Origin of the sequence: Agrobacterium genomosp. 2 str. CFBP 5494 (genome assembly GCF_900013495.1) — a bacterium.
Lineage (GTDB): Bacteria > Pseudomonadota > Alphaproteobacteria > Rhizobiales > Rhizobiaceae > Agrobacterium > Agrobacterium pusense.
Genome location: NZ_LT009718.1, coordinates 852,361 through 937,643, shown reverse-complemented (window position 1 = coordinate 937,643; position 85,283 = coordinate 852,361). Strand labels below are relative to the sequence as shown.

The window sequence follows — 85,283 nt, the reverse complement described above, 5'->3', positions numbered from 1 at the left end:
CGGTAGCGCCTCTTGCAGATCTCCCACCTTGAGGGGGAGATGCCCGGCAGGGCAGAGGGGGGTGAGCCCGACGCGCCTCGGTTCGCTCTCAATGGACAACATCCAAAAGCATTTCCGCCTCCCCCGCCGGCGAGAAGAACAGCTGCCCGCTCAAAACCCAATCACCCCAGATATTTCCTGAAAAACTCCACCGTCCGCCCCCAGGCGAGATCAGCAGCCGCCTTGTCATAGCGCGCCGAAGACGTGTCATTGTTAAAGGCATGGTTGACGCCGTCATAGACGAAAATCTCGAAGGTCTTGCCGTTTTCCTCCAGCGCCTTCTTGTAAGCATCGATGCCGGCATTGATGCGCTCGTCGAGACCGGCATAATGCAAAAGCAGCGGTGCCTTTATGGCCGGCACATCGGCCGCCGGGACCTGCTGACCGTAATAGGCGACGCCGGCATTCAGACCTTCCGACTTGGTGGCGAAACGGTTGACCAGCCCGCCGCCCCAGCAGAAACCGATGGCGCCGACCTTGCCATTCGCCCCTTGCCTTGCCGCAAGCCAGACCCGTCCCGCTTCGGCATTGGCGACAGTTGCATCCATGTCGAGACCACTGAACATCTGCCGCGCCTTCTCCTCATCAGCGGGCGTACCACCCTGCGGCGAGAGGAAATCGACCGCAAGCGCCCGAAATCCGGCGAGCGCCACGCGTCTGGCCACATCACGGATATGGTCGTTGAGGCCGCGGTTCTCGTGAATGACAATGACGGAACCGATGGGGCCGGACGCCGATTTCGGCGTGACGAGATAACCCTTCATCTCGCCGCCGGGCGCCGGATAGGTCACGTCTTCCGCAACAATGCCAGCATCGTCAGGCGCGACGATGGCGGCGCGGGCGCTGTTGGCGGAAAGAAGGGGCGCAATTGCCGCCGCCGCCGCGCCGGAGCCGGCCAGCACGGTGAGCTTTTCCATGAATTTGCGGCGATCAAGGCTGAGATGGGTATACTCATCATAAGCGTCGATCATGGCCTGCGTAATCTTGGGCTTGTCCATCGCTGTATCCTCCTTGGACGCACGGATGCGGGAGGATAACGCAGATCTAAGGGCGGGGAATAAGGCAGTCGGAAGGGGCGCCACACATTTGCGTGAGCGCCGCTTCCGGATTTTCACATCAGGCGGCGAGGTCCACGACGATACGGCCGTCGATCTTGCCCTCTTCCATGCGGTGGAAGATATCGTTGATGTTTTCGAGCTTGTCCCACGAGAAGTGAGCCGCCACCTTGCCTTCGCCGGCGAAGGTCAGCGCCTCCTCCAGATCCTGTCGTGTGCCGACGATGGAGCCGCGCACCGTGATGCGCTTCAGCACCGTGTCGAATACCGGAATGGAGATGAAGCCCGGCGGCAGGCCGACAAGCGCCATGGTGCCCTTGGAGCGCAGGAAGCCATAGGCCTGCTCCATGGCCTTCGGCGATACCGCGGTCACCAGCGCACCATGGACACCGCCGGTCGCCTTCTGCACCTGCTCCACCGCGTCAGGCGCACGGCCGTTGACGACGACATCGGCGCCGAGTTTTTTGGCAAGCGCCAGCTTGTCATCGAAGATATCGGCGGCAACAACATGCATGCCCATGGCCTTGGCATATTGCACGGCCATATGGCCAAGCCCGCCAATGCCCGAGATGACCACCCATTCACCGGGCCTGACTTCGGTTTCCTTCAGACCCTTGTAGACGGTGACGCCGGCGCAAAGGACAGGTGCGGCCGGGCCGAAATCGAGATTATCCGGCAGGCGGCCGACGAATTTCGGATCGGCGAGGCCATATTCGGCGAAGCTGCCGTTGACGGAATAACCGGAATTCTTCTGGCTCGGGCATAGCGTTTCCCAGCCCGTGCGGCAGGGGATGCAGCATCCGCAGGCGGTATAAAGCCAGGGCGTGCCGGCGCGATCACCTTCCTTGATGCCCGTGACGCCAGCGCCGATCTTTGCGACATAACCGACACCTTCGTGGCCGGGGATGAAAGGCGGGTTGGGTTTGACCGGCCAGTCGCCGGTCGCGGCGTGCAGGTCGGTGTGGCAAATGCCCGTCGCCTTGTAGTTGATGAGAATTTCACCGGGGCCGGGATCCGGTATCGCCACTTCCTCGATGGTCAGCGGTTTTCCAAATGCGCGGACGACTGCCGCTTTCATTGTCTTAGCCATGACATACTCCCTAATCTCTGCTCGCCTGAAATCCTCGACGGCGAGGCAGAGATTAACGGGGATGGGGCGTCATGGAATTGACCCATCGCAAATCGCACCATTTTGCAGGCCGGGATTGTCTCACTTATGAAGCAACCTCACGGTGCTGATTTACTCCAGCGCCAACCATATGGCGAGCCATCCCCACAGGCAGACGACCAGCGCAAAACCAATACCAAACAATGCGCCGCGCTGACGCAGGCGGTTGCTGGTGACGTGGACATAGGAATGCGCATAACGCGAAAGCACAAAAAGCCATGCCAGGACAACGGTCACGATATTGTCCGCATCCGTGATGTAGAGCAGCAGGCAGGCAATGTGGAACAGGACCGGCACTTCGAACTGGTTGGCGATGTTGCGGTTCACCAGACGGCTTTCGCGTGCCTCCTCGCCGTGATCCCGGAGGCGGATCGCCGATTCGCGATCCTTGAATGCATATTTGTTGCGCCGAACGATCAGAAGCGCGTAAAGCCAGAAGACCAGAACGACATGGGCGATCATCGGCCAGAACATTGCGGTCGTGGGTGACATGCTTTTCTCCAATCATGAAAACGCTCCCCGATCCGGCATGAATCGGGGAGCGCCAAATAACTAGCCTATCTTTTTACGGATTCGGCTCGAAAGATCAAACCGCGCCGGGGTAGTTCGGGCTTTCGCGGGTGATTGTCACGTCATGGGCGTGGCTTTCGCGCAGGCCAGCGCTGGAAATGCGCACGAAAGTGGCGCGTTCCTGGAACTCCTTGATGTTGCTGCCGCCAACATAACCCATGGCAGCCTTCAGTCCGCCGGCCAGCTGGTGCAGAACGCCGGAGACCGGGCCCTTATAGGGAACCTGGCCTTCAATGCCTTCAGGCACGAGCTTCAGTGTGTCGCGCACTTCAGCCTGGAAATAACGGTCGGCAGAACCACGCGCCATGGCGCCAACGGAGCCCATGCCGCGATAGGCCTTGAAGGACCGGCCCTGATACAGGAATACTTCGCCCGGGCTTTCATCCGTGCCGGCAAGCAGCGACCCGATCATGACGGCCGAGGCGCCGGCGGCGATCGCCTTGGCCAGATCGCCCGAAAACTTGATGCCGCCATCGGCGATGACGGGTATATCAGCCGCGTTGGCGACTTCAACCGACGACATGATCGCCGCAAGCTGCGGCACGCCGACGCCGGCGACGATGCGGGTGGTGCAGATGGAGCCCGGGCCGATACCGACCTTGACGGCGTCCGCGCCGGCATCGATCAGAGCCTTGGTGCCGTCGGCAGTGGCGACATTACCGGCGATGATGCGAACCGAGTTCGACATCTTCTTGACCTGAGAGACGGCATCCAGCACGCGCTGCGAATGGCCGTGCGCGGTATCGACAACCAGAAGGTCGACGCCGGCATCTATGAGGCGCTCGGCGCGCTCGATGGCGTCAGCACCAACGCTGATGGCGGCAGCGGCGCGAAGGCGGCCCTGCGCATCCTTGGTGGCATTGGGGTTCAGCTGCGACTTCTCAATGTCCTTGACGGTGATGAGGCCGACGCAATTACCCTTGGCGTCCACCACGAGCAGCTTTTCAATGCGGTGCTTGTGCAAGAGGCGGCGTGCTTCCTGCTGATCGACGCTGCTTTCCTTGACCGTGACCAGATTTTCGCGGGTCATCAGTTCGTAGATTTTCTGCTGCGGATCGGAGGCGAAGCGGACGTCGCGATTGGTCAGGATGCCAACGAGGCGGCCGTTCTTGTGGCCGCCGGAACCGCCGTTTTCAACCACCGGAATACCCGAAATGCCATGCGCCTTCATCAACGCCTGTGCTTCTGCAAGCGTCGCATCCGGGCCGATGGTGACGGGGTTGACGACCATGCCGCTTTCGAACTTCTTCACCTGCCGGACTTCTTCGGCCTGTTCGATGGGGGTCAGGTTGCGGTGGATGACGCCGATGCCGCCGGCCTGGGCCATGGCGATCGCGAGGCGACCTTCGGTGACCGTATCCATGGCGGAGGAGAGGATAGGCAGGTTGAGATCGATATCGCGGGCGATGCGGGTGGCGATATTCGTCTGTCCCGGCATGACTTCGGAATGTCCGGGCTGCAGCAACACATCGTCAAATGTGAGAGCGTCCAAACCAGTGGGTGTTTGAATGATGCGTGCCATGACCAAATTCCTTCATACTGAAAATGCGTGGCCGCTCCGGAACGAAAAGTTCACCCCGGCGCCGTGCAAGGATTGCTTGGAAGTTGGCGAGGGCTGGTAACACGTTCATGACAGGAAGGGAATAGAAAAAACCCGGAATCGGCTTCCGGGCTTTTCCTGTTGCTGCATTGCAGCAGATATCAGATATCGAACTGGTAAGATTTCGGCACGAAACGATAACCCGTATCCAGCTTTTCTGCGTAACCGACAGACGGGAAAGGCATATGGTAGCCGAGGAAGGGCAGCCGGTCGGCGGCAATCATGTCGAAGACCTTCTTGCGGGTCGCAGCGGCTGCCGTCTTGTCCATGTCGAACTTAACTTCCCAGTCAGGTCTCTGCAGCGACAGGACGAAATGATTGGCCGTATCCGCCGTCAGGATCAGCTGCTTGCCTTCCGATTCGACACGGAAAATCATGTGCCCCGGCGAATGGCCGAAGGCTGCTATGCCTGTGATACCAGACACCACATCTTGACCGTCGCCGATGAAGGTCGCCTTTTCGGCCAGCGGCTTCACGTTGGCGAGAACACCCTTGTGACCGCCCTCTGCCGGCGTGCCGACGCGCTTTTCATCCGTCCAGAAATCATATTCCGTCTGGCCGAAAACATAACGTGCCTTGGAAAAGGCCGGTGCGCCCTTCTCCATCAGGCCGCCGATATGGTCGCCATGCATGTGGGTCAGCACCACCACTGTCACATCTTCAGGTGCGTAACCGGCGGCTGCCATGCCCTCGATCAGGCGACCATTGCCCGCACCGCGCCCGGCCTCACCGAAACCGGTGTCGAACAGCACGAGGTCGGACCCTGTATTGACGAGGACGGGGGAGAAGGAATTGACGAACTGGTCCGTCGGCAGAAAATTGTCTTCCAGCAATTTACCGACCGTCTCGGCCGACTGGTCTGTGCCGAAGGTCTCGCCGGGATCGGGGGCCGCGCGCGCGCCATCCTTCACCACCAGCACTTCGAAATTACCGAGCTTGAAGCGGTTGGTTTCGGGCGGCATGGCGTGCTCTATCTCCATCGAGGTCTGCGGCTGGTTGGTCTGGGCATTTGCGCTGCGCGCCATCAAAAACGGCGCGCCGAGAACGCTTGCGCCGGCCGCACCGATCAGGCCGCGTCTGCTCATGTTCAAGGATTGGGTCATCATCTTGTCTCCGATATCGCCAACTGGCCGTGATTGCCAACTGAACTCACCCAACGGACAATAGAGCGAGAAAGTTGCAAGGAAACCGGCCTCACGCAGGTTTGATCGGAACATCAGAAATTGGTAATTAACGTGTTGGCAAGCCCGCCTATCAGGCGTAGGACGGACGGCGATATCCCTTGTCGCAGCGGAAAGCCGCAGGCAGCCTCATGAACCGCATCATTCCCCTCATCCTGGCAGTCGCTCTCTTTATGGAGCAGATGGACTCCACCGTCATCGCCACCTCGCTTCCGGCAATTGCCGCAGACCTTCATGTCGGCCCGATTACGCTCAAGCTGGCTTTAACGGCCTACATGGTGGCTCTGGCGATTTTCATTCCCATCAGCGGCTGGATGGCCGACAAATACGGCGCGAAGAAAATCTTCCGTTTCGCCATTGGCGTCTTCGTCGTGGGGTCGATCTGCTGCGCGGTCTCGTCTTCGGTGTTCGAATTCGTACTCTCGCGTTTCCTGCAGGGTATGGGCGGAGCGATGATGACACCCGTGGGCCGCCTTGTGCTTTTGCGCACGACGAAGCGCAGCGAACTCGTCTCCGCCATGGCGCTGCTGACAATACCGGGGCTCGTGGGGCCGCTGACCGGTCCACCCATCGGCGGTTTCATCACCACCTATTTTTCATGGCACTGGATCTTCCTGATCAATGTGCCGATCGGCATCATCGGCATCTGGCTTTCGACGATCTTCCTGCCGGAAATCGAAACCACCAACCCGCCGCCAATGGACGGAAAGGGTTTCGTGCTATCCGGCATCGCCGCCTCCGGCGTGGTGTTCGGCCTCTCCGTCGTCAGCCTGCCTGCACTCCCGCCAGCCATCGGCATCGCGTCGACCATCATCGGTTTCATCTGCGGTTTTCTTTATATGCGCCACGCTGCGCACCACCCCGCCCCCATTCTGGACTTTCGAATTTTCCAGAACGCGACCTTCCGGGCCGCCTCCGTCGGCGGCACCATCTTCCGCATCTCCACGGGCGCCATTCCCTTCCTGATGCCGCTGATGCTGCAGATCGGTTTCGGATTGAACCCGTTCCAGTCGGGCATGATAACTTTCGCCGGCGCCATCGGGGCGATCACCACCAAGTTCATGGCCAAGCGGGTGTTTGCGGCGACCGGATTTCGCTCGACGCTGATCGGCGCGGGCATCGTCGGCGCGTTCACGACGCTCGCCAACAGTTTCTTCACGTCTGAAACGCCATACCCGTTGATCATGATCTTTCTTGTGACGGCCGGATTTGCCCGGTCCTTCTTCTTTACCGGATCGAACGCGCTCAGCTATTCCGATATCGAGGACAGTCAGGCGAGCCAGGCAACGTCCATGGCCTCCGTGCTGCAACAAATCAGCCTGGCGCTCGGCGTTGCATTCGCTGCCTCCATTCTGGAAGTCAGCAGCATGATGTCGGGCACGCATCTGCAGCTCGCCGATTTCCACATCGCCTTCACCATCGTCGCGCTCGTATCGCTCTTCGCCATCGTGCCGATCATCCGCATGGACGCACAGGCGGGTGCGGCCGTTTCCGGCCACCGCGGCAAGGTCTCGCAACCGGCGGAGTAATCAGTCTTTCGAGGCCTCTTCGGCTTCGGATGCATCCGCCGCCTCGGTCTTGCGGCCCTTGAAGTGTTTGGCAAGCAGGAACATTTCCACCGATTCCGAGCGTGACGACGCCGGCTTGATGTGGAGAACCTGCTTGAAGTTCTTCTTCAGCATATCCAGCAGCTGCTTTTCCGTGCCGCCCTGGAAGGTCTTGGCAAGGAAATGGCCACCTTCCGCAAGCACCTGAACGGCAAAATCGGCCGCGACTTCGCACAGATGCATGGTGCGGATGTGGTCGGTTTTCTGGTGCCCGGTGGTGGGTGCTGCCATGTCCGACAAAACAAGATCGGGCGTGCCACCAACGGCCTCCATCAGCTTTTCCGGCGCGCTCGGGTCGAGGAAGTCGAGCTGCAGAATTTTCACGCCGGGAATGGGATCGATCTCGAGGAAATCGATCGCTGCAACGCGGATATCGTCCTCGGTCGAATCCGTCACCTTGGCGGCGATCTGCGACCAGCTTCCGGGGGCGGCGCCAAGGTCGATGATGCGGTTTGCCCCTTTCAAGATCTGGTGCTTGTCGTTGATTTCCAACAGCTTGAAGGCGGCGCGGGCGCGATAACCTTCCAGCTTGGCACGCTGCACATAGGGGTCATTGATATGACGTTCGAGCCAGCGGCGCGACGAGGCCTTGAGCTTGGTCTTCTTGACCTTCTGGCCGATCTTGCGGCCGGTGCGATTGGTGCTTGTTGGCGCCTTGCTCATGTCAAACCTTCCGTCCTGTCCTGCCGTACCATCTGCATGCGCCTTATGCGGTTGCGCCGCCATGCGCCGTCATCCGCCATCATATCCGTCAGCAGGCCTTCGCGCAGACCGCGATCCGCCACGCGCATTCGGCGCGCCGGCCAGCGGCGGCGAATGGCCTCGAGAATCGCGCAGCCGGCGAGAACCAGATCGGCCCGGTCAGGCCCGATGCAGGCATTGGCGGCGCGGCCGGCGAAATCCCATGCCAGCAACTTGTCCTGCATCGCCGTCACCTCGGCATCGGAAAGCCAGAGACCATCCACCTTGCGGCGATCATATCGCGGCAGATCGAGATGAACGCCCGCGAGCGTCGTCACCGTGCCTGATGTGCCGATGAGGTGAAAATCCTCGTGATGCGTTTGCGGCGCGAGCGGCGGGCAATGGAAGGCGTCGAGCAGGCCTTCGACTTCCCGCACCATCGCAGCAAAAACGTCAGGCGTCACGTCACGGCCGCCATGGCGCTCGGAAAGAGTAACAACGCCGACGGGCAGCGAGGTCCAGTGGGTGATGTGGTTGGCAAGCCGGTTCGAGCGGTTCTCCCCGACCTTGATGACGGCGATCTCCGACGATCCGCCGCCGATATCGAACAGCACGACGGAACGCGCTTCACGGCCGACGAGGGAGGCGCAGCCCGAAACCGCAAGGCGGGCTTCCGTCTCGCGGCTGATGATTTCGAGTTTAAGCCCCGTTTCCCGCGTAACACGCGCCAGAAATTCCTCGCCATTCGAAGCAGCGCGGCAAGCCTCGGTGGCGATGAGCCGCATGCGCCGGATCGGGCGGCCGGAGAGTTTTGCGGCGCAGACCTTGAGTGCTTCAACCGCGCGGTCCATCGCATCATCGGAAAGCCGGCCGCTCGATACCAGCCCTTCACCCAGCCGCACGATGCGCGAAAACGCATCGACCACCCGGAACTGGCCGGGCCGCGTCGGCTGCGCAATCAGCAGGCGGCAATTGTTGGTGCCGAGATCAAGCGCGGCATACATATCCGCCGGCGCGTCCGGGCCATGCTCGTGCTGCCGCCCTGGGTGACGGGCTGATGTTTCCGATTGCTGCCGGTGCTGGTCCTGCGCGGAGCCGCCGGCGCGACCGTTCTGCTTGCCGACGTGTTTCGGTGCATGGCTGGGGACAAGCGGGCGGCCCTGCGGATCACGTCCACGCGGATCGCGATGCCCGCGTTTGCGGTTACGCGACTTACGCCCGCCACCGGGTGGTACGGAGGATGGATTGGCCGGGTCAATTGCAGCTGAAGCCTGCACCTGCACAGGGGAAGCCGCAGATGCCGGCTGAGACGCACCTTTGCCTCGAGAACGCCTGCGACGTTTTCTCTTGCGCGGCTCGGCATCCGGCTCGAGCGCCGATACATAGGAGGAACCGGCCGGAACATCCGCGGCAACATCATGCAACAACACAGAGGCGTCACGGGGCTTACCGTCACGCTTGTGTTTCTTGCCACGACGGGAACGCTTCGCTTTCCCATTGTTTGCCACCGACGCCCCTTGTTCCGACGGCTTTGGGCCGTTTCCGGGGTCGATCACTGTCTTGTCCATTTCGCCGCGCACAAGCGTAGACGCTATGCTGCAGGCTTTCATAAGGTTTCGTTGGGCAGACAATACCAGCGCAAGAGATTTTAGCCAAATGGTTTTTGCCGGACTGAAACCGCAGGGCCCCTAACACGACCCGCGCGCCGTGTGACCGCAAAGATTATTTTCCGGGAAAACGTGATATCTGACCAGCGGTGGAATAGACTTTCCCCTCTCCCGGTAAGTCCTTGTGACATATAAACTTACTGGGAGAGGGGAATGGTACGGTTGAGTGGGGTCGAACCACCGACCTCAGGTGCCACAAACCTGCGCTCTAACCAACTGAGCTACAACCGCACATCAAACGCCAAAGCGGCGCCACGGGGGGTCACATAAAAGGTGTTTTTCCCATTTGCAAGTCCCTATCCGAATTTTGCGAAAAAAGGCAGCGAAAGGCAAGCGCTTTTCCAGCGCGGGCTGACACCGGAAAGCCGGCATTGAGGCTGTTGATGTTAACTCTATTTGGCGATTCATAAGCCGGGCGGTGGACCCGGCGACCCTGTGAAGTTATTTAAAATTCTGTTAACGTGATGCCTCGGCGGGTTTACGTTTCGGTTTCATGAGGAAGCCGGGAGCCCGCAAGGTCCGGTAGTGCCAGAATAGGTTTCGACATGCCCGCCGTCCAGTATCCCTTTATCGATATCGCAGTGCATGAACGGGTGCGTGAAGGTTTCGGGCGCGGTGAAGCGATGGCTTTGTTCTCGCTTGATCTTGGACATGTTCTATGGGCCAATGGACGCGGCGCTGCCCTGTTTGGCACGCCGATGGTTTATGACTTCCTGGAACAGGGACCGAAGCGGCAGGACGTGACGTTCCGCCAACTGGCGGCCACGGCGGCGCGGCTTTCAAAGACCGGCGACAGCCTGCCTTTCACGATCCGCATCACCTCCGGTTTCCGCAGCATTGCCGCGACTGCGCGCGCGGAGATCATTGAGGCCGAGCCCGGCCAAACCGCGATACTCTTTTCTGCCCGCGCCGATCAGGCCGAGCCCGACACGGCGGAATGCGCCCGGCGCATGATCGAAGGCTTCGGCGACCCCGATATCCATATGGCAGTCACCGATGGCGACAACCGGATCGTTGCCGCCTCGCCCGGCTTCTCTACACTCGGCATCACCCCGCATACGGCCAGAACACTGGTTGGAATGGCGGCGCGCCAATCGGGGCATCTCGTCAAACGCCCGGTACCCACCGGAAAGGGTTATCTGCCCGCAGCCGCCGGCCAAATCACCACCACGCCCGAACTCAACCTGATCTTCGTGGTCGAAACCGCACTGGGCACACTCGACCCCGATGGTTTTGCCGAGGACAAGCCGCAGGACGTCCCGGTCGCCGAGCCTGCGTCGCCGGTTGCAGAGACGGCGCCTGTTGTCGCAACGGCTGCCTCTTTCGACGCCGTTCTCGATGCTGTCGCAGACATCGAAGAGGTGGAAGACCCGCAGGAGCAGCCGTCCGACGCGGAGGAAGAAGCGGTATCCGGACAGGATGAAGACAGGCTTCTGCCCTTTGCGGAAGAGAAGCAGGAGGCCCCCGCGGCGCTTTTCACGCAGGACGCCGATGCGGCTGCGGACGTGGCGATGACTGACGACATTGCCGATCTTTTTGAACTGGATGAGGATGAGGCGGAGGCACCCTTCACCAAGAAGACGGACGACGAACCCGCCGAAGAGGCTCTCGATGCGGAGAGTTTCGTCGCAAAGGACGAGGTAACCGAAACCGCGGCATCCCCGGTTGCGCCACCGGCGGACGAGGATGCTGCAATCGAGACCGAAGCAGTCGAACAGGCCCAGCCTTTTGCCTTCAACGCCGGCGCCCGCGCATCCCGTTTCGTCTGGAAAATCGACGCTGAAGGACGGTTCAGCTCCATCTCTCATGAATTTGCCGAGGCCGTGGGTGCCAGGGCGGCTGCGGTGGAGGGCATGGGCTTTGCCGACGTTGCGGCCCTGTTCAATCTCGATCCCGACGGAAAGATCCGTGAGCTTCTCGGCCGCCGCGACACGTGGTCGGGCAAGACAATCCATTGGCCGGTGGAAGGCACATCGCTGATGGTGCCGATCGATCTCGCCGCCCTGCCTACCTATACCCGCTCGCGGGAATTTGACGGTTTTCGCGGTTTCGGGATCGTGCGTCTGGCCGACGCCACAGAGGACCCGCACGCCATCGGCCTTACCTTCTTGAAGGGCGAAGAGTCTGATCCGGCGGAGGTTTCTCCGGAGCCAACCGTCGACAGCACGAGCCATGAATTGCTGGCCTTCATCGATGAGGATGACGATGCGGAGGACACTCCCGGATCGGCTACTGACGATGAAATCCCGGCCGCGGAGGTCGGAGCGGCAGACGATGCAGCGGACGACGTTTCGACCGACGAACAGCATCATGATTATACCCCGCCCGAATTCGAAGCCCCGGCAACTGCACCGGAACCGTCTTCCTCCGACAAGATCGTTCGTCTGGAAGAGCGCCGTTCGCGCTCCCGCGAAGGCCTGACCGCCGGTGAGCAGGCCGCCTTCCGCGAGATCGGCCGCGCCCTGGCGCCAGCGGATACTGCTTTCGAAGACGGCCGGGAAACGGATGCGGAAACCGTTTCCATCGATTTGGACACGCATGATATCCAACAGGACGTGGATGCGGATGCGCCTGACAGCGCACCTTCCGAGACTGACCTCAAGGCCACGGCGCCAGCGCAGGACGACGATCTTTTTGCCGACTATGTTCGGGGTGAACAGCCTGCGGCCGTCAGCGAACCCGTAGCGGAAAGCGGTTCGGACGAAATGCAGCAGCAGGCCATCGCCGAAGAGCGGCCGGTTGCCGAAGTCGCGGCAGCAATGGTCAGTCCTGTACCTCGCCCCGCCGACGCGCTGACGGCCGAGACGCTGGACCAGATGCCCGTTGCCCTTCTCGTGCATGCCGGCGACAGGCTGATCCACGCCAATCCGGATTTCCTGCGGCTGACGGGCTATGACTCTCTCGCCGAACTCGAAGAAGTGGGTGGGCTGGAAGCCCTGCTGCAGAGGCAGGAGCTCGAAGACATGCCTGACAATGAAGGGGGCATGGTGGTTGTCAGCGCCGAAAACGATATCATTCCTGTCAGAGCGCGGCTGCAATCCATCCGCTGGGAAGAGACGAAGGCGCTGATGCTTTCTCTCGTTCCGCTGGAAGAAAAGGCAGCGCCGGTTGCCGCCGCCAATGAAAACACCGCGGCGCAGAGCGCGCAAGCCGGCAGCATCTCCCTGCTTCAGGGCGAAGTCGAGGAACTGCACTCCATTCTTGAAACGGCCACTGACGGCGTGGTGCTTTTGGGCGACGAAGGCGAAATCCGCTCCCTCAACCGCTCGGCCAGCGCGCTGTTCAACTATGACAATGGCGAAATTGCCGGCAAGCCTTTCGTCACGCTCTTTGCCCATGAGAGCCAGCGCGCCGTGCTGGACTATCTCTCCGGCCTCGCCAATAACGGTGTTGCGAGCGTGCTGAACGATGGCCGCGAAGTGATCGGCCGCGAAGCATCCGGCGGTTTCCTGCCGCTGTTCATGACCATCGGGCGGCTCAAATCCTCACATGGCTATTGCGCCGTAATCCGCGACATCACCCAGTGGAAGCGCACCGAAGAAGAACTGCGCAACGCCAAGCGCGCGGCGGAAACCGCCAATGCCCACAAGACCGACTTCCTGGCGCGCGTCAGCCACGAAATCCGCACGCCGCTCAACGCCATCATCGGCTTTGCGGACATGATGGCGACTGAACGTTTCGGGCCGATCGGCCATCCGCGTTATGTGGAATACGCCAATGATATCGGCCGTTCCGGCCGGCATGTGCTCGATATCGTCAACGATCTCCTCGATATATCCAAGATCGAGGCGGGGCAGATGGATGTCGACTTCATCGCCGTCCCGCTCAACGAAACGGTAGCCGAAGCGGTCTCGCTGGTGCAGCCGCAGGCAAACAACCAGCGCGTCATCATCCGCACGGCGCTTGCGCAATCCGTGCCGCAGATCGTCGCCGACCTGCGATCGATCAAGCAGATCGTGCTGAACATCCTGTCGAACGCCATTCGCTTCACCCCGTCAGGCGGGCAGATCGTTGTATCCACTGCCTATGAGGCCAATGGCAGCGTGTCGCTTCGCATCCGCGACACCGGTATCGGCATGACGCGGGCGGAACTGGAACAGGCGATGAAGCCGTTCCGGCAGGTGGCTTCTTCCGGCAAACGTGTACGCGGTGACGGCACCGGGCTCGGCCTGCCGTTGACCAAGGCCATGGTGGACGCCAACCGGGCGAATTTCTCCATCACCTCGACACCCAACGAAGGCACGCTGGTGGAAATCACCTTTCCGTCACAGCGGGTCCTTGCCAACTGAGGTCATGCGGGCGTAGCAATGCGAAAGCCGCCGGCTGGAGAACCAGCCGGTCAAGGCCTATGCAGGACAGCAGGCTCGCATGCCCATGACGGTTCCCCTTCCCGCGACAAAACGCGTTTCTCTATTGCCGATTGCGGCCATCATTGTTTCGGCCATCGCCGCCATGCCCGTTCTGGCGATCTTCTGGCTGGCGCTGACCGGCAGCACGGAGGGGTGGCGACATCTTCTCGTCAACGTCCTGCCGCGAGCCGGATTTCGTACGTTCATGCTGCTCGGAGCAACGGCAGCGACGACCGCTTTCTTCGGCATTGTCTGCGCCTGGCTTGTCACCACGTTCGAGTTTCCGTTGCGGCGGCTGCTGTCGGCGGCGCTCGTCCTGCCGCTCGCCATTCCATCTTATCTCGCCGCTTATGCGTTCGGTGAGTTTCTCGACTTTACCGGGCCCGTGCAGAGCTTATTGCGTGCTGCTTTCGGCTATCACAGCATACGCGACTACTGGTTTCCCGATATCCGTTCCCTCGGCGGTGCGGTCATCGTCCTGAGCTCGGTGCTCTATCCCTATGTCTATCTCTCGGCCCGTGCCGCCTTTTCCATGCAGGGGCGTTTTGCAGCCGAAGCCGCACGCACGCTCGGCGCAAAGCCTCTCGACGTGTTCTTCTCCGTACAATTGCCGATGGCGCGACCGGCGATTGCCATCGGGCTTTCTCTGGTCTTGATGGAGACCCTCAACGATATCGGCGCGGTCGAATATCTCGGCGTACAAACGCTGACCTTCACCATTTACGAGACCTGGCTCAACCGCGGCAATCTCGCCAATGCAACGCAGATCGCCGCCGTCATCCTCATCATCGTCGGCGCGCTCATCGTAATCGAACGCAACGCCCGGGAAAAACAGCGCTTCGGTGCACCCAAGGCGACAAACATGACGCAGCGCCATCGGTTGAAGTCGCTGACCGGCTGGCGGCGCGGTGCGGCAACTGTTTTCTGCTTCCTGCCCGTGACGAGTGGCTTTCTCATTCCCGTCATCGTGCTGGGTGGTTACGCGGCCAAGCGGTTCGATGCGCTGCTTGCGCCGAAACTTCTCAAGGCACTCGGGCACAGCCTCGAAGTTTCCTTTGCCGCGGCCCTGGTCACGCTGGTTGCGGCTTTCGTCTTTTCATACGCCATCCGCACGGGGCGGTCACGAACATCGAAGTTTGCCGCCCGCTTCGGCTCCATGGGATATGGGGTGCCGGGAACGGTGCTCGCCATCGGCGTGCTCATTCCACTCGCGGCTCTCGACAACGGGGTGGACGGGTTCTTCCGTACTCATTTCGGGTTTTCCACCGGCCTGCTGCTCTCCGGCACGGCCTTTGCCATCATCTATGCGCACGCCGTGCGTTTCATGACCATGGCGGAAGGCACGCTGGATGCCGGTTTCCAGAAGCTTTCGCCGCATATCGACATGGCTTCACGAACGCTTGGGCGGAACCGGGCGCAGACGCTGTTCAGGGTGCTGTTGCCCAATATGCGGCCCGCGGCGTTGACCGCTTTCCTTTTGGTCCTGATCGAGTCCATGAAGGAGTTGCCGGCAACCATCCTGCTGAGACCCTTCGGCTTCAATACGCTTGCCACGCTTGTTTACGAGAATGCCTCACGCTCCAAGGTGCAGGATGCCGCCGTACCGGCGATCATCATCATCATCGCCGGGCTTGTCCCCGTCCTTCTCGTTTCCAGGTCGATGGATCATCCTGAAAACCGATGAACGTCCCGCCAATGAGACAAAAAAAGAAAGGCGGCCTTGCGGCCGCCTGTAAGGTGTGCTTTTCAACGAGAGAAAGGGGGACAATCTCGCCAGATGGAAATTATCAATCCCGGCCATCAGTCATATGACGACCCTGCGTTGGGTTTACTTTCCGCCAACTCCCATTAACAAGCAGTTAAAACCAAAATCGATCAATCACCGACGAAAATTCCTATTCTGGAACCGTAAAGCCCCGAAACTAAATTACAGGTTTCTGATTTTATTGGCGTTTCAACAGTAACGCGAAAAAATCGTAGAATTCTCTCCGGTCAGTTTCGCGCCGCGGCGTGTTCATCGCGCATCCGCTGCAACTCCGTGCGCTTCGAGGCGATTGAGGCGACGATGACGCCGACGGTCACAAGCCCGATCAGGATGGTGCAGATGGCATTGATTTCCGGGGTCACGCCGAGGCGAACCTGCGAATAGATCTTGATCGGCAGCGTCGTCGCACCCGGTCCGGTGGCGAAGCTGGCAATGACGAGATCATCGAGCGACAGGGTAAAGGCCAGCATCCAGCCGGCAATAACGGCGGGAAAGATCAGCGGCAGGGTGATACGGAAGAAGGTCTTGACCGGTGGGCAGCCAAGATCAAGCGCGGCTTCCTCGAGACTTCGATCAAAAGTCAAAAGACGCGACTGCACCACAATCGCCACATAACACATGGTAAAGGTGGTGTGCGCAATGACCACCGTCCAGAAACCGCGATCCACGCCGACGGCCACGAAGAGCAGCAGCAGCGACAGGCCGGTAATCACCTCCGGCATAACGAGCGGGGCATAGATCATGCCGGAAAACAGCACCCGGCCCGGAAAACGCGCAAAGCGCGTCAACGACAGCGCCGCGAGTGTCCCGAGGATGGTGCCGATGGTGGCGCTGAGGATACCCACGCGCAACGTCACCCAGGCGGCATCCATCAACCCTTCATTCGACCACATGGACCTGTACCATTGCAGCGAGAAGCCGCCCCAGACGGTGACAAGCTTGGAAGCATTGAAGGAATAAACGATCAGGATGATGATCGGGATATAAAGAAAGGCAAAACCGAGTGTGAGGACGGTGATGTCAAATTTTCCGCGCTTCATGGCCTCACCCCACCTTCTTTTGCTGGTTCTGGAAGATGGCGATGGGCACGACCAGCAACAGCAGAAGCAGCACGGCAACGGCTGATGCCAGCGGCCAGTCGCGGTTGCCGAAGAATTCCGTCCAGAGCGTCTTGCCGATCATTAGCGTCTGTGCGCCGCCGAGGAGATCGGGGATGACGAATTCACCTGTTATCGGGATGAAGCAGATCATCGAGCCGGCCACGACACCCGGCAGGGAGAGCGGGAACGTAATCTTCCAGAAGGCTTTCCAAGGCGGGCAACCCAGATCGGCGGCCGCTTCCAGCAGCGTATTGTCCAGCTTTTCCAGCGCGGAATAAAGCGGCAGTACCATGAAGGGCAAGTAGGAATAAACGATACCGATGAAGATCGCGGTTTCGGTGCGGAAGATGTTGACCTGCTGGTCCGGCCCGAGCAATCCGAGCCACTGGAACAGCACCGTCAGCAGGCCTTCCGGCTTCAGAATCCCGATCCAGGCGTAAACGCGGATCAGGAACGAAGTCCAGAAAGGCAGGATCACCAGCATAACCAGCGTCGGCCGCACGGAAGACGGCGCGCGGGCCATGGCCAGCGCCATGGGATAACCGATCAGCAAAAGCAGGAAGGTGGAAATGAAGGCGATGCGCAACGACGATAGATAGGCGTCGATGTATAGCGGGTCTTCCGTCAGGAAGAGGTAATTTTCGAAATCCAGCTGCGAAAAGAAATCACCGAGCCTCGAGAAGCCTTCGAAGACAGGGGTATAGGGCGGCATGGAGATCGCCGTATCCGACAGCGAGATTTTGAAGATGATGAAAAAGGGGGCTGCAAAAAACAGCAGCAGCCAGAAATAGGGAACCGCGACGACCAGCCAGCGCCAGGGGCTTTGCCGGTTTTCGGGAGTGGTGATCGCCATCGAAGCCTCCCTCAGCGCGTCAGGACGAGGCCGGAGTCCGGCTTCCAGTTCAGCCACACCATATCGCCGAAGGTAATCGGGCGATCCACTAGACGCGAGACATTTGCCTGTGCGGCGCGTATGACGCGGCCATCGGCAAGCTTGACAATGAAGACCGAGAAGTCGCCCAGATAGCCGATATCCCATACCTCGCCATAGGCGGAGTTGATGCTGCTATCGGCAGGCTGATCGAGCGAGATGCGCACCTTCTCCGGCCGGATGGCGAAAGCCACCTGGCTACCGGCGGCAGCGGCGCATTCCTGCTCAACCGCCACCTTCAGCCCGTCGCAATCCAGTGTCACGAGGCCGGGCCTGCCGATATCGGAAGCATTGGCGACGACATTGGCGTCGAAAATATTGATGTCACCGATAAAATCGGCCACGTAGCGGCTGTTCGGCGCTTCATATATCTCGGCGGGCGTCGCCACCTGCACGACAATGCCCTTGTCCATGACGGCGATGCGGTCCGACACCGTCATCGCCTCTTCCTGATCGTGGGTGACGATGAGGAAGGTGAGACCGAGATTGGTCTGGATATCCATCAGTTCGAATTGCGTTTCCTCACGCAGCTTCTTGTCGAGCGCGCCGAGCGGCTCATCGAGGAGAAGCACCTTCGGCCGCTTGGCAAGCGATCGGGCAAGCGCCACGCGCTGCCGCTGCCCGCCGGAAAGCTGGCTCGGCTTGCGTTTGGCGAATTCCGTGAGCTTGACGAGGCGCAGCATTTCCTCGACGCGGGCGACGATATCCGCCTTGGGCAGGCCATCCTGCTCCAGACCGAAAGCGACGTTCTTTTCTACCGACATGTGCGGGAAAAGCGCATAGGACTGGAACATCATATTGGTCGGGCGCTTGTAGGGCGGCACGCCGGAAATATCCTTGCCCTGCAGCAGGATACGGCCCTCGGTCGGCTCCTCGAAACCAGCCAGCATGCGCATCAGCGTGGTCTTGCCGCAGCCCGACGGACCAAGCAGCGAGAAGAACTCACGCTCGTAAATATCGAGCGTCAGATTGTTGACGGCGACGAAATCGCCAAAACGTTTGGTGACGTTTTCAAAGCGGATGAAGGGCACCGCATCGGGATTGTCCCAGGGGCTAAATTTGCGTTTGACCGGCCCTAGAGTTTTCGCCATTCACCCTACCCTCAAATCCCGTTGGTCTGTCGATCGATGCTTCGGGGCGGGCAATACCGGCAGGTAACGGACCTGCCGGCAAAGGATCAGAGGAACAGGCCCGCCGGCCGTTCCTCAACCAGCGGGCGGAGGTGTCAGCTGCCGGTCTTTATCTGCGTCCAGACGCGGTTCAGCACGCGCTGTTCCTTCGGTCCGTAAGGCGAGATCGTGAAGAGCTTCTTCAGCGTCTCGGCATCGGGATAGACTGCCGGGTTCTTGGCGACAGACTCATCCATCAGCGCCTGCGAAGCAAGGTTGCCATTGGCGTACTGAACGTAGTTCGACGCCTTGGCAATGACTTCCGGCCGCATCAGATAGTTGATGAAGGCGTGCGCTTCTTCGACATTCTTGGCATCCGCCGGGATGGCAAGGTTGTCGAACCACATGTAGGTGCCTTCCTTCGGGATGACGTAATTCACCTCGACGCCATTTTTGGCTTCCTCGGCGCGGCTCTTCGCCTGGAGGATGTCGCCCGACCAGCCGATGGTGATGCAGCTGTCGCCATTCGCCAGTTCATCGATATAGGCGGAGGAGTTGAAGGTCTTCACATAGGGGCGGATCTTCATGTAGACATCGCCGCCCGCCTCGAGATCGGCGGTTTCTTTGCTGTCCGGGTTCTTGCCGAGATAATTCATGGCAATGGCGAAGGTCTCGTCCGACGCATCGAGAATATTGATGCCGCAGGATTTCAGCTTTTCAGCATTTTCCGGCTTGAACAGAATATCCCAGCTATCGACCGGAACATCGCCCAGCGCAGCCTTCACCTTGGCGACGTTATAACCGATGCCGGTGGTGCCCCACATGTAGTTCACGGCATATTCGTTGCCGGGGTCGTATTTCGCCAGACGCTCGGAAACCTCGGGCCACATGTTTTTCAGATTCGGCAACTTGGACTTGTCAAGTTTCTGGAACACGCCGGCATTGATCTGGCGGGCGAGAAAGGGGCCGGTGGGCACGACGACATCATATCCGGAGCTGCCGGCCAGCAGCTTGGTTTCCACAAGTTCATTGCTGTCGAAAACGTCATAGACGACCTTGATGCCGGTTTCCTTGGTGAAATCGGCGAGGATCGATTCGTCGATATAATCCGACCAGTTATAGACGTGGACGACCTTTTCCTGGGCCATTGCCGAGCCTGCTGCAACGAGCGCGGTGGTGAGAGCCAAGGTCAGGCGGAGAGAACGGTTTTTCATGATGTCTCCTGTTAACGCATCCTCACGACGGGAGCGTGATCCCCTTTTTTCGGAGAGACTAGAAAGGAAAACAGAAGGGAGCAAGGGGGAAATGTGCAGCACAGCATTTTCAACCAAATGTGTTCCGGTCGCAAAAAAGCGAATGAAAACACCTACTGGAAGTCGAAAACACTGAGGCCGGTGACCATTTCATCCAGCCCCAGCGGCCGCGTGAGCGGCGCTTCCGCCCGCGAAAGACAGCCCTGTCTTTCGCACAGCCGGCACGAAGGACCGACGGCGACGGGCGCAGCGCCCGAAGCGGCCGGGCCATAGACGGTCTCTGCCGCCTGAGCGAAATCGCAGCCCAGAAGCACCGCCGTTCGCCGCACCCTCTCGCCGAAACCAGCCTGCGGACCTTCCAGCGTGCGCGACACCGTGAGGAAAGCATCCCCGTCGGGCATCTCGACCGCTTCCACGAGCACTTGTCCCGGCTGGGCGAAAGCCGCATGAATATTGAGACGCGGACAGAGGCCGCCAAAACGCGCCCTTGGAAAACCGCCGGCCCCCGCAAGGCGAAAACGGTTACCGGCATTGTCGATTTCCATCAGGAAAAACGGGATCGCCGCGGCTGTCGGCCGCTGCAGGCTGACAAGGCGATTGGCCGCCTGTTCGAACGATACGTTGAAACGCGACCGCAAGACTTCGAGATCGTACTTCGCCCGCTGGGCGGCGCCGAGGAATGCGCCATAGGGCATCATCAACGCATGAGCGGCGTAACGCGCCAGTTCGAAGCGGGCAATGCGTCTCGCCTCTTCCCCTTTCAGGCCAAGCCCTTCAAGCTCCGTACCGATTTCTTCGCGCAGCGCCAGAAGGCAGGTCTCCATCGCCATTTCCCTCAGCTGATCCGGCTGCGACAGGCGCTCGGATAAAAAAAGCCGCATGGAATGCCGGTCGTAACGTCGCCGGAGGTTCGGCATAGCGTGAACCGGCAGGGTGCGGACAACGATGCCGTGGTTTTTCTGGAGCCATGCGCGAACGCCGGAGGCGAGATCATCGCCCGTCGACAAATGTTTGTGGAGGTCTTCCGCAGCCGCATCGATGGAATGGAAGTAGGCCGGGCGGTTTTCAAAGACGTGTCGCACCTCGTCGATCGGCAGGCGAGTGGAGGAAAGCATCGTTTCATGACCCTCCCGCGCCAGAAGATCGGAGAGATCGGAGAGGCGCTGCGCCTGTTCCCGGTAAGCCCGGTATAGCTTGAGAACACCACTTGCCGCATTGGGCGCGGCATCGGCGACCTCAATCAGTTCCTGCGGCGACGGCACTTCGCCGACCAGCAGCGGATCGGCGAAGACCTCGCGCAGCTGCCCGGCGGAACCGGCGCTTTCGCCCTGCAGGTCATCCAGATCGACCTTGTACACAGAGGCGAGCTTCAAAAGCAGCTGCACCGTCAGCGGCCGCTGGTTGCGCTCGATGAGATTGAGATAGGACGGCGAAATCGCCAGCGCCTCGGCCATGGCCGTCTGCGTCAGCGCGAGACCGTTGCGAATGCGGCGCACGCGCGGGCCCGCAAAAATCTTGTTTTCCGACACAGCCTTTCCCCTCCACCCCCGTCAACACATACAATTCCATTACAAAATCGACGGATCATACTCCTTTACAAAATTTACATTTTTACAGCGTCACTCTGTCATGCACACTACAGGATAACCTCTTTCAAGTCACTGTTTTTATGTTTGTTCTGGCGATCAAATCTCGAAAAATGTAAATGTAGTCACATCAAACGGCGCCATATGATGTTCAAGACGGCCCGCTACGAAAACCGCATTTATCATGGGAGAGAGAAGTATGACGGATTTTTACAAACTTGTTCCGGGCGCACCGCAGGGACGTTTCGACGGCATCGAGCGCACCTATACCGCCGCCGACGTGGAGCGGCTGCGCGGCTCCGTCGAAATCCGCCATTCGCTGGCCGAAATGGGTGCGAACCGGCTGTGGAAGCTGATCAACGAGGAGAATTTCGTCAATGCGCTGGGTGCGCTCTCGGGCAACCAGGCCATGCAGATGGTTCGCGCCGGGCTGAAGGCGATTTATCTCTCGGGATGGCAGGTTGCAGCGGATGCGAACACGGCCTCGGCCATGTATCCGGACCAGTCGCTCTATCCCGCCAATGCAGCGCCGGAGCTGGCCAAGCGCATAAACCGCACCCTGCAACGCGCCGACCAGATCGAGACCGCGGAGGGCAAGGGCCTTTCTGTCGACACCTGGTTCGCGCCGATCGTTGCCGATGCGGAGGCCGGTTTCGGCGGGCCGCTCAACGCCTTCGAGATCATGAAGGCCTTCATCGAGGCAGGTGCAGCAGGTGTTCACTATGAGGATCAGCTGGCATCGGAAAAGAAGTGCGGCCATCTCGGCGGCAAGGTTCTGATCCCGACGGCGGCGCACATCCGCAACCTGACGGCAGCGCGGCTTGCGGCCGACGTCATGGGTGTACCAACGCTGGTCATCGCCCGCACGGACGCGGAGGCCGCCAAGCTTCTGACCTCTGACATCGACGAGCGCGACCGTCCCTTCGTGGATTACGATGCCGGGCGCACCGTTGAGGGCTTTTATCAGGTCAAGAACGGTCTGGAGCCCTGCATTGCCCGCGCGGTGGCTTATGCGCCCTATTGCGACCTGATCTGGTGCGAAACATCAAAGCCGGATCTGGAACAGGCGCGCAGGTTTGCGGAAGGCGTGCACAAGGTGCATCCGGGCAAGAAGCTCGCCTACAATTGCTCGCCGTCGTTCAACTGGAAAAAGAACCTCGACGACGCGACGATTGCGAAGTTCCAGCGCGAGCTAGGCGCGATGGGCTACAAGTTCCAGTTCATCACGCTCGCTGGCTTCCACCAGCTCAACTACGGCATGTTCGAACTGGCGCGCGGCTACAGGGACCGGCAGATGGCGGCTTATTCCGAGCTTCAGGAGGCGGAATTCGCAGCAGAGGCCAATGGTTACACCGCCACCAAGCACCAGCGCGAAGTCGGCACCGGCTATTTCGACGCCGTGTCTCTGGCGATCTCTGGCGGCACGTCGTCCACCACGGCCATGAAGGAATCCACCGAGCACGACCAGTTCCGCCCGGCGGCCGAATAAATCAAGAAAACCGCCCTTCCCCATCGCGGGAAGGGCTTGCAAAGCAGATCAAAAACCCCTGACAATAACGAGAGGAGAAATGCCATGAACGCCCACAATCCCATCAAGACGCACGTCAAGGAACGCGCCGAGGAGCAATCCTCCGCCATGACGCAGGATCAGCAGGCTGCCATCCGCATGCTGGCCAATGACCTGCACCGCCTCAACCAGGCCGTCATGAAAGCCGTCGAGGCCGGCGTTTCCGTCGAGCTGGTCCGCTCGGCCCGCCACCATGGCGGCGGCGGCAACTGGGGTGATCTGCTTATCCCCGTCATCGTTGCGCAGGGGCGTGACGCCGCGTGAAACGAAAGACCGGAACATCATAATCGATGTTCCGGCCTTCAGTGCAGACGTCAGAAGTGGCCGCCTCAGAAGCTCGCCGACACGGAAACGCCGATGCTTACATTGACGCCCATCGCCTCCACGTTACCTTGGAGTTGGGGCGCATAGGGAGCGAAGCAGGCAAGTTGCGTCAGGGGAATCGGGTTCAGAACGGCCGGCGATTCCCACGCCAGATGCATCGCCACGCCTCCCACGAGCTTTTCCCAGCCTGCGATCTTGGTGCCTGAGGCTGCCGGCGCAATTGCCGTGACGGATTGCGAAAGAGCATCGGCAACAACTGCCGCGAGCCCCTTACTGACTGCTGCATAAAAGAGCTTTGCTGCTTCTTCCGGCGTTCCTGCTGCGGACATCGCATTTACGTATGATGCTGAAACTATCATGGCGGCCTCAACCTGAAAGGGTTAAACTTACAAAAGGCAACCTATGGATATTTTGATGCGCACGCAACTATAAATTATTAAAATTTATTTATACAACTGAACGTAATTTCATCTATGCCGGGCGGCTCTTGCGTCCGGCGTAGAGATCGGAATGGCTCTTGATCAGACGGGTCATCCGATCCGCCACCGTCCTGATATCGGGTCGGTGGCGATCGTCATTATTCATGACGATCCATTGATTGTGGCGCAGCGGTTCGATTTCGCCGCCCTCCCGGACGAGGCGCGCATCCGCATCGCCCACGAAACAGGGAAGCACCGCGATCCCCGCCCCTGACAGGACAAGATCGAGAAGCGCCGTTGGCCGGTTCACCGTTACGACGATCTCGTTGCTCCGGTTTTCATGCGGCCAGCGAAGATAGGTTGAAATGGCGTTTTCCTCGGCTACCGACAGCCAGCGGTCAGCGACAGTGGCGGCGGCATTGCGCAGCCTGTAGGGAGCGTAGGCAACCTCCCCCGTCTTGATGGCAGCGAGATTGCGCTCCTGCGGCTCGAAAGCGCGGATACCGATATCGTTTTCGCGATGCGCCAGAGACGCCCTCTGCTCGGCAATAAAAAGGTCGATGCGGAAATCATCGCGATCCGTGCAGATGGCGGAGAAGTTGCTGGTCAAGAGCCAGGCATTCCAGGTGCCCACGGCAATCCGCACGATGGACGAGGCCGATGACGCCTTCTGCCACCCCTCGATATCCCTGGCCGCATTCTCCATAGCCTGAAGTCTGTCGAACAACGCACGGCCGTCCACTGTGAGGGCGTATCCCGTCTGGCTGCGCTGGAACAGCGCCTTGCCGATCCGCTCCTCCAGCTCGACCATGCGCCGCCCTATGGTCGCGGGGCTTAAGCCCGTCAGCGCGGCGGCACCCGTCAGGCCACCGCTGCGTGACACATCAAGGAAAAGCTGGTAGGAATCCCAGGTGACGTTTTTCATAATTGAAAAACGTAGCGCATTTTCTTGCGCAGATAAATCAAAAAACGGCGTGCATCATGGCCCTCCGCAGTAAGAAGGAGAGCGAACATGCACGCGATTTTTGCAGCACGGGCCATTATCGAAAATCAGCGACCGCGCACACGGCGTGAAGCCATTCTGCAGGAAGAAAAGTTTTACAGGGATATGGCCGAGGCATCACGGATGTCACGGTTTTTCAGCGCGCTTATCAACTTTGTGAAGGCGAGAAGCCGTCGATCAATGGAAGAGGGCGATAAGGGCTGCGAGAGCACCGGCTGCGATGAGGCTCAGCCGAAAGGCCAACTGCCGGCTCTCGTTGTCAGTGCGGGCGATGGCAATGGCGCGAGGGCGGCGATGTGCAGATCTGTTCATGCGCGGGCTCCAGACGAAAAACTCAACCGACCCATGCCCTCTTAAGGGCTTCCAGCGTGACATCATGTGCAGCGGGATCATTGAGCGATCCGGCCTTGCTGGCATTTGGTCAGGATGACTCGTCCCCCGTTAACAGATTATTAAAAAAGCGAGGAAGGGCCACAACTTTACCAACTGAACTGGGTTGGCGAACAGGTCTCATCAGCTCCGTCACCCCGGACTAGTTCCGGGGTCGAGCGCGATCAAGTCCTTAATCGCGAAAGACTCCTTACGGCGCAGAAGCGCCATGGCTGGATGCCGGATCAAGTCCCGCATGACGAAGGAGAGAGGTCCGATCTTTTCCACGGCCAGAGACGATCACGCGAATTCGCCGGCCGCCTGGCCGGACGCCCAGGCCCACTGGAAATTATAACCGCCGAGCCAGCCGGTCACATCGACACATTCGCCGATGAAATAGAGGCCGGGCACGGATTTCGCCGCCATGCTGCGGGAATCGAGGCCGGTCGTGTCCACGCCGCCGAGCGTGACCTCCGCGGTGCGATAACCTTCCGAACCGGCGGGCTTGATCTGCCAGTCCTGCACCTCTGCCGCCAGCTTCGCCAGAGCCTTGTCGGACATATCGGCAAGATGGCCGGTGAGGCCGGATTGTTCGACGACATGCTGGGCGAGCCGCTTCGGAAGGATCTCCGACAGGGCGGTCTGGGCGGACTGACGGCCGTTTTTCTGTTTGGCCTGCTTCAACACCGCGGCCAAATCGCGATGCGGCTCAAGCTTCAGGCGGATGGGATTGCCCTCGCGCCAGTATGAGGAGATTTGCAGTATGGAAGGACCGCTCAAACCGCGATGGGTGAACAATAGCGCTTCCTCAAACGAGGTTTTGCCATGGGAAACCTCAGCTGGAACAGCGACACCGGCAAGCGGGCTCAGCTTTTCCAGAAGACCGGGATCAAGCGTCAGCGGAACGAGGCCGGGGCGGGTTTCAATGAGCTTGAGGCCGAACTCTTCGGCGATCTGGTAGGCAAAACCGGTCGCGCCCATCTTCGGGATAGACTTGCCGCCTGTCGCGACGACGAGGCTCTCCGCCTCGATGACGCCACCCGAGGTCGACACCCGAAAACGGCCGCCGTCATGGGCCACGGCGGAGACTGACGTTTCGAGCCGAAGCTTCGCATTCACCGCCTGCATTTCAGCCAGCAGCATGCGGATGATATCCTTGGCGCTGTCATCACAGAAAAGCTGGCCGAGCGTCTTTTCGTGCCAGGAGATACGGTGTTTTTCGACAAGGGCGATGAAATCGCGCGGCGTATATCGGGCAAGCGCGGATTTGGCGAAATGCGGGTTGGCAGAGAGATAATTCCTCGGCCCGGCGTGGATATTGGTAAAGTTACAGCGGCCGCCGCCGGAGATGCGGATCTTTTCGCCCGGCGCTTTCGCATGGTCGAGAACGACGACGGAGCGGCCGCGCTGGCCGGCGCGGATGGCGCACATCATGCCGGCGGCGCCCGCCCCCAAAATCAGCACGTCACATTTATCTGCCATCATTCCATCCGTTTCGTTTCCTTTCCTCTTTTCCAAGTGCCGCCGCTTGTCAATGGCGCTTTCCCCCTCGCCAATTGCCAAACTACGGTTATGATGGCGACAGTCGAAACACAGACCCGGTGATACATGCCCGCCAAGAAAACCATGCTCCGCCCGAAAAAACAGGCAACCATGGCAAAGAAGACCCCTCCCCTCGACCTTTCCTCCACCCGTGGCGTTTCCTCCTGGCGCGAAGCCGCGCAATGGCTGAGGGCGCGTGGGATAGAAGACATAGAATGCATCACGCCCGACCTTGCCGGCGTCCCCCGCGGCAAAATGATGCCGACGGCGAAATTCACGGGCGATACCTCGCTTGCTCTACCCTCGGCGCTCTATCGCCACACGATATCGGGCGAATATCCCGATGAGACCGCCAATTTCCGCTACGAGCCGCGCGACAGCGATCTGAAGCTGGTGCCTGATCTTTCCACCCTCTCCGTCGTGCCCTGGGAAACCGACCCGACCGCGCAGGTGATCTGTGACGTGGTGGATGCGGAAGGCAATTTCGTGCCCTACACGCCGCGCAACGTTTTGAAGAACGTGCTTTCGCTCTATACCGAAAAGGGCTGGAAGCCGGTGGTGGCACCGGAAATCGAATTCTACCTCGTCGCCATGAATGACGATCCGGACTATCCGCTGCATCCGCCAAAGGGTCGGTCGGGACGCTCCATCGTTGGCGGTCAAAGCTATTCCATCGCCGGCATCAACGAGTTCGACGAACTGATCGACGATATCTATCACTTCTCCGAAAAGCAGGGTCTGGAGATCGATACGCTCATCCATGAGGAAGGGCCGGCACAGCTGGAAATCAACCTGCGCCATGGCGATCCGATCGAGCTTGCCGACCAGGTGTTCCTGTTCAAGCGCACCATTCGCGAAGCCGCGCTGAAGCACGGCATCTATGCCACCTTCATGGCCAAGCCCATGCAGGGCCAGCCGGGTTCGGCCATGCACATCCACCAGTCGGTGGTAGAAATCGATAGCGGCCGCAACATCTTCTCCAATGAAGACGGCAGCCCTTCGAAAGAATTCTTCTCCTTTGTCGGCGGCATGCAGCGTTACGTTCCGAATGCGCTGGTCATGCTGGCGCCCTATGTGAATTCCTACCGCCGCCTGACGCCTGACATGGCCTGCCCGGTGAACAATGCCTGGGGTTACGACAACCGCACGACGGCCTTCCGCGTGCCGATTTCCGGCCCGCAGGCGCGGCGCGTCGAAAACCGCCTGCCCAGCTCGGACGCCAACCCCTATCTGGCGCTCGCGGCCTCGCTCGGCTGCGGCTGGCTCGGCATCGTCAACAGCATGGAGCCGACCGAACCCACCGCCGATACTGCCAATGAAGGCTCGATCGACCTGCCGCGTGGCCTGCTTGAAGCGGTCGCCTTGCTGGAGGGCGAGGCACAGTTCGACCGGATCTTCGGTCACGAATTTGTCGGCCTTTATGCCGGTCTGAAGCGGGGGGAATTCGAGACCTTCATGCAGGTCATCAGCCCCTGGGAGCGCGAGTTCCTGCTTCTCAACGTGTAAGGAATCCCGAGCATGACATGGCAAAGCCCGATTGCGCCGGGACTATCCTGGTATCAGGCAACCATCGGTGAGCGGCCGGACTATCCCGCGCTCGATGGGTCGAAGCAGGTGGATGTCGCGATCATCGGCGGTGGTTACACGGGTCTTCAGGCCGCCTGTAATCTCGCTGAAAACGGCGTCTCGGTCGCCCTCATCGAAGCGCATCGTTTTGGCGATGGCGCTTCCGGCCGAAATGGCGGCCAGTTCGGCACCGGCCAGCGCTCTTTCCCCGATGAGCTTGAGGAAGAGATTGGCTTCGAGCAATCGAAGCTGCTGTTCGACATCGCCGAAAACGCCAAAAATTATGTGCGCGATTTCGCAAGCAGCCGCGGCATCGACATGGATTATCTGCCGGGCCAACTCTATGTGGCGCACAAGGCAGGTTACGAGGACGACTATCGCCGCAGCGTCGATGCGATGAACAACCGCTACGGCTATCCGCATATTTCCTACATGGAGCGTGGCGAAGCGCGCAAACGCGTCGGCTCCGCTCATTATTTCGGCGGCACCCGCGACACCGGCACCGGCCATATACACCCGCTTAAGCTGCTGGTCGGGCTTGCGAAAGCCGCGAAAGATGCGGGTGCTCAGATTTACGAGATGACGCCTGCGAAATCCATCCGGCAAGTGGGCGGCAAGACCATCATCGACACCCCTTTCGGCACCATCACTGCGCCACGGGTGTTGATTGCGACCAATGCCTATATCGGCAATCTGGAACCGATAACGGCAGCCCATATCATGCCGATCCGCTCCTTCATCGGCGCAACCGCACCGCTGGATGCCTTCCCCGGCATCATTCCAGACCGAGAGGCCGTGGCGGATTCACGGTTTGTGGTGCGTTACTTCCGCAAGACGGCCGATAACCGGCTGTTGTTCGGCGGCCGCGAAGCTTACACGGCAGATACGCCGCGGGATATTTCCAGCCACATACGCCGGCAGATCGCGGAAATCTATCCCGAGCTGAAGGATATCGACATCACCCATTCCTGGGGCGGCTCCGTCGGCATCACTCTACCGCGCAAGGTCTTCGTGCGTGAGGTCATGCCAGGTGTCACCTCCATCGGTGGATATTCAGGCCACGGCGTGATGCTGTCGAATTATTGCGGCAAGCTTTATGCCGATCTGGTGCTCGGCAAAAAGGACATGCTGGCGCCATTCGCGCGGCTTAAAGTGCCGGCCTTTCCGGGCGGAACGTCACTGCGCGCGCCGCTGCTTTTCCTGGCGCTTTCGTGGTTTGCATTGCGAGACAGGTTTTAGTCCAATGTTTACAGTCCATTACCGGCGGCAAGCACACCGGCAAAAGCAAAATTCATAATTTCACATAACTGAGTCTGGCATTTTTAAATCGATTAGATTATTGATGCCCCAACCCTTGAAGATCGAGAGAATCGATATGAGCAGTCAGATCATTCCTGTTGAACCTTTTGATTGTGTCGTTTTCGGCGGCACGGGCGATCTTGCCGAGCGCAAGCTTCTGCCGGCCCTTTATCACCGGCAGATCGAAGGGCAGTTCACGGAGCCGACCCGCATCATCGGTGCGTCGCGTTCGGTCATGACCCATGAGGAATATCGCAAATTCGCACAGGACGCCCTGAAGGAGCATCTGAAGGCCGGCGAGTATGACGACGCGCAGGTTGCCGTGTTCCTGAACAGGCTTTTCTACGTGCCCGTTGACGCCAAGGGCAACAATGGCTGGGACGTGCTGAAGAAGCTGCTGGACGAAGGTAAAGAGCGCGTGCGCGCTTTCTATCTCGCTGTCGCGCCCGGAATTTTCGGCGATATCGCCGACAAGATCCGCGAACACAAGCTCATCACCCGCTCGACCCGCATCGTCGTTGAAAAGCCGATCGGCCGCGACCTCGCCTCGGCGCAGGAACTCAACGACACCATCGGCCATGTCTTCAAGGAAGAGCAGATCTTCCGCATCGACCACTATCTCGGCAAGGAGACGGTGCAGAACCTGATGGCGCTGCGTTTCGCCAACGCGCTTTACGAGCCGCTGTGGAATTCCGCGCATATCGACCACGTGCAGATCACGGTTGCCGAGGCAGTCGGTCTCGAAGGTCGCGCCGGTTATTACGACAAGGCCGGCGCGTTGCGCGACATGGTGCAGAACCATATTCTCCAGCTGCTCTGCCTCGTCGCCATGGAGCCGCCGGCTTCCATGAACGCCGAAGCCGTGCGCGACGAAAAGTTGAAGGTTCTGCGTTCGCTGAAGCCGATCGACACCAGCAACGTCGAAAAGCTGACGGTTCGGGGCCAGTACCGCGCCGGCGCTTCCGCAGGTGGCCCGGTCAAGGGCTATCTGGAAGAGCTCGAAGGCGGCGTTTCCAACACCGAAACCTTCGTCGCCATCAAGGCTGAAATTGCAAACTGGCGCTGGGCGGGCGTTCCCTTCTACATCCGCACCGGTAAACGCCTCGCGACCCGCGTTTCGGAAATCGTCGTCACCTTCAAGCAGATCCCGCATTCGATCTTCGACGACGCGGCAGGCAAGATCGAGGCCAACAAGCTGGTCATTCGCCTGCAGCCGGATGAAGGCGTCAAGCAGTCGCTCCTCATCAAGGACCCAGGCCCGGGCGGCATGCGCCTGCGCCAGGTGTCGCTGGACATGAGCTTTGCCGAAGCCTTCAACGTGCGCAGCCCCGACGCCTATGAGCGCCTGCTGATGGATACCATCCGGTCCAACCAGACGCTGTTCATGCGCCGCGACGAGGTCGAGGCCGCATGGGACTGGATTGACCCAATTCTCAAGAGCTGGGAAGAGCTTGGTCAGGGCGTGCAGGGTTACACGGCAGGAACCTGGGGGCCGAGCGGCTCGATCGCACTGATCGAGCGTGACGGTCGTACCTGGCACGATGCCGACTGAGGGCGCGCGGATGAGCGAAACAATCCACGCCTTCGATAGCGCCTCCGATCTTGCCAATACGCTTGCGGCTGATGTCGCCCAGCGGCTCGACGCGGCAACCAAGGAACGGGGGACCGCAAGCATTGCGGTCTCTGGCGGCTCTACACCGAAGCTGTTCTTTCAGGCGCTTTCCCAGCACGATCTCGATTGGCCCAATATCAGCGTGACGCTGGTGGACGAGCGTTTTGTGCCGCCGGAAAGCGATCGCTCCAATCATCGTCTCGTCGCCGAGAATCTTCTGCAAAACAAGGCGAAGGCGGCTTATTTCGTGCCGCTGTTCCAGCCGGCGGCCTCGCCGGAGGATGCGGCAACGCTTGCGACCGTCAAGACCGAAGCGATCTGCGATCCCTTCGATGTTGTCATTCTCGGTATGGGAACGGATGGCCACACGGCCTCGTTCTTTCCCGGTGGAGACAATCTCTACGAAGCGCTTGATCTCCATGAGCCGCGCGGCGTTTTGACCATGGCGGCCGAGAATGCCGGCGAGGAGCGGTTGACCTTCAACTTCTCCAGCCTGCACGATGCCGGTTTCCTGGTGCTGCATATCGAAGGCGCCGCGAAGAAGGCGACGCTGGAGAAGGCGCAGTCGGGCGAGGATGAGGAAGAAATGCCCGTCCGTGCCGTGCTGAACCGGGCAGAAACGCCAGTGGATATTTACTGGGCGCCATAAGCCGACGCGACGGCCGCTCCTGCGGCCCGCGACAAGCGCCCCGAAGACATGAAGACTGAAACACGACAACCGGCATTCGCCTCCCGGAACGCCGGTTGTCGCCCAACGAACAGGATGAACGCCCATGTCCGCCGATTCCCGCATTCAGGCCATCACCGCCCGCATCGTCGAACGTTCCAAGCCCTATCGCGAGACCTATCTCGAGCGGCTGCGGCTGCAGGTCTCAAAAGGCGTTCACCGCTCCGTCCTGTCCTGCGGCAATCTTGCACACGGGTTTGCGGTCTGTTCCCCCGCCGACAAGGACATCCTTGCCGGCGACCGGGTTCCCAATCTCGGCATCATCACCGCCTATAACGACATGCTCTCGGCGCACCAGCCCTATGAGACCTTCCCGGCAATCATCCGCGATGCAGCCAAGGAAGCGGGCGGTATCGCTCAGGTTGCCGGCGCTGTGCCTGCCATGTGTGACGGCGTCACTCAGGGGCAGCCCGGCATGGAGCTTTCGCTGTTTTCCCGCGATGCCATCGCCATGGCTGCGGGGATCGGCCTCTCGCACAACATGTTCGATGCCGCCCTCTATCTTGGCGTCTGCGACAAGATCGTGCCCGGCCTCGTGATCGCCGCACTCGCCTTCGGTCACCTGCCCGCGGTCTTCATTCCTGCCGGTCCGATGACATCAGGCCTGCCGAATGACGAGAAGTCGCGTATTCGCCAGCTTTACGCCGAAGGCAAGGTCGGTCGCGCGGAGCTGCTGGAGGCGGAATCCAAATCTTACCACGGTCCCGGAACCTGCACCTTCTACGGCACCGCCAATTCCAACCAGATGCTGATGGAGATCATGGGCTTTCATATGCCTGGCTCCTCCTTCATCAATCCCGGCACGCCATTGCGTGACGCGCTGACCCGCGAGGCTACCAAGAGAGCGCTCGCCATCACCGCGCAGGGCAACGAATTCACCCCCGCCGGCGAGATGATCGACGAACGATCCATCGTCAACGGCGTCGTGGGTCTGCATGCGACTGGTGGTTCCACCAATCACACCATGCATCTGATCGCCATGGCGCGCGCCGCAGGCATCATCCTCACATGGCAGGATATTTCTGATCTCTCTGACATCGTGCCGCTGCTGGCCCGCGTTTATCCCAACGGGCTGGCCGATGTGAACCATTTCCACGCTGCAGGCGGCATGGGCTTCCTCATCAAGCAGCTCCTGAAACAGGGCTTCGTGCATGACGATGTGCGCACCGTCTTCGGACAGGGTCTGGCCGCCTACACCGTGGATGCACTACTGGACGAGAAGGGCGCGGTCACCCGCCAGCCCTCCCCCGAGCAGAGCCACGATCCGAAGGTGCTTTCCAGCATTGAAACACCGTTCCAGCCCACCGGCGGTCTGAAGATGCTGACCGGTAATCTCGGCAAATCCGTCATCAAGATTTCCGCCGTCAAGCCGGAGCGCCATATCATCGAAGCGCCCGCGATTGTTTTCCACGACCAGCAGGAGCTTCAGGACGCCTTCAAGGAAGGCAAGCTTAACCGCGACTTCATTGCGGTCGTCCGCTTCCAGGGGCCGAAGGCGAATGGCATGCCTGAGCTGCACCGCCTGACGCCGCCGCTCGGCGTGCTGCAGGACCGCGGCTTCAAGGTGGCGCTTGTGACGGACGGGCGCATGTCCGGCGCATCCGGCAAGGTACCGGCCGCGATCCATGTTACGCCTGAGGCTTCCGATTGCGGGCCGATCTCGCTCATCCGCGATGGCGATATCATCCGTCTCGACGCCGTTTCCGGATCGCTCGAAGTGCTGGTGTCCGCCGCCGAACTGTCAAAACGCGAACCGGCGCGCGCCGATCTCTCCGGCAATGAATGGGGCATGGGCCGCGAACTTTTCGCCCCCTTCCGCCGTAATGCCGGTCCTGCCGATCAAGGTGCCAGCGTCCTGTTTCATTGATTTCCAAAAGGCGAAGGCTGGATGCGGCTTTCGCCTTTAAACCCCGCTCTGCGGCATCGTCCCACCGCACTTTCACGCCCGGGACGGGCGGACGCAGAAACAGCTTTATTTCCCATGCCTTAAACGCCAGACTTGTCATGCGGCTGTGATGATCGCCTCTTAAGGCGTTCCCGACCAGCCGTGGGATGACGGCGCAGTTTCGGATAATGGGGCATGACATGACGATTTTTTCAAGCAACCGCCGCGATGTGCTGAAGCTTATGGCGGGCACCGCCATGCTGCCGCTGATGGCAGCGGCCATGCCGGCAACGGCGCAGGATGTAGCCCTGCGTGCCATCGTCATCTCCGATCTGCATTCGGCCTATGAGCGTATCGGCCAGCTTCTCGCGGCCATCGAAACGCGTATCGCGGCCGACAAGGCGCCCCACATCATCCTGCTAAATGGCGACCTTTTCGAACTCGGCAACGCGGTGGCCACACGTTCGGCCGGCGAAATCGAATGGACCTTCCTTGCGGCGCTCGCCAAGCTTGCCCCCACGGTCATCAATATCGGCAATCATGAGCCCGATATTGACAATGACCTCGCCAATTTCGTCAGCCGTGCTCAAGCCCTCGGCATCACCGTGCTTTCCAACATCATCGACAAGCGAAGCGGCAACCCCTATGCGCCGTCCAGTGCCGCGGTGAAGGCCGGCGAACGGGCGGTCATCGTCGCGGGCCTCGCGACCAATGCGATCAATACCTATCCGAAGGCGACGCGCGAGATGCTGGACATTCCTCAGCCGGTGGAATGGGCGAAGGCCAATCTGCCCGAAATCGTCAAAGCGGATGCGATCAATATTGTTCTGAGCCACGCCGGCGTTGTCGCCGACCGCGATATTCTGCCGGTGCTGCCTGACGGCACGCTGCTGGTGGGCGGCCATGATCACCTTAATTTCGTGCACGAAGAGGGCGCGACGCGTTATGTCCACACCGGCTCATGGTGCACCTCCATGACGGTCGCGACAATTACCGGTCCCGGCAAGGCCGCCGCCATTGAGACGGTCACCATCCATCGTGATGCTCCCGCCTCGCCCGCTCTCAAGACCCTCATCGAGCAGACGCTTGAAAAGCACCTGACCGCAGAAGAACGGGAAGTTGTCGGCAAGGCCGCCAAGGCAATGACCGTCGACGAAGCAGGGCGCCATGTGGCGCATCTGATCGCCGCGAAGACCGGCGCCGATGTCGGTTTCATCGGCCACACCTCTTTCGGCGCAGGCCTGCCTGCAGGCGATATTCGCCGTTATGATTTCAACGCCTCGCTGCGCTTCGACGGCAAGCTGATGGTGACCGAAGTGGACAGCGAGACGCTCGTCCAAATCCTAAAGCGATGCAATCAGGACAGCAACATTCCGCTCGCCGCACGCACGGGCGACTATCTCTACGCCATGCCGGAAAAGCCGGAGAAGAAAGGCCGTTACAAACTGGTCTGCAACGACTGGTCCGCTACCAACCAGAAATCCTATTTCGGCCGCAGCGATCTCGCCTTCATCGAAGTGCCGGATGTGAAGCTGAAGCAGACCGTTCTGGGCGGGCTTTCCTAAAGCCGCGAATCGTCAGGGTCTTAGAACGACCGGATATCCAGCTTGCGGTCCTTGTGGGCCGGGTGCGTGCTGAACACGAAAATTCGATCCAGCTCCTTCTGTGTCAGCATACGCAGGAAACGGACATGGATGGTGTTGTTGGCGTTGACGCGCAACATCACGCAGCCGATCTTGGTGATGCGGGCATCGGGGATATCGAGATAGAACTGGTTCGGCAGGTTGTATTTGGTCAGTAGCGCCAGCACGGCCTCTGTCTGGGAGATGCGAATGACGTCGCAGCGGCGTGCCGCCATGTGCATCACGGCCTTTTCGGTATATTCGATGCGCGCCGCGTTCATGGTGTCTTCCATGCGGAACCGGCTTTCACGGTCATACATGAAGGACTCTTCCTTGCTCAGATAATGATTTCTGATGACACCCGCACCGCTCTGCACGCCCGAACTCCCAATGCTTACCAATAGGACGAGACTAGGCCATAGTCTTTAACAATTCATATCAGCGTCAGCTTAAACAGGACGGAAGCGGGACATTTCCGACGTTTTTCCACACGGCTGATAAGCAGTAAAAAGCCCCGGAACGGACAGTTCCGGGGCTTGTTTCAGTATCGCCACTGTTTACTTGCGGTAGGCTTTGCCTTCCGCATCGAAAAGATGAAGCTTCTCCTGCAGGGCGGCAAAGCGCAGGGTTTCACCCTTACCCACGGAAACAATGCCCGGCACCTTTACGATGATCGGCTCCTGGCCCTTGGGCGCTTCGAGATAAAGCAGGGTCACCTCACCCAAGGCCTCCACGATCGCGACTTTTCCCTCGAATAGATAGTCGTCGCCCGTCGCGATGCTCAGGTCTTCCGGCCGAACGCCAAAGCTTGCGGCCTTCCCCTGCTCAGATGCGGATGTGGGAACATCGACGACCAATGTCTTGCCGCCGGCAAGTTCGATGGAGGTCCGTTCACCCGTGCCGGTCACTTTCGCACCGATAATATTCATGGCGGGCGAGCCGATGAAACGCGCCACGAAAAGATTGGCCGGCCTCTCATAAAGCTCGAGCGGCGCGCCGACCTGCTCCACCCGCCCCGCGTTCAAAACGACGATGCGGTCAGCGAGTGTCATCGCCTCCACCTGGTCGTGGGTAACGTAGATCATCGTTGTATCGGCCATCTGCTCGTTGAGCTTGGCGATTTCGATGCGCGTGGCGACACGCAGAGCCGCATCGAGGTTCGAAAGCGGCTCATCGAACAGGAAGACCTTGGGGTTGCGGCAGATCGCGCGACCGATGGCGACACGCTGACGCTGGCCGCCGGACAGCGCCTTTGGCAATCGCTCCAGATATTGCGTGAGCTGCAGGATTTCGGCGGCGGCGCGAACGCGGCGGTCGATCTCCTGCTTGCTTTCCCTGGCAATCTTCATGCCGAAGGCCATGTTGTCGTAGACAGTCATGTGCGGATAAAGGGCATAGGACTGGAACACCATGGCGATGCCCCGACGCGAAGGCGGGATTTCGTTGACAAGCTGGCCGTCAATATACATCTCGCCGCCGGTAATTTCCTCCAGCCCGGCGATCATGCGCAGCAGGGTCGATTTTCCGCAGCCGGAGGGGCCAACAAAAACGATGAATTCGCCCTGTTCGATATCGAGATCGATGCCGTGCAGCACCTTCACCTGCCCGTATGATTTACGGATATCCTTGAGAACGAGACTTGTCATGGGTGTTCCTCCCTCATCTGTCAGGCGTAACGGGCGAAGAAAGCGCCCCATGCCGGAAGTTCGACGCTTCTGCCCTTCAGTCCGCTTGCAAAGCCATGGCCTTCAAGAACCTCCCAGTTCCCTTCCGGCAGCGTGGCCTCTGCCGGCGTCGCTGACAAGTTAAAGACGCAAAGAACGGTTTCGTTGCCCAGCTTGCGGGTATAGCTCAACACCTCTCCCTGCACGGGCTGAAATTCGATGCCGCCCTTTGCGAAGGCCGGGTGCTGCCTGCGGAACGCGAGGAAGCGGCGGTAATGCTCCAGCACCGAAGCCTCATTGCCCTGCTGGGCGCTCACCGCGCGCTGCTTGTGCTCGGTCGGAATCGGCAGCCACGTCTTGTCGGCCGTCGAGAACCCGGCCTGCGCATGGCCGGCGTCCCATACCATCGGCGTACGGCAACCGTCGCGGCCCTTGAATTCAGGCCAGAACTGAATGCCGTAAGGATCCTGCAAATCTTCGAAAGCGATATCGGCTTCGGTGAGGCCGAGTTCTTCGCCCTCATAGATGCAGACGGAACCGCGCTGGGTCATGAGAAGTGCCGACAGCACCTTCGCGAAAGCATCCTTGTCCTCGACATGTTCGCCCCACCGACTGACATGGCGCACGACATCATGGTTGGAGAAAGCCCAGCAGGCCCAGCCTTCCGGTGCAGCTCTCGCAAAATCCGCCTGTACATCGGCAACACGCTGCGGGGTCAGCGCATCGGGCGCGAGGAATTCAAAGGCGTAGCACATCTGCATCTTGTCATCGCCGGAGGTGTATTCGCCGACGATCTCGAGGCCACGCTGGCTGTCGCCCACTTCGCCGACGGCGGCGATATCAGGGAATTCGTCCAGTACGGCGCGGAAGCGCTTCAGGAAGGCGATATTTTCCGGGCGGTTCTTGTCGTAGAGATGCTCCTGGAAGTTATAGGGATTGACCGCAGGCGCGGTGGAGGCATTGCGCCGTTCCGGCGCCAGCGCGGGATTATCGCGCAGCTCAAGGTCGTGGAAATAGAAGTTGATGGTGTCGAGGCGGAAACCATCGACGCCGCGCTTCAGCCAGAAGCGTGTGATATTCAGCAGCTCTTCTTGCACTTCCGGATTATGCAGGTTGAGGTCCGGCTGCGAGGTCAGAAAGTTGTGCATGTAATATTGCATGCGGGTCGGATCCCACTGCCAGCCCGAGCCGCCGAAAATCGACAGCCAGTTGTTGGGCGGCGTGCCATCCGGCTTGCTGTCCGACCAGACATACCAATCCGCTTTCGGGTTGTTGCGGCTGGCGCGGCTTTCCACGAACCAGGGATGCTGGTCCGAGGTGTGCGACAGAACGAGATCGATCATGACGCGGATGCCGAGACGGTGGGCTTCGGCAATCAGCCCGTCAAAATCCGCAAGCGTGCCGAACATCGGGTCGACATCGACATAATTCGAGACGTCGTATCCAAAATCCTTCATCGGCGAGGTGAAGAAGGGCGAAATCCAGATCGCATCGGCACCGAGGCCTGCGATGTGATGGAGGCGATCGGTGATACCCTTGAGATCGCCGATGCCGTCGCCATTGGAGTCCTGATAGGAGCGCGGATAGATCTGATAGATAACAGCGCCGCGCCACCAGTCCTTGTTGGGCGTCAAAGCGGAAGTCACCGAAGCGGTCATGGAAGTGTCCTGTGTGGTATGGGCGTTCATGGAATGATCAGCCTCCCTTGACGGAGCCTGCCAGCAGGCCACGCACGAGATAACGTTGAAGAGCGAAGAAGACGCCGAGCGGCACGACGATGGTGACGAAGGCCGAGGCAGTGAGAATTTCCCAGTTGCCGCCGCGCGAGCCGAGCAGCGCGTTAAGCGCGCCCGTCAGTACCAGCTCATCCTTCTGCGTGCCGAGAAACACCATGGCGACGAGCAGGTCGTTCCAGGTCCACAGGAACTGGAAGATGGCGAATGAAGCGAGTGCCGGGAAAGAGAGCGGCAGGATGATCTTGACGAAGATTTCGAAATCGCTTGCGCCATCGACACGGGCGCTTTCGATGATCTCTTTCGGCAGGCCGGAGATATAGTTGCGCAGCAGGTAAATGGCGAGCGGGAGGCCGAAGGCGGTATGCGCCAGCCAGATACCGGCATAGGTCTTCGACGGCACGCCAAAGATAGTGCCAATTTCATTGTACAGTCTCAGAAGCGGGATCAGCGACATCTGCAACGGGACGACGATCAGGCCCACCACCATGGCGATCAGCAGATTGCGGCCGGAAAAGTTCATCCATGATAGCGCATAGGCGGCAAAGGCGGCGATGAGGATGGGGATGACGGTTGCGGGCACGGCAACTGTCAGCGAGTTGACGAAGGACTGGCCGATGCCTTCCGAGGTGAGTACCGTACGGTAGTTGTCGAGAGTGAAGACGGGCGGCGTTGCGACAGAGATGTAGACGCGCTTGCCGCGCGAACCCTCGAAGCTTGCGGCTTTGCTATATTCGTAAGTGCCGTCTTCATTGATAAGCAGCGTCTCGCCATCGCCGATGTCAGCGGCTTCACCTGCCTTGAAAGCTGTCGGCTCCTGCACGCGCACGCCGAAGGCCGCAACCTTTCCGCCCTGGCCGTTTTCGAAGACATTGCCTGATATGACGTAGCGGCTGCCATCCCGCTTCTGAGCCGAGGCATCGGCCAGACGAACGGCTTGCGTTTGTTCGGAGCTCGAAAAAGCGGTCCACCAGCCCGACACCGTGATCTGATCCTTGTCGCGCAGCGAACTCACGAGAATGCCGAGCGTTGGCAAGAGCCAGAGCAGCACGACGATCAGAACGCTGGCGTGAACGATGAGCCGCGGCAGGCCGACGCGCCGGAGGCGTTTGACAATATCCATCTCAGCGGCCCTCCATCTCGCGGTTTGCCTGGCGGATGTTCCAGACCATGATCGGGGTGACGGCCGCCATGATGATGAGCGCGATAACAGCACTTCGGCCGCTATCACCGCCGCCGCGGAACATCCAGTCGAACATGAGATTGGCCAGAACCATGGTGTTCCATTGCCCGTTGGTCATGGTCAGCACGATGTCGAAGACCTTGAGCACGAGAATGGTGATGGTCGTCCAGACGACGGCGATAGTGCCCCAGATCTGCGGAACCATGATCTTCCAGAAGATCTGCCAGCCATTGGCGCCATCGATGACAGCCGCCTCGATGGTTTCTTCCGGAATACCGCGCAACGCCGCCGACAGGATGACCATGGCGAAACCGGTCTGTATCCAGATGAGGATGACCATCAGGAAGAAGTTGTTCCAGAAGGGCATGGAAATCCAGACCTGCGGATTGCCACCGAAAAACTCGACGATGGCGTTCAGCAGGCCGATCTGCACCTGACCCTCGGCGCGGTATTCATAGATGAACTTCCAGATGACGGAAGCGCCGACGAAGGAGATCGCCATCGGCATGAAGACGATGGACTTGGCGATGTTGCCCCACCAGATGCGGTCCGTCATGACGGCGATGACGAGGCCAAAGAAGGTGCAGGCGGCCGGCACGACGGCGAGCCAGAGAATGTTGTTGAAGATCGACTGACGGAAACCGGCGTCGAAAAACGCCCAGCGATAATTGGCGAGACCGACGAATTCGCTGCCGGTGCGGTCGTAGAAGGAGAGGATCAGCGTCGCGATGACGGGGTACACAAGATAGACGAGCAACAGGATCAGCGCCGGGCCGATGAACAGCCAAGGCCGGACGGCGGCACGGCGATTGAGATTGCGGGAGGCATGAATGACGTCTCCCGAGCGGACGGGAAAGATTGCCTGCAACGCCTTGTCGGATAGCCAGTAATAGGCAGCACAGGCAAAAACGCCCGCTACCATGACGCCGATGGCGGACACCAGTTGTTGAGCCATGTTCCCTCCCTGATCCTCTCCGCGCCGCGTTGATTTATGCGGCTGTCGGGCCGTTCCTGCGGAAGAGGCCCGGCAGCGAGCCGCCAGGCCTGGTCTTAATCCGTGTTACTTCAGGCCGTCCCAGGCCTTCTGGATATCGGCGGCGACCTGATCGGCAGACTTGCCACCGACGAAATCGATCATGCCGGTCCAGAAAGCGCCGGCGCCGATCTTGCCGGGCATCAGGTCGGAACCGTCAAAACCGAAGGTCGTCGCCGTGGTCAGGATTTCACCCTGACGCTTCATCTGCTCATTGGCATAGGTTTCGACGTTCACACCCTTGTACGGCGTCAGGAAGCTGGACTGCGCCATCCACACTTCATGGGCGATCGGCGTCTGCAGGAATTGTACGAATGCCTTGGCAGCGGGCGCTTCCTTAGTGATGGTGACGAGCGTGCCGGCACCGAGAACCGGCTTGCCGAGGTCAGGCTTTGAGGCATAGGTCGGCATGTAGAAGAAATCCGCATCCGTTCCGACCTTGGTGCCCTCGGGGAAGAAGGAGGGAATGAACGATGCCTGATGGTGCAGGTAGCACTTCGGCGGAATGTCGAAGAGGCCCTTGGGGCTGTCGCGGAAGTCGGTGGAGGCTACGGCCGCAACGCCGCCACTCACATATTTTTCGTTCTTGGCGAATTTGCCGAATTCGTTGATCGCGGCAACCACGGCCGGATCGGTGAATTTTACCTCGTTGGTCGTCCACTTCTGGTAGACATCCAGCGGCTGCGTCCGCAGCATCAGGTCTTCCACCCAGTCGGTTGCAGGCCAGCCGGTCGCACCACCGGAGCCAAGACCAATGCACCAGGGCGTGCCGCCATCGGCAACGATCTGGTCGGTGAGCTTGAGCAGGTCTTCCATGCTCTCGGGAACTTTATATCCCGCTTCCTCGAAATTCTCGGGCACATACCAGACGAGCGACTTCACGTCGGCCTTGAAGGGGAAAGCGAAATAGGCCTTGTTGCCGTCCTTGCCCTTATAACTGCCGAGATCGACCCAGGATTTACCCGCGCCGTAATTTTCCTCGACCCATTTGGCCGTGTCGTCGCCGAGCGGCACAAGAAAACCCTTGGCGGCGAGATCGGCGAGAAGGCCAGGCTGCGGCAAAATGGCAATATTGGGCGGCGAGCCGGCCTGTGTGTCGATGACGATCTGCTGCTCGTAGTTTTCCGACGAGGAATAACGGACATTCACGCCCGTCGCGTCAGCAAAATAGGCGAGTACGGACTGGAACAAAGCCTCGTCCTCACCACGCCACGGGCCGAAAATCGTCAGCGTCTGGCCTTTAAGGTCAGCATAGGCCGCTTTGAAATCTTCGTAGCTTTTCCAGTTGAACTTGGCGTCCTGGCCCGGCGCGAATTTCAGATCGGCGGCAATGGCCGAACCCGACAGCAGCACGATTGAAGCAGCCGTCGCCAAAAGGATCTTCCGCATGTGATTTACCTCCCATCACATAAAAGGCTCAAAGCGTCCTCTCCAATCAAAGCGCTTTGGCTGCCTATTCATCTCATTGTCATCAAGATGGAGTCAAGAGGCTCTTTATTCGGAAACGCTGCCTAACCTTCGAAATAGTCATATTGATTTAGGAAGGCGGCTATCATTTTCGATTGAGAAAAGCGGATGGGGCTGTTAAAAATCTAAAGCGCTTTGGGAAAATGAGGAGTGGCTGTTGGCCTTTTCCGGGCGCGCGCATGGAGGACTGACAGACATGAACCTGAAACAGCTGTCGCAACTGCTGGGCATTTCGCAGACGACCATCAGCAGGGCGCTCAACGGCTATCCCGAGGTCAGCGCGGAGACGCGCCGCCGCGTCATGGAAGCCGCGGAGAAGACGGGATATCGCCCCAATGCCGCGGCACAGCGGCTGGCAACCGGCAAGGTCGGCTCCATTGGGCTCGTGATGCCGATTGGCGAACATCACCGTTCGGATGTGCATTTCGGCGAATTCCTCAGCGGTCTTGGCGAGGAAGCCTCGCGCAGCGGCTTTCATCTCGTCATCATGCCCACCGAGCCGGAAAAGGAACGCGAAGCCCTTCGTGGGCTCGCCGCTAGCGGCAGCGTCGACGGCATCTATCTCGCTTATATGAAGAATAACGATCCACGCATCGCCATGATGCAGTCGCTTTCCCTGCCCTTCCTCGTGCATGGCCGCTCCATCGGCGTGGAGGAGGATTATCCCTATCTCGACGTGGACAATGAAGGCGCCTTCCGTGATGCGACCCAGCTTCTGCTTCAGCTTGGCCATACGCGCATCGGCCTGCTGAATGGCCCGGAAGGCTATGATTTCACCTATCGGCGCTGTCTCGGGGTGGAAAAGGCGCTGGCGGCAAACGGCCTGGCCTTGCATGCGAGCAATAAGAGACACGGCAGCATGACCGACGAGGAAGGTTATCTCGGCATGGAGGCCCTGCTTTCACGCCCGGAGAAACCGACCGCCATTCTCTGCGCCAGTACCGCGCTCGCACTTGGCGCGATCCGCTCGCTCAACCAGCGAGGCCTGAAACCCGGCAAGGATATTTCCCTCATCGCCCATGACGATGTGCTGCCGCTTTTGAAACCCGATAATTTTTCCGTGCCGCTCACCACCACGCGCTCGTCGCTGAGAGCGGCAGGCGTCCGCGTGGGCCAGCGCCTGATCAATCGTATCAAGAACGACCAGACGGAGCCGTATCAGGAACTCTGGAAGGCGGAACTGGTGGTCCGCGCCTCGACGGGGCCGGCTCCGAAAGCGTAGCCGGCCGTTTCAACGCCTAGAACTTCGGCGCCGCCAGGCCTTCGGCGCGATGAGCGGCGATGACGGTGTTGGCCATCAGCATCGCGATCGTCATCGGGCCGACCCCACCGGGAACAGGGGTGATGGCCGCAGCAACGGCGCTTGCTTCATCATAGGCGACGTCGCCCACCAGCTTCGACTTGCCTTCACCCTTTTCGGGTGCGGGAATGCGGTTGATGCCGACGTCGATGACGGTCGCGCCGGATTTCACCCAGTCACCCTTCACCATCGCCGCGCGGCCAACCGCCGCCACCAGAATATCCGCCGTCTTGCAGATGCCGGCCAGATCCTTGGTGCGCGAATGCGCCATCGTCACAGTGGCGTTAGCATTGAGCAGAAGCTGGCCCATGGGCTTGCCGAACAGGTTGGAGCGGCCGATGACAACGGCGTTCAGGCCGGAAAGGTCGTCTCCGTGAATGCCGCGCACCAGAAGCATGGCGCCTGCGGGCGTGCAGGAAATGAGACCGGTGGCAAGATCGCCGGTCGCGAGCTTGCCGGCATTCAGCACGCTCAGGCCATCCACGTCCTTCTCAGGCAGGATCGACTGGATTATCTCGTCTGAATTGAAATGTTTCGGCAGCGGCAGCTGAACCAGAATGCCGTGGATGGAGGCATCGGCGTTCAATTCGCCGACCAGCTCCAGGAGGTCAGCCTGTGTGGTTTCCTCCGGCAGCGTGTGCTGGATGGAATTGAACCCGCATTGCTTGGCCATCTTGCTCTTGGAGTTCACATAAGCGTGGCTGGCCGGATCATTACCGACGATGACGACCGCGAGACCGGGCTTGACGCCCTTTTTCGCCTCAAGCGCTTCTGCCGATGCGCGGACCGCCTCCGTTACCGAGGCCGCCTTCGCCTTCCCGTCAATCACAACTGCCATGCGTCCTGCTCCTCATGGGTTACGTAGGCTCCGTATGGTGCCCCCGTCGCAGGAATGCAAGCTAAAATGCGGCGTTTTCAGGCGGTTTTGCGGTAGTCTTCTTGGTGGTCGGCATAATCGACGAGACGCTCCCTCAGGAGCGCCAATTCCCGTCGCAATTCCATCAGCTCCTCCGCTTCCGCTTGGGCATGATCGGCATGGCCGGCAAGCGCATCAGCCAGCAGCGGCGGCAGCGCGGACGGTGCCTGACCGGCGATCCCAACCGTGCGGTTGCCCATCAGAACCTGCCTTACACGCTCGTCGAGCGGCATGCGCTCATCGTCGTTAACCGCACCGCCGTAATAATCGGCGAAGCTCTCCTCGTCGTGGCCAGCATCCAAGCCGGCCGTTTCGGCATCAGGAGATTGCAGATCGTCAAACACAGCCGGTTCGATTGGCTCGAATTCCGAAAATTGCGCGGGTTCCTCCTCGGGGAGCCGGATTGCCGCTTCCGGTTCGAAGGCGGAGGCATCCTGCTCTTCCTCGTCATGGCGACGGTACGTCAGAAGATAGAGACTGCCCAGCAATCCGATCAGGCCGCCGCCGCCCGCCATCATGGCGGCCTGGGCAAGATCACGCGATAGTTCTCCCGGACCTGCCTTTTTCGCGAGGCGGGTCTCAAGGGCAGGCGTCGCAGCAGAGGAGAGATCGCGGCGTTCGCTCGCCTCCAGATAGATGTTTCTCGCCGTTTCGAGCTCCCCCTGCAGTCTGGAGAACTCTCCCGGAGCAACACCGAGACCATTCAGGCGATCAAGGTTCTTTTTCCGCTCGGCTTCAGCATCGGCGATCTCCTCAGCGAGGCGCTTCTCGTCCGCTCGCAGTGCGTCGAGCAGTTGGCGCAATGCTGGAGCAGCGAGTGCCTGTACGGCATCCACCGCGTTCCGGGCGGCGATGTGTCGGGGATGTTTCGGGCCGTAATCGACCGAGATGCTGGAAAGCGCCATACTGGCGGCGGCATGTTTCTGCCTGATATCCTCGAGTGCAGAAAAGGCGATGCCGGAGGGAAGCGGTTTGGAGAACAGATCGTTGGGTTTCAGGGCCGAAGCCGCCGCCAGATCCGCCTGCAACGACTGCTGTTGTCGGGTCGCCGCAGTGATTCTGTCGTTCACGTCACGCAATTGCTGCTCGAGCTGCTGCACCTCGGTGATCACCGCATCGCCATGGCGCATCTGGAAACCGCTTAGCGCCGCCTCGGCCTCGTCCATCCTTGTCCGCGCCCGCTCCATCTCCCGCATAGCGGGCGTCATGGTGCCGGCCTTGCCGTCCGCCATGATACGCATCGAAAGATAGTCGGTAAGCCGCATGGCCGCTTCTGGCGTCGCAGCCCTTGAAGTCACGATCAGCGTCGTCTCGTCGGGCGACAGTTCAAGCCCTATCCCATCTCCGACCGCGCTGTTAAGCGCCTCACGCGGGGAGAGCGGACGCGCATCCGCGCCGGTCAGAAGATCGACAAGCAGGTGAAATTCACCCTGTTTGCGAACGCCGACCAAATCGGCAGGCTTCAGCTTGAGATCGCTGCTGATCCGGTCCAGCCCGCCAGGTGAAAGCAGGGTGCGCCGCGCCATCGCCAGAAAGCGGGTCGCATCTGGTGCATCATAAGCGGTCTGTGATACCTCGATCTGCGCCTGCGAAACATAGCCGCGAAAACCGGAATCAACGAGCAGCAGCGGCAGGGCTGCGCCGGTTACCGTGGCGGCCGCGACGCATCCGGCGGTCAAAAGCCGAAGACAATGCCTGCGCCACTGCGACGCGGGCGCGGCAATCTCATCCCCTTCCGGGCGGGTCGCCGTCATATCTGGACTGTGATCAACCATCTGAAGCCGTCTGCCACCTTCGCCGCCGCCCGCGGACGGACAGCTGTCAAAACCTTACGAGAGGTTAAAGGATCGTGGCAAACAAATGGTTAACGGACCTTCGCCGAACTCGCCTCAGCCCTTGCCGAGAGCGATATGCCAGGGTTCGGCGCAAAGGCTGTAAAGCCAGCTCATATGCAGCCTGCGGAAGATTTCAGGCATGCCTGCCACTTCGGACGATAATATCTTAAAAAGCGGCCCGACTGCGATGGCGACTCGCGCGTCCTCGCGGTTGACGGTGCGATGCAGCCACATTTCCTGATTTTGCTTCGTCATTCCCGCCAGCAGCATATCCACTTTCACGCCGGACGTCTCGCCGCTCAGCATGACGAAGTCGTGCCAGGGCGCATGGCTACGCAGCTTGGCGAGAACGACACCGAGCTGGGCTGCATCGTCACCCGCAACGCCGATCCGTTTCGGTACTGCCATATAGGTGAGAAGCGCCATGACAAAGGCAACGCCATCGATCACGACCGGCAGAGGCTCACCATATGCGCGCCGCGCGGCAGCGTTCAACGCCTTGCCCTGCGGGAAAAGCAGGCAGCTTTCGAGGACCTGCCGATAGCCGATGTCCTTGAGTGAAAGCTTTGCCTTTTCAAGGGTGAGAAATGAGAGCGACGTGTGGCCCTCAGAGGCGGAAGCCCTGTCGCTCACATGTTCCAGCGCTGCGTTCCAGTCGAGGTCGCAGAAGTGCAGCCCGTAAATGTCCCGCTGCTGTCCCGGTCGTGCAAAACCCGTCGTTACGTTCATACCCAGCCCCCGATGCAAGCCCCGCCCGTCACGCGCAGGTTTCTGCGGGTTCGCGGTTCATGGACCGTTTATACATGTGCTGGTTGAATTTACGCTGAAAGCAATCAATAGAATTCCAAGGCCGACGCAAAGGAATGATTAACCACGTGGATCACGCGACCGTCCCTTGCCTCTGGCCATGCCGAAGGCACGAAGCGGGGCGGCGCTATCAGTGGCCTGGCGCGGCGGCCGCTTCCTTGCCGGCGTCGGCTTTTTCACCTTCGACGATCTTGATGGAACGGGGTGTTCCATTCCCGTTCTGCTCACGAATGTCGGCTTTGGACAGATAATCGAGTTGCTCGATCAGCACGTCCTCGACCACCTCGTCATCGAGCCTCTTGTTCAGCCCCTCGCGGATGCGCTGCTTGAAGGCGTCGGGATCGAAGGTAGAGATATTGGCGATGTTGACCATGGAAGAACCCGCCAGGAGCGTGAACAGCTCATCGGTCATCAACTGGGTTGCCGGCAACTCGATTTTCGCCATCTTGTCCTTGTCGACGCGCAGCGAAATACGGCTTAGGAAATAACCGTTTACCCCGCCATCATTGATGACGGGAATGGTGATGCTTTCGCCCTTGACCAGTTGCAAGCTGGCCTTTTTTGCGCCCGCCTCATCCGGCGCGGGCGCCGTCGCCATCTGGACGGAGAAATACACCGCGCCGAGCGTGACGGCGCAAACCCAGACGCCGGTGAGAAGAAGCTTCAACATCAGGAGGCTGCGCCGTACATGAACTGTTCCTGGGAGTAGGTACCATCCGTGTCGGCTTCCTGGATTGCGTTCTTCAGGAGGTCGGCGACCGCACGAACTGCATTCAGATGTGCCTCGACGCGGCTGGCATTGGTGGCTAGCTTGGACTTGATGCCCTTGACCTGCTCCATGTAACCGGCAGCGATTTCCTCGCGCGGGGTATCCCGGAACAGCATCGTCAGCTCATAAAGGCACCGGCTCTTATGGGCATTGGAGACCTTGAAGTCGAACCCCGGGTCCTTACCGATATTGTCGTTCTCATGGTCGATGATCATTTCAAGGCGGCCGAGAACGGATTGGATACGGTGGTCGTTCGACATAAGGTCCATGCTTGTCTCCTCGTTAGGGTTTTTCATTCTCAAGCCTCGTCCGTTTTCTCATTGGAAACGCCGAGGACCTGCCGCTCGAACTCCGCCACCATCCGAATTGCAGCATTATGGTCTTTTTCATTCATCGATACGTCGGTTATGCCTTTGCTTTCGGCCTTCCGAAGCGCATCCTTGTATGCCTGCTCTGCAATGCCGACACCGCCATTTCTGGAGATCGTGTCGGCAAACTGTTCGGCCATCATGCTCTTCCAGATTTCGCCGGCATTACCTTTGCCGTAAACTTCCTCGCTGTCTTTCGGCAGCATGTTGGCTACGAAGGTCTGGAGGACAGAGGCCTCATATTTGCGATATGTTTCAGGAATTTCGGTGCGAGCCGCGCGAATATTCGTATTGCCAAGGCCCGCCTTCGAGGAGGCGCCATCCAGCATATCCACCGCGGCGCCAAAGCCCTTGCCGGCATCTGCAAGGCTGGTTGCGGCAAAAGCCGCCTTATTGGCCTTGAGTTTCTCCTGGGCAACCTGGACTTCCTGGGGGTCCGCAGCACGCACCACATCCATCACCAGATCACTTATAACCGATATCGCCACGTCCCGATCTCCCGAGCTGACGAACGCGCGGCACGAACCGGCACGTTCACCCAATCAAGAAACATCGCTTTAGGCGTCCTCAAAAAAACGCCCGCGATGCAACAATGGAGCAGACTATGAATCGCCAACCTTGCTGGAGGCTGGTGTCCGGGAAGCATTCGTAATTTCTAACAAATCATAGATTGCATTGTCGTCGGCCTCACGATCCTCGAGATCACGGGCCAGGTGCATCCTGTCCTCCAGCCTGTCGGCCTTGGTTTTTTCTTTGAGCACCCTGTTTTCCTGCAATTGCTGCACGCCGGAGAGCTGACGGTCCTTGACGACCAGACGGCCGTAACGATCCGAATAATGCCTCGAGAATGTCTGATGCACCGGCTCCATCGAACTCATGGCTTCCAGCACGCTGTCCATCGATTGCGCCACCTCGCTTCGCGTGCGGGTGGTGTCGGCCAGTTCGACCTCGGCCATTTTTTCCATGTGGCGCTGGACCGTGACCAGACGCTTGAGTTTCTCCGACCGCTTGTCTGAGGCCACCGCGTTTCTCCCGATCAAAAGCCGATGAAGACCGGGCCGAAGCCATCCACGAACTGGCGGATGAGGGCCGCGACCGACAGATAGAGCATGAAGATGCCGCCGGCGAGAACAAAGGGCGTCGATATGAAGTAGACGGGGATTTGCGGTGCAAGCTTGTTGATGAGGCCGACCGCGACGTTGAACATCAGACCATAGATCACGAAGGGGCTAGCAAGCCGAAGCATGATCGAAAACGACGCCCTCAGCGTGTCGGTCAGCGTAATCAGCATCTTCTGGCCGCTGATGAGCGCGCCGACCGGCGTGGCGGTATAGGAATCCACAAGGGCCTTGAGGACGATGTGGTGAAAATCCAGCATGAACAGTACCAGCAGTCCGCCGAAGGTGATGAAGTTGGATATCTGGTTTTCCTGGGCGTCTTCGATGACATCGGCGCCGCCGGGCGCACTGAGGCCGACCGATGCGCCGATAAGGGCGCCGGTGAACTGAAAACCAAGCGTGTAAAAGCGCGCGATCAGCCCGTACATCGCACCGATCGCGATCTCCGTGGCGATGAGGCCGACGACAGTGCCCTGATTCGCGCCGGAAATTTTCGGATAGATCGTATCCCACAACACCGGCAACAGGGCCATGGACACAGCCACACACAGCAACATGCGAATCTGCGGTGAAATGCGCGAGCTGGAAAAGCCCGGCATGGTCATGAAACAGGCGCCGATACGGCAGATGGCAAGGAACAACGCGATAATGGTTCCCTGCGGGTCGGTTATCATGAAATGGCGCCCAGGATCTTGATCTCCAGCCCCTTGGCAAGTTCCACATGCGAGAGAACCGGCAGGGTCGCGAAGAGTCGCTCGATAATCATGCGCACATAGGACCGCGTTTCCGGTGAGGTTACAAGCACAAAGGGCAGGCCGCGATCCATGAATTCACGGATAACTTTCGACGCCTGTTCGGAAAACTCCTCGAGATGGCGGGGGTCGATATCGAATTCGACGATTTCGCCCTTCTGGTCGCGCTTCAGCGCCTGATGGAAGACCATGTCCCACTTGTTACCGAGACGCAGGACGCGGAGTACGCCATTGTCGGCCAGATCACCGCAGAGCTGCTGCGACATGCGCACCCGCACATGTTCGACGATCTGTTCCGTCTTGCGCACATGCGGCGCAAGTTCGGCGACGGCTTCGAGAATGAGATGCAGGTTGCGGATCGACACACGTTCGGCAAGCAGCAGTTTCAGCACGGCCTGCAGACCGGAATAGGACATGTGCGACGAACAAATCTCGTCGGCGAGCTTCTTGTATTCGGGATCCAGCCTGTCGATGAGTATCTTGACGTCCTTGTAGGACAGAAGCTGCGGCAGATTGTTGCGAATGACTTCGCTCAGATGCGTCAGTACAACGGAGACGTTATCGATCGGATGGAAGCCTTCGCGCTTGAGATCCTCGGTGAAGGTTTCGAGGATCGATACGGCCGGCATGCCGAAAGCGGGTTCGCGGATTTCATCGCCCGGAATGCTCGGCTTGCGCCCTGCCCCTGTCACGACGAGAACATCTCCGACGCGCAGATTGCTCGATGCGATGGTCGTGCCGTGAACGCGGATCTGATAGGCCTTCTCCGGGATCATGATGTCGTCGGAAACCTTGATCTCCGGCACGACGAAACCGTATTGCGTTGCGAATTTCTTGCGCATCTTCCCGACGCGGAAAGCCAGTTCCTGATGCGCACCGAGAAGGCGGGTCGAAACCTGTTTGCCGAGCGCCAGTTCGATCTCGGCGGTTTTCAGAACCTGCTTGACCGAGTCTTTTTCCGCCTCTGTCGTCTGGAGAATCTTGCTCTCCTCCTCCTGGCGACGAAGCGCGCTTTCGGCTTCAGCCTGGCGCGGAATATACCAGCTGCCGAACGCCATGATGCCACCGAGGAACATGAAAGGCAGGAAGGGCAGGCCCGGAATAATGGCAAGCAGGCCCATCAACATGGCAGAAACCATCAATGCGCGCGGATAACCGCTGAGCTGATTGACGACCGCCTGATCCGTCGACCCCGCCGTGCCGCCACGCGACACAAGCAGGCCGGCTGCCAGCGATACAATGAGGGCCGGAATCTGCGAGACGATACCGTCACCGACGGAAAGCTTGACGAAAACATCGGCCGCTTCGCCGATCGGCATGCCGTGCCGGAAATAACCGATGATGATGCCGCCGAAAATATTGATGGCGGTGATGATGAGGCCTGCAATCGCATCGCCGCGGACGAATTTCGAGGCGCCGTCCATCGAGCCGAAGAAAGAGCTTTCCTCTTCCAGCTCGCGGCGGCGGCGCTGCGCCTCCTTCTCATCGATGATGCCGGCGGACAAGTCCGCATCGATCGACATCTGCTTGCCGGGAATAGCGTCGAGGGTAAAGCGTGCGCCGACTTCAGCGATACGCGTCGCACCCTTGGTGATGACGATGAAGTTGACGGTGATCAGGATCAGGAAGACGATCAGACCGATAACGAAATCGCCTGACATGACGAGACTGGAGAAGCCGGCGATTACACCGCCGGCCGCCGTCGGACCCTCATTGCCGTGGGAGAGGATGACGCGCGTCGTCGCGATGTTCAGCGACAGGCGGATCATGGTCGCGATCAGCAGCACCGTCGGGAATGACGAGAAATCCAGCGGCCGTTGGATCCAGAGCGCCACCATGAGGATGAGGACCGAAAGCGCGATGGAAAACGCCAGGCCGATATCCACCAGAACGACCGGAATGGGCAGGAACAGAACGCAGAGGATCGCCACGATGCCCAGTGCGAAGCCGATGTCACGCGTGCTCGGACTGACCTTGGGCAAGGAAATGACTGGTGGTTGCGCCATAAATTTCGTCCTGTCTCTTCATGAGAAGGGCGACGGAAAAGCCGCCGCACGGTTCGCGGCATCGTTTCGCGAAATCGCTCACGCAATTCGGCCCGATGCTTCAACCTATCCCTAGCCGCCGAAGCTTGCGCGAGGATGGCATCCTGGCCGGGTCGATATCAGAAGCCCGATTGCACGCGTGAAAAGACGAGATTGGAAAAAAGCGCTATCTGCGCGCCCACAAAGGGGGCGGCGACGCCGAGGACAATCATGATCGTGACGATCTTGGGAACAAATGTCAGCGTCATTTCCTGAACCTGCGTCAGGGCCTGAATGAAGGCGATGGCGACACCGACGATCATGGCGGCGAGAACCGCAGGACCGGCCGCGACGAGAACCGTCCACACTGCCGCCTGCATGATATCAAGCGCATCGGCCTCGTTCATCGTCGCATCCCTCGTTCCAGAAAGGCGGCATTATACCGCCTTATCAATATCAGGAACCAGCTGGCGTATCCGAATCGGTTCCGCTATCAGATTTATCCGTGATCGGACCGTTGGAGAAGGTCACACCGGCCTGCAGCAGCACCTTGTCACCAGCTTCGGTGATGGCAACGACGCCGTCTGAATAGACTTCGACTTCCTTCACCACGCCCGTGACGGTATCGTCGGCGCTCTTTACCGTCTTGCCGACCAGATCCGACGCACGGGTCAGTGCTTCGGCCTGCAGCATGCTCTTCAGATGGGTGTTCGTCTTGATGGTCTGCTCGACCTGCGAAAAGCTTGCAAGCTGCGACATCTGCTGACCAGCATCCATCGGGCTGGTCGGATCCTGGTTCTTCATCTGGGCGATGAGGAGCTTCAGGAAGCTGTCATAGTTCAGCGAGGCCGCGTTCTTGTCGTTGCTGCTCGCCCCGGCATTCGCCCAGGGGTTTGCCGCCGCCGCATTGACTGCATCTACCGCCATGGTGCGATCTCCTTGCGAATCTGTTCGATCGTTGCAGGGGTCATTTCCTGATTGTTGAGGATTTTCTCCTCGATCGGATAAAGGCCGCGGATGGCCTTCAGCGCTTCGAAAGCCTTGCCGGAGGCAACCAGCCCGTCGATGCGCTTGAGCTCCGCCAGGACCTCGTCATGCTGGAAGCAATTCAAGAGCATGCTCACGGACTTGCGGAACATGTTGGTGGACTGTTCGCGCCCCTCCGGATTGATAAGGATCATCTGCGCGATGAAATAAAGCTGTCTCAGCGGCGTGGTAGCCTGGTCGGGCTGCAATACGTGGTTCTCGAGCAGGAACGTGACATCGTTCAGGAATTCCAGCGCCACCTTGCGATCCACACGCAGAACTGCGCCGTTGATGAAAATCTTTTCGCCCGACTTCAGCGAAATTCGAAGTGTACTTTTCATTTCAGTCCATCCCTGATGATGGTTGTCACGTCAATTATGCCCTGGAAATTCGTCGACTGACGTTTCCGGATCAGTTCGCACTCTTTCAGTATCCAGATCGCGATCGAAATCAGATTGGCCCTCAGTTCCATGGCCAGTTGATTATCCGGCTGCTTGAGATCCTCAATGAAGCGGATCCAGACCCGTCGAGTGTAAAAAAGCGCTTCGATCGTGTGCCGCTGAGAAGAGGAGTCCTTCGCCTCCGCAAGCAGTTCGATCGATTTGGTCAACGCCTGTCGCTCGCGGTCTTTCGCGTTGGCGACACCATCCTCCATGATTTCGGCGTAGGAAAACTGGTACATTCATGTATCCTTTATCTGCCGCCACCCCTGTTCATCAGAGGTAGTTCACCAGACTCATTTTTTGCAGACGCGACGTGAGGCTGTATGCGATCTCGATCTGCTGCTGCAGCAGATCGAGACGGGTTTTCGCCTCGTAAGGATCGCTCCCCTCAATACCCAGCAGATGCGTTTCGATGATCTTCTTCTGGGCAGCCAGAGAGTCATTCGACTTTTTGACGCGCTCCTGCGAAAGGCCAAGACTGCTTGCCTGCTGGTTCAGCCCGCTGATCGCCTTGCCGATAGTCGTCACCGACTGGGTGGCGACCGCCTCGCGGACCGTGCTCGAAACATTATCCTTGAGGAAGGTCATCGCCGTGATTGCCGTCATCGCGAAGTAACGCATGCCCTGCGAATTGCTGTTGGTCGACGTTTCGACCACTTCGTTCTGGCTGATCCGGCTCGTCATGTTGGTATCGCTGGCGTTGGAACCGAACCTCGTCCAGAAATCGACATTCTGTCCCACAGCGAGACTGCTGTGCGGCGGGTTGGTTACAGTCGTCGTACCGTTGAATACGCCTTCCATATGCGTCATGAACGCGTTGACCTGATCTTTGGACAGGTCCGAGATACTCCCCACGGCCGGCGTCTGTGTCGCCATGAAATGGTTCAGTTCGGCGTCATAGGCGGCTTTCAACGGCGAACCGTCGGCGAAATAGTCCTGGACCGGCTTCACATCCGTATTCGTACCGGAAAACAGATACTCACCATCCACGGCCGTGTTGGCAAAGCTGGTGAAATTGTTGAAGGCGATCGTGATTTTCTGGTTGACGGTGGCAAGCGTGGGCTGCTCGCTGCTCGTATTCGGCACCAGAACATTGAGGATTTCCTGGGCGGCCTTTGCCATGCCGTCCAATGCGGTCTGCGACGATTCAAGACGCTGGGTGGCGAAGGAGTTGACCGTAACGAGCGAGGAAATCCGCTCCACGTCCCTGTTGAGATCAAGGCTGCGGGCCGTATTGGCACCCAGCGTCACACCAAGATCCGCGTGCTTGCCCGTGGTCAGCTCGGTATTGAGATTCGTCATCTCAAGCTGAGCCTTGAGGATGGTGCTGCGCATGCTGTTCTGCATCGCCAGCGATGAAATGAATGACGTTTTCATCCTTTACCTCACCATGTCCATCAAGGACTTGAGCATTTCATCAACGGTCGTCACCAGTTTCGTGGCCGCCTTGTAAGACTGCTCGATATCCATGAGCAGCGACAGCTCCTCGTCCAGGCTAACCGCCGTATTGTTCGAATAGGATGTCGCAGAGCGCTCATAAAGCGCGCTTTTCGCTTCGTTTGCCGAAGTCGCACCGGACCGTTCCTGTTCGAGCCAACCCATCGAGTTGGTGCCGTATTTCAGGATGCTGGTATTCGTATCGATACGTGTCGACGCGGCGAAATTCATGGGCGCGTCGAATGCGGTCACATAGCTGTCGATCAGAGCGGAAAACCCGGTTCCGCCCGTAGCTGCGGGATTGACTATATAAGCGGTACCGTTGATGCCGCCGTCGCGCAACAATTCCGGATTGCCACCTTGCGAAATAATTAACGCGGAGTTGACGGTAATGGTCGCAGCGAGCCCCGGGACGACGACGCCGGCGGGAGGAATCTCGCTCGTTGCGGTTGCCGTCGACCAGGTGAAAAGGCCGGGCTTCGCCGTCAGAGGCGGCGCAGGCGGCGCCGGCTGGGTAATCGGCTTTTCCGCAAACATCGTGATCAGGCCGCGCGCGATTTCGTCGAGCTGGCTCTGCATGGTCGGCGCAAGTTCATCGCGAACCTGCATCAAACCCTGAAGCGATCCTTCCGCCGTCGTGTTGCTGCCGCTGCCGGCCTTGAGCGCCACACCGTCCACATAAATCGCGTTGCCGGTGGTCGTCGCGTCGTAGCCCGGCTGCGCCTTGAAGGTTACCGGACGCGGCACGATCTCGAACAGCGTGGCGCCGTCGGTCGTGTAAAGCGCGACGTCATTATTCGGGCGGTTGACGACATTGATGCCGATGATGGACGAGATGTCCTTCAGCAAGGTCTCGCGCTGATCGAGTGCGTCACTCGGATCGCCGCCGATCGCCGTCTGCGCCTTGACCTCGTTATTGGCTTCCTCGAATTTCGCGAGCAGGCCGTTCAGCTTGTCGACCTGAAGGGAGATTTCTTTGTCGGCACGCAGACGCATCGCCTGCAATTCGGCAGACGCCTTGTTCAATGAGCTGGCGACATCCGCGGCGGACGTCACGGCCGTTGCGGCAAGAGCAGCATTGCTCGGCTTGGCGGCATAGCCGCTAAGGCTCTTGAGCAGTTCCTTCATGTAGGTGGACGGCGCGCTCTCGTAGTCGTTGCCGCCGAAAATGCTCTTCATCTCCTCGAGACCGGTCAGAACAGTGTTCTGCCCGGTGGCCAGCGAGGCGCTGGAAATCGTCTGCCTGAGAAGACTTTCATTCTGGGCACGGCCATTGGAGACGATACTCGCTCCGGCCATGGTCGTGCCGAGAATGGCGGTTCGCTTGACGTAGTTCGCATTGCCGACATTGGCAATGTTTTTCGAGGTAACGTCCGTCTGCTTACCTGTATTATTGAAAATCGACTGCGCAGTATTCATTGCTGACGTGAGCGACATTCATCTGTCCCCGTAGGAATTACTATCTCTTCAGATTGATCAGGACGTCCATCAAATCCGATCCAGTCTGGAAGACCTTCGAATTCGCGGTATAGATGCGCTGGGATTCAATCATGTCGGTGAGTTCGCTGGCGATATCGACGTTCGAGCCTTCCAGCGCGCCCTTCTGGACGTAACCAAAGCTGCCCGATTGCGGGAAGCCGATGGTAACGACACCGGACTCGTTGCTCGGAAGATAAACGTTGCCGTTCTGCGGGCTCAGGTTGTCGACGCTCGGCACGGTGGCCAGCGCCAGCTGGTAAATGTTGCGGCGGCCGCCATCCTGGTAAACTGCCGTCACTACGCCATCCTTGCCGATTTCGACATCCTTGATCTGGCTCGGACCGTTACCGTTCAGGATCGCCGTGCCGGGCGTGAACTTCGACGAAAACTGGGTCATGTCGGACAGGTCGATGTTGATCGCCTGCGCCACGCCGCTGTTGTTGTCGTCGATGGTGATGGATTTGGGAGACGTAGTCGTCAGCTTGTTGGTCGCAGGATCGAAGGTCAGCGTGACGCTTTCCTGCACAAGGGATGCCGGCGCAGTCGCCGTATAGGGGAAGCCACCATTGGTCGACTGATCCTGACGGTAGACCGCCACTTCCCAGGTGTTGTCACCAGTCTTGGTGTAATAGAAGTCGTAGAGCACCTTCGCGCCGCCGCTATCGAATGCGGTCAGCGAAGTCTTGTTGCCGAACTTCGCCGTTGCGGAGTTGGTGCTGGGGAGCGACGCCGCCGCTACGGCCGTATCGTCACGATTGAGGTTGGCCGGGAAGCTGCCCTGCGTGGAGGGCGATGCCGTCAGGCCGAAATTGTTGACGTTAATGGCTTCAAGACCTGTGAAGCCGTTAACGACGGCAGCCGGCGGGTTGGAACCGTAGGGGTAACCCATCAGCTGGAAGCCAGCGGCGTTTTCCAGATAGCCTTCCGAGTTTTTCACGAAAGAGCCGGCACGGGTGAGATAAGGCGTGCCTGCACCATCCTGGACAACGAAGAAACCGTTGCCCTGAATGGCAAGGTCAGTACCCGAGGTGGTGTAGGAGAGGTTGCCCTGCTCCGAAATGCTGTAGCGAACGTTGGACTGCACACCGCCGGAAGCGTAGCTGCCCGACGAGGAGGGCAGAACGAGCGACGAGAACGACGTCGATGCACGCTTGTAACCGGTGGTGCTTGCGTTGGCGATGTTGTCGCCAACGGTGCCCAGCTTGTTCGCCTGTGCATTCATGCCGGACACGCCGGTTCGCATAGTGCCGAAAATACTCATTCAAAAACCCTCGTGGTCATCTTTCAAGGAGAAGGTAAAGCGTTTGGCTTGCGTGAAGCTGTCTGAAATACCGCGTTTGAAAAAGACCACGCGGGTCAATGAAAATCATTGCCAATCAATGCTGTAGCCGAGGAACCGCTTGGAATCGACCGGGTCGTAGCCAAGTTTCTTGCGCAGCTTCTTGCGCAGCTTGCTGATGTGGCTTTCGACGACGTTTTCTTCGACGTCATCATCGAAGATGCCGTAGATGGCATTGAAAATCTGCGCCTTGGAAACGCGGCGTCCGCGATTGGCGATCAAATATTCAAGAATGCGGCGCTCGCGGCGCGGCAGGGGAAATACCTCGCCGCCCACTTCCGGGTCGCGTCCATCGGAGAAGACCCGGATCGGACCGGCGTCGGTGAAATTCGAAATGACCTGCAGCCGGCGGCGAATAGCCGCCGCACGTGCGAGGATTTCCCGAGGGTGAACGGGCTTGCGCACGACATCATCGACGCCGCTGTCGAACAGCGCGAGTGTCGCTTCCAGCGAGGGCTGGTCGCTCACCGCGATGACAGGCGCCGTCGTGCGATCCCTGATCGCCTTTGGCAAGGAGAAGCTCCGGTCGCCCTGGCCGATCAGGAAGGCTTCCACAGCCGCAAGATCGCTTTCCGCCGCCGTCGAGACCCATTCCCCGAATTCGACCGGATCGAACCCGGTCGAGGGAATGCCCTCACGCCCAAATAGAGATGTATAGCCGTCTTTAACGAGCTCGCGCTCATCAACCACTACGATCATTCGTCCGCCTCCGAATCAGTGTGGTGTTTTCCAATGAGGCATTGGTACGAATCGGGGGATTCAGCGACAACTGTAGGAAATCATCGATAGTTATTAATAATTGATTAACCATTTTGTGCCGATTTGATCTATATATAGTGGGTATTAACCATATATGGCACAAAATTTTTGTGTAAAAATTTCCGAAATCGCTAAAAAACGCTTGAAACGCCTTTTTTCGGGCTTTGTCTCGCCACATTTCCGATAACGAGTCCCAACCCCTGATAAAGCAATTTCAGGTTGTTATCCTTCGCAGAAATTTTTAGCGTTGGGCGTCCATTTCCCGTAGCCAGTCGCCACCAGATTGGCGATGACCCGGCAGACATATTTCTTCTGGGCCGGGTCATTATTGGGCCCTGCGTGATAGCGGGCAACCGCCATCGTCCAGGTCTCGTGCCTGTTGTGGAGGTTACGCAGGAACATGGCGGCATATTCGACATTGCGACGCGGATCGAACATTTCGCGCGCAGATGTGAAATTCTCGCCGTGGAAATAATGATTTATCTGCATGCATCCGAGGTCGATCAGCTTGGCGCCATTGCGTTTGGCAGCCTCAAAAGTCATCAAGGCCTCTTCGGTAGAGGCCGCAAATACCGGTTTTCCTTCGATATTCATGGCGTTGGGGTCGAGCCGCCCCTTGCGGCCAGTCTCCGTCAGGCCCACTGAATAGAGAATTCCCTCCGGCACGCCGTACTTGCGTGCCGCAGACTGGATCTCTCTTTCACACACGCCTGACGTTGCCGAGGCCGATGCGTTTTCAGAGATAGACGCCATTGTCAGCAGAAGTGCGGGCAGAGCCAAGAGCGCCGTGCATGCCTTCATTATGCACCCCCAAATTATCGCCATTGCCTTGCCGGCCGTCTCGTGCACCGGACTCGTCACGGTTGCGGCCCGCAGCCGCCTGCTGGCCCTGCTGCTGCGCCTGCTGATTTTGCTGATTGTTGGCTTGTGTGCCCGTTTGGTCACTCTTATCGGAAGAAGCGATGCTGATTGTGATGTTATCGACCGTCAGACCCTGCGCCTTGAGACCATCAAGGATGCTCTTGCTGTCTTCCTGGAGCTTTTTATAGGCCGCGACGCTCTCCACAGTCATGTGCACGGCGAGTTCGTCACCGGCAAGACGCAGTGACATCGTCACCGATCCAAGCTCGATCGGCGTCATATGCAGCTTCAGCGTATGCACGACCTTGCCGGTGCTGCTCTGGGCGGCTGCGTTGGACAGCGCTGAACCGGGCTGCATGGCGCTGACCCATTCCGGATCATTGGCGATCAGGCCGGTCAGAGCCGAGGCATTGGAGGAGGGCGCCAGACCGATGAAGCGCCGGGAATCGAGAACCGTTATGGTGTCGGCCGCCTTGCCGCTGCTTTCCCGCGTGTCGAACTCCACGCGGCCTTCGCGCTGAACCGTGCTCATATCGAGAGCGCGGGCTGCACCCGAACGCGGAGACGCGAAGCGGAATGACGAGGCATCGCCTTCGTTTTCCGAAGCCGAACCCGCCGCATCATTGGCAGCTGCAACCCCAGTCGGCATGTCCTTGGCCGGATGTTCAGCCTTGCTGCGGACAGGTTCAGCCCTGTCGGACTTGACCGTGTCGGTCTTGCCGGCAATTGCCTGCGCAATTTCCTCCAGCGGCGTCTTGGCCGTGGCCATTGCCCCGGCGCTGGCCGTAACCAGCTGCAGTTCGGCGAGCTTCGGATCGAGAGTATCCGTTATCGCCTCGGCATCCTTATCCGCCTCATCCTTGAGCTTCTTGCCAGGCTTGCCGTCCCCCAATTGTGCCCGCGAGGATTTGACCGCGTTCTGGAACTCGGCAGCTGTGTCGTGAACTCGACCGTCCCCGGCATGCTCGTTGACGATGACATTCAGGAAGGCTGCAGGCCGTTTGACCGGGACATCCATCTTTTCCCCTTCGCCGTCGGCCTGTCCGTGCTGTTGCCCTGCTGAACCAGAATCGTCCGACCGCGAATGCGGCGCCTGCGGCGGTCGCTCGTCACGAACCGTGGAAAGGGCATCGCCAAAGCTGCCGCCTCTCGCCTCGTCACGTGCGGCAGCACTGCCTGCGCGCGGATCGGACGGTGGCGCATTCGTTAGCGCATTGATGGTTGCGTCGATCATGGTGCCCCCTCGCCTTTCTTCAACAGGCTGTCGATTTCATCGAGCTTGCTGCGGCCGCTTGTCACGAGCTGCCGGACATTCTCACCGCCATCGTCGGCCTTGTGGGTTTCAACCCGCCATATGCTTTTTTCCCCGCCAGGCACCGCATCATTTTTGGCTGCGTTCTGCCTGACGCCCTGCGCCGCCGCGTCGACATCAGCACCTGATAGCGAGGGAGGACGAACCACCTGTTCGGCGATCGCCCTTGCGGCATCTCTGAGGGCCCTGTCCCGGTCCGAAAGCTGCGTTTCGGGAATTTGTCCGATCGTCTCGATCGCGCTCACCACATCGGGTGTTCCAATGTTGGAAAGGCTTTCGTAGAGATTGGCCTGCGCTTCCGGTTGATCCGGCGCGGCGGACGACAGCGTCTTCGCTTTAAGCGCCGCCATGCGGGCCAGCGAATCCTTGCCGCTGATCGCCGCAAGACGCGAAAGACGCAGATAGGCTTCCTTCTGCCTTTCCGCATCCATCATCGCGAAGGTCTCCACTATCGCGTCTTCGCCGAGGGAATCAGAGCGTTTGACCACCAGCGAGACCAGAAGATCCGCGAACTGGCTTGCATAGGGCGAATGCAGGAACCGCCGCGCGTAACGCTGTGCGTATTCGACGCCGCGTTTTGCATCGCCGTCTTCAACCGCAATGGCGAGCGAGCGGCGCAATGCCGCCTCCTCAACGATTGTCCCTGGTGCTTCAAGCCGGGCAATGTCGTAAAAGCCGAGCGCGGCCAGAGGATCGCGCGGGATCGTGACATTGCCACCGATCAGCGCCAGATAAGCGCCTATCCGCGTGCCGCGATATTCAGGCACCATCGCCGCGATGCTCTGCGCCACCAGCGTCCCCTTGCCCGACAAATACTTGCGCAGGATATCGGCAACGCGACTGTCGAAATTACCGTCCACATCGCGCGCGACCAGCAATTCAAGCGTGGCGGGATTGCCGCCGCTCATCGCATAAATCAGCGCCGCATCGACATTGCGTGGGTCCTTGAAGATCGCCGAGGGCGCGCTTTTCAGCCGCTCGTCAATGGTCTGGAGCAGGAACCGCTGCATTTCCGTTGCCGAATGGTCTCCCTTGGCAACCGAATCCTGCACGAATTGCAGGGAGCGCAGCATGGCATAGGGCATGAGATTGTCTTGCGACTGCGAAAACGCCTTGAATGGTCCGGCACCGAGACCACAAAGCGTCGCCGCAAGAAGAAGCCAGCGTTTCGAGGTTTTCGTCACACTCACCCCCGATCAGCCTCAAGCAGGATTTCGATACGGCGGTTGGCATCCGCCAGGGGATCTGCCGGGACCTGTAATCTGCGGTCCGCAAACCCGGAAACCTGCTTTACCCGCTCTTCCGACAGGCCGCCGCGCACCAGCATGTAATAGGCGCTGTGTGCGCGGTCCATGGAGAGGCGCCAATTGTCGTTGGCCTCGCCCTTGAACTGCCGCCCATCCGTATGGCCGCGGATTACCACGCTGCCACCGCGCTCCTGAAGCAGTTTGCCGATCTTTTCCATGGCGAGAACCATTTCGCGCCGGGGAACGGCCGATCCGATATTGAACATCGGTGTTTCCGTCTGGTCGGAAATGGTCAGCAGCAATCCGCCTTCCGCAGGCGTCACGACCAGCCCTTCCGAGAGCCTGCCGGTTACGCCGGATATCTGTTTCTCGATTTCTTCGCGCAGCGTATCGGCCTTTTCCCATTCAGCATCGCTCGCCTTTTGCTGAACATCCTTCGCCTCTTGCTGCTGCTCGGGCCTGGGCCGTACAAGCGCTGCCTGCTCGGCGGCATCCGGCCGTTGCTGCGGCACAACCGCGGCGACGTCCATGGGCCTGCCATCTTGCGCCTTGTCTTCCGGCGCCTGAGACGATTTAACCGCAACGGCCTGAGCGCTGTCGGCAGCATTCTCCTGCTTGTTTTCGGCGGCCTGCTGCTCAACCGGTTTTTGTTGCTGATCGGCGCGGGTGATTTTCACCTGCTGCGTCCAGAAATCAGGATCGAAGGGATCGCGATAGGCCTCGCCGCCGCTTGCGCCGGTTGCAGGACCGGAATCGGCAGCACCGCCCTCGCCCTTGGCGCTGACATTGGCCTGCTGCCCGACCTGCTGGGCGATTTCCGCCAGCACGGAATAGGGATTTTCGAAAAAGTCCGCTTCGGAGAAATTCGACTGCTCACCTGTCTGGGACGTCAGGTCTTCGCCCGTCGCCGCGGCGGATCCCTTGGTCACTTTCTCTGCCTGAATGTTGGACTGGTCCTTTTTCTGGACGCCCTCTTCCTTGTCCACGGGCTTTTCCAGCCCCTTGGACGAGGGTTTCTCATCGGACAGTTTTATCGGATTGAAATAGCTCGCAACCGAGGCCTTGGTTTCCTCATTGGCGGCATTGACCAGCCACATGACGAGGAAGAACGCCATCATCGCCGTCATGAAGTCGGCGTAGGCGATCTTCCACGCACCACCATGCGCACCGTCGTGGCCACCTTTATGGCGCTTGACGATGATGATCTCGTTTTTGCCGTGGTGATGGTTTTCGCCTTCACTCATTTCATCACCTTGCGAAGACTGGAGGCCCAGGCGGACATGCGCGTCACGAAGACGCTCTCACCCAGCTCGACTGAAAGATCGATATCGGCGGTCTCGGTAAACTTCATCGTCTCTTCTTCAAAGCCGGGCTGGGTCTTCAACTGCTCGAACAAATCCTTCGGACCTTTCACGACAAGCGTGACGGCGTCACCATCCGGCATGGAAGCGCGCACCACATCCGCCAGCGCCGAGACTGCTTTAAGCGACAGTTCTTCCGTCAAAACCGGAGCAAGGATTGCGGCGGTCTGTTCGCTGAGGGTGGCGGCAATCGCATCAATGCCCTCTCGCAGCCCGCGCGACAGAAAGACCGCGATTTCCTCGAGATAGGCGGATCGCAGCGCCTCCAGCTCAGCCGAATGGGCGGCCAGCAGCTCGTCGCGTTCCGCCTGCATCTTTTCGGTGATTTCGCGTGTCGCATCCTCATGGCCACGGGCGTAAGCGGCCTGCCTTTCACTCTCCACGTCGACGGATTCGAATTCATCGAAACCGGATGCAGCGTCGGCAAATGGCGAAACGCCATCGGTATCCGCCAGGGGATCGCCGAAGGCCAGTCCTGCCGGCTGAGCGTCACCGAAGTCCTTCAGATATCTTGCGATGGAGGTGGTCATGCACGCCCCCGGCAAAACAGGGGACGAGACATGTTTCGCTGCCTGCGATCTGGAACGTTCTGTCGCATTTCCGGGCGGAAAACCGGGGTCCGCTTTTCCTGGAAATGCTCTAAGCCGTTTGGCGGCACCACCGTCATCCTTGCTACCCTGCCCGTCTCTTCCATGATTGCCGGAGGACCGCGCCATGCGATCCGCCCCATATTGCCCCGACGTTAGGTGTTCAAACTTGTGCGAGGATGAAGGCGGAACTGTTCAGCACGTCTGCGCCACGTTTCCGCGCATGCCCATGCGAGGAAGCTCCATTACTTGAAGAGCTGGAGAATATTTTCCGCGTTGGCGTTGGCGATGGAGAGTGACTGGATACCGAGCTGCTGCTGTGTCTGGAGCGCCTTCAGCTTGGTCGATTCCTCGTTCATGTCAGCATCGACAAGACGACCGATGCCCTTGTCGATCACGTCCATCAGGCTCGACACGAAGTTCTCCTGCATGTCGATGCGGCTCTGCAGCGAGCCCAGGCTGGACGCCGCGCTGGTCATCGCTTCGAGCTGGCCGTCGACAAAGGACATCATCGCATCCAGCACGTCGGCTTCGGTATATTGCTCTCCCGTCATGGTTCCCATTTTCTGGGCGAGATCGGTGAGCTTGTTGATGTCGAGCGTGGAGACGGAGATTCCGAGTTTACGACCGTCGGGGTCAATTGCCGCAGTGACATCGTAATACCAGTTGGTGCTCGGCGATGTCGTGGTCGCGACGGGGGTCGTGCTGTCGGTCGCCGGAGCGCCTGCCGCTGCCGGATCGGTGGAGGTGAGCTTTACCCACACACCATCACCGATCTTCAAATAACCCTCCGTATTGGCGACATTGGTATAGATGCCGGTCGCCTTGACGGAAAAACCTGCTAGTGCCGCCACTTCGCTATCCTTTAGCGTCGGAACGACATAATCCTTGTCGGTGACGGTGGGAGCGGCGGGTGCCGCGGGCGTATCGGTCGTGCGCATCGTCACGATCGTCTCGTTCTTGCGCAGGAATCGCGCTTCCGTATCGAGAATGCCGAACTTGCCGCCGCTCAGATCGAAAAGCACCGTGCTCGAATCGAGTGAATAATCGACCGTCGTCACCCCGACTGCGCCTGCGGCGGTGCGGGTAAATGAAGCGACGATCTTCTTGATGACCGGCTCTTCCGCGGGCGGCGTCTTGCCGTCGCCGATCTTAGCCTGGAGCCAGTTTTCGCCGGAGAAAGACGCCGATTCGGAGATGCTCTTCAGCTGATCCTGAAGCTGCTTGATTTCTTCCTGGATCTTCGTCCGGTTGCTGCCCACACCATAAGCGGCAACCAGCTTCGCCTTCAGCGATTTGACCGTCTCAATAGCACTTTCCACGGCTTCGAAGGCGGTGTCCACCTTGGCGGCGCCGAGACCAAGTGCGTCCTGCACGGCCGAAAGCGCCGCATTGTCCGAGCGCATGGTCGTGGAGATAGACCAATAGGCCGCGTTATCCGCTGCCGTCTCGACGCGGTAACCGGAGGAGACGCGCGCCTGCGTGGTCTCGAGGTTCTTGTCGATCATGCGCAAGGTTTGCAGCGCGGCCATTGCCGCCGCATTGGTCATAATGCTGGTCATGGGTTCCACCCAATTCAAAATGTAAGAAATAATCCGGCGCTGCGCCGGAAACGAGCAGAGGCATCATGCGCATCGGCGGTGGTTGAAATGATCCACCGCGACCTGCCGTTCGTTAACAAATCGTTAATTCGATAGGTACCAAACAACAACGCTGATTTGCAAGGCGTTCCTCGCTTTCCCATAACGGTTTTGCGCGCGGTGGCAGGCTTCGGGCAAGGTCGGGTGAAAAAGCGATCAGGCAAAACCGTCGCGACCGCCGTTTCGGCAGTCGCAACCGGTCATCGGCTGGATATTCGGCGGATGGTTCAGGCCGCTTCGCCCTGGTGGGTCGAAACGAATCGGGCGGCCATCAGGCTATGGCGGAGGAACTCGGTGTTTTCGTCCGGATTTTCCGAAGGGTTCTGAAACGACACATGATTGATTTCGACCGCCGCATGTTCATTGGCCAAGATCAATTGTGCATAGACCGTGGCGCCGATCGGTTTGATTTCGAGATCGAGAACGATCTCCGGCGCGCCTTCCCATTCGAGTTTATATTCACCGCCGGCGCCGAAATTGATCGTACCGGGATGATAATAAAGCTCCGCAGCCGATGACACGAGATCGGCAATGCTGCCGTAGCACTCGAATCTGAGCAGCGAAATCAGGTCGGCCGGGTCTAGCAATCGTAGTTCTGTAGCGATCGGGTTGATCGCCTCTGCGACGATCATTTCCCGCTGTTCAGAATAGGCGGATTTTTTCATTGGTCTTATTGAACCCGTATTTTCGATGACTTCATGGCGTAAACCCGATGAACAAGCTCAGCCACAGCCTTATAAAAGGCTGGTGGAATCACACTATCGATCGAGACTTGCGCAAACATGGAGCGCGCAAGCGGCGGGTCCTCAAAAACGGGGATATTATTTTCTTCCGCAATCTCGCGGATTTTCAATGCGATAAGGTCCTGGCCCTTGGCAACGACAACAGGCGCGTCGCTTTCTTCACGCACGTAACGCAACGCCACCGCAAAGTGTGTCGGGTTGGCGATGACGAGGGTCGCGCGAGGCACGTTGTTGATCATGCGGCGGCGGGCACGGTCGCGGGCAATCGATCGCTGACGGGATTTGACGACCGGGTCGCCCTGCGACTGCTTGTATTCTTCCTTTACCTCATGCTTCGTCATTTTCAGCTGGGTGAACCAGTGATGGCGCGTCCATAAAACGTCCACGGCGGCAAGCAATGCGGTCGAAAGCAGGATTACGATCATCATCTTTTTGACGATCTCGACGACCCGGACAAAAATAACCTGCGGATCGGAAAACATCAGATCGATGAGGCTGTAGAACTCGCCGCGCAGAGCGAAGAACATGATGGTCGAGACGATCATGATCTTGAAAACGGACTTTCCGAATTCCACGAAACCCTGCTTGCTATAGATGCGCGTGAAACCCTTGGCGGGCGATACGCGGGACCATTGCGGGCGCACCCGTTCCAGCACCGGCGACGGCAGGTTCTGGAAAAACGAAGAGGCGAGGCCGAAGACGATGAACATGATCATGGCCGGCATGAGCAGATAGGCCATGGACGTGCCGAGGAAGTACAAAAGCGACAAGGCGTCTGGCCTGGTGCTGAGGTCCCATTGTTCGGGCTGGCCGAACAGGTCCTTCAGCGTCTCGCCGATGCGGCTGGCACCGTCGGGCAGAAAGAAAACGAGATAACAGTAAAAGGCCAGTGACGACGCAAAGATCGGCACTTCACGGGAAAAGGGCAGATTGCCCTTTTCCGCCGCATCACGGAGTTTTTTCTCCGTTGGGGCTTCTGTTTTACTGTCCTTGTCCTGATCGTCTGCCAAGGCACGTTCCCGGGATAAAAAAAGGCCCGCCGATCCCGGCAGGCCGTCGTCCCGAAACTAGCGCCGGCGGCTGGCCACCGCAATGGCCGCCTGCAGCAGATGGGCCGGTTATCAACCGGCTTCCACTCAGGCCGCAGCCGATTGTTCTTCCGCGGCAGCGTCCTTCAGCTGAATCTGGCCGGAATTGGCCAGCCGGATCGCCTCCTGCGCAACGGCACGGCGGGCAATCGCCACTTCGCGGGTGTTGATCGAGGCCTGCGGCACCGCAAGGTCCGATTCGATCATGCGGCGCTGGCGCGGGCTGATGCTGGAAAGCACACATTCCTTGATTTCCATCGTGGCGCCGCGCAGCGCCATCGTCAGAACATCGGCCGACACATCGTTCAGCAGCATGACGCGGCTGCGCTGCGGCATAAACATGAGGTCGTCGAAGAGGAAGATCTTCGGCTTGACCTTGTTTGCGGCTTCCTTGCTGAGCGTCTCGAGCGAGCTGAGCAACGTATCGACCTGCGGCTTGTCCAGTTCGTTCATCAGGTCGGCAACCTTCGTGGAACCGCCGGCATTGCGCTCGGCTTCGATTTCGTTGATGAGGTTGACCACACGCTTCTCGATGATCTGGGCGGCCGTCGGGCTCACCTCCTTCATGTTCACCGTGCGGTTCATGATATCGGCGCGCTGCTCTTCCGGAATGGTCAAAAGAACCTTGGCACCGAAGGACGAGGGCAGCATGGAGAGAATATAGGCAATGGTCTGCGGATGTTCGCGCAGCAGGAACTTGCCGACGAATTCCGGCTCTGCTTCCTGCAGGCGGTCCCACATCGATGCTTCATAGGCCTGGAACGCTGCGCGGCGGCCGAGAAGGCTGTCCACTTCTTCAGGGGTCAGACCTTCTTCGAGAATGCTCTCGATTGCCTTGGCATTGTCCATCAGACCCGTTCCTTCGGTGAACAGGTCCTCGAACTCGGCCACGATCTGCGCAAGTTCATCGGGAGGAATGACGCGAAGGGTCTGGGCCGAGGAAATGATCATCTGCAATTCGTGCTGCGTGAAAAACTTCAGCAGCTTGCCGGCGACGCCCTTGCCCATGGCAAGAAGCACCGCGGCCGCCTTGTCGGCCTGAGACAACGGCTTGCCCGCAATTGGGTTACCGAAATCTTCAAAGTCCATCATGGTCTTTCCTCTCCGTCCCCACAGGGATCAGGCTTTCTTCGTACTCAGTACTTCAATCAATTTTACGCCGAAGCGCGTATCGTCGTCTTCCAGAACCGTTATTTCACCGCGCGCAATACGGCGGCCATTCACCATGATCTCGACCGGCTCGCCGATCTTGCGGTCGAGTGCTATCGTCGCGCCCTCCTCCAGGCTCATCAGCCCCGAGACGAGCATTCGGCTGGTGCCGAGAACGATCTGGACATCGATCGGGATATCCATGATCAGGTCGATGTTTTCGGACAGGCCGCTGCCCAGCGGTGCCTTTACGCCCGCAACCTGCGGGGCGGCGGCAAAATCGTCCATCGCAAAATCGGCCGCTCCGCCACCGAAGGCGGAAAGGTCGGTATCCGTAGAAACCTCGTCCGTACTTCCAAAATCGCCGAAGTCGCCAAAATCGGAGAGCGAGCCTTCCGCATCCGTCTTGAGGACGCCACGCAGATCGCCGATAGCCTGGTCGAGGTCGCCGCCGTCTTCAAACGACGGCAACGCCGCATCATCGGTCACAGGTGTTTTCTTCGTAGCCATGCGCTGATTATTCCCTTTGAAACTTGCGTCAGCCTGCCCAAACCCAAAAAGGTCGGGCAGGATTTTAACCCATCAAATGTCGTAAGATCTCGTCGTCCGTGCTGACATTGTTCTTTACCCGAACCATGTAGCGGTCGCCTGACTTGCCGAATTCGCAATTATAGAGCTTGGAACCGTTAGCACTGACCTCAACGCCGATATCGTCCTGGTTGAGGGCCTGAAACGGAATGACATCGCCGGCCACCAGCTTCGAAATCGTACGGAGTGTCAGCGTTTCGAGCTTGATGCGCGCCTCAAGCGTGACCTGCGATCTCTTCACCTGTTCCGAGATCATCTCCATCCACTCTTCCTGCTTCTTCAGCGCCTGCGCTGAAGCCTTGGGAGCGACGATGGATGTCTTGAGCAACGGACGCTGCGGTATGATCAGCGAGAATTCCGACGACACTTTGCCAATGTCGATTTTCATGCGGATGTTAACGCCGTAGAGGCCCGCAATCATCTCGTCGAAGGCACTTTTGCCATTGGAATTGAACGGCGGCTCGATAGCCGCTTCAAAACCGCCCGGCGCATTGACTCCGGAACGGAGCACGCCGCCGATACGTCCTAGGACCATGGCAGCCAGATCGAGCTCGATATGGGAAAGACTGCGCTCATCGGGTTCGCCGATGCTGTCCGGTGCTGCACCGAGCATGCGCTCCATGAGCGCGATGACGAAGCCATTGCCGACCGTCATCATGAAGTTCGGGCACCAGTTGCGCAGGGAACAATCGGCCACCGCGACATTCTGCCCGACATTGGCGATCAGGTCGGTCATGAGCCCCGATTCGGAGCCGATATATTCGACGTCTATCGCAATGCCGGTCTCGCTGTGAAAAATATCCGGCAGGAATTCGCTGTAGAGGTGGCCGATATCGGAACCGATCTTCGCGATCGTCCTGCGGTCGGAAAGCCCGCCGGTGAGTTTCGCGAGCAAGGCGGTGTCGATGGCGGGAGCTTTTTGCGCTGCAGCTTTTGCCATGGTCATGCCGCCTTGTTCTCGCCGCCGGGATTCATCATCTCCTGCTCGACGGCGTCGATGGACGGCCGCTCGTAGTTGGAGATGGTCTTGCGGCCATATTCAAGCGCGACCTGCGGCACCGAACCGTTCATGTAGGCGATCAGCGTCTGCTTGACGATGATGTAGAGGCGATGCTGCTTGGTGCGGACGATCTTGACCTGCGAGGCGAGCGGATTGCAGATCGAATAGGACAGGATGATACCGAGCATGGTGCCGACCAGCGCGGCGCCGATGAGGCCGCCCAGCACTTCAGGCGATTCATTGATCTTGCCCATCGCCTTGATGACGCCGAGAACCGCTGCGACGATACCGATGGCAGGGAAGGAATCGCCCATGGTGGTGATCGCGTGGTAAGGCTTCAGCTTGTCGTGGAGGATGGTCTCGATTTCTTCATCCATCAGCGCCTCGATTTCGTGGCTGCGGGCATTGCCGATGATGATGAGGCGGACATAGTCACAAATGAACGAGGTCAGTTCCTTGTTCTTCAGAACCGATGGCGCGCTCTGGAAGATCGAGGATTCCTCGGGATTGTCGATATGGGCCTCGATCTCGTTGCGCGATTTCGTGCGCAGGTCTCGCATCAGCGAATAAAGCACGCCGAGCACGTCGAGATAGTTGCGCTCCTTCGGAACCGAGTGCTTGAAGGCCTCGCCGAGCGCCTTGCCCGAATCCTTCACGACCTTCATCGGGTTCGCCATGATGAAGCCGCCGAGACCGGCGCCGCCGATGATCATCAATTCGAACGGCTGAATCAGCACGTCCAGATGACCGCCCATCGCCATGTAGCCGCCGATGATGCAGCCGAAGGTGATTATAAGTCCAATTACAATATTCATTGATCGACCACGCCCGAACAGTGTTCCATGCCGCCATGTCTAAAAAATGTGGCTTGCGTGAACCTGTCCGCAAAGCCTCTCCGCGCTTCAGCCTCCAGCCAGTTTCGCACAAGCAAGCCGCGGCACTATGCCGGCAAAGGCGGACGTGCGCCTTGAGATGGGGATCAAACGAGAGCGGCGGTTCAGTGACTTCCACCTACACCAGCTACAGACTGATCAGTCAGGATATCGGCAAGTCGCTTGAGCGGGTGTCGAAGCAGCCGGACGTGGCGCGCGAGACCGAATATTACCGCGCAAAGATCGGCGACGTGAAATCCATAGACGATTTCATGGCGGATACCCGCCTTTACAATTACGCGCTCAAGGCGCACGGGCTCGAGGACATGGCCTATGCGAAAGCCTTCATCCGCAAGGTCCTGACAGAAGGCGCGACCGACAAGAATGCCTTCGCCAACAAGCTTTCCGACAGCCGTTATGCGGATTTCGCGAAATCGCTGAATTTCGCGGATCTGGGTGCGGCGGCGACTTCGGTCGATGCAGCCCAGTCGGGCGTCATTACCAAATACACCCGGCAGACGCTGGAACAGGAAGCGGGCGACGACAATAACGGTGTTCGTCTCGCCCTTTATTTCGAGCGCAAGGCGCCGACGATCAAATCCGGCCTCGACTTTCTGGCCGACGATGCGCTCGCGCAGGTGTTTCGCACGGCCTATAACCTGCCCGACGAATTCGCCGGGGCAGATGTCGAGAAACAGGCCGCCCTCATCGAAAAAACGATAGATGTCAAGGACCTGCAGGATCCTGAAAAGGTCGGCAAGCTGCTCGAGCGCTTCACCATCATGTGGGAAATGCAAAACCCCTCGACGACCTACGATCCCCTCGCCGTCTTCGGCTCCTCCAGCGGCTACGGTATCTCCGCCGATCTGCTGATATCCATCAACTCCCTGAAACTCGGAGGCAAATGATATGCAATCCGGACTATACGTCGCCTTGTCCTCGCAGATCGCGCTGGAGCGTCGTCTTACCACCATTTCCGACAATATGGCGAATGTGAACACGGTCGGCTTCCGCGGTTCCGAAGTGAAATTCGACGAAATGGTCGCCAAGAACCATAATGACATGAATGCCAAGATCGCCTTCGTGTCCCAGGGCAACGACTATCTCTCCACGCGCCAGGGCGCTTTCGAGCAGACCGGCAATTCCTTCGATTTCGCCATCAAGGGCGATGCCTGGTTCTCGCTGGATACGCCCGACGGTCAGATTCTGACCCGTGACGGCCGCTTCACCATGCGGCCGGACGGCGCGCTCATTTCCTCCAGCGGTTACCCGGTCCTCGACGCCGGCGGCGGCCCGATCCAGCTCAATCCGAATGGCGGCCCGATTACCGTGGGTCTTGACGGAGCCATCAGGCAGAACGAAAACATCGTCGCCACGCTTGGCATCTTCCAGGCGGATTTTTCGCAAGGTTTCCTGCGCCACCCCAATAGCGGCGTGAAGCCCGTGGCTCAGCCGGTCCCCGTCGTCAACAATCACGAGGTCGGCGTCGTTCAGGGTTATCTCGAACAGTCGAACGTCAACGGGATTTCCCAGATGACGCAGCTCATCCAGGTCAACCGTGCCTTCGAAAGCATCTCCTCTCTGATGCGCGATACCGAATCGACCTTCGGTGAGGGCATCAAGACGCTTGGTGGCGCGCGCTGAGGAGCTGACCGATGACAATGCCGGTATCCATGCTTTCGGCTGAAGCCATTTCACCGAAGCTCGCCCAACTTGCCGGCCTTGCCGGACATTATGCCGATCCGGAATTTTCGGTGGCGCCGGGCGGCCACGTTCGCACCATCGCAGCCGGGCACTATACCGTGTCCGGCCTGTCCCGGCATGTGCGGCTTGGCGAGTTTGTTGCCCATCGCAGCCCGACCGGCATCCATCTCGGCGAAGTGGTGCGCGTTGAGCCGGATATCTGCTACGTGTGCCCTATCGAGCCGGGCGAACCGATCGGCATTCACGATACCGTCATCCGCAAGGGCGCCTTCCGTGTCGCGCCTGATGATAGCTGGTGCGGACGCACCATCAATGCGCTTGGTGAACCTATCGACGGCCAGGGACCGCTTGCCGCGGGCCTTGGACGCCGTTCGATTTCCAACAATGCGCCACCCTCAATGACCCGCAAGAGGGTGGAGACCCCGTTCAAGACCGGGGTGCGGGCAATCGATATTTTTTCGCCGCTGTGTCTCGGCCAGCGCCTTGGCATTTTCGCCGGCTCGGGCGTCGGCAAATCCACGCTGCTGTCCATGCTTGCAAAGGCTGACGCCTTCGACAAGGTGGTGATTGCACTGGTCGGCGAGCGCGGACGTGAAGTGCGCGAATTCATCGAAGACACGATGGGCGAGAACATGAGCAAGTCCATCGCCGTTGTCGCGACGAGCGATGAAAGCCCGATGCTGCGCAAGATGGCGCCACTTTCCGCCGTCACCATTGCAGAGCATTTCCGCGATCAGGGCGACAATGTCCTCCTCATCATTGACAGCGTGACGCGATTTGCCCATGCGATCCGCGAAGTGGCCGTTGCTTCGGGTGAACCGCCGGTGGCGCGCGGTTACCCCGCCTCCGTCTTCACCGAGCTGCCGCGTCTTCTGGAGCGGGCGGGACCGGGCGCCGAAGGCACCGGCACCATCACCGCCATCGTTTCCATTCTGGTGGATGGAGACAATCATAACGATCCGATCGCCGATTCGACCCGCGGTATTCTCGATGGTCACATTGTGCTCGACCGCAGCCTTGCAGAAGAAGGCCGCTACCCGCCGATCAATCCGCTCGCCTCGATCTCGCGTCTCGCCAAGAAAGCATGGACGCCGGATCAGGAAAAGCTGGTCTCGCGCCTCAAGGCGCTGGTGCATCGCTTCGAGGAAACGCGGGATCTTCGCCTCATCGGCGGTTACCGGCCGGGCACCGACCCAGACCTCGACATGGCGGTGAAGCAGGTTCCGATCATCTATGAAACGCTGAAACAGCTGCCGAACGAACCGGCGGCACAGGATGCCTATGCTGACCTTGCGACCGCATTGCGCGGCGGCGCGCAGAACGGCCAGCCGCAGGTAACCCCGAGAATGAGAGGCTGACCGTGAAGAAAAAGCGGAATAACGATAGCTACGATGAAGGCGTGCTGCCCAAGCCCGTTTTCTTCACACCCGACCGTATTCTGGCATGGACAGGCATCACGCTTGCCGCTGCAGCGGCCTTCTTCCCCTGGTACGTGTTCTTCAACGAGGAAAAATTCGGCATGAAGGTGGCTGGCGGCGACCGCACCCGCGATCTGCCCCATACCGGCCCGCGGGAAGTCTTCAGTGTTTCTCCGATGGCGATGACCAATCGCAACAAGGAAGACACCCCACCGCCGGCCGAACTGCCCGACATGCTGACGACGGCGACCGTGAACGCAGGCGGCAAGGAAAAACAGAACAATCTCGCAGCCGGGGTCGAGGACCAGCCCTTCCCCGGCCAGACCGCCTTCCGTCTGCTGCATGTCTCCAACGGCCGCGCCCTGATCGAAGACGGTTCGGGCATGTATATGGTGAGGGTCGGCTCGACCCTGCCTGATAATGCGCTGCTGACGAAAATCGAGCAACGCAACGGCGAGTGGTTGATAGAGACATCCTCTGGAAAAACCTATCACCCCGAAAAATAAAAGAAATTTCTTCCGATCAAAAGGCGCGCGGCATCTGCTGGCGCGCCTTTTTTCTTTGTGCAGGCCGCGCATCCATGCGCCTTTTCCCGTCGTCGCACCCCTTCGTCTTCTCCGCAAGTCTGACGCAAGATTAGCCCCGTAGGTTCGGGGCATACGAGATGGAGAAGTCTATGCAACCGATTCAACTGTTCGAACTGGCATCCCGCCAAGCGGAATGGCTGAGCGTGCGGCAGGAAGTCGTGGCGACCAACATCGCCAACGCCAACACACCCAAGTTCCACGCCAAGGATGTCAGCCCATTCGAAGCGGTCATGCAGGCCACCAGCCAGCAGGTCGGCATGGCGAGGACCAACCCTGCCCACTTCGGCGAGAGCACACTCAGCGACAATATCGCGGTGCGCGACAACCCGGTCAACAACGAGATCGGCATGCAGGAATCGGGCAATTCGGTCGCGCTTGCGGAAGAAATGACCAAGACCGGCGAGATCAAGCGGCAGTACGAGCTGAATGCCAATCTCGTCAAATCCTTCCATCGCATGATGCTGATGACGGTTAAGAGGTAAGCCATGGATCCCTTGAGTGCGGCGAGCAAGATCGCCGGCAGCGGCCTGGAAGTGCAGTCCACCCGACTGCGCATCGTGTCTGAAAACATCGCCAATGCCAGATCGACGGGTGACACACCAGGCGCGGACCCCTATCGCCGCAAGACAGTCACCTTCGGTTCGGAACTCGACCGTGTCAGCGGCGTCGAGCGCGTGACGGTGAAAAAGCTCGGCGTCGATCGCGGCGACTTCATCAACGAATACGACCCCGGCAATCCGGCCGCCGACGCAAACGGCATGGTGAAGATGCCGAACGTCAACATCCTGATCGAAATGGCAGACATGCGCGAAGCAAACCGCAGCTACGACGCCAATCTTCAGGTCATCCGCCAGACACGCGACCTCGTCGCCTCCACCATCGACCTTCTGAAGGCATCGCAATGATCGACGGCATCAAACAACTCGGCTCCCTCTCGCTGACGCGCGGCGCCGGCAGCGTTTCCTCGCTCACCGACAATATTTTCGGCAGCGAGAAGACGACACCAGCGCAGCAGACCGGCCAGAGCTTCGCAAGCGTTCTCGGCAATGTTTCCGTTGACGCGATGAACAACCTCAAGAAAGCCGAAGTCGCTTCTTTTGAAGGCATTCAGGGCAAGGCGAATACGCGTGAAGTCGTCGATGCCATGCTTTCGGCCGAGCAGTCGCTGCAAACCGCCATCGCGCTCCGAGACAAGATCGTGTCGGCCTATCTCGACATTACCAAGATGCAGATCTAGCCCAGCAGGAATATTGACATGAGAGCTCTTGCCATCGCTGCCACCGGTATGGACGCCCAGCAGACCAATCTGGAAGTCATCGCCAACAACATCGCCAACATCAACACCACCGGTTACAAGCGCGCGCGGGCGGAGTTCACCGATCTTCTCTATCAGACCGAGCGCATGCAGGGTGTGCCAAACCGCGCCAACCAGGCGATCGTGCCCGAGGGCGCCAATATTGGCCTCGGCGTGCAGACCTCGGCCGTGCGCAACATCCACACCCAGGGCAACCTGATCGAGACCGGCAACAAGCTCGACGTCGCGATCATCGGTCAGGGCTGGTTCCAGATCGAGGCGGCCGATGGTTCGACGCTCTACAGCCGCGCCGGCGCCTTCAACAAGAATGCCGATGGTAATCTCGTGACGGTGGATGGCTATAACGTCATTCCGAATATCAATATCCCGACCGATGCACAGGACATCACCGTTACCCGCACGGGTCAGGTGACGGCCCGTATCGGCAACGCCGCCGACTTCACCGAGCTTGGCCAGCTGACCATCGCCAACTTCGCCAACGAAGCCGGCCTGAAGCCGCTCGGCGACAACCTCTTCGCCCAGACACCGGCTTCCGGCGACGCCGTCATCGGCGTGCCCGACGATCCGAGCTACGGCTATATCAAGCAATCCTACCTCGAAGGCTCGAACGTCGACGCCGTCAAGGAAATCACCGACCTCATCACGGCGCAGCGCGCCTATGAGATGAATTCCAAGGTCATCACCACCGCTGACGAAATGGCTTCGATTGTCAGCAAGAACCTGAAGTAAGAACGGAAAGGCAGGCGAACATGAGGTTTGGCCGAAAAAATAACAGCTGCAAAAGGGCACTCGCCCGTATGTGCCTGGCGTCTGCCTTTTCAATCGGCGCTTTCGCGCCTGCCTTCTCCCAGGCGCCAATGGCGCTGGTTCCCGTGCGTACCATCTATCCGGGCGAGACGATCACGTCCGAACAGGTGAAGCCGGTGGAGGTGACCAATCCCAATATTTCCGCGGGTTACGCGAGCGACATCAGCGAAGTGGAAGGCATGATCTCCAAGCAGACCCTGCTTCCCGGCCGCACGATCCCCGTTGCCGCCCTGCGCGAACCCTCGCTCGTCACGCGCGGCACCAGCGTCAAGCTCGTCTTCACCATCGGCAATATGACGCTGATGGCTTCAGGAACACCGATGACTGATGGCTCGCTCGGCGAAGTCGTACGGGTACGCAACATCGATTCCGGCGTCATCGTCAACGGCACGGTCATGAAGGACGGAACCATTCAGGTGATGGCGAAATGAGAGTGCTTCGTATCCTGGCCGCGGCCATCCTGTTTTCGGCCCAGCCCTTCCTTTCCGTTCCGGCAGCCCATGCGGATACGTCCCGCATCAAGGATATCGCATCGCTGCAGGCAGGACGTGACAACCAGCTCATCGGTTACGGTCTCGTGGTCGGCCTGCAGGGCACGGGCGACAGCCTGCGTTCTTCGCCGTTTACCGAGCAATCCATGCGCGCGATGTTGCAGAATCTCGGCATCACCACGCAGGGCGGCCAATCGAATGCCAAGAACATCGCCGCCGTAATGGTGACGGCCAATCTGCCACCCTTTGCGAGCCCCGGCAGCCGCGTCGACGTGACGGTGAGCTCGCTCGGCGATGCCTCTTCGCTGCGCGGCGGCAACCTCATCATGACGTCGCTTTCCGGCGCCGACGGGCAGATTTACGCGGTCGCGCAGGGCGCACTGATCGTCAACGGCTTTTCGGCGCAGGGCGATGCGGCAACGCTGACCCAGGGTGTCACCACGTCGGCGCGCGTGCCAAACGGCGCGATCATCGAACGGGAGCTGCCGTCGAAGTTCAAGGATTCGGTCAATCTGGTCCTTCAGCTGCGCAACCCCGACTTTTCGACGGCCGTGCGCGTCGCAGACGTCGTCAACGCCTTTGCCCGCGCCCGCTATGGCGATCCGATCGCCGAACCGCGCGATTCGCAGGAAATCGCGGTGCAAAAGCCTCGCGTCGCGGATCTCACCCGGCTGATGGCGGAAATCGAAAACCTGACCGTCGAGACGGATACCCCGGCCAAGGTCGTCATCAACGAACGCACCGGCACGATCGTCATCGGTGCGGATGTGCGGATTTCGCGCGTCGCCGTCAGCTACGGCACGCTGACCGTGCAGGTGACCGAATCACCGCAGGTCATTCAGCCGGCACCCTTCTCGCGTGGCCAAACGGCGGTACAGCCGCAGACGGATATCATGGCCATGCAGGAAGGCAGCAAGGTCGCCATTGTCGAAGGGCCTGACCTTCGCACGCTGGTTGCCGGTCTCAACAGCATCGGGCTCAAGGCGGATGGTATCATCGCCATCCTGCAAGGCATCAAATCCGCCGGCGCCCTTCAGGCGGAGCTTGTGCTGCAATGATGGAACGTCAGACCAAAAATCCGCTTTCGAATGGCCTCGTCCGCTTCGCGGCGGTCGCGTCGCTGCTGTTCCTGCTGCCGGCCGCCGGCGCGGAGAGCCAGCAGAACGTGGTTTCAGAACTCAGCACGCAGGATGAAATCCAGAAATTCTGCACCAACATTGCCGATGCGGCCCGGGATCAGCGTTACCTGATGCAGAAGCAGGAGCTTGAGAAGCTCCAGTCCGACGTGAACGAGCGCATTTCCGTGCTGGAAAACCGCAAGGCTGAATATGAAGACTGGCTGGCGCGCCGCGAACATTTCCTCAACCAGGCCAAAAGCAACCTCGTCGACATCTACAAGACGATGAAGGCGGATGCCGCCGCACCGCAGCTCGAGAAGATGCATGTGGAGATTGCTGCTGCCATCATCATGCAGCTGCCGCCGCGTCAATCGGGCCTCATCCTCAGCGAGATGGACGCGCAGAAAGCTGCCACCGTCGCCGGCATCATGTCGCAGGCAATCGACAAAAACACTTCGAAGGATCCTTCATGAGCACGCGTCGTCTTCCGGCCCTCCTCCTGCCGCTCGCTCTCCTGGCAGGCTGCCAGAACAACCAGACCCTGAAGGAAATCGGTAACGCACCGGCGATGAGCCCGATCGGCAGCGGTCTGCAATTCAGCCAGACACCGCAGATGGGCATGTATCCCAAGCAACCAAAACACATGGCAAGCGGCTATTCACTGTGGAGCGACAGCCAGGGCGCACTTTTCAAAGACCTGCGCGCGCTGAACATCGGCGACATCCTGACCGTCAACATCCAGATCAACGACAAGGCCGATTTCGACAACGAAACCGAGCGTAACCGCACCAATTCCAGCGGCTTGAACTGGAAGGCCAAAGCCCAGATCCTTGGCTGGACGCCGGACGCGGATTCCAACATCAAATACGGCTCCGACACCGATACCCAGGCCAAGGGCAAGACCAAGCGGTCTGAAAAGCTGACGCTGCTCGTGGCCGCCGTCGTGACGGGTATTCTCGAAAACGGCAACCTCATCATCAGCGGCTCGCAGGAAGTGCGCGTGAACCATGAAATCCGCATCCTCAACGTCGGCGGCATCGTCCGGCCGCAGGATGTGGATGCTCAGAACATGATCTCCTACGAGCGCATTGCCGAAGCGCGCATCTCCTACGGCGGTCGCGGCCGTCTGACGGAAGTGCAGCAGCCTCCGGTCGGGCAGCAGGTCGTGGACCTGTTCTCGCCGCTCTGACGCCGCACACGGGGAACGGACTGATCCATGGAAAACGAACAGGCAGAGGGCAAGAAGAAATCCTCCCCTCTGATCATGACCATCGCAGGTGTTGTGATCCTCACCTTGCTCGGCGCGGGCGGAGGCTGGCTCGTCGGCGGCATGATCGCACCGAAGATTGCCGCAACGGAGGCCCATGCCACCGCTGCGGCCGGTGGTCATGGCGAGAAGAAGGAAGAGGGTGTCGAGAAAATCGCGGCCGAACCGAACGGCATCGTCCAGCTCGATCCCATCACCACCAATCTCGCCTACCCCTCGACGAACTGGGTGCGGCTGGAGGTGGCGCTGATGTTCAAGGGGCCGGTGGAAGTCGGACTGGCCGAGGATATCCATCAGGATATCATGGCCTATGTCCGCACCGTTTCCCTTCAGCAGCTGGAAGGGCCGCGCGGCTTTCAATATCTTAAGGATGACATTCAGGAACGAGTTGACCTGCGCTCTCAAGGGCGCGTATCCAAGGTCATGTTCCGGACCTTTGTCATCGAATGATTCGATTTCTTGTAACCATCGCCGTCCTCCTCGCTTTGCCGGGCCTTGCCAATGCCCAGCAATTTCCGTCCGATCTGTTCAACACGCAGATAGACGGGTCTGTTGCGGCATGGATCATCCGCACCTTCGGCCTTTTGACGGTTCTTTCCGTCGCGCCCGGCATCCTGATCATGGTCACGAGCTTTCCGCGCTTCGTGATCGCTTTCTCTATCCTGCGCTCCGGCATGGGGCTCGCTTCTACGCCGTCGAACATGATCCTTCTGTCGATGGCGATGTTCATGACCTTCTACGTCATGTCGCCCACCTTCGACAAAGCCTGGACCGATGGCGTGCAACCGCTGTTGCAGAACCAGATCAACGAGCAGCAGGCCGTGCAGCGCATCGCCGAGCCCTTTCGCACCTTCATGAACGCCAATACGCGTGACAAGGATCTGAAGCTGTTCGTGGATATTGCCCGCGAACGCGGCCAGGAAGTGATGACCGACAACGTCGTCGATTATCGAGTTCTGGTTCCGGCCTTCATGCTGTCGGAAATCCGGCGCGGTTTCGAGATCGGTTTCCTTATCATCCTGCCGTTCCTGGTCATTGATCTGATCGTCGCCACCATCACCATGGCCATGGGCATGATGATGCTGCCGCCGACTTCCATCTCCCTGCCCTTCAAGATCCTGTTTTTCGTGCTGATCGACGGCTGGAACCTGCTTGTCGGCAGCCTCGTCAGATCGTTCAACTGACGGGCATTCGTGCCGAACTGACACCCATTAACCCTGTTTCTTAACCCCGCGTGCCCAAGGCCGCGGGGTTTTGGCGTTTTAAGACTTTGGTTACCAGCTTCGCTAGCGGATGAATAACTATAATTTTAAATTAAAAACTTACCTTTCGTAGAAACAAACCAGTAACCATATGTATTTTCTAATATTTCTTCATTCGTAAATTAATAATTATGCAAGTTTTGACTGCGAAATTCGCCTCACACACAGCGGGTTTGGTTTCCAGAAGCAAGTAATTCTGAACCGAGTGGCATGAAGCCGAAACGTTGTGACCGGTAATACACAGTCCGGAATGTCCCCAACTCCAGTATCTCGTAAACACAAGGGACAAATACTATGGCAAGCATTCTCACCAACGCCTCCTCTATGGCTGCACTCCAGACCCTGCGCTCTATCGGCCAGAACATGGAAACGACGCAGGGCCGCATCTCGACCGGCCAGAAGGTAAGCTCCGCCGCCGACAACGCTGCTTACTGGTCCATCGCAACGACCATGCGTTCGGACAATTCCGCCCTTTCCACCGTTTCCGACGCTCTCGGCATTGGCGCCGCCAAGGTCGACACTGCCTATGCGGGCATGGAAGCCACCATCAAGGTCGTTCAGGAAATCAAGGACAAGCTCATCCTTGCCCAGGACCCGACCGCCGACAAGAAAAAGATCCAGAAGGAAATCGGCCAGCTCCAGAAGCAGCTGACCTCCATCGCCGACTCCGCAACCTTCAACGGCGAAAACTGGCTGAAGACCAAGGCGTCCAACGATGGCGTAGCGTTCGCTGCCGGCACCGACGACGCGGCTATCGCAAACCTGAAGAAGCAGGTTGTCGCATCCTTCACCCGTGACTCCGCTGGCGCCGTTAAGGTTCAGCGCGTTGACGTGCAGCTCAGCGGCTCGAACGTTCTTTTCGACACCGGCGCTGTAACGGACGGCAAGGGCACGGGCATCCTCGACAAGGCTGCAGTCGCAGACGGTGTAAAGCAGTCCATTTCGAACCTCGATATTTCGGACCTGTCGATCTACAAGGGCGCTGGCGCCACGATGCTCGGCACCGCCGCTGCCACGGACAACGACATCCTCGACAAGCTCATCAGCCACGTCGACAAGCAGCTTGAAACCCTCAACAGCGCCGCTGCTGATCTGGGTGCAGTCTCCAACCGCATCTCCATGCAGGAAGACTTCGTTACCAAGCTGTCCGACACGATGGAAAAGGGTATCGGCCGCCTGGTCGACGCCGACATGAACGAAGAGTCCACCCGCCTCAAGGCTCTGCAGACACAGCAGCAGCTGGCAATCCAGGCTCTCTCGATCGCCAACAGCGACTCGCAGAACATCCTGTCGCTCTTCCGTTAATCGGATCGTAAATGACGAAATGCAAGCCGCGCCCGAAAGGGCGCGGTTTTGTTTGTTGCATACTGCCAAATCCCCGGCAGAATTTGTTTACCATCCTTATTTTCGAAGGATTTACCACGATCCCAGCAAGGGCTTTGGTACTCGTCTAAATTAGTGATTTTGAAAGCACCGGCTGTCAGATTTTACCCATGGACAGCGGATAGCCGCGACCAGAATGACATGAATGACGCGATTGCAAGCGGGGGCTGACCGTCTCGCGATCGCGTGAATGGGGCGAGTGCAAGGGAGGCTGACCCGAGCACATCACCTGTCGACAAAGCCGCATCCGGCAACGGGTGCGGCTTCATTTTTTTTTAAACATTTCAGAATACGCGCGCGCACGCGTAAGGGTTGCAAAACAAATCTTCGGAATGCATTTTTTAGAAAATCCTTAGGTGTTCATTAACTATATAAAGGTTAGCTAAAGCCATCGAAACGGTGAGCTAACCTTTAAAAATCAGCCGGTTAGCAGGCATGATGCTGTGCGCCGTTCCCGGTGAGTCCGGAATGTCCCTTTTCTAATCAGCCATTCAAGGGGCAAATCTACCATGACGAGCATTCTTACTAACGTCGCAGCCATGTCTGCACTCCAGACCCTGCGTTCTATCGGCCAGAACATGGAAACGACGCAGGACCGCGTTTCCTCCGGCCAGCGCGTCGGCGAAGCTTCCGATAACGCTGCTTACTGGTCGATCGCGACCACGATGCGTTCCGACAACGGCGCCCTTTCTGCCGTGCAGGATGCCCTCGGCCTCGGCGCTGCCAAGGTTGATACCGCCTATTCCGGTATGGAATCGTCCATTGACGTCGTTAAGGAAATCAAGAACAAGCTGGTCGCTGCTCGCGAACCCGGCGTAGACAAGTCGAAGATCCAGGAAGAAATCTCGCAGCTTCAGGATCAGCTGAAGTCGATCTCCAGCTCCTCTTCCTTCTCCGGTGAAAACTGGTTGCAGGCAACCATCAGCAACGGTGCCGGCGAACTGAAGAACGTCACCAAGCAGATCGTTGGTTCCTTCATTCGCGATGCCGCCGGTAACGTCTCCGTAAAGACCGTTAACGTTGACCTGAGCCGCAACACGGTACTGTTCGACACGTCTTCGGGCGCTGCAAAAGACAAGCAGGGCGTTCTCGACTCCTATGCCTACTTTTCTTCCACCGGCAGCTACAAGCTGTTCGAAATCACCAATGACTCGGACGGCGCTGGCGCCGCACAGCCGGTAACCAAGGTTGCCGCAGCCAAGGTTTACACCGAAGCTCAGCTGAAGGGCCTGAAGGAAGCAACTGCCGGTACCGCCGTCACCTTCACCACCGCCGCCGCAACGGGTATCGTCACGATCGCTAACGCCGACACGACAGTCCCCAACGTCAACGGCACCTACTTCAATCTTGGCAACGACCAGTACGTGAAAATCAACACGACTGCGCCGACAGCTCCGGCAACCAAGACCAGCATTGCCGTGGGCCTCGACGGCACCACCAAGATCTACCTGGAAGAAGGCGCTGACGCCCAGCTCGCAACGCAGCTCACCTACTCGCTGACGTCGCTGGACATCACCAAGGACCTGACCGGCACGTTCAAGAACAGTGACGGCTCGGCAGTCTCGGAAAACCAGTATCTCGACGCGATGGTTTCCTTCGTCGACAAGCAGCTCCAGAGCATGACATCCGCCGCCGCCGACCTCGGCTCGGTCAAGATGCGCATCGAACTGCAGGAAAACTTCGTCAACAAGCTGACCGACTCGCTCGACAAGGGCGTTGGCCGTCTGGTGGACGCGGAAATGAACGAAGAATCGACTCGCCTCAAGGCTCTTCAGACCCAGCAGCAGCTCGCTGTTCAGGCCCTGTCGATCGCCAACAACGACTCGCAGAGCATTCTCTCGCTCTTCCGTTAATTCCGACACTCAATCGCCAAATGCGAACCGCGCCCGAAAGGGCGCGGTTTTTTTTCGTTTTATCGCCCGCGTTTCAAAGCGATGATCGTGAAGACCGTTCAAGCCAGCCCGTCCGACGCGGATGGCGAATATTACGTTTCAGTTTTTTAGATGGTATGCACGTATAAATTTTATAGTGAGATTTTTACTACTTTAAGTATTTGTTAACCATAAGGCAGTTAGCTAGAGCCATCGAAGCGGTGAGCTAACCTTTTAAAATCAGCTAGTTAGCAGGCATGATGCTGTGCGCCGCTCCCGGTGAGCCGGAATGTCCCTTTTCTAATCAGCCATTCAAGGGGCAATTTATTATGACGAGCATTTTGACAAACGTCGCAGCCATGTCTGCACTCCAGACCCTGCGCTCCATCGGCCAAAGCATGGAAGCCACGCAGGACCGCGTGTCCTCCGGCCAGCGCGTCCGGGAAGCTTCCAACAATGCCGCTTACTGGTCCATCGCGACCACGATGCGTTCCGATAATGGCGCCCTTTCCGCCGTTCAGGACGCCCTCGGCCTCGGCGCTGCCAAGGTCGACACCGCCTATT

79 protein-coding genes, 1 tRNA gene and 1 pseudogene are annotated in these 85,283 nt (G+C 59.2%); 29 read left to right on the top strand and 52 right to left on the bottom strand.

What is annotated here, in order from left to right:
- Positions 1 to 161: 161 nt before the first annotated feature.
- The 5 genes from AGR2A_RS04410 to AGR2A_RS04385 all read right to left on the bottom strand — a co-directional run bounded on the left by AGR2A_RS04410 (position 162) and on the right by AGR2A_RS04385 (position 5,535).
- Positions 162 to 1,037, bottom strand: coding sequence for a dienelactone hydrolase family protein (locus tag AGR2A_RS04410; protein ID WP_072493994.1), 876 nt, complete (start codon positions 1,035 to 1,037; stop codon positions 162 to 164).
- 118 nt (positions 1,038 to 1,155) lie between these two features.
- Positions 1,156 to 2,184 (bottom strand): alcohol dehydrogenase AdhP, encoded by a 1,029-nt coding sequence (gene adhP, locus AGR2A_RS04405; protein WP_004440101.1) that lies wholly within the window; start codon positions 2,182 to 2,184, stop codon positions 1,156 to 1,158.
- Positions 2,185 to 2,334: 150 nt separating this feature from the next.
- Positions 2,335 to 2,736 carry an MAPEG family protein gene (locus AGR2A_RS04400; protein WP_034496309.1) on the bottom strand — a complete coding sequence of 134 codons (402 nt, stop codon included), beginning with the start codon at positions 2,734 to 2,736 and terminating at the stop codon, positions 2,335 to 2,337.
- A gap of 112 nt (positions 2,737 to 2,848) precedes the next feature.
- Positions 2,849 to 4,354, bottom strand: a complete 1,506-nt coding sequence (gene guaB, locus AGR2A_RS04395) for an IMP dehydrogenase (protein WP_037090860.1) — start codon at positions 4,352 to 4,354, stop codon at positions 2,849 to 2,851.
- Between the two features lie 179 nt (positions 4,355 to 4,533).
- Positions 4,534 to 5,535: an MBL fold metallo-hydrolase gene (locus tag AGR2A_RS04385; protein WP_072494865.1), complete on the bottom strand. Its 1,002-nt coding sequence runs from the start codon at positions 5,533 to 5,535 to the stop codon at positions 4,534 to 4,536.
- 209 nt (positions 5,536 to 5,744) lie between these two features.
- Here AGR2A_RS04385 and AGR2A_RS04380 point away from each other — a divergent pair, with 209 nt between their 5' ends.
- Positions 5,745 to 7,142, top strand: coding sequence for an MDR family MFS transporter (locus AGR2A_RS04380; protein ID WP_072493993.1), 1,398 nt, complete (start codon positions 5,745 to 5,747; stop codon positions 7,140 to 7,142).
- Here AGR2A_RS04380 and AGR2A_RS04375 read toward each other — a convergent pair whose 3' ends face one another.
- From AGR2A_RS04375 to AGR2A_RS04365, 3 genes are all read right to left on the bottom strand, one after another.
- Positions 7,143 to 7,883 (bottom strand): RlmE family RNA methyltransferase, encoded by a 741-nt coding sequence (locus AGR2A_RS04375; RefSeq protein WP_072493992.1) that lies wholly within the window; start codon positions 7,881 to 7,883, stop codon positions 7,143 to 7,145.
- Positions 7,880 to 9,511: a Ppx/GppA phosphatase family protein gene (locus AGR2A_RS04370; RefSeq protein ID WP_072493991.1), complete on the bottom strand. Its 1,632-nt coding sequence runs from the start codon at positions 9,509 to 9,511 to the stop codon at positions 7,880 to 7,882. The genes AGR2A_RS04375 and AGR2A_RS04370 overlap by 4 nt, the downstream gene beginning before the upstream one ends.
- A gap of 211 nt (positions 9,512 to 9,722) precedes the next feature.
- A tRNA-His gene (locus AGR2A_RS04365) sits at positions 9,723 to 9,799 on the bottom strand.
- Positions 9,800 to 10,113: 314 nt separating this feature from the next.
- Between AGR2A_RS04365 and AGR2A_RS04360 the strand changes: the two genes are divergently transcribed.
- On the top strand, positions 10,114 to 13,857 hold the full coding sequence (locus AGR2A_RS04360; RefSeq protein ID WP_072493990.1) for an ATP-binding protein: 3,744 nt from the start codon (positions 10,114 to 10,116) through the stop codon (positions 13,855 to 13,857).
- 79 nt (positions 13,858 to 13,936) lie between these two features.
- Complete coding sequence (locus tag AGR2A_RS04355; RefSeq protein WP_167378173.1) at positions 13,937 to 15,601, top strand: ABC transporter permease; 1,665 nt, start codon at positions 13,937 to 13,939, stop codon at positions 15,599 to 15,601.
- A 308-nt stretch (positions 15,602 to 15,909) separates the two neighbouring features.
- On the opposite strand, the gene AGR2A_RS04350 is transcribed toward AGR2A_RS04355, so the two are convergent.
- From AGR2A_RS04350 to AGR2A_RS04330, 5 genes are all read right to left on the bottom strand, one after another.
- Positions 15,910 to 16,722 carry an ABC transporter permease gene (locus AGR2A_RS04350; protein ID WP_004440083.1) on the bottom strand — a complete coding sequence of 271 codons (813 nt, stop codon included), beginning with the start codon at positions 16,720 to 16,722 and terminating at the stop codon, positions 15,910 to 15,912.
- Positions 16,723 to 16,726: 4 nt separating this feature from the next.
- Positions 16,727 to 17,635, bottom strand: coding sequence for an ABC transporter permease subunit (locus tag AGR2A_RS04345; RefSeq protein ID WP_004440081.1), 909 nt, complete (start codon positions 17,633 to 17,635; stop codon positions 16,727 to 16,729).
- 11 nt (positions 17,636 to 17,646) lie between these two features.
- Entirely contained in the window at positions 17,647 to 18,804 is a 1,158-nt protein-coding gene (locus AGR2A_RS04340; RefSeq protein ID WP_022555646.1) for an ABC transporter ATP-binding protein, read from the bottom strand.
- A 134-nt stretch (positions 18,805 to 18,938) separates the two neighbouring features.
- Positions 18,939 to 20,036 (bottom strand): polyamine ABC transporter substrate-binding protein, encoded by a 1,098-nt coding sequence (locus AGR2A_RS04335; RefSeq protein ID WP_004432613.1) that lies wholly within the window; start codon positions 20,034 to 20,036, stop codon positions 18,939 to 18,941.
- A 152-nt stretch (positions 20,037 to 20,188) separates the two neighbouring features.
- Complete coding sequence (locus tag AGR2A_RS04330; RefSeq protein ID WP_006698166.1) at positions 20,189 to 21,604, bottom strand: helix-turn-helix domain-containing protein; 1,416 nt, start codon at positions 21,602 to 21,604, stop codon at positions 20,189 to 20,191.
- Between the two features lie 256 nt (positions 21,605 to 21,860).
- Between AGR2A_RS04330 and aceA the strand changes: the two genes are divergently transcribed.
- Positions 21,861 to 23,150, top strand: a complete 1,290-nt coding sequence (aceA, locus tag AGR2A_RS04325) for an isocitrate lyase (RefSeq protein ID WP_004440074.1) — start codon at positions 21,861 to 21,863, stop codon at positions 23,148 to 23,150.
- 84 nt (positions 23,151 to 23,234) lie between these two features.
- Positions 23,235 to 23,492: an SMc00767 family acetate metabolism repressor gene (locus tag AGR2A_RS04320; RefSeq protein ID WP_004432604.1), complete on the top strand. Its 258-nt coding sequence runs from the start codon at positions 23,235 to 23,237 to the stop codon at positions 23,490 to 23,492.
- Between the two features lie 65 nt (positions 23,493 to 23,557).
- On the opposite strand, the gene AGR2A_RS04315 is transcribed toward AGR2A_RS04320, so the two are convergent.
- The 4 genes from AGR2A_RS04315 to AGR2A_RS04300 form a co-directional block, all read right to left on the bottom strand.
- Positions 23,558 to 23,881, bottom strand: coding sequence for a hypothetical protein (locus AGR2A_RS04315; protein WP_006698168.1), 324 nt, complete (start codon positions 23,879 to 23,881; stop codon positions 23,558 to 23,560).
- Between the two features lie 142 nt (positions 23,882 to 24,023).
- Positions 24,024 to 24,896, bottom strand: coding sequence for a LysR family transcriptional regulator (locus AGR2A_RS04310; protein WP_045532720.1), 873 nt, complete (start codon positions 24,894 to 24,896; stop codon positions 24,024 to 24,026).
- 255 nt (positions 24,897 to 25,151) lie between these two features.
- On the bottom strand, positions 25,152 to 25,286 hold the full coding sequence (locus AGR2A_RS29965) for a hypothetical protein (RefSeq protein ID WP_262621252.1): 135 nt from the start codon (positions 25,284 to 25,286) through the stop codon (positions 25,152 to 25,154).
- Between the two features lie 357 nt (positions 25,287 to 25,643).
- Positions 25,644 to 26,828, bottom strand: coding sequence for an NAD(P)/FAD-dependent oxidoreductase (locus AGR2A_RS04300; RefSeq protein ID WP_072493987.1), 1,185 nt, complete (start codon positions 26,826 to 26,828; stop codon positions 25,644 to 25,646).
- A gap of 123 nt (positions 26,829 to 26,951) precedes the next feature.
- Between AGR2A_RS04300 and AGR2A_RS04295 the strand changes: the two genes are divergently transcribed.
- The 6 genes from AGR2A_RS04295 (at position 26,952) to AGR2A_RS04270 (ending at position 35,539) form a co-directional block, all read left to right on the top strand.
- Positions 26,952 to 28,391 (top strand): glutamine synthetase family protein, encoded by a 1,440-nt coding sequence (locus tag AGR2A_RS04295; protein WP_072493986.1) that lies wholly within the window; start codon positions 26,952 to 26,954, stop codon positions 28,389 to 28,391.
- A gap of 12 nt (positions 28,392 to 28,403) precedes the next feature.
- Entirely contained in the window at positions 28,404 to 29,690 is a 1,287-nt protein-coding gene (locus tag AGR2A_RS04290; RefSeq protein WP_072493985.1) for an NAD(P)/FAD-dependent oxidoreductase, read from the top strand.
- Between the two features lie 136 nt (positions 29,691 to 29,826).
- The gene (zwf, locus tag AGR2A_RS04285; protein ID WP_004440062.1) at positions 29,827 to 31,302 is read left to right on the top strand and encodes a glucose-6-phosphate dehydrogenase; all 1,476 of its coding nucleotides are present in this window, start codon (positions 29,827 to 29,829) and stop codon (positions 31,300 to 31,302) included.
- Positions 31,303 to 31,312: 10 nt separating this feature from the next.
- Positions 31,313 to 32,011: a 6-phosphogluconolactonase gene (pgl, locus tag AGR2A_RS04280; protein ID WP_072493984.1), complete on the top strand. Its 699-nt coding sequence runs from the start codon at positions 31,313 to 31,315 to the stop codon at positions 32,009 to 32,011.
- 124 nt (positions 32,012 to 32,135) lie between these two features.
- Positions 32,136 to 33,956 (top strand): phosphogluconate dehydratase, encoded by a 1,821-nt coding sequence (edd, locus tag AGR2A_RS04275; RefSeq protein ID WP_004440058.1) that lies wholly within the window; start codon positions 32,136 to 32,138, stop codon positions 33,954 to 33,956.
- A gap of 218 nt (positions 33,957 to 34,174) precedes the next feature.
- On the top strand, positions 34,175 to 35,539 hold the full coding sequence (locus AGR2A_RS04270; protein WP_004440056.1) for a metallophosphoesterase: 1,365 nt from the start codon (positions 34,175 to 34,177) through the stop codon (positions 35,537 to 35,539).
- Positions 35,540 to 35,559: 20 nt separating this feature from the next.
- Here the strand turns inward: AGR2A_RS04270 and AGR2A_RS04265 are convergent, their stop codons facing one another.
- From AGR2A_RS04265 to AGR2A_RS04240, 6 genes are all read right to left on the bottom strand, one after another.
- Positions 35,560 to 35,916, bottom strand: coding sequence for a hypothetical protein (locus tag AGR2A_RS04265; RefSeq protein WP_034496014.1), 357 nt, complete (start codon positions 35,914 to 35,916; stop codon positions 35,560 to 35,562).
- A 237-nt stretch (positions 35,917 to 36,153) separates the two neighbouring features.
- Entirely contained in the window at positions 36,154 to 37,242 is a 1,089-nt protein-coding gene (locus AGR2A_RS04260) for an ABC transporter ATP-binding protein (protein ID WP_004440053.1), read from the bottom strand.
- Positions 37,243 to 37,262: 20 nt separating this feature from the next.
- Positions 37,263 to 38,918: an alpha-glucosidase family protein gene (locus tag AGR2A_RS04255; RefSeq protein ID WP_004440050.1), complete on the bottom strand. Its 1,656-nt coding sequence runs from the start codon at positions 38,916 to 38,918 to the stop codon at positions 37,263 to 37,265.
- Between the two features lie 37 nt (positions 38,919 to 38,955).
- Positions 38,956 to 40,116: a carbohydrate ABC transporter permease gene (locus AGR2A_RS04250; protein ID WP_072493982.1), complete on the bottom strand. Its 1,161-nt coding sequence runs from the start codon at positions 40,114 to 40,116 to the stop codon at positions 38,956 to 38,958.
- 1 nt (position 40,117) lies between these two features.
- A complete protein-coding gene (locus AGR2A_RS04245) occupies positions 40,118 to 41,131 on the bottom strand; it encodes a carbohydrate ABC transporter permease (RefSeq protein ID WP_022555634.1) in 1,014 nt (337 codons plus the stop codon).
- Positions 41,132 to 41,236: 105 nt separating this feature from the next.
- Complete coding sequence (locus AGR2A_RS04240; RefSeq protein WP_072493981.1) at positions 41,237 to 42,598, bottom strand: ABC transporter substrate-binding protein; 1,362 nt, start codon at positions 42,596 to 42,598, stop codon at positions 41,237 to 41,239.
- A gap of 274 nt (positions 42,599 to 42,872) precedes the next feature.
- On the opposite strand from AGR2A_RS04240, the gene AGR2A_RS04235 reads away from it, so the two are divergent.
- Complete coding sequence (locus AGR2A_RS04235) at positions 42,873 to 43,898, top strand: LacI family DNA-binding transcriptional regulator (protein WP_004440041.1); 1,026 nt, start codon at positions 42,873 to 42,875, stop codon at positions 43,896 to 43,898.
- 16 nt (positions 43,899 to 43,914) lie between these two features.
- Here AGR2A_RS04235 and AGR2A_RS04230 read toward each other — a convergent pair whose 3' ends face one another.
- From AGR2A_RS04230 to motA, 29 genes are all read right to left on the bottom strand, one after another.
- Positions 43,915 to 44,814, bottom strand: a complete 900-nt coding sequence (locus tag AGR2A_RS04230; RefSeq protein ID WP_072493980.1) for a bifunctional methylenetetrahydrofolate dehydrogenase/methenyltetrahydrofolate cyclohydrolase — start codon at positions 44,812 to 44,814, stop codon at positions 43,915 to 43,917.
- 77 nt (positions 44,815 to 44,891) lie between these two features.
- Positions 44,892 to 46,667 (bottom strand): hypothetical protein, encoded by a 1,776-nt coding sequence (locus AGR2A_RS04225; RefSeq protein ID WP_072493979.1) that lies wholly within the window; start codon positions 46,665 to 46,667, stop codon positions 44,892 to 44,894.
- Positions 46,668 to 46,781: 114 nt separating this feature from the next.
- Positions 46,782 to 47,456: a WecB/TagA/CpsF family glycosyltransferase gene (locus tag AGR2A_RS04220; protein ID WP_072493978.1), complete on the bottom strand. Its 675-nt coding sequence runs from the start codon at positions 47,454 to 47,456 to the stop codon at positions 46,782 to 46,784.
- Between the two features lie 208 nt (positions 47,457 to 47,664).
- Positions 47,665 to 48,204 carry a flagellar basal body-associated FliL family protein gene (locus AGR2A_RS04215; RefSeq protein ID WP_004440034.1) on the bottom strand — a complete coding sequence of 180 codons (540 nt, stop codon included), beginning with the start codon at positions 48,202 to 48,204 and terminating at the stop codon, positions 47,665 to 47,667.
- A complete protein-coding gene (locus AGR2A_RS04210; RefSeq protein ID WP_072494863.1) occupies positions 48,204 to 48,572 on the bottom strand; it encodes a hypothetical protein in 369 nt (122 codons plus the stop codon). The genes AGR2A_RS04215 and AGR2A_RS04210 overlap by 1 nt, the downstream gene beginning before the upstream one ends.
- A 29-nt stretch (positions 48,573 to 48,601) precedes the next feature.
- Complete coding sequence (locus AGR2A_RS04205) at positions 48,602 to 49,159, bottom strand: rod-binding protein (RefSeq protein ID WP_006698183.1); 558 nt, start codon at positions 49,157 to 49,159, stop codon at positions 48,602 to 48,604.
- A gap of 114 nt (positions 49,160 to 49,273) precedes the next feature.
- Positions 49,274 to 49,693, bottom strand: coding sequence for a hypothetical protein (locus AGR2A_RS04200; RefSeq protein ID WP_004440029.1), 420 nt, complete (start codon positions 49,691 to 49,693; stop codon positions 49,274 to 49,276).
- A gap of 14 nt (positions 49,694 to 49,707) precedes the next feature.
- Positions 49,708 to 50,463 (bottom strand): flagellar biosynthetic protein FliR, encoded by a 756-nt coding sequence (gene fliR, locus AGR2A_RS04195; protein ID WP_004440028.1) that lies wholly within the window; start codon positions 50,461 to 50,463, stop codon positions 49,708 to 49,710.
- Positions 50,460 to 52,547: a flagellar biosynthesis protein FlhA gene (gene flhA / locus AGR2A_RS04190; RefSeq protein WP_004440025.1), complete on the bottom strand. Its 2,088-nt coding sequence runs from the start codon at positions 52,545 to 52,547 to the stop codon at positions 50,460 to 50,462. Before flhA ends, fliR begins: the two co-directional genes overlap by 4 nt.
- A 158-nt stretch (positions 52,548 to 52,705) precedes the next feature.
- Positions 52,706 to 52,972 carry a flagellar biosynthetic protein FliQ gene (locus tag AGR2A_RS04185; RefSeq protein ID WP_003515115.1) on the bottom strand — a complete coding sequence of 89 codons (267 nt, stop codon included), beginning with the start codon at positions 52,970 to 52,972 and terminating at the stop codon, positions 52,706 to 52,708.
- Between the two features lie 49 nt (positions 52,973 to 53,021).
- On the bottom strand, positions 53,022 to 53,492 hold the full coding sequence (flgD, locus tag AGR2A_RS04180; RefSeq protein WP_004440022.1) for a flagellar hook assembly protein FlgD: 471 nt from the start codon (positions 53,490 to 53,492) through the stop codon (positions 53,022 to 53,024).
- The gene (gene flbT / locus AGR2A_RS04175) at positions 53,483 to 53,932 is read right to left on the bottom strand and encodes a flagellar biosynthesis repressor FlbT (RefSeq protein ID WP_004432543.1); all 450 of its coding nucleotides are present in this window, start codon (positions 53,930 to 53,932) and stop codon (positions 53,483 to 53,485) included. Before flbT ends, flgD begins: the two co-directional genes overlap by 10 nt.
- Positions 53,929 to 54,273: a flagellar biosynthesis regulator FlaF gene (gene flaF / locus AGR2A_RS04170; protein WP_004440020.1), complete on the bottom strand. Its 345-nt coding sequence runs from the start codon at positions 54,271 to 54,273 to the stop codon at positions 53,929 to 53,931. Before flaF ends, flbT begins: the two co-directional genes overlap by 4 nt.
- A gap of 34 nt (positions 54,274 to 54,307) precedes the next feature.
- On the bottom strand, positions 54,308 to 55,411 hold the full coding sequence (locus AGR2A_RS04165; RefSeq protein ID WP_072493977.1) for a flagellar hook-associated family protein: 1,104 nt from the start codon (positions 55,409 to 55,411) through the stop codon (positions 54,308 to 54,310).
- A 3-nt stretch (positions 55,412 to 55,414) separates the two neighbouring features.
- A complete protein-coding gene (gene flgK, locus AGR2A_RS04160; RefSeq protein ID WP_072493976.1) occupies positions 55,415 to 56,908 on the bottom strand; it encodes a flagellar hook-associated protein FlgK in 1,494 nt (497 codons plus the stop codon).
- A gap of 22 nt (positions 56,909 to 56,930) precedes the next feature.
- Complete coding sequence (locus tag AGR2A_RS04155) at positions 56,931 to 58,211, bottom strand: flagellar hook protein FlgE (protein ID WP_004440014.1); 1,281 nt, start codon at positions 58,209 to 58,211, stop codon at positions 56,931 to 56,933.
- A 105-nt stretch (positions 58,212 to 58,316) separates the two neighbouring features.
- Complete coding sequence (locus AGR2A_RS04150) at positions 58,317 to 58,988, bottom strand: response regulator transcription factor (RefSeq protein WP_006698188.1); 672 nt, start codon at positions 58,986 to 58,988, stop codon at positions 58,317 to 58,319.
- 282 nt (positions 58,989 to 59,270) lie between these two features.
- Positions 59,271 to 59,801 (bottom strand): lytic transglycosylase domain-containing protein, encoded by a 531-nt coding sequence (locus AGR2A_RS04145; RefSeq protein ID WP_374709461.1) that lies wholly within the window; start codon positions 59,799 to 59,801, stop codon positions 59,271 to 59,273.
- Complete coding sequence (locus tag AGR2A_RS04140; RefSeq protein ID WP_072493974.1) at positions 59,785 to 61,143, bottom strand: flagellar hook-length control protein FliK; 1,359 nt, start codon at positions 61,141 to 61,143, stop codon at positions 59,785 to 59,787. Before AGR2A_RS04140 ends, AGR2A_RS04145 begins: the two co-directional genes overlap by 17 nt.
- The gene (gene motC, locus AGR2A_RS04135; RefSeq protein ID WP_072493973.1) at positions 61,140 to 62,411 is read right to left on the bottom strand and encodes a chemotaxis protein MotC; all 1,272 of its coding nucleotides are present in this window, start codon (positions 62,409 to 62,411) and stop codon (positions 61,140 to 61,142) included. Before motC ends, AGR2A_RS04140 begins: the two co-directional genes overlap by 4 nt.
- Positions 62,408 to 63,712, bottom strand: a complete 1,305-nt coding sequence (locus AGR2A_RS04130) for a MotB family protein (protein ID WP_072493972.1) — start codon at positions 63,710 to 63,712, stop codon at positions 62,408 to 62,410. The genes motC and AGR2A_RS04130 overlap by 4 nt, the downstream gene beginning before the upstream one ends.
- Positions 63,709 to 64,359 carry a hypothetical protein gene (locus tag AGR2A_RS04125; RefSeq protein WP_035209056.1) on the bottom strand — a complete coding sequence of 217 codons (651 nt, stop codon included), beginning with the start codon at positions 64,357 to 64,359 and terminating at the stop codon, positions 63,709 to 63,711. Before AGR2A_RS04125 ends, AGR2A_RS04130 begins: the two co-directional genes overlap by 4 nt.
- Before the next feature lie 302 nt (positions 64,360 to 64,661).
- On the bottom strand, positions 64,662 to 65,978 hold the full coding sequence (locus AGR2A_RS04120) for a flagellin (protein WP_072493971.1): 1,317 nt from the start codon (positions 65,976 to 65,978) through the stop codon (positions 64,662 to 64,664).
- A 305-nt stretch (positions 65,979 to 66,283) separates the two neighbouring features.
- Positions 66,284 to 66,721: a hypothetical protein gene (locus tag AGR2A_RS04115; RefSeq protein ID WP_004439999.1), complete on the bottom strand. Its 438-nt coding sequence runs from the start codon at positions 66,719 to 66,721 to the stop codon at positions 66,284 to 66,286.
- Between the two features lie 5 nt (positions 66,722 to 66,726).
- Complete coding sequence (gene flhB / locus AGR2A_RS04110; RefSeq protein WP_004439997.1) at positions 66,727 to 67,809, bottom strand: flagellar biosynthesis protein FlhB; 1,083 nt, start codon at positions 67,807 to 67,809, stop codon at positions 66,727 to 66,729.
- A gap of 126 nt (positions 67,810 to 67,935) precedes the next feature.
- The gene (gene fliG / locus AGR2A_RS04105; RefSeq protein ID WP_072493970.1) at positions 67,936 to 68,979 is read right to left on the bottom strand and encodes a flagellar motor switch protein FliG; all 1,044 of its coding nucleotides are present in this window, start codon (positions 68,977 to 68,979) and stop codon (positions 67,936 to 67,938) included.
- 27 nt (positions 68,980 to 69,006) lie between these two features.
- Positions 69,007 to 69,546: a flagellar motor switch protein FliN gene (fliN, locus tag AGR2A_RS04100; RefSeq protein WP_022555619.1), complete on the bottom strand. Its 540-nt coding sequence runs from the start codon at positions 69,544 to 69,546 to the stop codon at positions 69,007 to 69,009.
- A gap of 64 nt (positions 69,547 to 69,610) precedes the next feature.
- Positions 69,611 to 70,570: a FliM/FliN family flagellar motor switch protein gene (locus AGR2A_RS04095; RefSeq protein ID WP_022555618.1), complete on the bottom strand. Its 960-nt coding sequence runs from the start codon at positions 70,568 to 70,570 to the stop codon at positions 69,611 to 69,613.
- Positions 70,567 to 71,439, bottom strand: coding sequence for a flagellar motor stator protein MotA (motA, locus tag AGR2A_RS04090; protein WP_004439982.1), 873 nt, complete (start codon positions 71,437 to 71,439; stop codon positions 70,567 to 70,569). Before motA ends, AGR2A_RS04095 begins: the two co-directional genes overlap by 4 nt.
- Positions 71,440 to 71,624: 185 nt before the next feature.
- Between motA and AGR2A_RS04085 the strand changes: the two genes are divergently transcribed.
- The 17 genes and pseudogenes from AGR2A_RS04085 to AGR2A_RS04005 all read left to right on the top strand — a co-directional run.
- Positions 71,625 to 72,404: a DUF1217 domain-containing protein gene (locus AGR2A_RS04085; protein ID WP_006698197.1), complete on the top strand. Its 780-nt coding sequence runs from the start codon at positions 71,625 to 71,627 to the stop codon at positions 72,402 to 72,404.
- Between the two features lies 1 nt (position 72,405).
- Entirely contained in the window at positions 72,406 to 73,140 is a 735-nt protein-coding gene (gene flgF / locus AGR2A_RS04080) for a flagellar basal-body rod protein FlgF (RefSeq protein WP_004439975.1), read from the top strand.
- An 11-nt stretch (positions 73,141 to 73,151) separates the two neighbouring features.
- Positions 73,152 to 74,558 (top strand): flagellar protein export ATPase FliI, encoded by a 1,407-nt coding sequence (gene fliI, locus AGR2A_RS04075; RefSeq protein WP_072493969.1) that lies wholly within the window; start codon positions 73,152 to 73,154, stop codon positions 74,556 to 74,558.
- 41 nt (positions 74,559 to 74,599) lie between these two features.
- Positions 74,600 to 75,124 carry a hypothetical protein gene (locus tag AGR2A_RS04070; RefSeq protein ID WP_373969202.1) on the top strand — a complete coding sequence of 175 codons (525 nt, stop codon included), beginning with the start codon at positions 74,600 to 74,602 and terminating at the stop codon, positions 75,122 to 75,124.
- A gap of 170 nt (positions 75,125 to 75,294) precedes the next feature.
- Positions 75,295 to 75,687, top strand: a complete 393-nt coding sequence (gene flgB / locus AGR2A_RS04065) for a flagellar basal body rod protein FlgB (protein WP_004439967.1) — start codon at positions 75,295 to 75,297, stop codon at positions 75,685 to 75,687.
- A 3-nt stretch (positions 75,688 to 75,690) separates the two neighbouring features.
- A complete protein-coding gene (gene flgC, locus AGR2A_RS04060; protein ID WP_004439964.1) occupies positions 75,691 to 76,110 on the top strand; it encodes a flagellar basal body rod protein FlgC in 420 nt (139 codons plus the stop codon).
- Complete coding sequence (locus AGR2A_RS04055) at positions 76,107 to 76,442, top strand: flagellar hook-basal body complex protein FliE (protein ID WP_022555613.1); 336 nt, start codon at positions 76,107 to 76,109, stop codon at positions 76,440 to 76,442. The genes flgC and AGR2A_RS04055 overlap by 4 nt, the downstream gene beginning before the upstream one ends.
- A gap of 18 nt (positions 76,443 to 76,460) precedes the next feature.
- Positions 76,461 to 77,249: a flagellar basal-body rod protein FlgG gene (flgG, locus tag AGR2A_RS04050; protein ID WP_003503427.1), complete on the top strand. Its 789-nt coding sequence runs from the start codon at positions 76,461 to 76,463 to the stop codon at positions 77,247 to 77,249.
- Between the two features lie 20 nt (positions 77,250 to 77,269).
- Positions 77,270 to 77,758, top strand: a complete 489-nt coding sequence (gene flgA, locus AGR2A_RS04045) for a flagellar basal body P-ring formation chaperone FlgA (RefSeq protein ID WP_004439958.1) — start codon at positions 77,270 to 77,272, stop codon at positions 77,756 to 77,758.
- Positions 77,755 to 78,876 (top strand): flagellar basal body P-ring protein FlgI, encoded by a 1,122-nt coding sequence (locus AGR2A_RS04040; RefSeq protein WP_022555612.1) that lies wholly within the window; start codon positions 77,755 to 77,757, stop codon positions 78,874 to 78,876. The genes flgA and AGR2A_RS04040 overlap by 4 nt, the downstream gene beginning before the upstream one ends.
- The gene (locus AGR2A_RS04035) at positions 78,873 to 79,409 is read left to right on the top strand and encodes a MotE family protein (protein ID WP_004439951.1); all 537 of its coding nucleotides are present in this window, start codon (positions 78,873 to 78,875) and stop codon (positions 79,407 to 79,409) included. The genes AGR2A_RS04040 and AGR2A_RS04035 overlap by 4 nt, the downstream gene beginning before the upstream one ends.
- Positions 79,406 to 80,125, top strand: a complete 720-nt coding sequence (gene flgH / locus AGR2A_RS04030) for a flagellar basal body L-ring protein FlgH (RefSeq protein WP_004439948.1) — start codon at positions 79,406 to 79,408, stop codon at positions 80,123 to 80,125. The genes AGR2A_RS04035 and flgH overlap by 4 nt, the downstream gene beginning before the upstream one ends.
- Before the next feature lie 27 nt (positions 80,126 to 80,152).
- Positions 80,153 to 80,653: a flagellar basal body-associated FliL family protein gene (locus AGR2A_RS04025; RefSeq protein WP_004439944.1), complete on the top strand. Its 501-nt coding sequence runs from the start codon at positions 80,153 to 80,155 to the stop codon at positions 80,651 to 80,653.
- Positions 80,650 to 81,387, top strand: coding sequence for a flagellar type III secretion system pore protein FliP (fliP, locus tag AGR2A_RS04020; RefSeq protein WP_004439940.1), 738 nt, complete (start codon positions 80,650 to 80,652; stop codon positions 81,385 to 81,387). Before AGR2A_RS04025 ends, fliP begins: the two co-directional genes overlap by 4 nt.
- A 372-nt stretch (positions 81,388 to 81,759) precedes the next feature.
- Complete coding sequence (locus AGR2A_RS04015; RefSeq protein ID WP_006698203.1) at positions 81,760 to 82,770, top strand: flagellin; 1,011 nt, start codon at positions 81,760 to 81,762, stop codon at positions 82,768 to 82,770.
- 587 nt (positions 82,771 to 83,357) lie between these two features.
- On the top strand, positions 83,358 to 84,701 hold the full coding sequence (locus tag AGR2A_RS04010) for a flagellin (protein WP_045532752.1): 1,344 nt from the start codon (positions 83,358 to 83,360) through the stop codon (positions 84,699 to 84,701).
- Positions 84,702 to 85,048: 347 nt separating this feature from the next.
- Positions 85,049 to 85,283 (top strand): annotated as a pseudogene (locus AGR2A_RS04005) (flagellin); the annotation flags it as partial.

Excerpts from the sequence above, each read along its gene's own strand:
- flbT (WP_004432543.1), bottom strand. The coding sequence starts at position 53,932 with ATGAAAAGTACACTTCGAATTTCGCTGAAGTCGGGCGAAAAGATTTTC.
- AGR2A_RS04260 (WP_004440053.1), bottom strand. The coding sequence starts at position 37,242 with ATGACAAGTCTCGTTCTCAAGGATATCCGTAAATCATACGGGCAGGTG.
- AGR2A_RS04310 (WP_045532720.1), bottom strand. The coding sequence starts at position 24,896 with ATGAAAAACGTCACCTGGGATTCCTACCAGCTTTTCCTTGATGTGTCA.
- AGR2A_RS04250 (WP_072493982.1), bottom strand. The coding sequence starts at position 40,116 with ATGGATATTGTCAAACGCCTCCGGCGCGTCGGCCTGCCGCGGCTCATC.
- AGR2A_RS04125 (WP_035209056.1), bottom strand. The coding sequence starts at position 64,359 with ATGACCACCTCCATCGCAAGATATCTGAAGGACTTCGGTGACGCTCAG.
- flgG (WP_003503427.1), top strand. The coding sequence starts at position 76,461 with ATGAGAGCTCTTGCCATCGCTGCCACCGGTATGGACGCCCAGCAGACC.
- flgB (WP_004439967.1), top strand. The coding sequence starts at position 75,295 with ATGCAACCGATTCAACTGTTCGAACTGGCATCCCGCCAAGCGGAATGG.
- AGR2A_RS04375 (WP_072493992.1), bottom strand. The coding sequence starts at position 7,883 with ATGAGCAAGGCGCCAACAAGCACCAATCGCACCGGCCGCAAGATCGGC.
- AGR2A_RS04350 (WP_004440083.1), bottom strand. The coding sequence starts at position 16,722 with ATGAAGCGCGGAAAATTTGACATCACCGTCCTCACACTCGGTTTTGCC.
- AGR2A_RS04340 (WP_022555646.1), bottom strand. The coding sequence starts at position 18,804 with ATGGCGAAAACTCTAGGGCCGGTCAAACGCAAATTTAGCCCCTGGGAC.
- AGR2A_RS04035 (WP_004439951.1), top strand. The coding sequence starts at position 78,873 with ATGATGGAACGTCAGACCAAAAATCCGCTTTCGAATGGCCTCGTCCGC.
- AGR2A_RS04185 (WP_003515115.1), bottom strand. The coding sequence starts at position 52,972 with ATGAACGAGGCCGATGCGCTTGATATCATGCAGGCGGCAGTGTGGACG.
- AGR2A_RS04240 (WP_072493981.1), bottom strand. The coding sequence starts at position 42,598 with ATGCGGAAGATCCTTTTGGCGACGGCTGCTTCAATCGTGCTGCTGTCG.
- AGR2A_RS04265 (WP_034496014.1), bottom strand. The coding sequence starts at position 35,916 with ATGTATGACCGTGAAAGCCGGTTCCGCATGGAAGACACCATGAACGCG.
- AGR2A_RS04225 (WP_072493979.1), bottom strand. The coding sequence starts at position 46,667 with ATGGTTGATCACAGTCCAGATATGACGGCGACCCGCCCGGAAGGGGAT.
- pgl (WP_072493984.1), top strand. The coding sequence starts at position 31,313 with ATGAGCGAAACAATCCACGCCTTCGATAGCGCCTCCGATCTTGCCAAT.
- AGR2A_RS04130 (WP_072493972.1), bottom strand. The coding sequence starts at position 63,712 with ATGAGTGAAGGCGAAAACCATCACCACGGCAAAAACGAGATCATCATC.
- AGR2A_RS04360 (WP_072493990.1), top strand. The coding sequence starts at position 10,114 with ATGCCCGCCGTCCAGTATCCCTTTATCGATATCGCAGTGCATGAACGG.
- AGR2A_RS04290 (WP_072493985.1), top strand. The coding sequence starts at position 28,404 with ATGACATGGCAAAGCCCGATTGCGCCGGGACTATCCTGGTATCAGGCA.
- AGR2A_RS04370 (WP_072493991.1), bottom strand. The coding sequence starts at position 9,511 with ATGAAAGCCTGCAGCATAGCGTCTACGCTTGTGCGCGGCGAAATGGAC.
- AGR2A_RS04220 (WP_072493978.1), bottom strand. The coding sequence starts at position 47,456 with ATGAACGTAACGACGGGTTTTGCACGACCGGGACAGCAGCGGGACATT.
- edd (WP_004440058.1), top strand. The coding sequence starts at position 32,136 with ATGTCCGCCGATTCCCGCATTCAGGCCATCACCGCCCGCATCGTCGAA.
- flgH (WP_004439948.1), top strand. The coding sequence starts at position 79,406 with ATGAGCACGCGTCGTCTTCCGGCCCTCCTCCTGCCGCTCGCTCTCCTG.
- adhP (WP_004440101.1), bottom strand. The coding sequence starts at position 2,184 with ATGGCTAAGACAATGAAAGCGGCAGTCGTCCGCGCATTTGGAAAACCG.
- AGR2A_RS04245 (WP_022555634.1), bottom strand. The coding sequence starts at position 41,131 with ATGGCTCAACAACTGGTGTCCGCCATCGGCGTCATGGTAGCGGGCGTT.
- AGR2A_RS04400 (WP_034496309.1), bottom strand. The coding sequence starts at position 2,736 with ATGTTCTGGCCGATGATCGCCCATGTCGTTCTGGTCTTCTGGCTTTAC.
- flgD (WP_004440022.1), bottom strand. The coding sequence starts at position 53,492 with ATGGCGGTAGATGCAGTCAATGCGGCGGCGGCAAACCCCTGGGCGAAT.
- AGR2A_RS04255 (WP_004440050.1), bottom strand. The coding sequence starts at position 38,918 with ATGACCGCTTCGGTGACTTCCGCTTTGACGCCCAACAAGGACTGGTGG.
- AGR2A_RS29965 (WP_262621252.1), bottom strand. The coding sequence starts at position 25,286 with ATGAACAGATCTGCACATCGCCGCCCTCGCGCCATTGCCATCGCCCGC.
- flgF (WP_004439975.1), top strand. The coding sequence starts at position 72,406 with ATGCAATCCGGACTATACGTCGCCTTGTCCTCGCAGATCGCGCTGGAG.
- AGR2A_RS04380 (WP_072493993.1), top strand. The coding sequence starts at position 5,745 with ATGAACCGCATCATTCCCCTCATCCTGGCAGTCGCTCTCTTTATGGAG.
- AGR2A_RS04215 (WP_004440034.1), bottom strand. The coding sequence starts at position 48,204 with ATGTTGAAGCTTCTTCTCACCGGCGTCTGGGTTTGCGCCGTCACGCTC.
- AGR2A_RS04145 (WP_374709461.1), bottom strand. The coding sequence starts at position 59,801 with ATGGCGTCTATCTCTGAAAACGCATCGGCCTCGGCAACGTCAGGCGTG.
- AGR2A_RS04345 (WP_004440081.1), bottom strand. The coding sequence starts at position 17,635 with ATGGCGATCACCACTCCCGAAAACCGGCAAAGCCCCTGGCGCTGGCTG.
- aceA (WP_004440074.1), top strand. The coding sequence starts at position 21,861 with ATGACGGATTTTTACAAACTTGTTCCGGGCGCACCGCAGGGACGTTTC.
- zwf (WP_004440062.1), top strand. The coding sequence starts at position 29,827 with ATGAGCAGTCAGATCATTCCTGTTGAACCTTTTGATTGTGTCGTTTTC.
- flgA (WP_004439958.1), top strand. The coding sequence starts at position 77,270 with ATGAGGTTTGGCCGAAAAAATAACAGCTGCAAAAGGGCACTCGCCCGT.
- AGR2A_RS04355 (WP_167378173.1), top strand. The coding sequence starts at position 13,937 with ATGCCCATGACGGTTCCCCTTCCCGCGACAAAACGCGTTTCTCTATTG.
- AGR2A_RS04140 (WP_072493974.1), bottom strand. The coding sequence starts at position 61,143 with ATGATCGACGCAACCATCAATGCGCTAACGAATGCGCCACCGTCCGAT.
- AGR2A_RS04410 (WP_072493994.1), bottom strand. The coding sequence starts at position 1,037 with ATGGACAAGCCCAAGATTACGCAGGCCATGATCGACGCTTATGATGAG.
- AGR2A_RS04335 (WP_004432613.1), bottom strand. The coding sequence starts at position 20,036 with ATGAAAAACCGTTCTCTCCGCCTGACCTTGGCTCTCACCACCGCGCTC.
- AGR2A_RS04150 (WP_006698188.1), bottom strand. The coding sequence starts at position 58,988 with ATGATCGTAGTGGTTGATGAGCGCGAGCTCGTTAAAGACGGCTATACA.
- AGR2A_RS04120 (WP_072493971.1), bottom strand. The coding sequence starts at position 65,978 with ATGACCAGCATTATGACCAATGCGGCGGCAATGGCCGCGCTGCAAACC.
- fliP (WP_004439940.1), top strand. The coding sequence starts at position 80,650 with ATGATTCGATTTCTTGTAACCATCGCCGTCCTCCTCGCTTTGCCGGGC.
- AGR2A_RS04235 (WP_004440041.1), top strand. The coding sequence starts at position 42,873 with ATGAACCTGAAACAGCTGTCGCAACTGCTGGGCATTTCGCAGACGACC.
- AGR2A_RS04165 (WP_072493977.1), bottom strand. The coding sequence starts at position 55,411 with ATGAAAACGTCATTCATTTCATCGCTGGCGATGCAGAACAGCATGCGC.
- AGR2A_RS04320 (WP_004432604.1), top strand. The coding sequence starts at position 23,235 with ATGAACGCCCACAATCCCATCAAGACGCACGTCAAGGAACGCGCCGAG.
- flaF (WP_004440020.1), bottom strand. The coding sequence starts at position 54,273 with ATGTACCAGTTTTCCTACGCCGAAATCATGGAGGATGGTGTCGCCAAC.
- flgC (WP_004439964.1), top strand. The coding sequence starts at position 75,691 with ATGGATCCCTTGAGTGCGGCGAGCAAGATCGCCGGCAGCGGCCTGGAA.
- flhA (WP_004440025.1), bottom strand. The coding sequence starts at position 52,547 with ATGGCGCAACCACCAGTCATTTCCTTGCCCAAGGTCAGTCCGAGCACG.
- AGR2A_RS04055 (WP_022555613.1), top strand. The coding sequence starts at position 76,107 with ATGATCGACGGCATCAAACAACTCGGCTCCCTCTCGCTGACGCGCGGC.
- AGR2A_RS04155 (WP_004440014.1), bottom strand. The coding sequence starts at position 58,211 with ATGAGTATTTTCGGCACTATGCGAACCGGCGTGTCCGGCATGAATGCA.
- fliN (WP_022555619.1), bottom strand. The coding sequence starts at position 69,546 with ATGGCTACGAAGAAAACACCTGTGACCGATGATGCGGCGTTGCCGTCG.
- AGR2A_RS04385 (WP_072494865.1), bottom strand. The coding sequence starts at position 5,535 with ATGACCCAATCCTTGAACATGAGCAGACGCGGCCTGATCGGTGCGGCC.
- guaB (WP_037090860.1), bottom strand. The coding sequence starts at position 4,354 with ATGGCACGCATCATTCAAACACCCACTGGTTTGGACGCTCTCACATTT.
- motA (WP_004439982.1), bottom strand. The coding sequence starts at position 71,439 with ATGAATATTGTAATTGGACTTATAATCACCTTCGGCTGCATCATCGGC.
- flgK (WP_072493976.1), bottom strand. The coding sequence starts at position 56,908 with ATGTCGCTCACGTCAGCAATGAATACTGCGCAGTCGATTTTCAATAAT.
- fliG (WP_072493970.1), bottom strand. The coding sequence starts at position 68,979 with ATGATGGACTTTGAAGATTTCGGTAACCCAATTGCGGGCAAGCCGTTG.
- AGR2A_RS04015 (WP_006698203.1), top strand. The coding sequence starts at position 81,760 with ATGGCAAGCATTCTCACCAACGCCTCCTCTATGGCTGCACTCCAGACC.
- AGR2A_RS04010 (WP_045532752.1), top strand. The coding sequence starts at position 83,358 with ATGACGAGCATTCTTACTAACGTCGCAGCCATGTCTGCACTCCAGACC.
- AGR2A_RS04115 (WP_004439999.1), bottom strand. The coding sequence starts at position 66,721 with ATGAAAAAATCCGCCTATTCTGAACAGCGGGAAATGATCGTCGCAGAG.
- fliI (WP_072493969.1), top strand. The coding sequence starts at position 73,152 with ATGACAATGCCGGTATCCATGCTTTCGGCTGAAGCCATTTCACCGAAG.
- AGR2A_RS04230 (WP_072493980.1), bottom strand. The coding sequence starts at position 44,814 with ATGGCAGTTGTGATTGACGGGAAGGCGAAGGCGGCCTCGGTAACGGAG.
- AGR2A_RS04095 (WP_022555618.1), bottom strand. The coding sequence starts at position 70,570 with ATGACCATGGCAAAAGCTGCAGCGCAAAAAGCTCCCGCCATCGACACC.
- fliR (WP_004440028.1), bottom strand. The coding sequence starts at position 50,463 with ATGATAACCGACCCGCAGGGAACCATTATCGCGTTGTTCCTTGCCATC.
- AGR2A_RS04315 (WP_006698168.1), bottom strand. The coding sequence starts at position 23,881 with ATGTCCGCAGCAGGAACGCCGGAAGAAGCAGCAAAGCTCTTTTATGCA.
- AGR2A_RS04025 (WP_004439944.1), top strand. The coding sequence starts at position 80,153 with ATGGAAAACGAACAGGCAGAGGGCAAGAAGAAATCCTCCCCTCTGATC.
- AGR2A_RS04295 (WP_072493986.1), top strand. The coding sequence starts at position 26,952 with ATGCCCGCCAAGAAAACCATGCTCCGCCCGAAAAAACAGGCAACCATG.
- AGR2A_RS04210 (WP_072494863.1), bottom strand. The coding sequence starts at position 48,572 with ATGGACCTTATGTCGAACGACCACCGTATCCAATCCGTTCTCGGCCGC.
- AGR2A_RS04300 (WP_072493987.1), bottom strand. The coding sequence starts at position 26,828 with ATGATGGCAGATAAATGTGACGTGCTGATTTTGGGGGCGGGCGCCGCC.
- AGR2A_RS04270 (WP_004440056.1), top strand. The coding sequence starts at position 34,175 with ATGACGATTTTTTCAAGCAACCGCCGCGATGTGCTGAAGCTTATGGCG.
- AGR2A_RS04040 (WP_022555612.1), top strand. The coding sequence starts at position 77,755 with ATGAGAGTGCTTCGTATCCTGGCCGCGGCCATCCTGTTTTCGGCCCAG.